Source organism: Pseudohoeflea suaedae (assembly GCF_004354915.1).
GTDB classification, from domain to species: Bacteria; Pseudomonadota; Alphaproteobacteria; order Rhizobiales; family Rhizobiaceae; genus Pseudohoeflea; species Pseudohoeflea suaedae.
Genome location: NZ_SMSI01000001.1, coordinates 337,808 through 452,211, shown reverse-complemented (window position 1 = coordinate 452,211; position 114,404 = coordinate 337,808). Strand labels below are relative to the sequence as shown.

General features: G+C 63.3%; 105 protein-coding genes, 2 tRNA genes, 1 other RNA gene and 1 pseudogene (1 of these 109 cut by a window edge). 41 read left to right on the top strand and 68 right to left on the bottom strand.

The window, feature by feature from the left end:
* Positions 1-141 precede the first annotated feature (141 nt).
* Positions 142-1,812, top strand: coding sequence for a thiamine pyrophosphate-dependent enzyme (locus E2A64_RS02145; protein WP_133282794.1), 1,671 nt, complete (start codon positions 142-144; stop codon positions 1,810-1,812).
* A gap of 18 nt (positions 1,813-1,830) precedes the next feature.
* Here E2A64_RS02145 and E2A64_RS02140 read toward each other — a convergent pair.
* Positions 1,831-1,920 (bottom strand) — tRNA-Ser (locus tag E2A64_RS02140).
* 338 nt (positions 1,921-2,258) lie between these two features.
* On the opposite strand from E2A64_RS02140, the gene E2A64_RS02135 reads away from it, so the two are divergent.
* From E2A64_RS02135 to E2A64_RS02120, 4 genes are all read left to right on the top strand, one after another.
* Complete coding sequence (locus E2A64_RS02135) at positions 2,259-2,576, top strand: hypothetical protein (RefSeq protein ID WP_133282793.1); 318 nt, start codon at positions 2,259-2,261, stop codon at positions 2,574-2,576.
* A gap of 31 nt (positions 2,577-2,607) precedes the next feature.
* Complete coding sequence (msrA, locus tag E2A64_RS02130) at positions 2,608-3,273, top strand: peptide-methionine (S)-S-oxide reductase MsrA (RefSeq protein ID WP_133282792.1); 666 nt, start codon at positions 2,608-2,610, stop codon at positions 3,271-3,273.
* Positions 3,274-3,554: 281 nt separating this feature from the next.
* Entirely contained in the window at positions 3,555-4,547 is a 993-nt protein-coding gene (locus E2A64_RS02125) for a BMP family lipoprotein (protein ID WP_133282791.1), read from the top strand.
* Between the two features lie 136 nt (positions 4,548-4,683).
* Positions 4,684-5,307 (top strand): ribonuclease D, encoded by a 624-nt coding sequence (locus E2A64_RS02120; RefSeq protein WP_133282790.1) that lies wholly within the window; start codon positions 4,684-4,686, stop codon positions 5,305-5,307.
* Positions 5,308-5,325: 18 nt separating this feature from the next.
* On the opposite strand, the gene E2A64_RS02115 is transcribed toward E2A64_RS02120, so the two are convergent.
* The 5 genes from E2A64_RS02115 to aroA all read right to left on the bottom strand — a co-directional run bounded on the left by E2A64_RS02115 (position 5,326) and on the right by aroA (position 11,277).
* A complete protein-coding gene (locus E2A64_RS02115) occupies positions 5,326-6,216 on the bottom strand; it encodes a LysR substrate-binding domain-containing protein (RefSeq protein ID WP_244598116.1) in 891 nt (296 codons plus the stop codon).
* A 437-nt stretch (positions 6,217-6,653) separates the two neighbouring features.
* Positions 6,654-8,360: a 30S ribosomal protein S1 gene (gene rpsA, locus E2A64_RS02110; RefSeq protein WP_133282788.1), complete on the bottom strand. Its 1,707-nt coding sequence runs from the start codon at positions 8,358-8,360 to the stop codon at positions 6,654-6,656.
* 239 nt (positions 8,361-8,599) lie between these two features.
* The gene (gene cmk / locus E2A64_RS02105; protein WP_133282787.1) at positions 8,600-9,238 is read right to left on the bottom strand and encodes a (d)CMP kinase; all 639 of its coding nucleotides are present in this window, start codon (positions 9,236-9,238) and stop codon (positions 8,600-8,602) included.
* Positions 9,239-9,283: 45 nt separating this feature from the next.
* Positions 9,284-9,922, bottom strand: a complete 639-nt coding sequence (locus E2A64_RS02100) for a 2-hydroxychromene-2-carboxylate isomerase (RefSeq protein ID WP_133282786.1) — start codon at positions 9,920-9,922, stop codon at positions 9,284-9,286.
* Entirely contained in the window at positions 9,919-11,277 is a 1,359-nt protein-coding gene (gene aroA, locus E2A64_RS02095; protein ID WP_133282785.1) for a 3-phosphoshikimate 1-carboxyvinyltransferase, read from the bottom strand. Before aroA ends, E2A64_RS02100 begins: the two co-directional genes overlap by 4 nt.
* A gap of 269 nt (positions 11,278-11,546) precedes the next feature.
* On the opposite strand from aroA, the gene E2A64_RS02090 reads away from it, so the two are divergent.
* Positions 11,547-11,957: a TIGR02300 family protein gene (locus tag E2A64_RS02090; RefSeq protein WP_133282784.1), complete on the top strand. Its 411-nt coding sequence runs from the start codon at positions 11,547-11,549 to the stop codon at positions 11,955-11,957.
* Between the two features lie 150 nt (positions 11,958-12,107).
* A tRNA-Ala gene (locus tag E2A64_RS02085) sits at positions 12,108-12,183 on the top strand.
* Positions 12,184-12,520: 337 nt separating this feature from the next.
* On the opposite strand, the gene E2A64_RS02080 is transcribed toward E2A64_RS02085, so the two are convergent.
* The 6 genes from E2A64_RS02080 to ffs all read right to left on the bottom strand — a co-directional run bounded on the left by E2A64_RS02080 (position 12,521) and on the right by ffs (position 18,214).
* Entirely contained in the window at positions 12,521-13,759 is a 1,239-nt protein-coding gene (locus E2A64_RS02080) for a lytic murein transglycosylase (RefSeq protein WP_133282783.1), read from the bottom strand.
* Positions 13,760-13,814: 55 nt separating this feature from the next.
* Positions 13,815-14,933, bottom strand: a complete 1,119-nt coding sequence (locus tag E2A64_RS02075) for a DegT/DnrJ/EryC1/StrS family aminotransferase (protein ID WP_133282782.1) — start codon at positions 14,931-14,933, stop codon at positions 13,815-13,817.
* A gap of 177 nt (positions 14,934-15,110) precedes the next feature.
* A complete protein-coding gene (gene recR / locus E2A64_RS02070; RefSeq protein ID WP_133282781.1) occupies positions 15,111-15,716 on the bottom strand; it encodes a recombination mediator RecR in 606 nt (201 codons plus the stop codon).
* 19 nt (positions 15,717-15,735) lie between these two features.
* Complete coding sequence (locus tag E2A64_RS02065; protein ID WP_133282780.1) at positions 15,736-16,059, bottom strand: YbaB/EbfC family nucleoid-associated protein; 324 nt, start codon at positions 16,057-16,059, stop codon at positions 15,736-15,738.
* Between the two features lie 65 nt (positions 16,060-16,124).
* The gene (locus E2A64_RS02060; RefSeq protein ID WP_133282779.1) at positions 16,125-18,005 is read right to left on the bottom strand and encodes a DNA polymerase III subunit gamma/tau; all 1,881 of its coding nucleotides are present in this window, start codon (positions 18,003-18,005) and stop codon (positions 16,125-16,127) included.
* A 112-nt stretch (positions 18,006-18,117) separates the two neighbouring features.
* Positions 18,118-18,214: signal recognition particle sRNA small type (gene ffs, locus E2A64_RS02055), an RNA gene on the bottom strand.
* A gap of 88 nt (positions 18,215-18,302) precedes the next feature.
* Between ffs and E2A64_RS02050 the strand changes: the two genes are divergently transcribed.
* The 3 genes from E2A64_RS02050 to E2A64_RS02040 all read left to right on the top strand — a co-directional run bounded on the left by E2A64_RS02050 (position 18,303) and on the right by E2A64_RS02040 (position 22,253).
* Positions 18,303-18,707: an HIT domain-containing protein gene (locus tag E2A64_RS02050; protein ID WP_133282778.1), complete on the top strand. Its 405-nt coding sequence runs from the start codon at positions 18,303-18,305 to the stop codon at positions 18,705-18,707.
* Positions 18,708-18,711: 4 nt separating this feature from the next.
* On the top strand, positions 18,712-19,680 hold the full coding sequence (gene nudC, locus E2A64_RS02045; RefSeq protein WP_133282777.1) for an NAD(+) diphosphatase: 969 nt from the start codon (positions 18,712-18,714) through the stop codon (positions 19,678-19,680).
* Positions 19,681-19,925: 245 nt separating this feature from the next.
* Positions 19,926-22,253 (top strand): methyl-accepting chemotaxis protein, encoded by a 2,328-nt coding sequence (locus E2A64_RS02040; RefSeq protein ID WP_133282776.1) that lies wholly within the window; start codon positions 19,926-19,928, stop codon positions 22,251-22,253.
* A 99-nt stretch (positions 22,254-22,352) separates the two neighbouring features.
* Here E2A64_RS02040 and E2A64_RS02035 read toward each other — a convergent pair whose 3' ends face one another.
* Positions 22,353-23,228, bottom strand: coding sequence for a prephenate dehydratase (locus tag E2A64_RS02035; RefSeq protein ID WP_133282775.1), 876 nt, complete (start codon positions 23,226-23,228; stop codon positions 22,353-22,355).
* A 54-nt stretch (positions 23,229-23,282) separates the two neighbouring features.
* Positions 23,283-24,038, bottom strand: coding sequence for a 3-deoxy-manno-octulosonate cytidylyltransferase (locus E2A64_RS02030; protein ID WP_133282774.1), 756 nt, complete (start codon positions 24,036-24,038; stop codon positions 23,283-23,285).
* 220 nt (positions 24,039-24,258) lie between these two features.
* On the opposite strand from E2A64_RS02030, the gene E2A64_RS02025 reads away from it, so the two are divergent.
* The 6 genes from E2A64_RS02025 to E2A64_RS02000 all read left to right on the top strand — a co-directional run bounded on the left by E2A64_RS02025 (position 24,259) and on the right by E2A64_RS02000 (position 31,983).
* On the top strand, positions 24,259-25,008 hold the full coding sequence (locus E2A64_RS02025; protein WP_428977439.1) for a c-type cytochrome: 750 nt from the start codon (positions 24,259-24,261) through the stop codon (positions 25,006-25,008).
* 144 nt (positions 25,009-25,152) lie between these two features.
* Entirely contained in the window at positions 25,153-27,000 is a 1,848-nt protein-coding gene (locus E2A64_RS02020) for an extracellular solute-binding protein (RefSeq protein ID WP_133282772.1), read from the top strand.
* 145 nt (positions 27,001-27,145) lie between these two features.
* The gene (locus E2A64_RS02015; RefSeq protein ID WP_133282771.1) at positions 27,146-28,237 is read left to right on the top strand and encodes a microcin C ABC transporter permease YejB; all 1,092 of its coding nucleotides are present in this window, start codon (positions 27,146-27,148) and stop codon (positions 28,235-28,237) included.
* A gap of 17 nt (positions 28,238-28,254) precedes the next feature.
* Entirely contained in the window at positions 28,255-29,385 is a 1,131-nt protein-coding gene (locus E2A64_RS02010) for an ABC transporter permease (RefSeq protein WP_133284212.1), read from the top strand.
* The gene (locus tag E2A64_RS02005; protein ID WP_133282770.1) at positions 29,382-31,025 is read left to right on the top strand and encodes an ABC transporter ATP-binding protein; all 1,644 of its coding nucleotides are present in this window, start codon (positions 29,382-29,384) and stop codon (positions 31,023-31,025) included. Before E2A64_RS02010 ends, E2A64_RS02005 begins: the two co-directional genes overlap by 4 nt.
* A 1-nt stretch (position 31,026) precedes the next feature.
* Complete coding sequence (locus E2A64_RS02000) at positions 31,027-31,983, top strand: 2-hydroxyacid dehydrogenase (protein ID WP_428977438.1); 957 nt, start codon at positions 31,027-31,029, stop codon at positions 31,981-31,983.
* Between the two features lie 9 nt (positions 31,984-31,992).
* Here E2A64_RS02000 and E2A64_RS01995 read toward each other — a convergent pair whose 3' ends face one another.
* The 3 genes from E2A64_RS01995 to E2A64_RS01985 all read right to left on the bottom strand — a co-directional run bounded on the left by E2A64_RS01995 (position 31,993) and on the right by E2A64_RS01985 (position 34,693).
* Positions 31,993-32,862 carry a C40 family peptidase gene (locus tag E2A64_RS01995; RefSeq protein WP_133282769.1) on the bottom strand — a complete coding sequence of 290 codons (870 nt, stop codon included), beginning with the start codon at positions 32,860-32,862 and terminating at the stop codon, positions 31,993-31,995.
* Positions 32,859-33,224 (bottom strand): MarR family winged helix-turn-helix transcriptional regulator, encoded by a 366-nt coding sequence (locus E2A64_RS01990; protein WP_133282768.1) that lies wholly within the window; start codon positions 33,222-33,224, stop codon positions 32,859-32,861. The genes E2A64_RS01995 and E2A64_RS01990 overlap by 4 nt, the downstream gene beginning before the upstream one ends.
* An 83-nt stretch (positions 33,225-33,307) precedes the next feature.
* On the bottom strand, positions 33,308-34,693 hold the full coding sequence (locus tag E2A64_RS01985) for a leucyl aminopeptidase family protein (protein WP_133282767.1): 1,386 nt from the start codon (positions 34,691-34,693) through the stop codon (positions 33,308-33,310).
* Between the two features lie 144 nt (positions 34,694-34,837).
* On the opposite strand from E2A64_RS01985, the gene E2A64_RS01980 reads away from it, so the two are divergent.
* Together E2A64_RS01980 and E2A64_RS01975 are read left to right on the top strand one after the other, a co-directional pair.
* On the top strand, positions 34,838-35,653 hold the full coding sequence (locus E2A64_RS01980; RefSeq protein ID WP_133282766.1) for a tetratricopeptide repeat protein: 816 nt from the start codon (positions 34,838-34,840) through the stop codon (positions 35,651-35,653).
* Between the two features lie 55 nt (positions 35,654-35,708).
* The gene (locus tag E2A64_RS01975; protein WP_133282765.1) at positions 35,709-36,071 is read left to right on the top strand and encodes a VOC family protein; all 363 of its coding nucleotides are present in this window, start codon (positions 35,709-35,711) and stop codon (positions 36,069-36,071) included.
* Positions 36,072-36,215: 144 nt separating this feature from the next.
* On the opposite strand, the gene E2A64_RS01970 is transcribed toward E2A64_RS01975, so the two are convergent.
* The 9 genes from E2A64_RS01970 to E2A64_RS01930 form a co-directional block, all read right to left on the bottom strand.
* On the bottom strand, positions 36,216-37,208 hold the full coding sequence (locus E2A64_RS01970) for a type II secretion system F family protein (RefSeq protein WP_133282764.1): 993 nt from the start codon (positions 37,206-37,208) through the stop codon (positions 36,216-36,218).
* A 10-nt stretch (positions 37,209-37,218) separates the two neighbouring features.
* Positions 37,219-38,229 (bottom strand): type II secretion system F family protein, encoded by a 1,011-nt coding sequence (locus tag E2A64_RS01965; RefSeq protein ID WP_133282763.1) that lies wholly within the window; start codon positions 38,227-38,229, stop codon positions 37,219-37,221.
* A 9-nt stretch (positions 38,230-38,238) separates the two neighbouring features.
* Positions 38,239-39,801 (bottom strand): TadA family conjugal transfer-associated ATPase, encoded by a 1,563-nt coding sequence (locus E2A64_RS01960; RefSeq protein WP_428977437.1) that lies wholly within the window; start codon positions 39,799-39,801, stop codon positions 38,239-38,241.
* A 27-nt stretch (positions 39,802-39,828) separates the two neighbouring features.
* Positions 39,829-41,112, bottom strand: coding sequence for a CpaE/TadZ family protein (locus E2A64_RS01955; protein WP_133282762.1), 1,284 nt, complete (start codon positions 41,110-41,112; stop codon positions 39,829-39,831).
* Positions 41,113-41,198: 86 nt separating this feature from the next.
* Positions 41,199-41,897 carry a CpaD family pilus assembly protein gene (locus E2A64_RS01950; RefSeq protein ID WP_133282761.1) on the bottom strand — a complete coding sequence of 233 codons (699 nt, stop codon included), beginning with the start codon at positions 41,895-41,897 and terminating at the stop codon, positions 41,199-41,201.
* Between the two features lie 13 nt (positions 41,898-41,910).
* Positions 41,911-43,383: a type II and III secretion system protein family protein gene (locus tag E2A64_RS01945; protein ID WP_133284210.1), complete on the bottom strand. Its 1,473-nt coding sequence runs from the start codon at positions 43,381-43,383 to the stop codon at positions 41,911-41,913.
* Positions 43,384-43,447: 64 nt separating this feature from the next.
* A complete protein-coding gene (gene cpaB, locus E2A64_RS01940; protein WP_133282760.1) occupies positions 43,448-44,254 on the bottom strand; it encodes a Flp pilus assembly protein CpaB in 807 nt (268 codons plus the stop codon).
* A 161-nt stretch (positions 44,255-44,415) separates the two neighbouring features.
* Positions 44,416-44,922 (bottom strand): A24 family peptidase, encoded by a 507-nt coding sequence (locus E2A64_RS01935; RefSeq protein WP_133282759.1) that lies wholly within the window; start codon positions 44,920-44,922, stop codon positions 44,416-44,418.
* A 111-nt stretch (positions 44,923-45,033) separates the two neighbouring features.
* On the bottom strand, positions 45,034-45,216 hold the full coding sequence (locus E2A64_RS01930) for a Flp family type IVb pilin (protein ID WP_133282758.1): 183 nt from the start codon (positions 45,214-45,216) through the stop codon (positions 45,034-45,036).
* A 458-nt stretch (positions 45,217-45,674) separates the two neighbouring features.
* Between E2A64_RS01930 and E2A64_RS01925 the strand changes: the two genes are divergently transcribed.
* The 7 genes from E2A64_RS01925 (at position 45,675) to E2A64_RS01895 (ending at position 51,337) form a co-directional block, all read left to right on the top strand.
* Positions 45,675-46,034, top strand: a complete 360-nt coding sequence (locus E2A64_RS01925; RefSeq protein ID WP_133284209.1) for a pilus assembly protein N-terminal domain-containing protein — start codon at positions 45,675-45,677, stop codon at positions 46,032-46,034.
* Positions 46,035-46,167: 133 nt separating this feature from the next.
* Positions 46,168-46,782, top strand: a complete 615-nt coding sequence (locus tag E2A64_RS01920; RefSeq protein WP_133282757.1) for a TadE/TadG family type IV pilus assembly protein — start codon at positions 46,168-46,170, stop codon at positions 46,780-46,782.
* Positions 46,783-46,806: 24 nt separating this feature from the next.
* Positions 46,807-47,409 (top strand): TadE/TadG family type IV pilus assembly protein, encoded by a 603-nt coding sequence (locus tag E2A64_RS01915; protein WP_133282756.1) that lies wholly within the window; start codon positions 46,807-46,809, stop codon positions 47,407-47,409.
* Between the two features lie 333 nt (positions 47,410-47,742).
* A complete protein-coding gene (locus tag E2A64_RS01910) occupies positions 47,743-48,963 on the top strand; it encodes a phosphopentomutase (protein ID WP_133282755.1) in 1,221 nt (406 codons plus the stop codon).
* On the top strand, positions 48,960-49,931 hold the full coding sequence (locus tag E2A64_RS01905; RefSeq protein WP_133282754.1) for an adenosine deaminase: 972 nt from the start codon (positions 48,960-48,962) through the stop codon (positions 49,929-49,931). Before E2A64_RS01910 ends, E2A64_RS01905 begins: the two co-directional genes overlap by 4 nt.
* An 80-nt stretch (positions 49,932-50,011) precedes the next feature.
* Positions 50,012-50,641: a uracil phosphoribosyltransferase gene (gene upp, locus E2A64_RS01900; protein ID WP_133282753.1), complete on the top strand. Its 630-nt coding sequence runs from the start codon at positions 50,012-50,014 to the stop codon at positions 50,639-50,641.
* A gap of 123 nt (positions 50,642-50,764) precedes the next feature.
* A complete protein-coding gene (locus tag E2A64_RS01895; protein WP_133282752.1) occupies positions 50,765-51,337 on the top strand; it encodes a retropepsin-like aspartic protease family protein in 573 nt (190 codons plus the stop codon).
* Between the two features lie 14 nt (positions 51,338-51,351).
* Here E2A64_RS01895 and deoA read toward each other — a convergent pair whose 3' ends face one another.
* The 7 genes from deoA to E2A64_RS01860 are packed head-to-tail and all read right to left on the bottom strand — an operon-like array spanning position 51,352 to position 58,310.
* The gene (gene deoA, locus E2A64_RS01890; protein WP_133282751.1) at positions 51,352-52,683 is read right to left on the bottom strand and encodes a thymidine phosphorylase; all 1,332 of its coding nucleotides are present in this window, start codon (positions 52,681-52,683) and stop codon (positions 51,352-51,354) included.
* Positions 52,680-53,465 carry a deoxyribose-phosphate aldolase gene (gene deoC / locus E2A64_RS01885; protein ID WP_133282750.1) on the bottom strand — a complete coding sequence of 262 codons (786 nt, stop codon included), beginning with the start codon at positions 53,463-53,465 and terminating at the stop codon, positions 52,680-52,682. Before deoC ends, deoA begins: the two co-directional genes overlap by 4 nt.
* A gap of 4 nt (positions 53,466-53,469) precedes the next feature.
* The gene (locus tag E2A64_RS01880) at positions 53,470-54,267 is read right to left on the bottom strand and encodes a purine-nucleoside phosphorylase (RefSeq protein WP_133282749.1); all 798 of its coding nucleotides are present in this window, start codon (positions 54,265-54,267) and stop codon (positions 53,470-53,472) included.
* On the bottom strand, positions 54,264-54,668 hold the full coding sequence (locus E2A64_RS01875; RefSeq protein ID WP_133282748.1) for a cytidine deaminase: 405 nt from the start codon (positions 54,666-54,668) through the stop codon (positions 54,264-54,266). Before E2A64_RS01875 ends, E2A64_RS01880 begins: the two co-directional genes overlap by 4 nt.
* 2 nt (positions 54,669-54,670) lie before the next feature.
* Complete coding sequence (locus tag E2A64_RS01870) at positions 54,671-55,642, bottom strand: ABC transporter permease (protein ID WP_133282747.1); 972 nt, start codon at positions 55,640-55,642, stop codon at positions 54,671-54,673.
* Positions 55,643-55,647: 5 nt separating this feature from the next.
* Positions 55,648-56,781, bottom strand: a complete 1,134-nt coding sequence (locus tag E2A64_RS01865; protein ID WP_133282746.1) for an ABC transporter permease — start codon at positions 56,779-56,781, stop codon at positions 55,648-55,650.
* Positions 56,778-58,310 (bottom strand): ABC transporter ATP-binding protein, encoded by a 1,533-nt coding sequence (locus tag E2A64_RS01860; protein WP_133282745.1) that lies wholly within the window; start codon positions 58,308-58,310, stop codon positions 56,778-56,780. Before E2A64_RS01860 ends, E2A64_RS01865 begins: the two co-directional genes overlap by 4 nt.
* A 166-nt stretch (positions 58,311-58,476) precedes the next feature.
* Here E2A64_RS01860 and E2A64_RS01855 point away from each other — a divergent pair, with 166 nt between their 5' ends.
* The 3 genes from E2A64_RS01855 to E2A64_RS01845 all read left to right on the top strand — a co-directional run bounded on the left by E2A64_RS01855 (position 58,477) and on the right by E2A64_RS01845 (position 59,504).
* Positions 58,477-58,911 carry an acyl-CoA thioesterase gene (locus E2A64_RS01855; protein ID WP_133282744.1) on the top strand — a complete coding sequence of 145 codons (435 nt, stop codon included), beginning with the start codon at positions 58,477-58,479 and terminating at the stop codon, positions 58,909-58,911.
* Positions 58,908-59,120: a SlyX family protein gene (locus E2A64_RS01850; RefSeq protein WP_133282743.1), complete on the top strand. Its 213-nt coding sequence runs from the start codon at positions 58,908-58,910 to the stop codon at positions 59,118-59,120. Before E2A64_RS01855 ends, E2A64_RS01850 begins: the two co-directional genes overlap by 4 nt.
* A 90-nt stretch (positions 59,121-59,210) precedes the next feature.
* Positions 59,211-59,504, top strand: coding sequence for an ArsR/SmtB family transcription factor (locus E2A64_RS01845; RefSeq protein WP_244598113.1), 294 nt, complete (start codon positions 59,211-59,213; stop codon positions 59,502-59,504).
* Here the strand turns inward: E2A64_RS01845 and E2A64_RS01840 are convergent.
* The 4 genes from E2A64_RS01840 to E2A64_RS01825 all read right to left on the bottom strand — a co-directional run bounded on the left by E2A64_RS01840 (position 59,477) and on the right by E2A64_RS01825 (position 64,700).
* Positions 59,477-60,712, bottom strand: a complete 1,236-nt coding sequence (locus tag E2A64_RS01840) for an acetate/propionate family kinase (protein ID WP_133282741.1) — start codon at positions 60,710-60,712, stop codon at positions 59,477-59,479. The two genes, E2A64_RS01845 and E2A64_RS01840, sit on opposite strands and share 28 nt — an antisense overlap.
* Entirely contained in the window at positions 60,709-61,668 is a 960-nt protein-coding gene (locus tag E2A64_RS01835) for a bifunctional enoyl-CoA hydratase/phosphate acetyltransferase (RefSeq protein ID WP_244598112.1), read from the bottom strand. Before E2A64_RS01835 ends, E2A64_RS01840 begins: the two co-directional genes overlap by 4 nt.
* 132 nt (positions 61,669-61,800) lie before the next feature.
* Positions 61,801-63,402, bottom strand: a complete 1,602-nt coding sequence (xseA, locus tag E2A64_RS01830; protein WP_133282739.1) for an exodeoxyribonuclease VII large subunit — start codon at positions 63,400-63,402, stop codon at positions 61,801-61,803.
* Between the two features lie 281 nt (positions 63,403-63,683).
* Positions 63,684-64,700 (bottom strand): NAD(P)-dependent oxidoreductase, encoded by a 1,017-nt coding sequence (locus E2A64_RS01825; protein ID WP_133282738.1) that lies wholly within the window; start codon positions 64,698-64,700, stop codon positions 63,684-63,686.
* 66 nt (positions 64,701-64,766) lie between these two features.
* On the opposite strand from E2A64_RS01825, the gene E2A64_RS01820 reads away from it, so the two are divergent.
* Entirely contained in the window at positions 64,767-65,201 is a 435-nt protein-coding gene (locus E2A64_RS01820) for a pyridoxamine 5'-phosphate oxidase family protein (protein WP_133282737.1), read from the top strand.
* A gap of 89 nt (positions 65,202-65,290) precedes the next feature.
* On the opposite strand, the gene rpiB is transcribed toward E2A64_RS01820, so the two are convergent.
* The 5 genes from rpiB to guaA form a co-directional block, all read right to left on the bottom strand.
* Positions 65,291-65,734, bottom strand: coding sequence for a ribose 5-phosphate isomerase B (rpiB, locus tag E2A64_RS01815; RefSeq protein ID WP_133282736.1), 444 nt, complete (start codon positions 65,732-65,734; stop codon positions 65,291-65,293).
* 51 nt (positions 65,735-65,785) lie between these two features.
* On the bottom strand, positions 65,786-66,817 hold the full coding sequence (locus E2A64_RS01810; protein WP_133282735.1) for an ABC transporter permease: 1,032 nt from the start codon (positions 66,815-66,817) through the stop codon (positions 65,786-65,788).
* Positions 66,807-68,366: a sugar ABC transporter ATP-binding protein gene (locus E2A64_RS01805; protein ID WP_133282734.1), complete on the bottom strand. Its 1,560-nt coding sequence runs from the start codon at positions 68,364-68,366 to the stop codon at positions 66,807-66,809. Before E2A64_RS01805 ends, E2A64_RS01810 begins: the two co-directional genes overlap by 11 nt.
* Positions 68,363-69,454 carry a substrate-binding domain-containing protein gene (locus E2A64_RS01800; protein WP_133282733.1) on the bottom strand — a complete coding sequence of 364 codons (1,092 nt, stop codon included), beginning with the start codon at positions 69,452-69,454 and terminating at the stop codon, positions 68,363-68,365. Before E2A64_RS01800 ends, E2A64_RS01805 begins: the two co-directional genes overlap by 4 nt.
* 654 nt (positions 69,455-70,108) lie before the next feature.
* The gene (gene guaA / locus E2A64_RS01795) at positions 70,109-71,683 is read right to left on the bottom strand and encodes a glutamine-hydrolyzing GMP synthase (RefSeq protein WP_133282732.1); all 1,575 of its coding nucleotides are present in this window, start codon (positions 71,681-71,683) and stop codon (positions 70,109-70,111) included.
* Between the two features lie 155 nt (positions 71,684-71,838).
* Here guaA and E2A64_RS01790 point away from each other — a divergent pair, with 155 nt between their 5' ends.
* A complete protein-coding gene (locus E2A64_RS01790) occupies positions 71,839-72,327 on the top strand; it encodes a YciE/YciF ferroxidase family protein (RefSeq protein WP_133282731.1) in 489 nt (162 codons plus the stop codon).
* Between the two features lie 74 nt (positions 72,328-72,401).
* Here the strand turns inward: E2A64_RS01790 and E2A64_RS01785 are convergent, their stop codons facing one another.
* The 13 genes from E2A64_RS01785 to E2A64_RS01725 all read right to left on the bottom strand — a co-directional run bounded on the left by E2A64_RS01785 (position 72,402) and on the right by E2A64_RS01725 (position 85,263).
* Entirely contained in the window at positions 72,402-73,037 is a 636-nt protein-coding gene (locus tag E2A64_RS01785; protein WP_133282730.1) for a 5'-methylthioadenosine/S-adenosylhomocysteine nucleosidase, read from the bottom strand.
* Complete coding sequence (locus E2A64_RS01780) at positions 73,034-73,483, bottom strand: PaaI family thioesterase (protein ID WP_133282729.1); 450 nt, start codon at positions 73,481-73,483, stop codon at positions 73,034-73,036. Before E2A64_RS01780 ends, E2A64_RS01785 begins: the two co-directional genes overlap by 4 nt.
* Positions 73,484-73,600: 117 nt before the next feature.
* Positions 73,601-74,050 (bottom strand): TspO/MBR family protein, encoded by a 450-nt coding sequence (locus tag E2A64_RS01775; RefSeq protein ID WP_133282728.1) that lies wholly within the window; start codon positions 74,048-74,050, stop codon positions 73,601-73,603.
* Positions 74,051-74,105: 55 nt separating this feature from the next.
* Positions 74,106-75,395, bottom strand: a complete 1,290-nt coding sequence (locus E2A64_RS01770; protein ID WP_133282727.1) for an RsmB/NOP family class I SAM-dependent RNA methyltransferase — start codon at positions 75,393-75,395, stop codon at positions 74,106-74,108.
* Positions 75,396-75,503: 108 nt separating this feature from the next.
* A complete protein-coding gene (locus tag E2A64_RS01765) occupies positions 75,504-77,105 on the bottom strand; it encodes an ABC transporter ATP-binding protein (RefSeq protein ID WP_133282726.1) in 1,602 nt (533 codons plus the stop codon).
* Positions 77,102-77,965: an ABC transporter permease gene (locus E2A64_RS01760; RefSeq protein ID WP_133282725.1), complete on the bottom strand. Its 864-nt coding sequence runs from the start codon at positions 77,963-77,965 to the stop codon at positions 77,102-77,104. Before E2A64_RS01760 ends, E2A64_RS01765 begins: the two co-directional genes overlap by 4 nt.
* Positions 77,962-78,912, bottom strand: coding sequence for an ABC transporter permease (locus E2A64_RS01755; RefSeq protein WP_133282724.1), 951 nt, complete (start codon positions 78,910-78,912; stop codon positions 77,962-77,964). The genes E2A64_RS01760 and E2A64_RS01755 overlap by 4 nt, the downstream gene beginning before the upstream one ends.
* Positions 78,913-78,984: 72 nt before the next feature.
* Positions 78,985-80,472: an ABC transporter substrate-binding protein gene (locus tag E2A64_RS01750; protein WP_206662411.1), complete on the bottom strand. Its 1,488-nt coding sequence runs from the start codon at positions 80,470-80,472 to the stop codon at positions 78,985-78,987.
* A 17-nt stretch (positions 80,473-80,489) separates the two neighbouring features.
* Positions 80,490-81,800, bottom strand: coding sequence for an acetylornithine deacetylase/succinyl-diaminopimelate desuccinylase family protein (locus E2A64_RS01745; protein ID WP_133284207.1), 1,311 nt, complete (start codon positions 81,798-81,800; stop codon positions 80,490-80,492).
* An 85-nt stretch (positions 81,801-81,885) separates the two neighbouring features.
* A complete protein-coding gene (locus tag E2A64_RS01740) occupies positions 81,886-82,257 on the bottom strand; it encodes a septal ring lytic transglycosylase RlpA family protein (RefSeq protein ID WP_133282723.1) in 372 nt (123 codons plus the stop codon).
* A gap of 251 nt (positions 82,258-82,508) precedes the next feature.
* Entirely contained in the window at positions 82,509-83,393 is an 885-nt protein-coding gene (locus E2A64_RS01735; RefSeq protein ID WP_133282722.1) for an SDR family NAD(P)-dependent oxidoreductase, read from the bottom strand.
* Complete coding sequence (gene queG, locus E2A64_RS01730; RefSeq protein ID WP_244598111.1) at positions 83,390-84,568, bottom strand: tRNA epoxyqueuosine(34) reductase QueG; 1,179 nt, start codon at positions 84,566-84,568, stop codon at positions 83,390-83,392. Before queG ends, E2A64_RS01735 begins: the two co-directional genes overlap by 4 nt.
* 2 nt (positions 84,569-84,570) lie before the next feature.
* Positions 84,571-85,263: a glutathione S-transferase family protein gene (locus E2A64_RS01725; protein WP_133282721.1), complete on the bottom strand. Its 693-nt coding sequence runs from the start codon at positions 85,261-85,263 to the stop codon at positions 84,571-84,573.
* Between the two features lie 159 nt (positions 85,264-85,422).
* Here E2A64_RS01725 and E2A64_RS01720 point away from each other — a divergent pair, with 159 nt between their 5' ends.
* A complete protein-coding gene (locus E2A64_RS01720; RefSeq protein ID WP_133282720.1) occupies positions 85,423-86,229 on the top strand; it encodes an undecaprenyl-diphosphate phosphatase in 807 nt (268 codons plus the stop codon).
* Positions 86,230-86,233: 4 nt separating this feature from the next.
* On the opposite strand, the gene E2A64_RS01715 is transcribed toward E2A64_RS01720, so the two are convergent.
* The 12 genes from E2A64_RS01715 to E2A64_RS01660 all read right to left on the bottom strand — a co-directional run bounded on the left by E2A64_RS01715 (position 86,234) and on the right by E2A64_RS01660 (position 100,464).
* The gene (locus tag E2A64_RS01715) at positions 86,234-86,995 is read right to left on the bottom strand and encodes a sulfite exporter TauE/SafE family protein (protein ID WP_133282719.1); all 762 of its coding nucleotides are present in this window, start codon (positions 86,993-86,995) and stop codon (positions 86,234-86,236) included.
* A gap of 19 nt (positions 86,996-87,014) precedes the next feature.
* Positions 87,015-87,995: a complex I NDUFA9 subunit family protein gene (locus tag E2A64_RS01710; protein WP_133282718.1), complete on the bottom strand. Its 981-nt coding sequence runs from the start codon at positions 87,993-87,995 to the stop codon at positions 87,015-87,017.
* A gap of 46 nt (positions 87,996-88,041) precedes the next feature.
* Positions 88,042-88,332 carry a DUF1330 domain-containing protein gene (locus E2A64_RS01705; protein ID WP_133282717.1) on the bottom strand — a complete coding sequence of 97 codons (291 nt, stop codon included), beginning with the start codon at positions 88,330-88,332 and terminating at the stop codon, positions 88,042-88,044.
* 18 nt (positions 88,333-88,350) lie between these two features.
* A complete protein-coding gene (gene pyrF, locus E2A64_RS01700; protein WP_133282716.1) occupies positions 88,351-89,076 on the bottom strand; it encodes an orotidine-5'-phosphate decarboxylase in 726 nt (241 codons plus the stop codon).
* Positions 89,077-89,223: 147 nt separating this feature from the next.
* Complete coding sequence (locus tag E2A64_RS01695) at positions 89,224-89,796, bottom strand: NADPH-dependent FMN reductase (protein WP_158285659.1); 573 nt, start codon at positions 89,794-89,796, stop codon at positions 89,224-89,226.
* Positions 89,797-89,818: 22 nt separating this feature from the next.
* Entirely contained in the window at positions 89,819-90,418 is a 600-nt protein-coding gene (pmtA, locus tag E2A64_RS01690) for a phospholipid N-methyltransferase PmtA (RefSeq protein WP_244598110.1), read from the bottom strand.
* An 85-nt stretch (positions 90,419-90,503) separates the two neighbouring features.
* Complete coding sequence (gene dnaJ, locus E2A64_RS01685) at positions 90,504-91,634, bottom strand: molecular chaperone DnaJ (RefSeq protein WP_133282713.1); 1,131 nt, start codon at positions 91,632-91,634, stop codon at positions 90,504-90,506.
* Positions 91,635-91,848: 214 nt separating this feature from the next.
* The gene (locus tag E2A64_RS01680) at positions 91,849-92,946 is read right to left on the bottom strand and encodes an acyltransferase family protein (RefSeq protein ID WP_133282712.1); all 1,098 of its coding nucleotides are present in this window, start codon (positions 92,944-92,946) and stop codon (positions 91,849-91,851) included.
* Between the two features lie 200 nt (positions 92,947-93,146).
* Positions 93,147-95,078 carry a molecular chaperone DnaK gene (dnaK, locus tag E2A64_RS01675; RefSeq protein WP_133282711.1) on the bottom strand — a complete coding sequence of 644 codons (1,932 nt, stop codon included), beginning with the start codon at positions 95,076-95,078 and terminating at the stop codon, positions 93,147-93,149.
* Positions 95,079-95,339: 261 nt separating this feature from the next.
* Entirely contained in the window at positions 95,340-97,526 is a 2,187-nt protein-coding gene (locus E2A64_RS01670) for a transglycosylase domain-containing protein (RefSeq protein ID WP_133282710.1), read from the bottom strand.
* A gap of 99 nt (positions 97,527-97,625) precedes the next feature.
* A complete protein-coding gene (locus E2A64_RS01665; RefSeq protein ID WP_133282709.1) occupies positions 97,626-99,029 on the bottom strand; it encodes a M20/M25/M40 family metallo-hydrolase in 1,404 nt (467 codons plus the stop codon).
* 454 nt (positions 99,030-99,483) lie between these two features.
* Positions 99,484-100,464: a helix-turn-helix transcriptional regulator gene (locus tag E2A64_RS01660; protein ID WP_133282708.1), complete on the bottom strand. Its 981-nt coding sequence runs from the start codon at positions 100,462-100,464 to the stop codon at positions 99,484-99,486.
* Positions 100,465-100,633: 169 nt separating this feature from the next.
* Here E2A64_RS01660 and E2A64_RS18005 point away from each other — a divergent pair.
* The 9 genes and pseudogenes from E2A64_RS18005 to E2A64_RS01620 all read left to right on the top strand — a co-directional run.
* Positions 100,634-101,209: pseudogene (locus E2A64_RS18005) on the top strand (SDR family NAD(P)-dependent oxidoreductase); the annotation flags it as partial.
* A complete protein-coding gene (gene polA / locus E2A64_RS01655; protein ID WP_428977460.1) occupies positions 101,192-104,401 on the top strand; it encodes a DNA polymerase I in 3,210 nt (1,069 codons plus the stop codon). The pseudogene E2A64_RS18005 and the gene polA, both read left to right, overlap by 18 nt.
* 142 nt (positions 104,402-104,543) lie before the next feature.
* The gene (locus E2A64_RS01650; RefSeq protein ID WP_133282706.1) at positions 104,544-105,230 is read left to right on the top strand and encodes a hypothetical protein; all 687 of its coding nucleotides are present in this window, start codon (positions 104,544-104,546) and stop codon (positions 105,228-105,230) included.
* A gap of 260 nt (positions 105,231-105,490) precedes the next feature.
* A complete protein-coding gene (locus E2A64_RS01645; protein ID WP_133282705.1) occupies positions 105,491-106,723 on the top strand; it encodes an ABC transporter substrate-binding protein in 1,233 nt (410 codons plus the stop codon).
* Complete coding sequence (locus E2A64_RS01640) at positions 106,693-108,450, top strand: ABC transporter permease (protein WP_133282704.1); 1,758 nt, start codon at positions 106,693-106,695, stop codon at positions 108,448-108,450. The genes E2A64_RS01645 and E2A64_RS01640 overlap by 31 nt, the downstream gene beginning before the upstream one ends.
* A gap of 11 nt (positions 108,451-108,461) precedes the next feature.
* Positions 108,462-109,109 (top strand): ATP-binding cassette domain-containing protein, encoded by a 648-nt coding sequence (locus E2A64_RS01635; protein WP_133282703.1) that lies wholly within the window; start codon positions 108,462-108,464, stop codon positions 109,107-109,109.
* Entirely contained in the window at positions 109,106-111,562 is a 2,457-nt protein-coding gene (gene hrpB, locus E2A64_RS01630) for an ATP-dependent helicase HrpB (RefSeq protein ID WP_133282702.1), read from the top strand. Before E2A64_RS01635 ends, hrpB begins: the two co-directional genes overlap by 4 nt.
* A gap of 69 nt (positions 111,563-111,631) precedes the next feature.
* Positions 111,632-112,960 (top strand): ActS/PrrB/RegB family redox-sensitive histidine kinase, encoded by a 1,329-nt coding sequence (locus tag E2A64_RS01625; protein WP_133282701.1) that lies wholly within the window; start codon positions 111,632-111,634, stop codon positions 112,958-112,960.
* A gap of 138 nt (positions 112,961-113,098) precedes the next feature.
* Positions 113,099-113,659 carry an ActR/PrrA/RegA family redox response regulator transcription factor gene (locus E2A64_RS01620; protein WP_133282700.1) on the top strand — a complete coding sequence of 187 codons (561 nt, stop codon included), beginning with the start codon at positions 113,099-113,101 and terminating at the stop codon, positions 113,657-113,659.
* Between the two features lie 7 nt (positions 113,660-113,666).
* Here the strand turns inward: E2A64_RS01620 and E2A64_RS01615 are convergent, their stop codons facing one another.
* Positions 113,667-114,164 carry an MmcB family DNA repair protein gene (locus E2A64_RS01615; protein ID WP_133282699.1) on the bottom strand — a complete coding sequence of 166 codons (498 nt, stop codon included), beginning with the start codon at positions 114,162-114,164 and terminating at the stop codon, positions 113,667-113,669.
* Between the two features lie 207 nt (positions 114,165-114,371).
* Between E2A64_RS01615 and E2A64_RS01610 the strand changes: the two genes are divergently transcribed.
* Positions 114,372-114,404, top strand: partial view of a L,D-transpeptidase gene (locus E2A64_RS01610; protein ID WP_133282698.1) — the start only. It continues 618 nt past the right edge of the window; the window shows 33 of its 651 coding nt (coding positions 1-33); it begins with the start codon at positions 114,372-114,374; its stop codon lies off the right edge, out of view.

Below are 114,404 nucleotides of genomic sequence, written 5' to 3'. Positions count from 1 at the left end.
CGGGACCGGCCGCTCAGACACCGCCTTCCTGACGGGCCTCGCCGGCAGAAATCGACTGACCCGCGCCTCGCTCGTCGTTATGGTGCCGGTGCTCCCCGCTCCCGGAGCGCAAGGCAACCGCAGATGACGAGGACCGATCCCATGAGACGAAACGGCGGACAATTGCTTGTGGCGTGCCTGACGGCGCTGGGCGCGAAGAAAGCCTTCGGCGTTCCGGGCGAAAGCTATCTGGCCGTGCTCGACGCCCTTTACGATACCACGGGCCAGTTCGACTACGTGCTTTGCCGCAACGAGGGCGGCGCGGGCTTCATGGCTGCGGCCTACGGCAAGCTCACCGGCGAGCCCGGCATCTGCATGGTGACCCGCGGACCGGGCGCGACAAATGCCTCGATCGGCGTGCATACGGCGATGCAGGATTCGGCCCCCATGCTCCTTCTCGTCGGCCAGGTCGGCACCGACATGAAGGGCCGCGAAGCGTTCCAGGAAGTCGACTACAAGGCCGTCTTCGGCACGCTGGCCAAATGGGCGGTGGAGATCGATCAGGTGAGCCGGATTCCCGAGATCGTCTCGCGCGCCTGGCTGACCGCGATCTCCGGCCGGCCGGGACCGGTCGTCATCGCCCTGCCTGAAGACATGCTCACCTCGCTGACCGACGCCGAGCCGCTTCAGGGGCCGCTGTCCATCGATGAGCCGCTCCCCTCGCCCGCCTCCCTCGACAAGGCCCGCAGCCTTCTTGCGGGCGCAAAACGCCCGCTCATCGTCTATGGCGGCTGCAACTGGAAAGGCGGCGGCACGGCGCCCCTGCAACGTTTCGCGGAAGCCTCCGACATTCCGGTCGTGTCGGTCTTCCGCTATCAGGACCAGTTCGACAACACGTCGCCGGTCTTCTGCGGCGAAGCCGGCGTGGGCATGGTTCCGTCGGTCAGGACGCTCATCAGCGAGGCAGACGTCATCCTCGCCATCAACAACCGCTTCGGCGAGAACTCGACCGACGGCTACACACTGCTCGACGTTCCGTCTCCGAAGCAGACGCTCATCCATGTCCACGGCTCGGATCTGGAGATCGGCAAGATCTATCGCCCCGCCCTGGCCATCCAGGCCGGCCCCAATGCCTTTGCGGCGGCGCTCGGCGCACTCGCCCCGGTGAAGGGCGACCGGGCGGACTGGCGCAGGCAGGGGCGGACGGCCTACGAGGCCGGGTTCGAATTGCCCGACCTTCCTTCCCCCGTCGACATGGGCAAGGTCTGCGCCTGGCTGCGCGACAGGCTGCCAGAAGACGTGATCGTGACCAACGGAGCGGGCAATTTCGCGATCTGGTCCGGAAAGTTCCTCAAATACGGCCCGAAGGCGCGGCTTCTCGCCCCGCAATCGGGCGCGATGGGCTACGGCCTTCCCGCGGCCATCGCCGCCAAGGTCGTCGACCCCGCCAGGACGGTCCTGTGCTTTGCCGGCGACGGCGATTTCCAGATGAACTGCACCGAGCTTGCGACCGCGCTTCAGGCCGGCGCGCAGCCGATCGTGCTCATTCTCAACAACGGAACCTACGGCACCATTCGCGCCCATCAGGAGCGGACCTATCCGGCCCGCGTGTCCGGCACCGACATGATCAGCCCGGATTTCCCGGCGCTGGCGAAAGCCTACGGCTTCCATGCCGAGCGTGTCGAGACGACGGACGATTTCGCACCCGCCTTCGAACGCGCCCTCGCCTCGAAAAGCGGCGCGGTTCTCGATCTCGCCATTTCAGCTGAAGCACTCACCCCGCGCCAGACCCTGTCGCAGATGCGCGAGACCGCGCTGAAGGCCGGAAAATAAACAGATGCCCTGAGGGGCTGGCGGAGAGAGAGGGATTCGAACCCTCGAGACGGTTTCCCGCCTACACACTTTCCAGGCGTGCGCCTTCGACCACTCGGCCACCTCTCCGCTTTGCCGGTCGACACCGGCATTCGAACGGTGAGGTTCGAGCCAGTTGCGTTTCAAACGCGAGTCGCGGCCACCGGCGGTATCTGCCGGATCGCGCGGCAATATAGTCAGAACGCCTGCAATGGCAACCGCTAACTGACAAGATGTCGAGGGGAATTTCAAAGGCCGCCCGGTCGCGCCGCTTCAGGGCCTTTCGGGGCCGCCGATTATGGCGCGCAGACCCGGCAGTGACGCTTTCGTGAAAGACGCCGGCACCTCGTGATCCCTCGCGCCGTTGCGCTTTCATGCACGCAGCCCTATGTGTTTGGCAATCGAAACCCAAGGTCGGGGAGGTCCGGTTGCGTTTCCTGCTTCGCTTCATCAGCCTTTTGTTCCTGGTGGTGGCCGTCATCACCGGCGTCGTCGACGCGATCCAGACGGTCGCCGCCGACAAGCTGAACCTCACGGTCCTCGGCGAAGCCTTGGATGCGTTCAGTCCCGACAGCCTGAACGCCACGCAATCGTTCATCCAGCGCTCCATCCATCCGCTTCTGTGGGACCCAGTGATCCAGTGGGTTCTCCTGCAGCCGGCGGTGGCGGTGTTCCTCACGCTCTCGCTCGTCTTCTACCTGCTTGGTTACAAGCGGCCGAAGCCTGCGGGACGGTTCGCCGCCTGAGCAAGCGCCCGATCGGAAACGGAGACCCGCCATGTATCTGATCGACATGTTCAACAAGAAGACCAAAATGCCCGAACCCGGCCAGGCGCTGCCCGGCCGCGAGCAGGCCATCCCCACCGCCGGGACCCATTTCGTCAACGGCACGCCACTTACAGGCGAGGCGCCCGACGGACTTGAAGTGGCCTATTTCGGCATGGGCTGCTTCTGGGGCGCCGAGCGGCTGTTCTGGCAGACCCCCGGCGTCTGGTCGACAGCCGTCGGCTACCAGGGCGGAATGACCCCGAACCCCACCTATCAGGAAACGGTGACCGGGCTGACGGGCCATGCCGAGATCGTGCGCGTCACCTACGACCCGTCGAAGGTGGGTTATGGTGAGCTGCTGAAGATCTTCTTCGAGGAACACGACCCGACGCAGGGCATGCGCCAGGGCAACGATATCGGCACCACCTACCGCTCGGCCATCTACACCACCAGCGACGAACAGCTCGCTGAGGCCAGAGCCGCGGCAAGCGCCTATCAGAAGGCCCTGACGGAGGCCGGCCACGGCGGACGGGTAACGACCGAGATCAAGCCGGCCGATCCGTTCTATTTCGCCGAGGATTATCACCAGCAGTATCTGGCCAAGAACCCCGGCGGATATTGCGGATTGCGCGGCACCGGCGTTTCCTGCCCCGGTGCCGACAGGGCCGGGGACTGAGAAGGCTTGGCAGGGCCCTCGCGGCCCCGCGCAGCGGGAGAGCGGCGGGTGCGGCGCCCGTGCGAGAGACTTCGGCATGAAGCCCGAGAACGTTCCCCGGGAGCATTTTGCGTAAGCAAAAAAAGCTCTTGGGATTCGCGCGCCAGACGTGCAAGGATGCCCGCAACCGGCCCTCTCGGGCTGGCCTGATCCGCTGGAACGGGCCCGCATTCAAGCGGGCATCGCGGTGGGGAACAACGCATTAACGCGAAAAACAACGTGAACAGACAGGGCTGCACACAATGAAACGCACGCTTTTGAGTCTCGTGGCAACGGCCGTCATGACGGCTGCCGCCTATGCCGAAGACATCAAGCCGGCCATCATCTACGATCTCGGCGGCAAGTTCGACAAATCCTTCAACGAAGCGGCCTATAACGGCGCCGAGAAGTTCAAGTCGGAAACCGGCATCGACTACCGCGATTTCGAAATCGCCAATGATTCCCAGCGCGAACAGGCGCTTCGCCGCTTCGCCAAGGACGGCAACAACCCGATCGTCATGGCAGGCTTCTCCTGGTCGGCGGCGCTCGAGAAGATCGCGGACGAATATCCCGACCTGTCCTTCGCCATCATCGACATGGTCGTCGACAAGCCGAACGTGCGCTCGGTGGTCTTCAAGGAACAGGAAGGCTCCTACCTCGTCGGCGTGATGGCCGCCAAGGCATCCAAGACAGGCACGGTGAGCTTCGTGGGCGGCATGGACATTCCGCTCATCCGCAAGTTCTCCTGCGGCTACAAGGGTGGCGTGATGGCGACCAATGGCGAGGCCAAGGTTCTCGAAGCCATGACCGGCACCACGCCTGACGCCTGGAACGATCCGGTGAAGGGCGGCGAAATCGCCAAGTCCCAGATGGACCAGGGTTCGGACGTCATCTATGCGGCTGCCGGCGGCACCGGCCTCGGCGTGCTGCAGGCTGCAGCCGATGCCGACAAGCTCGCCATCGGCGTGGATTCCAACCAGAACGGCATCCAGCCGGGTCACGTGCTGACCTCGATGCTCAAGCGCGTGGACGTCGCCGTCTACGATGCCTTCATGGCTGCCAAGGACGGCAAGTTCGAGACCGGCATCAACGTGCTGGGCCTCAAGGAAGGCGGCGTCGACTACGCCATGGACGACAACAACAAGGACCTGGTGACCGAAGACATGAAGGCCGCGGTGGAAGCCGCCAAGGCCGACATCATCGACGGCAAGGTCGAAGTCCACGACTACATGTCGGACGAGGCCTGCCCCTACTGAGGCGGTCCAAGACCGACGGATCGAGCGGCCGGGTTTCAGCCCGGCCGTTTCGTTTAAGGGGCAGGCAACCTGCCCTGCAAGCATTTGCGAAGCCGGCGAATTGAGCTATAGCGCTGGCAGAATGAAAGGACCGACCATGGGCGAGATCAGGCTGCACAAGGGTGACATCAGCGCGGACGACGCAAGGCGCTATACCGGCGACATCGCGATCGATACGGAAACGCTGGGCCTCATCCCGCGACGCGACCGCCTCTGCGTGGTGCAGATGTCGCCGGGCGACGGCTCGGCCGACGTGATCCAGATCGCCAAGGGTCAGACCGAGGCGCCCAACCTCACCGCACTCCTGACGGACGGAACGAAGCGCAAGCTCTTCCATTTCGGCCGCTTCGACATCGCGGTCCTCTTCCACACGTTCGGCGTGACCTGCGCGCCGGTGTTCTGCACCAAGATCGCCTCGAAGCTGACGCGCACCTATACCGATCGTCACGGCCTGAAGGACGTGACCCGCGAGCTGCTGGACGTCGATCTCTCCAAGCAGCAGCAGTCCTCGGACTGGGCCGCCGAGACACTGTCGAAAGCGCAGCTCGAATATGCTGCCTCAGACGTCCTTCACCTCCACGCGCTGACCGGGAAGCTCACCGAACGCCTCAACCGGGAAGACCGGCTGGCGATCGCGGACGCCTGTTTCGAGTTCCTGCCCACGCGCGCGAAACTCGACCTCATGGGCTGGGAAGAAACCGACATCTTCGCCCATTCCTGATGATGCCCGGCGAGGGGCTCACGCCATCCCCGCTTCCTTGAGAATCCAGTCGCGAAAGCGCCTGATCTTGGGCACGTTGCGGCGCGCCTCGGGATAGACGAGCCAATAGGCCTCGCCCGAATAGCCGTAGATGTCGAAGGGCTGGATCAGCGCCCCCGTCGCCAGTTCCCGCTCGTAAAAGGCGGGCGTGAGGATCGCCACGCCTGTACTGGCGGTTGCCATCACCGCCTCCATTACCTGGACCCCCATGCGGTTCGACGGCATCCCCTCGAGCCATTCGGTCCCCAGCCCTGCCGCCGCCGACCACTCGGACCACCAGTGATCGCCGGGATCGAGGATAGGCAGTTTCATCAGGTCCGCCGGCTCCTTCACCCCGCCGATCGACGCCGCCAGTTTCGGGCTCAGCATCGGGGTATAGACGGCTTCAAGCAATTTGTGTCCGCGCAGTCCCGGCCAGTCGCCTTTGCCGGAACGCAGCGCGACGTCCGCCGCATTATCGGCGAAATCGATGAGGGACGTCGCCGTTTCCATCCGGATCGCAAGATCCGGGTTCTCGATCTGAAAACGGCCGATCCGAGAGCCGAGCCAGTTGATGGCGAAAGTCGGCACCGCGTTGATATTGAGCGTGCCGCCCGAATCGCGCGCCAGGTCATCAAATGCCAAGCGCATGCGGTCGAAGGCATCCCAGATATGGGGAGCGAGGCGTGTACCGGCTTCGGTCAGCGCCACCTGCCTGGGGCGGCGGACGAACAGCGGCTCGCCGACGCGTTCTTCAAGAAGCCGGATCTGATAGCTCACCGCAGCCTGTGTCATGCCCAGCTCCTCCCCGGCGCGGGTGAAACTGAGATGGCGCGCGGCCGCCTCAAAGGCGCGAACGGCGGAAAGCGGGGGCAGACTCGAATTCGGCATGCATAATTTCTCCTTATGCATACTGGGCGAGAATCGGGTGGCACACAACTGCCTTCGCCGTCATCTTCCCGCTCCATGAACAAACACGCGGAGTGCATGTCATGTCGTTCCCTGATCAGCGGCAAACCCTTCCTGCCCGCCTTCTTCATGCTTTGGCAGCATGGACAGGCCGGAGACGAAGAAATGGAAGGCTTCGCCGGACAGCGGCGGACTTGCGGGATTTCTCGGCGCATCTACGCCGCGATATCGGGCTCGACCGGTAAGGACGGACGAAACAAATGCCGGCAGGCGTCATTCTCCGGGAAAACCCGTAAGGAGAAACCGATGACCTCTCCCAGCATTGGCAACTGAATCGTCGGGCGGCTGCCGGCAAGCAAAAAACCCGCCGGATCGCTCCGGCGGGTTCTTCATTTCAGGCTCTAAAAGAGCGGAGCGGCTTAGTCGTCGCCGTTCTGCTTCTTCAGCGCGGCACCGAGAATGTCGCCGAGCGATGCGCCGGAGTCCGACGAACCGAACTGTGCGACGGCTTCCTTCTCTTCGGCGATTTCCAGCGCCTTGATCGAGAGGGTCACCTTGCGGTCACGCTTGGAGAAGTTGGTGACGCGGGCATCGACCGTCTGGCCGACCGAGAAACGCTCGGGGCGCTGCTCGTCGCGGTCACGCGACAGGTCCGAACGGCGGATGAAGGCAGCAACGTCTTCGTGGTCGACGAGCGTGACTTCGATGCCGCCATCGGTGATCGCGGACACGGTTGCCGAAACGATGGCGCCCTTGCGCAGATCGCCGGACGCAGCGGCTTCGCCGACCGAATCCTTGCCGAGCTGCTTGATGCCGAGCGAGATGCGTTCCTTCTCGACGTCGACGTCGAGAACCACGGCCTTGACCATGTCACCCTTGTTGTATTCCTCGATGACCTGTTCGCCCGGACGGTTCCAGTCGAGGTCGGAGAGGTGGACCATGCCGTCGACGTCGCCTTCGAGGCCGATGAACAGACCGAACTCGGTCTTGTTCTTGACTTCGCCTTCGACTTCGGTGCCGGTCGGGTGGCTCTGGGCGAAGAGTTCCCACGGGTTTTCGAGGGTCTGCTTGAGACCGAGCGAAATACGACGCTTGTTCGGGTCGACTTCGAGAACGACCACATCGACTTCCTGAGAGGTCGACAGGATCTTGCCCGGATGGACGTTCTTCTTGGTCCAGGACATTTCGGAGACGTGGATGAGGCCTTCGATGCCCGGCTCCAGTTCGACGAACGCGCCGTAATCCGTGATGTTGGTCACGGTACCGGTGATGCGCTTGCCGGACGGATACTTGACGCCGATGCCATCCCACGGATCGCTCTCGAGCTGCTTCATGCCGAGCGAGATACGGTGGGTTTCCTGGTTGATGCGGATGATCTGGACCTTGACGGTCTGACCGATCTGCAGGATCTCCGACGGGTGGTTGACGCGGCGCCAGGCCATGTCGGTGACGTGGAGGAGGCCGTCGATGCCGCCGAGGTCGACGAACGCACCGTAATCGGTGATGTTCTTGACGACGCCTTCAACAACCTGACCTTCTTCGAGGTTCTGCACGATTTCCGAACGCTGCTCGGCACGGCTCTCTTCGAGAACGGTGCGGCGCGAAACCACGATGTTGCCGCGACGCTTGTCCATCTTGAGGATTTCGAAGGGCTGCGGGATGTTCATCAGCGGGGAAACGTCGCGGATCGGACGGATGTCGACCTGCGAACGCGGAAGGAAGGCAACGGCGCCGTCCAGATCGACGGTGAAGCCGCCCTTGACCTGGTTGAAGATGACGCCTTCGACGCGTTCCGAAGCGTTGAACTTCTCTTCGAGACGGACCCAGCTTTCCTCGCGGCGTGCCTTTTCGCGCGACAGCACGGCTTCGCCGAGAGCGTTTTCGATGCGCTCGACGTAAACTTCGACTTCGTCGCCGACCTTCAGCGTGCCGTCCTTCGACTTGGCACCGAATTCCTTCAGCGGGACGCGACCTTCGACCTTCAGGCCGACGTCGACAATCGCCATGTCCTTTTCAATGGCGGTGATGGTGCCCTTGGCAACATAACCTTCCGCCAGATCCTGATCAGCGATGGATTCTGCGAAGAGGGAGGCAAAATCCTCCTTCTGGGAAACAGCTTGTGACATTAAATCTCCTGGAGAACCGCATTTTCGCGGTCGAGAGCGCCGGGTTGGTGTTGATCGGACCTGCAAGCTGTCGGCCCGGCCTTTTCGGCGGGCATGAGTGGCGCTGGTGACAGTCTTTGCTGGCTGAATTCCGGGTCCGGGGCCGCATGGCGAGTGCACAGGCTGCCTCGAACGCCGCTTCTATAGTCATTTCGGGCTATCAGATCAAGCCTTGGCGTCTCAGCTCGCCTTCCAGCCCTTCAAGCCTCGGCAAGGGCGGCGTCGATGATCGACCTGGCCGCCTCGAACGCCTCGTCGATCCCCTGGTCCGACGTATCGATCATATGGGCGTCGTCCGCAGGCTTGAGCGGGCTGTCGGCACGGCCCGAATCCCGCTCGTCGCGGCGGCGGATATCGGCGAGCACCTGATCGTAGTCGGCCGGCTGTCCCTGAGAGGCGATCTCGGCGGCGCGGCGACCGGCGCGCACTTCCGGCGAGGCGGTCACGTAGAGTTTCACCGTGGCGTCCGGACAGACGACGGTGCCGATATCGCGGCCATCGAGAACGGTTCCCGGCGGCGTGGCGGCAAAGCGGCGCTGTGCTTCCACCAGCGCCTTGCGCACCTGAGGCATGACGGCGACCCTGGAAGCCGCCTCCCCGATCTCGTGCGCGGACAGGACTGTCCGGTCGAGCGCGCCGAAATCGATGGAAAGCGCAGTCCGGGCGGCGCGCTCTTCATCATCGAGCGGCGTGCCCGTTTCCAGGAGTTCATGCGCCACCGCGCGATAAGTCAGGCCGGTATCGAGATGATGATAGCCGTAATGGGCGGCCAACCGCCGCGCCAATGTTCCCTTGCCCGAGGCCGCCGGCCCGTCGATGGCTATCACGTTCTTGCTCACGCCTTGTCCCGTCCCTCTTTTTTCGTGCCCTCGGTTGACGCGGTGTCAGTTCCGCCGGACTGCGACCTCGACCGCCTCGAGACCCTTGTAGGGTGCGCGCTCGAACATGCCGCGCTCGCCGAGCCAGGCCTTGAGCATCTCGAAGGAATCGACGCCCCAGAAGACCTCGGCCGGGCCGTTCTCGCGCACGACGAAGCTCGGCACGCCGAAGACGCCGGCGGCGATTGCCTGATCGGTATTGGCGCGCAGTCTTGCCTTCGCCGTGTCGTCGCCCGCCAGATCGAGCGGCGCGCCGACAGCCTCGGCGAAGGCGGCAAGTTCGGCCTCGTTGTCGGGCGCCCGACCGTCCCCGAAGACGAAATCGAAGGCGCGGCGGGTCATCCCGAGGTCGGCATCGGCGCCGGCCAGGATGCGGAGCGCGCCGAGCGGATTGAACGGATGGCGGGGCGGAAACGTCATCGAAAGCCCGGCCCGTTCACCCAGGAAGGTGGCGATACGGTAGGTATGAAGCCGCTTGGCCTCGATCTCCGCCGGTCCCTTCTGACCCCAGTGCGACAGGATCGCTCCCAGCAGCACCGGCACGGGCCGCAGCTCGACGTCCGACGGCAGTTCCCCGAGCCGCGCCAGCGCCACATGGGCGAAGGGCGAGAGAATGTCGTAGCAGAAGTCGATCTTCACGGTCATTCGTCGCGTGCCGCTATGGTGGCGCCAAGACCGGTCATGAGATCCATGAACTCGGGGAAGGAGGTGGCGATGATCGCGCTGTCATCGACGGTGACGGGATGTTCGCTCACCAGGCCCATCACCAGGAACGACATGGCGATGCGGTGATCGAGATGGGTGACGACGGCCTCGCCCTTCGCGTTGCCGAGCCCCTTTCCATCGGGGCGGCCGCGTACGGTCAGCCAGTCCTCGCCCTCCGTGCAGTCGACACCGTTGAGTTCGAGACCGCGGGCAACGGCTGCCAGCCGGTCGCTCTCCTTGACGCGCAGCTCCTCGAGGCCGTGCATCACGGTCTCGCCCTCGGCAAAGCTCGCGGCCACGGCCAGCACGGGATATTCGTCGATCATCGACGGCGCGCGATCGGGCGGAACGGTCACGCCCCTGAGCGACGAGCCGCGCACGCGAAGATCGGCGACATCCTCGCCACCTGCCAGGCGGGCGTCGAGGATCTCGATATCGCCCCCCATCTCCTGGAGCGTCTGGATCAGGCCGGTCCGCGTCGGGTTCATCAGCACATTGCGGATCAGGATCTCGGAGCCCGGCACCAGGAGCGCCGCAACGAGGGGGAAGGCGGTCGAGGACGGATCGCCGGGAACGTCGATCACCTGACCGGTCAGTTCGCCCTGGCCGATGAGACGGATGGTGCGCACCCCGTCCGCGTCCGTCTCGACTTCCAGATCGGCGCCGAAGCCCCTGAGCATCTTCTCGGTGTGGTCGCGGGTCATGACCGGTTCGATGACCGTGGTCACGCCGGGTGTATTGAGGCCCGCCAGAAGCACGGCAGACTTCACCTGCGCCGAAGCCATGGGCACGCGATAGGTGATGGGGGCGGGCGTGGCCGGACCGTGGAGGGTGACCGGAAGACGGTCGCCAGGCTCGGACTTCACCTGCACGCCCATTTCGCGCAGCGGATTAAGCACGCGACCCATCGGACGGCGCGAGAGCGAGGCGTCACCGATGAAGGTGGAATCGAAATCGTAGACACCGACCAGCCCCATCGTCAGGCGGCAGCCGGTGCCGGCATTGCCGAAATCGAGCGGCGCCTCGGGCGCCAGCAGGCAGCCGTTTCCGGTGCCGGTCACGATCCAGGTATCGCCCTCCTTGCGGACGGAGGCGCCCATGGCCTGCATCGCCTTGCCGGTGTTGATGACGTCCTCGCCTTCGAGGAGGCCGGTGATGCGCGTTTCCCCGCGTGCCAGGCCGCCGAACATGAAGGAGCGGTGGGAGATCGACTTGTCGCCCGGAATGCGGATATCGCCCTTGAGCGCGGAGCTGCGGCGGGCGGTCGCCGGGCGCAGCTTGTTCACGTGATTCATATTCAATCCCTCAGACGGCTCTGCCGATTGCGGCACGAGGAACGCCTCAAGCCCTGTCGCATGCAGGGCGGAAGTGCAAAAACCGGCGTCTGACTAGCACAGCCTCCCCGCTCCGTCATCCATCCCCGCTCAAAATCGGCGAGAGCTCGATTCGGACCGATATTAGGCTTTGACAGAGCCGTTCAAGATGATATGGGACCCCGAACCGCGAAAGACGGCCCGCCCGGCTTTCCATCCCCGCTTTCCCGCAAGGCAAGAGGTTTCAGACAGTGGCTAAACCGGAACTCGGAACCAAGCGTATCTGCCCGGAAACGGGACGCAAATTCTACGACCTGAACAAGGATCCGATCGTCTCCCCCTATACGGGCAAGGAGTACCCGCTCTCCTATTTCGATGACGGCAGCGCGCCGGAAGTGATCGAGAAGGAAGAGCCGGAACAGGTCGAGGAAGTCGATACCGAAAACGAAAACGTCGAGATTGTTTCGCTCGAGGATGCCGACGACGAAGCATCGGGCAGCGATTCGAGCGACGACGAAAACCTGCCGGACATCGATGGCGACGATGACGACGATGTCGATATCGACGACGACGATGACGACACCTTCCTCGAAGACGACGACGATGATGATGACGACATGAGCGACATCATCGGCGTTGGCGACGACGACGACGACAGCTGATCGAGGCGGATCGGCAAAACTTCGCCGCCGGTCCATTTTTCCGCTTGATCTTATCGGCGGGCGCACGTAATAAGCCGCCCGTCGGACCGATTGCCGCAAGGCGAAACGGTCATGACTTCCCGGGGATCACTTCGACGATCCACATGGTTTGGGGCCATAGCTCAGCTGGGAGAGCGCCTGCATGGCATGCAGGAGGTCAGCGGTTCGATCCCGCTTGGCTCCACCAAATTTTTCCTGACACGCATCGATAGAATTGATTGGCTCGGTCCATCCCTCTCTCGGTCGAAGCAGCCTTCGTCCGCTGTGTGTGTGCGGGGGTCGGCCTGTAGAACAAAGCGGATCTTCTCGCTTACGGTTGGAGACCCTGGCAATGGAAATGAGTGGCTTCATCGTACCGCACGATCCCGAGTGGACGGTAGCTTTTGAGCGTGAAGTTCGAGCGATCGGCCAAGAGCTCGGGACGGGGATCATTGAACTCCATCGATATGCACGGGATCGTATCCGATTTGAGTGAAGCCTCTTCCTGATGCCGACCAGTTATCAGGCGACTTTCGACTAATCCGCTATTTCACCATGCTCACCGTCGGAAAGCAGGTGGGCCGTTCGCCGCGCTTCTGCTGCCATTCGCCGATCGAACGGCGGGTCTTGTAGCCGGGCAGGCCGTCGGCGCCGCCGACGTCGTAGCCCTGGCCTTCTAGCGTCTTTTGCAGCCGCGCTATGTCGGAGCGCAGCATGGTGCCGATATCCTGCCAGCGGGTGGCGAAACTGCCCGTGCCCCAGGCTATGCGGTCGGCCAGATTGCCGATGAAGAGCGCGTAGAGATCGGAGTTGTTGTACTCCTTGATCACGTAGAAATTCGGCGTGACGATGAATTCCGGGCCGTAGATGCCGGCGGGCACCAGCACCATGCCGGCCTGGCCGCGCTCGTTGTCGGGGAACGGGCGGCCCGAGACGCGGATGATGCCCATCTTCGTCCAGTCGGCGATCTTGCGGGCCCGGTCGGGGCCTTCGAGTGCGCAGGTGACACCTTGCGGGATGACGGCCTCGAAGCCCCAGTCACGGCCGCGCTGCCAGCCCTTCTTCGACAGGTAATTGGCGATCGACGCCAGGGTGTCCGGCACCGAGTTCCAGATATCGGCACGCCCGTCGCCGTCGAAATCCACCGCATAGGCCAGATAGCTCGAGGGCAGGAATTGCGGCTGTCCCATGGCGCCGGCCCAGGAACTCTTCATCTGGCCGGGCGCAACACCGCGCTCGACGATCTCGAGAGCGGCCAGCAGTTCCTTGCGGAACAGATCCTTGCGGGTGGACATGAAGGCCTTGGTGGCCAGAACGTCGAAGATGGAATGCGGGATCCTGGCGCCGCCAAAGCCCGATTCCCGGCCCCAGATGGCGATGATGATGCCCGCGGGCACGCCCCATTTCTGTTCGATGCGCTTGAGTGCCGATGCGTGGCGGCTTGCGAGCGAGCGGCCGGTAGCGGCCAGCCCCTGAAGGCTCTTCTCGGAGAAATAGGCGCCGGGGCTGCGGAACTCGGCCTGGCTCTGCTTGCGCTCTTCGGGTTTGGGGAAACCGGGTGGCGCGAGATCGGGGAGATCCCAGTTGAGGCCAACGCCCTTCATTGCCTTGTCGAAAGACGCGCGGGACACGCCATTGGCGCGCGCCTGCGGCCAGAGATCGTTCTCGCGCCACTTGGCATAGAGCGCCTCCACCTCGCCGCGGCTTGCGGCACGGGCGGGTGTGCCTCCGGCAACGGGAAGGGCGACGACGAGAGCGATGAGAAAGGCGAGGGTCCGAATCATGCCCCCAGCATAAGCCGTGGCCCGGCCCTCCTGCCAGAGGGCCGGTCATCGGACTTTATTTGTAGAAGGAGACGATCCGGTCGCAGACGCGGTGAACCTCTTCATCCGAGAGATAGGGGTTCATCGGCAGGCTCAGGACGCGGTCGGCCAGACGCTCGCTGACAGGCAGCGAGCCCGCACCGTCGCCGTACATTTCATAGGCGGTCTGCAGGTGCATCGGTTTGGCGTAGAAGACCATCGAGACGAGGTTTTCGGCTGCCAGATGATCCTTCAGCCCGTCGCGGTCGTCGGCCTGGATGGTGTATTGCGCCCAGGCGCAGCGGGAATTGGGCACGCGCCAGGGCACCGTGACGACATCTGCGAGGCGCTCGTCATAGATCCTTGCCACGCGCTCGCGGTTTTCGAGTTCTTCTTCGAATATGCCGAGCTTGGCCGAAAGGATCGCGGCCTGAATGGAATCCAGCCGCGCGTTCATGCCGACCCGCACGACATCGTAGCGATGGGCGCCTTCGCCGTGGGCGCGTACCGAGCGGTAGATCGCCGCCAGTTCGTCGCTGTCGGTAAACACCATGCCGCCGTCACCGTAACAGCCGAGCGGCTTGGTGGGATAGAAGCTGGTGGTGGTGCAGTCGGCGAGCGAGCCGATCATCTTGTTGCCGGACTTGCCGCCGATCGACTGGGCCGCATCGGCAATGATGAAGAGATCGTGCTCGTCGGCGATCTTGCGCAGGGCCGCGTAATCGGCGGGCTGGCCGAAGAGGTCGACCGCGATGATCACACGCGGGGTCAGCCTGCCTTCCTTCTTCACCGCCTCGATGCGGGCGGACAGATCTTGCGGGTCGATGTTGAAGGATCTTTCGTCCACCTCCGTGAAGACGGGCGTGGCATTGCCCATCAGGATCGCCTCGGCAGTGGCGACATAGGTGAAGGAGGGCACGAAGACGGCATCCTTGGGAGTAAGCCCGAGGCCGAGCAGCGCCATGATGATGGCGTCAGTGCCGTTCGACACGCCGATCGAATGGCGGACGCCGAGATAGTCGCTCATTTCCTCTTCGAAGTTCTTTACCGCCGGACCGAGCACATACTGCCCGCCTTCCAGAACCTCGGAAATACCTTCGCCGATGCGGTCCTTGAGGCGCGCATATTGCGATTTCAGATCGATGTATTGAACCATAAGAACCCCATGATGCCAGCCGAGTCCCCCCGAACTCGAGGGTTTCGCTAGCACCGCGAAAGCGGCGAAAGCAAGGACTGTTTGGCGGCGCGAGAGCACGAATTGCCGCAGAGTGTTGCGGCGCGTGATGGAAAGCGGGACCCTGCCTGTGAGATCCCGCTCTCGCTGAATGACTGTCTAGAAGCTGGTGCGTGAACGAATGGCTGCGGCAAGTGTCCCTTCGTCGAGATAATCGAGCTCGCCGCCCACCGGTACGCCGTGGGCAAGCCTGGTGATCCTGACGTCGAAATCGCCGAGCTGATCAATGATGTAATGGGCCGTCGTCTGGCCTTCCACGGTGGCATTGACCGCGATCAGGAGCTCCCGCACACCGCCGGCCGACACTCGATCGACGAGCTGTGAAATGGCCAGATCCTCCGGCCCCACACCGTCGAGCGGCGAAAGCGTGCCGCCGAGCACGTGATAGGCGGCGTTCATCGCCGCCGCGCGCTCCAGCGCCCAGAGATCGGAGACGTCTTCGACGACGATGATGACACTCTGGTCGCGGGTCGGATCGGAGCAGATGGTGCAGGGATCGGAGGTGTCGGCATTGCCGCAGGTCGAGCACAGGCCGACCCGGTCGTTCGCCTCGCTCATGGCGGCGGCGAGCGGTCCGAGCAACTGCTCCTTCTTCTTGATCATGTGGAGGGCGGCGCGGCGCGCGGACCGCGGCCCCAGGCCCGGAACACGGGCGAGGAGCTGGATCAGCCGCTCGATCTCCGGACCTGTGACTTTCTTGGCCATCGGCGGAAATGCGACCTGATCAGAACGGCAGCTTCATGCCGGGCGGGATCGGCAGGCCGGCGGTCACTTCCTCGGTCTTCTTCTGGATCGCCGCATCGAGCTTGGCCTTGGCGTCGTTGTGCGCGGCCAGGATGAGGTCTTCGAGAATCTCGGCCTCGTCTTCCTTGAAGACGGACGGATCGATGGTCAGGGCGGTCATGTCGCCCTTGCCGGCCAGGGTCACCTTGACCATGCCGCCGCCGGCCACACCTTCGGCCTCCAGTTCGGCAATCTCGGCCTGCATGTTCTGCATCTTGGACTGCATGTCCTTGAGCTTGCCCATCATGCCCATGAGGTCCTTCATCGGCGTCTCCTTGTCATTGCTGTGTCAGTCTTGCTTGTAAGGAAGCCGCTACTGCGGCAGCCCGCTCAGAACGGATCGTCAAATCCCTCGTCGTCACGCGGCAGAATATCGCCATCCGCCGATTCGCTCACGCTTTCGGGTGCGAATTCCTCTTCGTCGGCGATAATGCGTACATCGGTGATCCTGGCGCCGGGAAAATGCTTGAGGATGGCGGCGACGTCCGGGTCCTGCCGCGCATCGCTGACCAGCGCCTCGCGCTTGGCATTTTCGGTTTCGGCAATCGTCGGCTGGCCGGGCTCGCGGCTCAGCGCCACCGTCCATTTCCTGCCTGTCCAGTCAGCCAGCTTCTTGATGAGTTCGCCCGGGAGCGTCGGGTTGGCGTCGTCCGTCAGGTTGATCTCGACACGGCCCGGCTCGATGCGCACCAGACGCACCATGGTGCGCAGCTGGATCTTGGCCTGGATGTCGCGATACATATCGGCGAGCGCCATCATGTCCTCGATCGAGCGGACGGGAACGGTTTCCACCTGCTCCTCGATGCGCCCGACCGTCTGCGGCTGGGGCTCGCCGGAATGCGCGAGATGCATCACCGGGCCACCGTCGCGACCGCCACCTGCCGCCATCATGCGCGGAGCCGAACCCGGATCATGCGACATGGATGCGCCCGGACCGCCGGGAGACGCCATGCCGGCGCCATTGCCATTCGGGACCGCGCCATTGCCGGGATTGGGGGCAGACGAGAACTCGCCCTTGGCGATGATCCTTGCCGCTTCCTCGGGCGAAGGCAGGCTGGCCGCATGCGCGATGCGGATGATCACCATCTCTGCGGAAGCCGACTGGCGCGCCGCCGTCTCGGTCTCCGCGATCCCCTTCAGGAGCATCTGCCAGGTGCGCGAGAGGAGCGGCGTCGAAAGACGCGCCGCAAATTCCGCACCGCTGGTGCGTTCGATCTCGGTGAGCGAACCGTCTTCCGCTGCCTCGGGCACGAATTTCAGCCGCGTCACCAGGTGGGTGAGATCGGCAAGATCGTTGAGGACGACGACGGGGTTGGCGCCCGAATCATACTGGTCGCGGTAATTGGCGAGCGCCGAAGCCACATCGCCGGCCATCAGCCGGTCGAAGAGGCCGACGATGCGCGAGCGGTCGGCCAGGCCCAGCATGGAGCGGACCGTCTCGGCATCCACCTTGCCGCCGCCATGGGCAATCGCCTGATCCATCAGGGAAAGGCCGTCGCGCACCGAGCCTTCGGCGGCACGCGCGAGCATGGCCAGCGACTCGTCGTCGATTTCGACGTTTTCCTTGCCGGCGATCGACCGGAAATGATCGACCAGCGTCGACGTCTCGATACGGCGCAGGTCGAAACGCTGGCAGCGCGAGAGAACGGTGATCGGGACCTTGCGGATTTCGGTGGTCGCGAAAATGAACTTCACATGGGACGGCGGTTCCTCGAGCGTCTTCAGCAGGCCGTTGAAGGCCTGGTTGGAGAGCATGTGGACCTCGTCGATGATGTAGACCTTGTAGCGCGCCGACACCGGGCGGTAGCGAACCTGCTCGATGATGTCGCGGATATCGTCGATACCGGTGTGGGAGGCGGCATCCATCTCGATCACGTCGACATGACGGCCGTCCATGATCGCCTGGCAGTGCTCGCCGAGCTCATTGAGATCGACCGTCGGGCGCTCGATCGTGTCGGTCTTGTAATTGAGCGCGCGGGCCAGAATGCGGGCCGTGGTGGTCTTGCCGACGCCGCGCACCCCGGTCAGCATCCAGGCCTGGGCGATGCGGCCGGTCTCGAAGGCGTTGGTGAGCGTGCGGACCATCGGCGCCTGGCCGATCAGATCGGTGAAATCGCGGGGACGGTACTTCCGGGCCAGAACGCGGTAACCGCTCTGGCTCTCTCCCGAATTGCCATGAACTGACTGGTTGGAGCCGGTCTGGTCGTCCATGCGCCCGCGTTGTCCTCGAGTTCGATCCCTAGGGTGTCGCGGCCAGCGGCTCCGTGACATCAATGCCTGACCAAGAGGCCAATGTCTGCCAAAGAGGCTGCCGCCGGTTCGGTTGGGAGGCTGGCACGGCGACCCGTGCCTGGCTCGTTAGGGCTGCTTCCTTCCGGACCTGACCCGGTTGGCGAGTGGCTCGTCCACCACCAACCTCCCGGCCCCACATATCGTCAATCGACCCGACAAATGCAAGCCAACTGCAAGAAAAAATGGTAATGCGAAATGGATAATGGAGGACGCCGCATGTCAGACTACAGGCTCGACCCGCGACTGGAGGCGGATACGCTCCATGTGAGCCGGTTGGGATTGAGCGAATTGCGATTGATGAACGATGCACGCTGGCCGTGGATCATCCTCATCCCGCAACGCCCGAACATCGTGGAACTGTTCGACCTGACCCCGCTCGACCAGACCATGCTGACCTTCGAATCCGGCCTTGCCGCCGAAGCCATGAAAAAGGCCACGGGCTGCCACAAGATCAATATCGGTGCTATTGGCAACGTGGTCTCGCAGTTCCATCTGCATATCATCGCCCGCAATCAGGGTGACGAGAACTGGCCGCGACCGGTCTGGGGCCATGGCACTGCCCGGCCATGGGAGCCCGCCGACCGCGATACATTCATCGGCGAACTCCTCGGAGCCTTCTGACCTCATGCCCTCCTCGATTTTCGACACTTCCGCGCCCCACGGCGAGGCGAGCCGCCTCGTCGCCTTTTCCGGAAATACCATCGACCGGCAATCGGAATTCCGCAGCGAAGACGAGTTGCCGCGGGCGATCGCCGAGGAAACCGCGCGCTATTTCGCCATTACCGGCGACCGGCTGATCATGCGCGTGGAAGGCAAGGAAAGCCCGATCGGCCTTCTCGAAAAGCAGCAACTGGCATCCCTTGAGCCGGAGATGGAAGAGGCGATCCTGCTCGGCCGCACCGAGGACGGGCACCCGAGGCTCGCGGTTCCCTGCGGCATTGATCCGGACCGCCTGCCCGACGACTACATGGCAATTGACGCGCGCTCCGTCTATCGTCAGATGCTGATGGACCAGCAGACCCTGGGCACCTACGCCCAGGCCAACAGCCTGGTGCAATGGGCACGCTCCAACCGTCATTGCGGGCGCTGCGGCAGCGCCATGGTGCCCGAAGCCGGCGGCTATCGCCGCAAATGCGGCGCATGCGGTCATACCGTATTCCCGCGCACCGATCCGGTCGTGATCATGATGGTGATCGACGAGACGAACCGGCGCTGCCTGATGGGCCGCAGCCCGCATTTTCCCGAGGGGATGTATTCGTGCCTGGCGGGGTTCGTCGAACCCGGCGAAACGATCGAGGACGCGGTGCGGCGCGAGACGTTCGAAGAATCGGGCATTCGCGTGGGACGGGTGCGCTACCACGCCAGCCAGCCCTGGCCGATTCCCCATTCGCTGATGATCGGCATGATCGGCGAGGCGCTTGACGACAAGATCACCTATGACAGCCGTGAACTCGAGGACTGCCGCTGGTTCTCGGTCGAGGAAACCGAGGCGATGCTCGCCAGTTCGCTGGGGGAAGCGGGCAGGACACCGCCGCCGGGCGCCATCGCGCACCGGCTAATGCGCGACTGGATCGACTGGCCGCAGGCCGGCTAGGCGACCACGTCCGCGCGTGGGCCAATGGCCGATACGCGCCGAAGTAGCCATCACATTGACAAGATTGCAGGCAGCGCCGAAGCCGGGCCATCAAAGCGCTGTCGCTTCAGCATTGTTTAACGACTGGAGCATTAGAGATTCATTATGGTCCGCGCCGATGCTCCGACCTGCCGCCCATGACGGGCACCTCCCAGAAATTTCGTTTTGCCGGGTTCACGACCCGCATTGCCCATTCGCGAGGCCCCATGCCCAAGTCTGCAAAGAGGTCGGTTGCGACCAAACTCATCCTTGTCACCGGATTGACGATCACGCTTCTGCTGGTCGTTTCGAACGTTTTCATGATCTTCCAGACGACCGACCGGGTGCGCGGGCTGGTGATCGAGCAGGCGCAATCGGAAGCCCGTGCGATCTCGCAGGACATCGCTGCACAGGTGGGCGAATTGTCGAGTGCCGCGCGCACCATGGCCGGCGTCATCGAGCACACCCATGCGTCGGGCTTCCTGCAGCGCGAAGGCACGATCGACATTCTGAGAGCCAATCTCGAGCAGAATCCTTTCGCGTTCGGCAGCTGGATGGCCGAAGCGCCCCGCGCCTTCGACGGTCGCCAGGAAGAGACGGCAGGAAACAAGGCGCTCGGGTCCAACGAAGAGGGCTTCTTCTCGCCCTACTGGTCGAAGGACCGCAACGGCGCCATCCAGTTCGGCACCTTCAAGATGGATTACGAGGCCGAGTGGTTCACCCTCGCCGCGTCGAGCCGCGCAGGAGCGATCACCAAGCCCTATGTCGCAGAGGGGACGGACGTCCCCACCGTCATGAGCTCGATCGTCTATCCCATCGAGTCCGGCGGCAAGCTCATCGGCGTTTCGGGCGTCGACATCTCGCTGGCATCGCTGTCCGAAAAGCTGACCGCCATCCGCCCCTTCGAGACAGGCCGCGTGATGCTGGTGTCCCAGGATTCCAAATGGCTCGTCGGTCCCGACACGTCCTTCATGATGAAACCCTATGAAGCGGGTCAGACCGATCCGGTGATCCGGGCACTGTCTGACGGCACCGCAGGCGAGGCCGGCGATATCGAGAATGCGCAGGGCGAGGCGGTCGATCGCATCGTCTATCCGTTCGACCTTCCGGGGGTCAATGCACGCTGGGTCGTTCTCGTCGACGTGCCCGAAAGCGCAATCAGCGCGCAGGTCAACGCGCAGACCAAACTGATGATCGCAGGCGGGCTGGCGGTGCTGCTCGCCGCGCTCGCCGTTCTCTATCTGGCAAGCCGTCGGCTGCTGCAGCGTCCGCTGGGGGCGATGCTCGAATCCGTCGACAATCTCGGTCTCGGCGACTACGAAACTCCGGTCTCGGGCCAGAACCGCAATGACGAGATCGGCGCACTGGCCGTCGCGCTCGAGGGTTTCCGCCACAAGCTGGCGGATGGTGTCCGTCTCGAGCGCGTGGCCGAAGACCAGCGCCAGCTCACCGAAGAAGAACGGAGAAAGGCGGAGACTGAACGCGCGAGCTCGCTGGCCGTTCAGCAGCGTGTCGTGGCAAGTCTGGCCGAGGGATTGGCCGAGCTTTCGCACGGCAATCTGACCTATCGCCTCTCGGGCGACTTCCCCGGCGAATACGGCAAGCTGAAAAACGACTTCAACTCGGCGATCGCAAGCCTCGAGGAAACCATCGTCACGCTCTCGACTTCCGCCGATATGATCGGAACCGGAAGTAACGAAATTTCCGACAGCGCGTCGGATCTTTCGCAGAGGACCGAGCGTCAGGCTGCAAGCCTCGAGGAGACCGCCGCAGCTCTCGACGAGCTGACCTCGCAGATCAACGCGAGCGCCGAAAACGCCCGCCAGGCCGCCCGGTCGGTGAGCACCGCCGACGCCGATACCGCCCAGTCCGGAGACATCGTCCGCAAGGCGATCACCGCAATGACCGGGATCGAACAGTCCTCCCAGGAGGTCAACCGGATCATCGGCGTCATCGACGAAATCGCCTTCCAGACCAATCTTCTGGCCTTGAACGCCGGCGTTGAAGCCGCCCGGGCGGGTGAAGCCGGGAAGGGTTTCGCGGTGGTCGCCCAGGAAGTCCGCGAACTGGCCCAGCGCTCGGCCACGGCGGCCAAGGAGATCAAGCAGCTGATCAACACCTCGACCACCCAGGTGATCGAAGGCGTGGATCTCGTCGGCCAGACCGGAAGCGCTCTGGAAAGCATCGCGGCGCAGGTCCGGCAGATCAATGTCACGATCCAGGAAATCTCCAGTTCCGCCGCCGAACAGGCGGTCGGCCTGAAGGAGATCAATGCCGCGGTCAACGAGATGGACCACGTCACCCAGCAGAATGCGGCCATGGTCGAACAAGCCACCGCGGCAAGCCAGTCGTTGAGCAACGAGGCCCGCAGCCTTCTCGCGCTGGTATCCAGGTTCACGACGAGCGGTCAGTCGGCCTCGCCGGAAGCCGAGCCGGTGCGCCGGACTGCCGAACCGGCCCGCGCGCCGCAGCCCGCCGTTTCCACGGCTCCATCGCGGGTTCCGCAGGTTTCCGGCAACACCGCTCTCGCTACTGCAGGCTGGGAAGAGTTCTAAAACCCCGGGACCTGTTCGCCTGAAAGAGAATGGCGCGCCTGAGGCGCGCCATTTTCGTTTCGTCACACGGAGTCGGACCGCAGGCCTGCTCGTGCCCGTTTATTCCTGGAGCTCCCCTTCGGACTGGGTGACGCGGAAAGGGTGGGCCGGATAGGTCCCCAGAATAGTGATCTCGCGGGAGAAGAAGCCGAGTTCTTCCAGGGCGCGCGCCACGTGAGGCTCTTCCGGGTGTCCGGTGATATCGGCGTAGAACTGGGTGGCGAAGAACTTTCCGCCGGTCTGGTAGCTCTCCAGTTTCGTCATGTTCACGCCGTTCGTCGCAAAACCGCCCATCGCCTTGTAGAGCGCCGCCGGCAGGTTGCGGACGCGGAAGATGAAAGTGGTCACCACCATGTCGCCGTTCCTTGGCACGGGCGGCATTTTCGGCTCGCGTGCCAGCACCACGAAACGGGTCACATTGGTCTCGGTGTCCTCGACGTTTTCCGCCAGGATTTCGAGGTTGTAGAGCGAACTCGCAAGCCGCGGCGCAAGTGCTGCCATGCTGCGATCGCCCGTTTCGGACACGAGCTTCGCAGCTCCCGCCGTGTCGCCGGCCACCACCGGCTTCCAGCCGTTGGAGCGGATCACCTTGCGGCACTGGCCGAGGGCATGGATGTGGCTGTGAACGGTCTTGATTTCCTCCCGCCTGACGCCCGGAAGCACCATCAGCTGGAAATGGATCGGCATGAAATATTCGCCGACGATGTGCAGGCGCGATTCCGGCAGCAGGTGGTGGATGTCGGCAACACGTCCCGCGATCGTGTTTTCGATCGGGATCATGGCCAGATCGGTCTCGCCCTGTTCCAGCGCCGTGAAAGCATCCTCGAAGGTCGCGCACGGCAGCGGCTCCATGTCGGGAAACATGTCACGGCAGGCCATGTCGGAATTGGCGCCGAATTCGCCCTGAAACGCGATGCGATTGGTCTTCGTGGTCATAGGTTCAGTCCCGGTTGAGGGTTCATTTCGGGTTGGAGTTCGAAAAGGCCGCGGTCATTTCCGGCCGGCATCGGCAAAGTGCCGGCGCGCCTTTTCCAGGTCCTCCGGCGTATCCACGCCGAGCGGAACGGTGTGAACGATCTCGACATCGATGCGCATGCCGTTTTCAAGCGCCCGGAGCTGTTCGAGCGACTCGCGCCGCTCCAGTGTGCCGGGTTCGAGCCTGATGAATTTTTCGAGTGCCGCCCGCCGGTAAGCGTAGAGACCGACATGATGGTAGAGCGGGCCGTTGCCGTGAGGAGCGGTTGCGCGGGTGAAATAAAGCGCGCGCAGACGGGTCGGACCAAGCGGCGTGCCGACGACCTTGACGATATTGGGATTGGTCTTTTCGGCCTCGTCGGTGATCTCGACGGCAATCGTCGCGATGTCGACGGAGGGGTCGGAAAGCGGATCGACCACGCGACCGATCGTCTCGGGTTCGGTCGCCGGAATATCGCCCTGCACGTTGACCACGGTCTCGATGAAACCATCGGGATCGAGAGTGTGTAGCGCCTCGGCGATCCTGTCCGAGCCGGACAGGTGATCGGCGCGGGTCATGACCGCTCGAAACCCAGCCTTTTCAACAATCTCCGCAATCTCTGCGGAATCGGTGGCAACCGCGACCATTCCGACGCCTGCTTCGCTCGCCCGCATTGCGACATGGACGATCATGGGAACGCCGGCGATGTCCGCCAGCGGCTTTCCCGGAAGCCTGGTCGAGGCCATTCGTGCCGGGATGATGAGAGCTGTCTTGGAATCCGGGCTTGCCATCCGACGGGGAATCCTGAATTTAGGCGGAACACGGGAACCAAATTGTCTCACCCGCGCCGCGACAAACGGTGTTGCAACGGCAACGCAAAAGACATAGGTTCCGCGCGATTTCAAGACCGGTCCGGGAAATGGGGCCTGGACCTGCATGGGAGCGATGCTGATGAACTCCTCATATCTTAACGCCGCCGCCGGAGCTTTCCTTGGCGTCGTTTTTGTAGTGATGACAATTTCTCTGGCCTCCGAGGGCATTTTCCATGCCAGCGCGCCGGAAACCGCCGGCTTCGCCATCGAAGTGGACGAATCGGCTGGCGCCGGTGGCGCCGCACCGGCAGAAGAAGCCCTTCCGCCGATCGCGCCGCTGATGGCTTCGGCCGATCCGGCAGCAGGCGAGAACGTCTTCAAGAAGTGCGCCTCCTGCCACTCGGTCGATCCGAGCGGCACGAACAAGGTTGGCCCGGGCCTCTACGGCGTTGTCGGCCGGCCGGTCGCTTCACATGAAGGCTTCAACTACTCGGCCGGCATGAAGGAACACGTCTCCGTGGATCCCGACTGGTCCTACGAAGCGCTCAACGCCTTCCTCCATGCTCCGAAGAAGTATGTTCCGGGCACTGCCATGGGCTTTGCCGGCCTGAAGAAGGAAGAAGACCGCGCCAATGTGATCGCATATCTGCGTGAGCAGGCCGCTTCGCCGGTTCCGCTTCCCGATCCGGCTGCCGAAGCTCCGGCCGAAGACCAGCCTGCAGCCGCCGAAGAAGGTGCCGCTTCCACAGACGAAGCCGCTCCGAACTCGGAAGCAGATCAGGGCACCGACGCCGCACCGGCTCAGGAATCCGCTCCGTCCGACGATGCGGCTGCCGCAACCGAAGAAGCCGCGCCGGCAGCCGATGCTGCAACTTCGGACGAGGCCGCTCCGGCTGAAACCGAAACCGCTCCGGTGGTCGAGGAAGAACAGACCGACACCGCCCAGTAAGGCGATCGGCTTTCTCGAAGAGAGTTCAAAAATCAGAAAGGCCGGGATCAAACCCGGCCTTTTCTTTTGCGCCAAAACCGGCGCGAGCGCCTGTATTCAGCCGCAATATGCGCTAAGCTTCCCGAAATCCAACCGGAGAAGCTCATGACATTCGGACCGCGTCTTTCCATATGCCTCGCAACCCTCGGCCTCGCGCTCCATCTGGGCGCTGCCCAGGCCGAGACGCCGTCGTCCGAGAGAGAATGGAACCACGCGACCTCGCTGATGGGAGAGCCCAAATACGAAAAGGGCTTCGAACGGTTCGACTACGTCAATCCCGACGCGCCGAAGGGCGGAACCTTGCGCATGTCGGAGGAAGGTACCTTCGACACCTTCAACCCGGTTCTGGCCAAGGGCGACACGGCTGTCGGGCTGAGCCTCGTCTTCGACACGCTGATGAAGACGAGTGAGGAGGAGGTCAGCACGTCCTACGGCCTGATCGCGGAGGGCGTTTCCTTTCCCGACGACATATCGGAAGCGACTTTCCGGATCCGCAGCGAGGCGAAATGGGCCGATGGCGAGCCGATCACACCGGAAGACGTGATCTTCTCCTTCGAGAGCTACAAGACGCACAATCCGCTGCAGGCGAGCTATTACGCCCATGTGACCGCGGCGGAGAAGACCGGCGACCGCGACGTCACATTCACCTTCGACGAGAAGAACAACAAGGAACTGCCGCAGATCCTCGGCCAGCTAATCATCGTGCCCAAACACTGGTGGGAAGGGAAGAACGACGCGGGCCAGGCGCGTGACGTCTCCAAGACCACGCTCGAGCCTGTGATGGGCTCGGGACCCTACGAGATCGCCTCTTTCGATCCAGGCTCGACGATCCGCTACAAATTGCGTGACGATTACTGGGCCAGGGATCTCAACGTGAATGTGGGCCAGAACAATTTTGGCGAGGTTCGCTACACCTATTTCGTCGACGCCAATGTGGAGCTCGAGGCGTTCCGCGCCGGCACCACCGACTTCCGCCAGGAAAACTCTTCGAGCCGCTGGGCGACGGCTTATGACTTCCCGGCCGTTCAAAGCGGCGAGGTGATCCGCGAGGAATTCGAGAACCCGCTGCGCGCCACCGGCATCATGCAGGCCATGGCGCCCAACATGCGGCGCGAAAAGTTTCAGGATGAAAATGTCCGCAAGGCGCTGAACCTTGCCTTCGACTTCGAAAGCCTGAACCAGAATCTCGCCTATAACGGACTAAGCCGCATCGACAGCTATTTCTGGGGCACCGAGCTCGCCTCCTCCGGCCTGCCGGAGGGCCGCGAGAAGGAGATCCTCGAGGAATACAAGGACCAGGTGCCGGAAGAGGTCTTCACCACGCCTTACGAAAACCCCGTGGGCGGCGACACACAGAAGATGCGCGCAAACCTGCGCGAGGCGCTGAACCTGTTCAAGGAAGCCGGCTACGAATTGCAGGGCCGCCGGCTCGTGAACACGGAAAGCGGCAAGCAGTTCGAAATCGAGATCCTGCTGCAGAGCGCCTCCTTCGAGCGCTCCGTACTGCCCTATGTCAACGACCTGAAGAAGATCGGCATCGATGCGAAAATCCGCACCGTCGATACCGCGCAGTACACCAACCGTGTCCGCAGCTTCGATTACGACATCATCTGGGTGGTCTGGGCGCAATCCCTCAATCCCGGGAACGAGCAGTACAATTACTGGGGCTCCCAGTCGGTCGATACCCAGGGCAGCCGCAACTATGTCGGCATATCGGATCCGGTGATCGACGAACTGATCCCGCGCATCGTGTTCGCCAGGGACCGCGACGAGTTGATCGCCACCACGCGGGCACTCGACCGCGTGCTTCTCGCCCATCATTACGTTGTGCCGCTTTTCTACTCCAACGCCGTCAAGATCGCCTATCGCGACACGCTGATGCACCCCAAGGAGCTGCCCTATTACGGCATCGGCTTCCCCGATGCCTGGTGGTCCAGGGAGGCCGAGGACTGATCGGCACTTGCAATGGGCTGTGGCTTCGATTCCAAATGCCCGGAACCGAATCACGCGGACTGGATGAATTGAGAACGCATTTTCTGGACAGTGCGGCGACCGCCCTGCTCTCTCTGGCTGCATTAGCGCCGGGGAGCAACTGCTGATGGGTGGATACATTCTCAGGCGACTGCTGCTGATGATCCCGACGCTGATCGGGATCATGGCGATATCGTTCATCGTGGTGCAGTTCGCGCCTGGCGGCCCGGTCGAGCAGGTCATCGCCGAACTGACGGGACAGGGAAACAACACCACCGAACGCATATCGGGCGGCAACGACCTGCAGGGCGCGGCATTCAACGACGATTTCAACTCGCAGTATCGCGGTGCGCAGGGGCTCGATCCCGACTTCATCAAGTCGCTCGAAAAGCAGTTCGGCTTCGACAAGCCGCCGCTCGAACGCTTCCTGAACATGTTGTGGGACTACGCCCGCTTCGATTTCGGCGAGAGCTTCTTCCGCAACATCTCGGTAATCGACCTGATCGCAGAAAAGCTGCCGGTCTCGATTTCGCTCGGTGTCTGGATCCTGCTTCTCTCCTACGGAATCTCGATCCCGCTCGGAATCCGCAAGGCCGTGTCCGACGGTTCGCGCTTCGACGTCTGGACGTCCGGCGTCATCATCATCGCCTATGCGGTGCCGGGCTTTCTGTTCGGCATCCTGCTGATCGTGCTGTTTGCCGGAGGATCCTTCTTCGACTGGTTCCCCTTGCGCGGGCTGACTTCGGAGAACTGGGCCTCTCTGTCCTGGCCCGAGAGGATCATCGACTATTTCTGGCACCTGGCGCTGCCGCTTGTTTCGCTGGCGCTTGCGGCCTTCGCCACCACCACGCTCCTGACCAAGAACTCGTTCATCGACGAGATCCGCAAGCAGTATGTGACGACCGCGCGGGCCAAGGGTCTCGGCGAGCGGCAGGTTCTCTACGGCCATGTCTTCCGCAATGCCATGCTGATCATCATCGCCGGCTTTCCGGGCGCCTTCATCACCGCGTTCTTCTCCGGCTCGCTGCTGATCGAGACCATCTTCTCGCTGGACGGCCTGGGCCGTCTCGGCTTCGACAGCGTGGTCAAGCGCGACTATCCGGTGGTCTTCGCCACGCTCTACATCTTCTCGCTGATGGGGCTCGTCATCGGGCTCGTCTCCGACCTCATCTACACCTGGGTCGATCCGCGCATCGATTTCGAGCGGAGGGACGTGTGATGAGCACCGCCTTCGACATGTCCGAAGCCACAGCGCCGACCGGCCGCCCGAAGGGCTGGCTGTCGCCGATGAACAAGCGCCGCTGGTCCAACTTCAAGGCCAACCGGCGCGGCTACTGGTCGCTCTGGATCTTCCTCGTCCTGTTCGCCCTGTCGCTCTGCGCCGAACTGATCGCCAACGACAAGCCGATCATCGCCTCCTACAATGGCGAGATCCTGTTTCCCGTGGTGGTCGATTACCCGGAAGAAAAATTCGGCGGCTTTCTCGCGGAGACGAACTATCGCGATCCCTTCATCCGTGACGAGATCGAGGCGAATGGCTGGATGATCTGGCCGCCGATCCGCTACTCCTTCCTGACCGCCAATTCGTTCATTCCGCATTCCGCACCCACCGCTCCCTTCTGGACGATGAGCCGCGAGGAATACTGCTCCGGCTATCCGCAGGGCGTCGATGACCCGGACTGCAACTGGCACAATCTCAACTGGCTCGGGACCGACGACCAGGCCCGCGACGTCATGGCCCGCATGATCTACGGCTTCCGCATCTCGGTGCTGTTCGGGCTCGCGCTCACGTTCTTCTCGGCGATCGTCGGCGTGGCATCCGGCGCGGTGCAGGGCTTCTTCGGCGGCTGGACCGACCTTCTCATGCAGCGCTTCATCGAGGTCTGGTCGTCGATGCCGGTGCTCTACGTGCTCCTGATCATCGCCGCGGTTCTGCCGCCGGGCTTCTGGGTGCTCCTGGGCATCATGCTGCTGTTCTCCTGGACCGCCTTCGTCGGCGTGGTCCGGGCGGAATTCCTGCGCGCCCGCAACTTCGAATATGTGAATGCGGCGCGGGCGCTCGGCATCGGCAACACGACGATCATGTATCGCCACCTCCTGCCCAACGCCATGGTCGCCACACTGACATTCCTGCCGTTCATCCTCTCGGGCTCGATTACCACGCTGACCTCGCTCGATTTCCTCGGCTTCGGCCTGCCGCCCGGCTCTCCGTCGCTCGGCGAGATGATCGCCCAGGGCAAGCGCAACCTGCAGGCGCCCTGGCTGGGGCTGACTGCCTTCTTTTCGATTTCCATCATGCTGTCGCTCCTCATCTTCATCGGCGAGGCCACCCGCGACGCGTTCGACCCGAGGAAGACCTTCCGGTGAGTGCTGAGACAGTCAACAACGCGCTGCTCTCGGTGAAGGATCTCGCCGTGACCTTCCACCAGGACGGCAAGGCCATTCCCGCCGTCAAAGGGGTGAGCTTCGACATCAACCCGGGCGAGACCGTCGCGCTGGTGGGCGAATCCGGCTCGGGCAAGTCGGTCAGCGCACTGTCCGTGCTCAAGCTCCTGCCCTACCCGGCGGCAAGCCATCCCTCCGGCGAGATCATCTTCAAGGGCAGGAACCTGCTCAATGCCGGCACGCGCGAATTGCGCGCGGTGCGCGGCAACGACATCACGATGATCTTCCAGGAGCCGATGACCTCGCTCAATCCGCTCCACACGGTGGAACGGCAGATCACCGAAATCCTGTCGCTGCACCAGGGTGTGCGCAAGACCGAAGCCCGCGGCCGCGTGATCGAACTCCTGAAGCAGGTCGGCATACGCAATGCGGAATCCCGCGTGACCGCGTTCCCGCATGAGCTCTCGGGCGGCCAGCGCCAGCGTGTGATGATCGCCATGGCGCTCGCCAACCGTCCCGAGCTTCTGATCGCCGACGAGCCGACGACCGCGCTCGACGTGACGGTGCAGGCGCAGATCCTCGAACTGCTCGCCGAGCTCAAGACCCGCCACAAGATGGCGATGCTGTTCATCACCCACGACCTCGGCATCGTGCGCAAGATCGCCGACAAGGTCTGCGTGATGACGAAGGGCGAGATCGTGGAAGCCGGGCCGACCGAGGCGATCTTCACCGATCCGCAACATCCCTACACCAAGCATCTGCTTGCCGCCGAGCCGACAGGGCGCCCGCCGAAAACGGAAAAGGCGGCGAAGACTGTGATGGAGGCCAAGGATGTCCGCGTCTGGTTCCCCATCAAGAAGGGCTTCATGCGCAAGGTGGTCGACCATGTGAAGGCGGTCGACGGGATCTCGCTCGAACTGAAATCTGGCCAGACACTCGGCGTGGTGGGCGAATCCGGCTCGGGAAAGACGACTTTGGGCCTGGCGCTGATGCGGCTCATCCGTTCGGAAGGCGAAATCCTCTTCGACGGCCAGAGGATCGACACCCGGAGCTTTGCCGAAATGAAGCCGCTGCGCAGCGAAATGCAGGTGGTCTTCCAGGACCCCTACGGCTCGTTGTCGCCGCGCATGTCGATCGCCGAAATCGTCGGCGAAGGGTTGAAGATTCACGGCGCGGAGCTTTCTGCCGACCAGCGCGACGATCGCGTGGCGCAGGCGCTCGAGGAAGTGGGGCTCGATGCCGGCACACGCTGGCGCTATCCGCACGAATTTTCCGGTGGCCAGCGCCAGCGCATCGCGATTGCCCGCGCCATGGTGCTCAAGCCGCGCTTCGTCATGCTCGACGAACCGACCTCGGCGCTCGACATGAGCGTACAGGCGCAGGTGGTCGACCTGCTGCGCGATCTCCAGCGCAAGCACGATCTCGCCTATCTGTTCATCAGTCACGACCTGAAGGTGGTTCGCGCGCTTGCCAACGAGGTGATGGTGATGCGCACGGGCAAGGTGGTCGAGCAGGGCGCTGCCGAGGATATTTTCGACAGGCCGAAGACGGCCTATACCAAGGCCCTGATGGCTGCCGCTTTCGACATGGAAACGCGTCCCGGCGGCGAAATGAGCGAGTAGCATGATGAGTGCGGAGCGTATTCTCCTTTCAGCCCCCGGCTGGGATTCGGAACTGTGGATCGGCGAACTGGAAAAGCACGCGCCCGGACGCGACATCGTTCTCGAGACAGACGGGGCGACCGACCCGTCTATCCGTTTTGCCGTGGTGTGGAAGCAACCCGAAGGACTGTTGTCCAGCCTGCCGAACCTCAAGGCGATCTTCTCGCTCGGCGCGGGTGTTGACCACATCTTCAAGGACACGACGCTCCCCGATGTTCCGATCGTGCGCATCGTCTCGGACGACCTCACCGCGCGAATGAGCGAATATGTCGTCTGGCAGGTTCTCGATCATCATCGGAACGGCCCGCGCTATCGCAGGCAACAGCAGAACCATTCCTGGGGCGAAACCCGGCAGCAGGCATCGGCCGATGACGTCACCGTCGGGATCATGGGGCTCGGCGAACTCGGGCGGGATTCGGCGGCCAAGCTGAACGTGCTCGGCTTCAAGGTCACCGGATGGTCGCGCCGTCAGCAGGATGTCGATGGGGTGACCTGCTTTGCCGGGCCCGAGGGTTTCGGCGACTTCCTCGCCTCGGCGGACATCTTCGTCGTGCTGCTGCCGCTGACCGACGAAACACGGGGCATTCTGGGCCTCGAGACCTTCCGGCGGATGACCCGGCGCGGACCGCTCGGGGCTCCGGTGCTGATCAATGCAGGGCGTGGCGGGCTGCAGGTGGAGGCGGACATCGTCGCCGCCCTCGACGAGGGGTTGCTCAGCGCGGCCTCGCTCGACGTGTTCGAGGCCGAACCGCTCGGCAAGGACAGTCCGCTCTGGGAGCATCCCAAGGTCACGGTGACCCCGCATGCCGCAGCCTCATCCAACGCGGCCCGGCTGGCCGGCCCGATCGTCGAACAGATGAAGGCCTATGATCGCGGCGAGCCGCTCGCCAATCTCGTCGACAAGAGCGCCGGCTACTAGGGCCAGGACCTAGGCAAGCACCCTGCGATATCCGGTGGGGTGGCCGTAGAGCGCGGCGATGCGGGCAATGGCACCCGCAAGCGGCTCGCGGGTAACCGTCATCGTGCCGCCGGAGGCATGAAGCAGCGTCTTGCCGTCATCCTCGATAAAGCCGACATGCCCCTTCCAGAAGACCAGGTCGCCACGCTGCAGGCCGTCCCTTTCGGGGTCGATCGCCGAGCCGAGCCGATCGGCCTGCATGTCGGAATCACGCGGGGCCGAATAGCCCGTCATCGCGAAGCCGATCTGCACCAGGCCCGAGCAGTCGATGCCGAAACCCGAGCGCCCGCCCCACAGATAGGGCGTTTCGAGAAACAGCGCGGCGACGGCGACCGGATCCGCGGGTCGTTCCGCATCGAGCGGACGGCAATGGCCGGCAATCACCGCCTCGCCGCTTTCGAGCAGCAGGTAGCGCGTGTCGCGCGTGACCGCGTTACCGACAATATTTAGCCGGCTACTTATCGAGAGCGCGGCAGTTATCGGAAATTTCAGATCGGGCCCCGGATAGAGAAAGGTCCGCGGCACGGCGACTTCATGGGTAGCCTTGCCCGGCCCCGGAGCAAGTGCCGCATCCGAGACATATCCGACATAGTCGTCGGCATCGCACTTGATCCAGGCCCAGCCTTCGTGGCGATCGAGCACACGCAGCGTTTCGCCGTAGACCGCCTGGCTGTCGATACCCGCCGACAGATCGGGGCGCGGCCGGATATCGATGACCGGCTCGATAACGTGCGCCGGATCGCCCGACACGAAACGTTCGGCCTCGACCTTTCCCCTGAGAGCCTCTTCGGCGAGGTCGGGGCGATAGGCGTAGAGCCGCCGATCGAGCTTGTCACTCATCCCGTCACTCCGTCACGCGGCAGTTTCGCCGCTTCCTTGATGATGAGGTCACCGATCTTCTCGACAAACAGAGCCCCCTCTACCGTGCGCTTGATGATGACATTGCGGCGGTCGCGCTCATCGCGCACCCGGCGGACGAGACCCATGTTTCCCATCGTGTCGAGCGCGCGGGTAATGACCGGCTTGGTGACATCGAGGCGGGCGGCAAGCCCACGCACCGTGTGGGGCGGCGGCTTGAGATAGATGTGCAACAGGATCACAAGCTGGCGCATGGTCAGATCGGGTCCGACCAGCTCCAGCTGCGCCAGTGTCGCCGCGTGCCAGAGGCCGAGCGCCTGCGAAGGTTTGAGATCTATCGACATCCAATCAGCCGCGCAATCGTTACGGTCCCGTTTTCATACTCACGGACACTGTAAGATTACGCAAGACCCCGACCGAATTTTCGTCAGCGATAGCGGTCGCACATCAGCTGGTAGAGCGCGCGAATGCCCTGCGCCTGCCCGCCGAGCGGCGCGTGGGGCTGCGCCTTCGGAGTCCAGCCGAAAATGTCGAGATGGCACCAGGATATCTGCTTTTCGACAAAACGGCGCAGGAAGAGCGCCGCGGTGATCGATCCCGCGAAACCGCCTGCCGGCGCGTTCGTGATGTCGGCCACCGGCACATCGAGCATGGCCTCGTAACGCTGGAAGAGCGGCATGCGCCAGAGCGGATCGGCAACCTGTTGCGCGGCATCGGCCAGATCATCCGAGAACGCTTCATCGTCGGTATAGTAGGGTGGCAGGTCGGGGCCGAGCGCCACACGGGCGGCACCCGTCAGCGTCGCCATGTCGATCAGCAGCTCCGGCGCGTCCTCGCAGGCATAGGCGAGCGCGTCGCCCAGCACCAGCCGCCCCTCCGCATCGGTATTGTCGATCTGCACGCTGAGGCCCTTCCGGCTCATGAGGATATCGCCCGGTCGGAAGGCGTCGCCGGAAATCGAATTCTCGACGGCGGGAACGAGAACGCGCAGATCGACATTGAGCCCGGCATCCATGATCATCAGCGCGAGACCGAGGACATTGGCAGCTCCCCCCATATCCTTCTTCATCAGAAGCATGGAGGAGGACGGCTTGATGTCGAGACCGCCGGTATCGAAGCAGACGCCCTTGCCCACGAGCGTGACCTTTGGCGCGCCCTCCTTGCCCCAACGCATGTCGAGAAGACGCGGCACGTCCTTGGCCGCACGGCCGACGGCATGGATCATCGGGAAATTCCGCTCGATGAGGTCATCGCCGGCGATCACGGTGATGGCCGCACCATAATGGCTGCCGAGCGCCCGGAACGCGGCCTCGAGCGCGTCCGGCCCCATGTCGTTGGCCGGCGTGTTGATCAGATCGCGCGCAAGATCGACGCCGGATGCAATGCGCGTCAGGTCGTCGGCGTCCAGGGTTTTATCGAGAGACAGCTTGCCCCGTTCTGCACCGGGCTTTTTGTAGCTCTCGAAGCGGTAGCCACCGAGCGCGACGGCAAGCGAATCACGCAGCGGATTTTCCGAGCCTTCGAGGCGCCACAGGCCCGTGGGAAGAGCGGAAGCCAGCTTGCCGGCGACAAAGGGGTGCGCGGCCGACTTGTCGCCGGTGCCGAACAGGCATCCCGCGATATCGCCTTCCGAATCCGGGACGAGAAGATGACTGCCCTCGGCCCCTGAAAATCCGGCATTCCTGGCCCATTTCGCGGCTTTTTCCGGAAGTCCGGCCTCGCCGAGGCCGCCCTTTGCCACAAGCCATACGGGACGGCTCTCCTCGTCGCTGGCAGTCGGATATTCGCGCTTGATGAACTGGTACGGCGCCATGGGGCGGCACTCCTCGCATGCTGTTTCGGGGTTTGTTAACAGTTAATTAGGGTTAACAGATTATTGCTCAGAGAGGGAACACGGCCTTGCGCGGTTTTTATGCTCGCGGCGGCCGGGGCTGTATCGCGGACAGGGATTTCTTTCATGCGTATCGTCACCTCACGCTCACCGATCATCCGGAACCTCGCGGTTTCCACCGCGACTGTTCTGCTGGCCCTGTCGCTGGCCGGCTGCGCCTCGAAAGCGCCGCGTCACACCGGCTCGATCCCCAGTATGAACAAGCCGCTCGATTCGATGAACGCCGCAGAACTGCGCAATGCATCCGAACGTTTCGGCCAGGCCTATGAGCGCGACCCGAAGAACGCCGCCACGGGCATGAAATATGCCGAGATGCTGCGCATGTCGGGTCGTGACGACCAGGCGCTGGCCGTCATGCAGCAGGTCGCGATCCACAATCCGACAGACCGCACGGTTCTCGCAGCCTATGGCAAGGCGCTTGCCGGTGCCGGCGAATTGCAGAAGGCGCTGGAAACCATCCGCAGGGCCCAGACACCGGACCGCCCGAGCTGGCAGCTTCTTTCCGCCGAAGGCGCCGTGCTCGACCAGTTGGGCGATTCCAACAGTGCCCGCGCAAGCTATCGCAAGGCTCTCGAGATAGAGCCGGAAGAACCCTCGATTCTCTCCAATCTCGGCATGTCCTACCTGATCAACGGCGATCCGCGCTCGGCGGAAACCTACCTGCGCAAGGCCGCGAACCGGCCGAACGCCGACAGCCGCGTGCGCCAGAACCTCGCCCTCGTCGTCGGCCTGCAGGGTCGCTTCCAGGAAGCCGAGAACATCGCCCGCGCCGAACTTTCGGCCGATCAGGCACAGGCGAATGTCGAGTATCTGCGCGCCATGCTCGCCCAGCAGAATTCGTGGGCCAAGCTGCAGAACGGCGAAGAAAACAACACCAACTGATCTGGTATCGGGGCCTCCTTCGGTCCTCAGGCGACGTGCATGCAGCGGAGTGCCCATGAACACGCCCCTCGGACGTCTGGTCGTCTACACCCGGAAGATGGAGGAAATGGCTGCATTCTATTGCCGCCATTTCGGCTTTGAAGCGGTTGTAAGGGACGGTGACCGCATCGTGGAACTGCGGCCGCGTGACGGCGGGGCGACGATCCTGCTACATCCCGCCTCCAAGGGCCAGAAGACCGGCCAGTCTCTGGTCAAGCTCGTCTTCGATGTCGAGGATGTCGAGAGCTTCTGCGCATCCGCCCGGCAGTCCGGCCTCGTCTTCGGGCCCGTCCACACCGCCGGCGGCTACAGCTTCGCCAATGCGCGGGATCCATCGGACAATCCCATCTCGGTGTCGAGCCGGGCCTTTTCGGCTTAAAGCAATTTCGATTCCGACGGAATCGGCAAAGCCGAAATGCGTAAATGAGTTCAACAGCTTGCTGAGGCTATCCGTCTGCACCTGACGGTGAAACGGTCTGGCGACCGGTTACCTGCCTGGCAAAATTCTTCGCCGACAGCCGGTTCAGCCGAAATTGTCCATGACCTGGATGATGGCCGGGCCGAGGATGACGCCGATCAGGACCGGCAGGAAGAACAGGATCATCGGGACGGTGAGCTTCGGCGGCAGCGCTGCGGCCTTCTTTTCCGCCTCGTTCATGCGCACGTCGCGACTTTCCTGTGCCAGGACGCGCAGCGCCTGGGCGATCGGCGTACCGTAGCGCTCGGACTGGATGAGCGCCTGGGTCACGGACTTGACGCTTTCGAGGCCGGTACGGCTGCCGAGATTCTCGAACGCCATGCGCCGGTCCTGCAGGTAGGAAAGTTCCGCGGTGGTCAAGAGGAACTCTTCGGCAAGCGCCGTCGACTGAATGGCGATTTCCTCGGCCACACGCTTCATCGCGGCCTCGAGCGAGACACCCGATTCCACGCAGATCAGCATCAGGTCGAGCGCGTCCGGCCAGGCGATCTTGATCGATTTCTGGCGCTTGCCGGCCTGATTGGAGACAAAGACGTTCGGCGCATAAAAACCCGCATAGGCGGCGATCATGCAGGCCAGAAGGCGAACGGTGAACGGCTTGTCGGCAAAGAACATCTCAAGCACGAAAATGTACAGGATCGCCACCGCCAGGAAGACGAAAGGCATGACCACGCGTGCCAGCAGGAACATGTTGAGCGCGTTCTGGGAACGGTAGCCGGCACTCTTGAGCTTGGCGACGGTCGCGTCGTCGACGAGCGCCTTGCGCAGGTTGAGCTGGTCGACGATCTGGCGAACCGACTGGTTGTTCTTCTTGCGAAGACCCGGCCGGCCCTTGCTGTTCTGCTCGGCGTTCAGCCGGGAGCGTTCGCGGGCGCGAATTTCGTCGCGCTCGAGCGCCGCCGACTTCATCCGTGCCTCGAGGTCGCCCTTTTCGAAAAAGGGCACCATGATCGTGAAGAGCGTGGCGAAGACGGCGATCGAGACGAGGCCCGGAACCAGATAGGTGGGATCGACGAGAGCTGAGAGAATATTGCCCATTATACGGCCCCTAGACCTCGAAGTTGATCATGTTGCGCATGACGAAAATGCCGATCGACATCCAGACCGCGGAAGCACCCATGATCAGATGACCGCGTGGATCGGTAAAGAGGATCAGCATGTAATCGGGCGAGGTCAGGTAGACGAGCGTCGCCACGATGAAGGGCAGAGCACCGATGATGACGGCGGAGGCCTTGGCTTCCATCGAAAGCGCGGCGACCTTCGCCTTCATCTTGCGGCGATCGCGCAGCACGCGCGAGAGGTTGCCGAGGGCCTCAGACAGGTTGCCGCCTGCCTGCGCCTGAATGGCGATGACGATGGCAAAGAAGTTGGCCTCGGACAGCGGGACGCGGAGGTAGAGACGGGCGCAGGCCTCGGGCACGCTCAGGCCCATCTGCTGGGCTTCGACGATACGGCGAAACTCGGTGCGCACCGGCTCCTGGCCTTCGCTGGCGATCATCCGGATGGAGTCGTTGAGGGGCAGACCGGACTTGATCGAGCGGACCATCACGTCGAGCGAGTTCGGGAATTCGTCGAGAAACGCCTTCAAGCGGCGCTTGCGCAGAAAGCCCAGGATCCAGCGCGGCAACCCAAGTCCACCGACGATCGCAGCGCCGCCTGCCACCAGCAGCGTGCCGTTGGTGACGAAGGCGAAAAAGCCGATGACGAAACCGAGAACGGCGGAGATCATGTAGAACTGCTGCACCGAGATCGGCAATCCAGCCTGCACGATGCGATCGGCAAGCGGCGGCGATTTGCGCTTGTCGTTTTCCTTTTGCTTGTCCTCGAGCGTCTTGAGCGTTTCCTGCATCGTCTTGCGGCGCTTATTGGCCTCGGAGATGCGATCGCGCGCGGCATTCGCCTTGCCACGGTCGGTTTCAGCCGCCTTGACGCGGTTCAGACGATTGGCGGATTTCTTGTCGGCTTCGATCTTGTTGTAAAGCACGCCATAGCCCAGCGCCGCGGCCGCGAAGGCCGCCAGCCCGATCATGGCAAGAACAGTGGTGTCGATTCCGAACAAGGCTGGGTCCTACTCCGACATTTTTTCCATGGCATCGAGGGAAGCGGCGAGCCGCTTGTCCTCGTTGTAGTAACGCGCGCGATCCCAGAAGTTCGGGCGACCGATACCGGTCGAACGGTGGTGGCCGACGATGCGGCCTGCCGCGTCTTCTCCGGTGATTTCGTAACGCACCAGATCCTGGGTGATGATGACGTCGCCTTCCATCCCGAGGACTTCGGTGATGTGGGTGATGCGGCGAGAACCGTCGCGCAGGCGGGTGGCCTGAATGACGACGTCGATCGAGCCCGAGATCATCTCGCGCACGGTCTTGGCCGGCAGGGAGAAGCCGCCCATGGCGATCATCGATTCCATACGGCTGAGACATTCACGCGGGGAGTTGGCGTGGATCGTGCCCATCGAACCGTCGTGACCGGTGTTCATTGCCTGGAGAAGGTCGAAGACTTCCGGGCCACGAACCTCACCGACGACGATGCGTTCGGGGCGCATACGCAGGCAGTTCTTGACGAGATCGCGCATGGTGATCTCGCCCTCGCCTTCGATATTCGGCGGGCGGGTTTCCAGGCGCACCACATGCGGCTGCTGAAGCTGAAGTTCGGCCGAGTCTTCGCAGGTGATGATACGCTCGTCGGTATCGATATAGGCGGTCAGGCAGTTGAGAAGCGTCGTCTTACCGGAACCGGTACCGCCGGAGATGACGACGTTGCAGCGGACGCGACCGATGATCTGGAGGATCGCCGCACCTTCGGGCGTGATGGCACCGAAACGGACAAGCTGGTCGAGGGTGAGCTTGTCCTTCTTGAACTTACGAATGGTCAGCGCGGTTCCGTCGATGGCGAGCGGAGGTGCGATGACGTTGACGCGGGACCCGTCGGGAAGGCGCGCGTCGCAGATCGGGCTCGATTCGTCGACGCGGCGGCCGACCTGGCTCACGATACGCTGGCAGATCGACAGAAGCTGGCTGTTGTCGCGGAAGCGGATTTCGCTCTCGATGACCTTGCCGTCGACTTCGATGAAGGTGTTGCCGGAGCCGTTGACCATGATGTCGGCGATGTCGTCCCGCGCCAGGAGAGGCTCGAGCGGACCATAGCCCAGAACGTCATTGCAGATGTCGTCGAGCAGTTCCTCCTGCTCGGCAATCGACAGTGCGAAATTCTTGATCGTGATGATATCGTTGACGATATCGCGGATTTCCTCACGCGCGCTTTCGGCATCGAGCTTGGCGAGCTGGGAAAGGTCGATTGTGTCGATGAGCGCGGAGAAAACCTGGCTCTTGGTGTCGTAATAGGCTTCGTTCCGGGCCGTGCGGCGGCGCGGCTCTTCCTTGCGCTCGGCCGGAGCTGCCGGTCGCGAGGCGGGGGGAAGCGGAGCATTGCCGGCGGACGCCGGCTGGCCACCGCGTCCGGAGGGGCCGCCGAGGGAGACGGGCTTGGGAGCCTCTGCGAGCATGGAACCCTGGGAGGCCGGGGCTGGTGCAGGCGCTGGTGCGGGCGCAGGGGCGCTGTCCGCGGGAGCCGGGCTTGGCGCGGACTGTGCGGGCCGGGGAGGAGATCCGGTGGGGCGTTTGCCGAACATTACCTGTTTCCACTCATGAAATGATGCTTACTTGCGGCCCAGAAGACCCATGAGGCCTCCAAGACCGGACTTGCGGCGCTTCTTCACCTCGGCGCGCCCGGTGACGATGTGGGCGAGCTGGGAGAGCGATTCGGCGACCGGCGATTTGGCATTCGCCTCCGCGATCATCAGTCCGGAATTCGACGCATCTCCGAAAAGCTGGGCGTCGAAGGGAATGATGGCGCAGGGCTCGACGCCGAGCGGCTCGCAGAAGATGTCGACCCCGATCTCGGGACGCTTGGCGACGCCGACCTGGTTGAGCACCAGGAGCGGCGGCGTGTCGTTGGGCCGGAGCTTGGCGAGCGTGTCAAACAGGTTCTTGGTGTTGCGCAGGTTGGCGAGATCCGGTGTCGCCGTGATCACGATTTCATCGGACGCGGAGAGAACCTTGCGGGTCCAGTCATTCCACAGATGCGGCACGTCGAGAACGGTAACCGGAGCGTTGCGCTGAACGATATCGAGGATCGGGAGAAAGGCATCTCCGGCAAAGTCGTAATTGCGATCGAGCATCGACGGCGCGGCAAGCATCGAGAGGTGCTCGGAGCATTTCGCGAGCAGACGGTCGAGGAAGACCTCGTCCAGACGGTCGGGCGAGAAAACCGCTTCGGCGATGCCCTGTGCCGGGTCGTTGTTGAAGTCGAGATTCGCGGTGCCGAACGGCAGATCGAGGTCTGCCAGAATGGTTTCGCTGTCGAAGAGCTCCGAAATCGACCAGGCGCAATTATGCGCCAGCGTCGAAGAGCCGACGCCGCCCTTGGCGCCGACGAAGGAGATCACCTTGCCAAGCGGCTCGGCGTCCGGATCGACAAAGATGCTCGAAATCACGCCGATCACGTCGGCCATCGAGACCGGTGCGACCATGTATTCGGAAATGCCGTTGCGGATCAGGTCGCGATAGAGGGTGACGTCGTTGACGTGACCGATGACGACAACCCGCGTATCGGGATCGCAAACCTCGGCAAGCTGGCCCAGATCGGCCATCAGGCTGTCGGCGTTGCGCGAGGTTTCGAGAATGAGCAGATTGGGCGTCGAGGACGAGCCGTACATGTTGGCTGCCGCCAGCACGCCGCCATTGTTGATCCGGGTATGGACCCTGGCCATGCGCCTGTCCTGTGCGCAGCGCTCGAGAGTGCGCATCACGCCGTCGGTTTCACAGAAGGCGTGAACCGAAATCCGCGGCAGCGGCCGGACGCGCTCGATATCTCCGCGCTCCCCTTCGGTGGATGGGGCCAGTTGGAACTCCTGTTCCTGCGTGTAATCCAGATTCGCCATCGTTCCGTTCCCAGTTCAATTCTCTACGTTCGCGCAGCAAATTCTGCCTGCGCTTGAGGCCCCGGCGCGCCGGAGGCGCTCACACCTTAATCGTCACCAAGCAAGGCCGCGCCGTTCGCCCGATAGGCTTCAACGACAGCCCCGCGCCGCTCTGCGTCGATCGAGGTCATGCCGCGCGGATTGAGAAGATCGCCCGGATTCTCGATCTGAGCCGCCAGATTGTGCTGGCTGGAGCAGCCGAAATTCTCGTAGTTCCGGTTTTGATCGGCGTTTGCGAGCATGTCCTCCGACCAGCGGCCGCAGGGACCGGTAGCTGCCGTCGTCGCCGTGAACGCGATCCGGATCGGAGCGTCAATTTCGGGCGACGGCGCGACATAGCTCGCCATGATGATATTGTGGCGCGGAACGCTGTCGGACACCAGGATGTCAACGACTTCGCGTGCGATCAGAGAGGCGGCGCCGTAATTCGGCGAACCGGTCGGCACCAGGACGGTAACCGCGCCCGATGCCATCGTGTGATAGCGGTCCGATGCGCCGCGAACCGTCTCGCGCATTGACTGCGTCAGCTTCCGGTCGCTGCTGGAGACGGGAACGTCGAAGGTGTGTTCCTTCTCGCTGATGATGATCGGGTGGCGTGTGCGATAGTCATCGGGAATGGATCCGACGATCACATGCTGCCTGTTGGCGCAGCCCGAAAGCAGGACCGCAGCGAGCGAAGCCATTGCCACAGGACCCGCCAGCCGCCGCAGCGCGCCGAGGGAATATGTGCTGTTTTGCGTGTTCATCGTATAGCCCCGATCACTTGTAAATAAAACCGACCGCGCCGTGATAGCGACCTGGTGGCAAATCGGTTTCCATGCGCCCGTAGACACGGTTCATCTTGCCGAGGAAGAAGCTCGCACCGTCATTGGCCGCGTTGAAATTGTCATCGGGACGCGAAATCTTGTTCCGGGCAACCGGTTTGACAAGGTACGGTGTCGCAATGATTACGAGTTCGGTTTCGTTTCGAACGAAATCCTTGCTTCGGAACAGCGTGCCCAGAACCGGGATCTTGGAGATGCCGGGATAGCCCGACATGGCCTGACGAATATTATCCTGGACGAGACCGGCGAGCACGATCGAACCACCGGACGGAAGTTCGACGGATGTGGAGGCTTCGCGCTTCTTGATGGACAAGCGCGTGAGGCCTGGTGCTGCACCGGCACCCTGCAGCGAAGTCGAACCCTCGAAGGTCGGCTCCGAAACCTCGGTTTCGATCCGTAGAGAGATCCGGCCGGGAGACAGGACGACAGGAAGGAAGTTGAGGCGGATACCGTACTCGACGGCGCGATCCGTGAAGGTGGGGCGGCCTGAGTCCTCGTCAAAGTCGACCGCATCTCGAATCTGGAACTCGCCACCGACGAAAAAGTTGGCCTGTTCGCCGGAGATCGCCGTGAGGCTGGGTTCTGCGAGTGTTCGCATGACGCCGGCCTGCTCCATCGCGTTGACGTAGGAGGAAATGGAGTATCCGTTGATCGTTCCACCCAGCGAGGCGAAGTTCAAACCCGTGTTTATCGCACCCAGGTTCTGCGGGTTGCTGTTGACGAAAGATCCTGCCGAACCCGAGACGGAAGAGTTGAAGCCGAGCTGCTTGAGCACCTGGCGGCTCACCTCGGCAACGGTCACCTTGAGCGTGACCTGATCCTCGCCGTCGATCTTGAGCATGTTGACGATCTGGGACTTCTGGCGCTGCTCGGCGAAGATCGCCGCATCGCCGCCATCGCTGGTCGCGGTCAGGTTACGGGTCGTCGCCTCACCGCCGGTCAGAAAGATGTCCGCCAGTCGCGCGGCCTGGGCGGCATCCTGCGGGGTGCGCACGGTACCGCTGAGCACGATGTTGTCGGAGATGATTTCCACCTTGATATCCGAGTCTGGAATGAACCGGGCCAGATGAGCCTCGAGGCCGGCGACATCGCGCTCGACGTTCAGCTCGATGGCGATTATCTCCTCGCCGTTCGGACCGAAGACGAAGATATTCGTCTGGCCGACCGTCTTGCCGAAAAGGTAAACGCGACGCGACGTCCGGGTTACGGCATCGGCAAGCGTCGGATCGGCCACCAGGATATCGTGAGCATCCGAAGGCAGGTCGACGACGATCGCCTTGTTCAAGCCGAGCTTGACGCGCTTCGTGACGCCGGGTCCCTGCTGGGTGATCTTGATGACGTTCGAATCGGCCTGCGCGGCGGTTACTCCGACGACTGGAAGGTCAACGAGTGACAGGCTCGTCAGCATGCCGACTGTCGTCAACGAGGCCGCGATCTTTTTCAGTGGTTTACGCACTTTCGATCTCCGCACTTTAATTGGCCGGCGTTACGTCGGTGACCGCGCCGGAGCGAAACACCTTGATGGCGCCCGATCCGCTATCACCGCTCAGGAGGTAGTCGGCGCCGCCCGCATTCGGCTCCTGGGCATCAGCCACGCTTCGAAGCGACAGGGTGAGCCGGTCAGCGAGCTGCTGCGCCACGGTAATGATCTTGGCCTGGTCGGGGCTCAGTTCCAGCGTCGCGGTCGAGCCGACCGCGGTCCTGCTGCCGTCGGGATTTTCCTCGATGCGCTGGTCGATGGCGAGAACGCGAATGTTGGAAAGGATCACCTCGGTGAGGTAGCCGTCGCTTCCGGTCGAGCGCCGAACCATGATGACATCGACTCGGTCATTGGGAAGAATGAAGCCGCCAGCCGAGGTGGCGACCGAAATTTCGGTGGCGATCGCACGCTTTCCCGCGGGAAGCAGTGCCGACATGACGCGGGCGGAAGAATCGACGATCTTCTCGCCGCGCACCGGCTCGCCGACGAACATGGGCAAACGCACGACCGAGCCGTTGAGTTCGCTGATCGCCTGGGGACGCTCATCCTGACGGATAAGACCCTCGACAAGCGCATCCTCGGGCCAGCCCTTCCACTCGAGAAGCTCTTCGTTCAACCGGGCACCGACAGGCATCGATTCCTTGGCGACGAGGATTTCCACGGTCGGGACCTTCTCGATGATCTTTTCAGGCGCCTCAGCGACAACAGCCGGCTGCTGCGTCAATTTAAGCGCGAGATATCCAGCCAGAGCTGCCGCCAGAACGGCGATTGCCATGATAATGGCTCGTGCGGGTTTCATCCTTACGTCCTCAACAGTTGGACTTCACTGTTCGGAGAATGCCCGGGCAATCGTCAAATTATGGTTAACAAGCCCCTTCGAGGGGTGGTAAAAGAAATATTTCCAGCCAGACCCCTATTTTTTGGGTCCAGTGCCGGAGTGATCGAGAAGGAAATTTCCGCCTAGTTCAGCGCAATGCGCATGAGAACGGAATCTGGGTAGCAGGTCAGCGCCGCAAGACCGATCGCAATCGCGTAAGGTACGCCCTTCTTCGAATTGAAGAAATGAAGCGGAATGGGCAGCGGCAAGGCCATCAGCGTCTGCTGGTTGGCGCGCAGGATCAGCACGACGAAGGTCAGGATCCCGCCATAGATGCCGACCGTCACGATATAGCCGAGAAGGTCGAGGTTGTAGCCGAACCATACGGCACTGGCGGCCAGGATCTTGGCATCCCCTCCGCCCATCATGTTGAGCGCAAAGAGTGTGAAACAGACGGCGAGAACGATGAAGCCGGCGGCCACATGCCAGCCGATCTGCACGATTCCAAGGCCCGCAAAGGGCGCAATGACGAGAAAGGCCGCGAACAGAATGACCGATATCCGGTTCGGGATCGTCATGGAGACCATGTCGGAAAACGCGGCTACCGCCATCAACAGCGGAAAGACGACGAAGATTGCGGCATCGAGCATATTGAACTCCCTTTGAGATCCAAAACTACTCTGACGCGCTTAAAAAAGAACAAATACAAAGGGGCCGCCCGAAGTGGAGCGGCCCCTTTTGAATGAAGAACTGATTGTATATCAGTTGGCGTTCTCAGCGTCGACCATCTTGCTCGAGATGTCCTGGAACGTGTTGTTCAGGCTCGTCCCGAGGGAGGTTGCACCGGTGATCAGCGCGACAGAGATGAGGGCGGCGATGAGGCCGTATTCAATGGCAGTTGCGCCGGATTCGTCTTTCGCGAAACGTGCGATAAGCTTGCTCATGGGTTGCTCCTTGGTTCCACATGCGGTTTCAGCACCACCTCCAGGTATATTCCTGGTCGGTTAGGGCCACATTACCGCTCGCTCTTTGCAATCCACTTAAGAAACAAGGTTATCAATGGGTTTACGGAGGCAAGTAGGCGGGATGGTTAGCGGAGGGTTAAGCATCGGGCAGCAACCCGCCGCCTCACCTTATATATACTCGCACGCGCGATCATGCGTTCGAGCGCTCCTTCCCGCCGTCTGCGCGCTGCTCCATCCCGGCACCATGCCGCATTTTCCGGTCGCCTGAATTCAGAGAAATCGTTTGCGCGCGCCGATCCTTTCCAAGCTTTACATTTAATTCACCATTAGAGGAGATTTTAGGAGGAACGAATTCAAGGAATTGACGAATGGCCGCTCTGTCTCTCATCAAACGCACCCTGATCGGCGCCGTGGCCTGCGGCCTCGTCGCGGGATCGATGTCCACATCCGGGTTTGCCGCAGAGGAGATGATCCGTGTCTCCATGGATCATGCCCGCATTATCAAGGTCGACCGGCAGATCAGCAAGGTCATCGTCGGCAGTTCATCGGTTGCGGACGTGGCCATCGCGGATTCCAGCACGATCGTGCTGACCGGAAAGTCCTACGGGACCACCAATCTGGTCGTCCTCGACATGGAGGGCCAGCCGATCGTCGACGAGGTCGTTCTGGTGGCCGTCGATGAAGCCAACACGCTGCGGATCTACCGCCAGACCGAACGGACGGTATTTTCCTGCGCTCCGTCCTGCGAGCAGCACGTAAAGTCAGCCTCAGGGGCCACGGCAACTCCCGTCCAATAAGAGCCGAAACCGGCTCCCATCGACGGTTAATTCTAACTAAACAATACATTCAATGAATTAGCCCCCTCAGTTACGTTTTCTCAACTCCTCGGGCGTAATCTGACGCCATGAATTCGGGAATTGGGACTATCCGATGGCGTTAGAACGGGACGATTTGCACAATTCGGCAGGCGGCAAACGCCGCCGGCCGCGGCTCTTCCGTCGCTTCGGCAGGAACGAGGACGGCACGGCAGCGATCGAGTTCGCAATCCTGGCCATCCCTTTCTTCATGCTCATATTCGCGACCATCGAGGCCTGCATCGCCTATGCCGGCGAGCAGCTGCTGGAAAACGCGGTCGACACGATGGGCCGAAAGATCCGCACCGGTCAGATCACCTACAATCAGGGCAAGACGACCGACATGGACGAAGGGGCGTTCCGCACGGCATTCTGCGGCGAGATCTCGATCCTGCTCAAATGCGACCCGTCGCTCCTGAACCTCGATGTCCGCCAGTTCACGACCTTCGCACAGGTTCCGAAGGGCATCCCGCGCGTCGGCGGCGCCGCGGACGGTGATCTCGACACATCCAAATTCGCCTACAATCCCGGCGGCTCCGGCTCCATCAACATCGTGCGGGCCTATTACCACTGGGATGTCACGACCGATCTGGTGAGACCCTACATCACCAATGTGAGGGGCGATTCCGACAGCCCGCAATACTATCTGATGGTGGCCACGGCCGCCTTCCAGAACGAAGACTATCCCTGATCCTCATTCAACCGGAATAGAACAATGGCCAAGATCACAACAGCCAGCAGCGCCGGTTTCCTGACAAGGCTGAACGCAGCCTTCCGAAGGTTTCGCGGAGACAGGGACGGCGTCGGCGCGGTCGAATTCGCACTCATCGCACCGTTCCTGATCGTTCTTTACATCGGCTCGCTGGAAGTCTCGGTGGCGATGTCGGTCAACAAGAAGCTTGCCCGCGCATCGAGCACGGTCGCCGACCTCGTCACGCAGCAGGAGACGGTCGACAAGGCCTATCTCGCCAGCATGGTCAATGTCGCCCAGAGCGTCATTGCGCCGTTCAAGACGTCCACGCTGAAGGTAAAGATCACCGCGATCCGCATCGACGCGAGCAACAAGGCTACGGTGGCCTGGTCGTGGAAGGATGACGGCAGCCCGGTCCAGCCGAAAGGCTCCGCCGTATCCGTTCCGTCGCAGCTCAACATCGCCTCGACCTTCCTCGTGCGCGCGCAGCTCAACCTGGATTACGACGTCTTCCTTCTCGCAAGCGACGAAGATGGATCCCAGACGCGGCACCTGAACATGGGAAAGACCTATCATCTGCGCCCGCGTGTGATCAGCGGCAGCATCACCTGCACCGACTGCAGCTAGTTTCCACGGCCGCATCGCGCCTGGATAGAGTGCCGGGCCTCTGCGCCGGCCGGATCTGGCCCGCACGATTCCCTCGCCTGTCTTTCCATTCATATCCGCAATCCGCACAGCCGGCCGGCATGGGACCGGCCGCTTCGGCGGCGTGAGCTAGGCGTATCGCCTGATCCGAAAGCCATGCGATGCGGATTGCCTGATCCGTTCTGACACATGGCCCGCAGGCGATGGCATTGCGCGGGATTTGGGGTTACCTTCGCCCATCGGATAAAACGGCCGCGGAGATAGCCGGAACAACCGGCACACGACCACATTATCCGCGAGGGATACGGGGAACTCATGGCGCGCGCATTTCTGTTCGTACTGGATTCATTCGGCATAGGCGGGGCGCCGGATGCCGCCAAATACGGAGACGCGGGCTCGGACACGCTCGGTCATATCGCCGAATACGCGATGACGGGGCTCGCCGACCGCGCCGGACTGCGCGAAGGACCGCTCGCCCTGCCGCACATGGTATCGCTGGGACTGGCGGATGCCGCTTACATGGCCTCGGGCTTCTGGCCCGCGGGCCTCAATTCGCATTCGGCCCCGCGGGGTCTCTGGGGCGCCGCCAGCGAGACGTCGCTGGGCAAGGACACGCCCTCGGGCCATTGGGAGATCGCCGGGCAGCCGGTCGCATTCGAATGGGGCTATTTCCCGAATGACGGGCCCGCCTTCGACGATGAGCTGGTCGAGCAGTTCGTCGAGAACGGCAACATTCCCGGCATCCTCGGAAACTGCCATGCTTCGGGCACCGAAATCATCAAGCAGTTCGGCAAGGAGCATCTCGCGACCGGCAAGCCGATCTTCTACACGTCCAGCGATTCAGTGGTGCAGATCGCCGCCCACGAAGAGCATTTCGGGCTCGCACGCCTTTACCGCCTGTGTGAAAAGATCCGCGACGTGATCGACCCGCTCAATATCGGCAGGGTGATCGCGCGCCCCTTCATCGGCACGCCGGAAAAGGGCTTTACCCGTACCGGCAACCGCAAGGACTATTCCGTACCGCCGCCCGGACCGACGCTTCTCGACGTTGCGGCGGAAGCGGGCCGCGAGGTGATCGCAGTCGGCAAGATCGATGACATCTTTGCCCATCAGGGCGTGACGAGGCGCCACAAGGCAAGCGGCAACGACGCACTGTTCGAGGCCACGTTGAAAGCCATGGACGGGGCCGGGGACGGCGATCTCGTCTTCACCAATTTCGTGGATTTCGACATGCTTTACGGCCATCGCCGCGATGTGCCGGGCTATGCGGCGGCACTGGAGGCTTTCGACCACCGCCTGCCGGCGGTCGCCAAGAAGCTCAAACCCGGCGATCTCGTTCTCCTGACTGCCGATCACGGCTGCGACCCCACCTGGCGGGGCACCGACCACACCCGCGAGCGGGTGCCGATCCTTGGCTTCGGGCCGGGCATGCAGGCGCGTTGCATAGGTCTTCGTCCGAGCTATGCCGATATCGGCGCTTCCGTGGCGAAGCATCTGAAACTGCCGGCCACCGCACACGGTAAGAGTTTCCTGTGACCCGCGCCGTTCCGAAAGCCGAGATCCATTGCCATGTCGAGGGTGCCGCTTCGCCCGATCTGGTGCGGCGGCAGGCCGAGAAATATGGCGTCGATGTCAGCTCGTTTCTCGACGAGGCGGGCTATGTCTGGTCGGATTTCACGAGCTTTCTCGCGGCCTATGACGGCGCAGCTGCCCTTTTCCGCACGGAAGAGGATTATGCCCTTCTGGCCGAGACCTATCTCTCGGATATTGCCGCGCAAGGCACGATCTATGCCGAGATCTTCGTTTCCCCCGACCACGCGGAGCGCTCGGGTATCGGCACCGAGGGCTATCTGGCGGGGCTCGGGACGGGACTGGAGCGCGCCAGGCGGGCGAGCGGCATCGAATGCCGGATGATCGTGGTGGGCATCAGGCATTTCGGCCCGCAGGCGGTGGAAGCCGCGGCACGCTTCGCCGCCAGCCGGCCCCATGCGCTCATTACCGGTTTCGGGATGGCGGGCGAGGAGCGTTTCGGCAGGGTGGCGGATTATGCCCGCGCCTTCGATATTGCCCGCGAAGCCGGTCTCGGCATCACCATCCATGCCGGAGAACTGGCGGGGCCGGAGAGCGTGCGCGACGCGCTCGACCATGTGCGCCCCTCCCGACTGGGCCACGGCGCGCGGGCAATCGAAGATCCGGCCCTTGTCGAGCGCATTGCCCGGGAGGGCGTGGCACTTGAACTTTGTCCGGGTTCGAATGTCGCGCTCAAGGTCTTTGACGGCTGGGAGAAGCATCCCTTCGAGGCGATGCGGAAGGCAGGCGTGAAGGTGACGCTCAATTCCGACGACCCGCCGCATTTCGGCTCCTCCATCGGCCATGAATACGAGATGGCGGCCAGAACCTGGGGCTATGATGCGGCAATGCTGACAGGCTTCACCCGCACGGCCATCCAGGCGGCCTTCGTGGATGAAGCGACGCGGGAAAAACTCTTGGGACAGCTCGACTAAGAGAGAATGCGCGGGTTGCCGCCTGCGCCGGCAAGGTGTTTGATCCCGGCCATCACAATTTCTCGGAACGGCGGACTATCATGGATTCGGTTACGGTCATCAAACATCCTCTCGTGCAGCACAAGCTCACCATCATGCGCAAGAAGGATACCTCGACAGCCGGTTTCCGCAGGCTGCTGCGGGAAATCTCGACATTGCTCTGTTACGAAGTGACGCGCGACCTCGAACTGACGATGGCGAAAATCGAGACGCCGCTCGAAGACATCGAAGCGCCGGTCCTCGAAGGCAAGAAGCTGGTCTTCGCCTCGATCCTGCGCGCCGGCAACGGGCTGCTCGAAGGCATGCTCGATCTCGTCCCCTCGGCCCGCGTCGCCCATATCGGCGTTTACCGCGACCATGAAACGCTGGAAGCAATCGAATATTACTTCAAGGCGCCCGAAGATATCGGCAATCGCCTCGTCATCGTCGTCGATCCCATGCTGGCAACGGGAAACTCCTCGATTGCCTCGGTTGAGAAGCTGAAGGAAAGGGGCGCGAAGAACCTGCGTTTCCTCTGCCTTCTGGCCGCTCCGGAAGGGATCCGGAATTTCCAGGAAGCCCATCCGGATGTGCCGATCTTCACGGCTTCGATCGACAGCCATCTGAACGACAAGGGCTACATCGTTCCGGGTCTGGGAGATGCCGGGGACCGGATGTACGGCACGAAATAGACCCTGCCGGCTCTGCATTCACCAAGCATTTACCACAGCTGAACCCGGCCGCTGCCGCGCGCCGGGTTCTCATTTTCCGTTAGGCAATCACGGCTAGGCTCCGATCGAATTCGGAGTTGTGTCATGTTCAAGCAGTTCTTTCTCATCGGCTGTAGCGCGCTGGCGATCGCCGCGGTCCCTGGATATCTCGAGATGCAGGAGCAGAAGCGCGCGCTTGCGAACAAGGATGTGGCGGAAGCGGTCGTTACCGAGGCATCGGGGACGGACGTGCAGGCGAGGCCTGTCGATCTCAAGGCGGACACTCGTCCGACCTATGTGACCGGCACCAGATCGATCTCCATCCCCGTGGCAGCCGGCGGGCATTTCGTCGGCGATTTCCGCATCAACGGCCGTTCGATCAGGGGCGTCGTCGATACCGGCGCGACCACGGTAGCGATGAATGTATCGACCGCCCGCAAGCTTGGTCTGAACACCCAGCGCAAGGATTTCATCTATCGCCTGGGCACCGCCAACGGCGAAACCACCGCGGCGAAGGTCAATCTCTCGCGGATCGAGATCGGCCCGATATCCGTCAACGACGTGGCCGCCTTCGTGCTTGACGATAGCGCTCTCGACGAAACACTCATCGGCATGAGCTTCATGTCGCGGCTGGCGAGCTACAAGGTCCAGGCCGGCGAACTGAAGCTCGAGAACTGAGGCATTTCTCCCGGTCAGTTCGCCTGTTCGGCGGCGATCGTCTCCATGATCACCGGACGGGTTCCCACAGCGTCACCGGAAATCGTCAGCGCGTCGGCCAGACGCTCACGCACCATTTCCACCTGATCGCCGCTCCGGGCATGGACCTGGAACAGCGGCTCACCCTTCGCGACCTTCGTGCCGACTGGCAGGAAACCGGTGAGCCCGACCGCATGGTCGACATCGTCCTCGGGACGGGTACGGCCGCCGCCCAGGGCCACCACCGCCATGCCGATACGGCGGGTATCGTAGCCGGCAATCCAGCCATCCTCCCGCGCGGCGATATCGACGACGAGGGGCGCGGTTTCGAGATGATCCCGGCAGCGATCGACGAAATCAGCCGGTCCGCCGAGAACCGACACCATCTTCCCGAAAATCTCGGCTGCATGACCATCATCGAGCACCCGGCTTGCGCGCTCGAAACCGGCGTCGACGTCCGCGGCCAGGCCGCCGGAGACGAGCATGTTTGCCGCAAGCGTAAGCGTTATCTTACGCAATCTCGGATCCTGTCTTTCACCGGTCAGAAAACGCACGGCGTTATCGACCTCGACCGCGTTGCCGGCGGCAGACGCCAATGGTTCGTTCATGTCCGTCAGAACCGCGGAGGTCCTCAGTCCGGCGCCGTTTGCCACGGCCACGAGGGACCGGGCGAGCTCCCGCCCCTTCTCGACATCGCCCATGAAGGAGCCGTTGCCGCATTTGACGTCGAGAACAAGGGCACCGAGCCCCGCCGCGAGTTTCTTGGACAGGATGGAGGCCGTGATCAGCGGCACCGATTCCACCGTCGCGGTGACGTCGCGGATCGCGTAGAGCCGCTTGTCGGCGGGCGCGAGGTCGCCGGTCTGGCCGATGATGGCACATCCCGTTTCCTTTACGGTCCTGCGGAACAGATCGCTGGACGGTGCGGTTATATAGCCCGGGATCGAATCCAGCTTGTCGAGCGTCCCGCCGGTGTGACCGAGGCCCCGACCGGAGATCATCGGCACCATCGCACCGCAGGCCGCCACGATCGGCGCCAGCATCAGCGAAACATTGTCGCCGACGCCGCCGGTCGAGTGCTTGTCGATGATCGGGCGGTCGATATCGGGCCAATCGAGCACGTCGCCGGAATCGCGCATGGCCAGCGTGAGCGCCACCGCCTCCTCGCGGCTCATCCCGTTGAAGAAGACCGCCATGGCGAAGGCCGCCGCCTGTCCTTCGCCGACCGTCCCCCTTGTCAGACCTTCGATGAAACCTGAAATATCCGCAGGATCAAGCGCTTCGCCATCCCGCTTGGCGCGAATGACTTCCTGCGGCAGGAGGGTCAATAGCCTGCCTCTGAACCCGCGGCTTCGGTCCCGTCGAGCGTCCCGAGAATGTCGCCGAGCAGGCCCGACGCTCCGAAGCGGAAGTTGCGCGAAGAAACCCAGCCGCGACCCATGACCTTTTCGCAAAGCGCGAAATAGGCGGCGGCATCGGCCACCGTGCGGATGCCGCCGGCCGGTTTCAGTCCCGCGGCAGAGCCCGCTTCGCGGATCGCGGTCAACATGATCTCAGCGGCATCGAGCGTCGCGTTGACCTTCACCTTGCCGGTCGACGTCTTGATGAAATCGGCGCCGGCGGCAAGCGCGATGTCGGAGGCTTCGCGGACCAGCCCGCGATCGCTCAGCAGACCCGTTTCGAGGATGACTTTCAGCCGCGCGGGCGGAGGCGTGGAGGCGCGCACCACGGTTACCAGGTCGCGCACCGCGCCGCTTTCGCCGCGCTTGAGAGCCTCATGGGGGATCACCACGTCGATCTCGTCGGCACCATGGGCGATTGCGGTGACGGTCTCGCCGACTGCGGTGTCGGAGCCGAGCGCGCCCGAGGGGAAGTTGACGACCGTCGCGATGCGCACCGGCGAGAGCGGGCCGAGTTTGCGTCGCGCCGCGGCAACGAAACGCGGCCAGATACAGATCGCGGCCACCGGACCATGGGATGTGAGCGCGCGATCGCACAGATCGAGCACCGCTTCCTCGGTGGAATCGTCGTTCAGGTCGGTGAGATCGAGACAGGCGAGCGCCATACGCGCCACGGCTTTCGGATCATATGTAACTTGCGGCTTACTCATTTGCTCAATCCATTGTGCGCAGCATTTCCTGCAGCACCTTTGCCAGACGGCCGCCGCCGATGGGCGCCATGTCCTTGGTTTCCTGGTGGCTCAGTTCATTGCCGGTCATGCCCGCACCGAAATTCGTTATCACCGAAGCGGCGGCGACTTCGAAGCCGAGGAAGCGCGCGATGATGACTTCCGGCACCGTCGACATGCCGACCGCATCGGCGCCCAGTGCCCGCGCCATGCGGATCTCGGCGGGCGTTTCGAATGTCGGCCCCGAGAACCACATGTAGACGCCATGGTGAAGGTCCACGCCGACGGCCTGCGCAGCCGCATCCATCGCCTTCCCCATTCCGGCGTCATAGGCCGAGGTCATGCCGACGAACCGGTTGTCGGACGGCTCTCCGATCAGCGGGTTCATGCCTGCAAAATTGATGTGATCGGTAATGCGCATGACCGAGCCCGGCGGCATGTCCTCGCGCACCGATCCGGCGGAATTGGTCAGGATCAGCCGCGTCGCGCCGAGGCCTTGCAACACCTCGAGCGGTCCGCGCATGGCATCGGCCCTGCCGTGCTCATAATAATGGATCCGGCCCGACAGCATGATCACCGGCTTGTCGCCGAGATAGCCGGCCACCACTTCGCCGGCATGGCCGCTGACGCCGCTTTCGGGAAAACCCGGCAGATCCGCATAGGGCACACGGACGGCATCCCGCAGGTCATCCACCAGCGTGCCAAGACCGGAACCGAGGACGATGGCGTGGCGCGGCATGAGGCCGTGCAGACGCTCGATCAGGATATCGACGGCCGGGCTCATCCGATGGTCTCCGTCTGGAAGGCCAGCGGCAGCAACTCGTCCATGCGGACGGATTTCCTGACCCCGCCCGCGTCGCAGAGATGGATGAGGGTGCCGGCATCCGCGAACTCCGCGAGCCGCTGGCGGCATCCGCCGCAAGGCGAGCAGAGATCGAGCTTCTCGGCAATCACCGCCACTTCCGCGATACGCTTGCCGCCGCTCATGATCATATGACCGATGGCGGTGGTTTCCGCGCACCAGCCTTCGGGAAACGAGATCACCTCGATATTGGCGCCGGTATGCACCTGGCCATCGCCATCGAGGATCGCGGCCCCTACGGGAAAGCGGGAATAGGGCGCATGGGCCTTTCCCATCGCGCCCCGCGCCGCCTCGAAGAGATCGTGAGGTCGGATTTCAGTCATGCTCAGCGTTCCTTGACATAGGGGGTGCCGCCGGCCTTGGGCGGAATGGCGCGGCCGATGAAGCCGGCAAGCAGCACGACGGTCAGCACATAGGGGAGGGCCTGCATGAACTGGACCGGCACCTCGCCGATGAGCGGAAGGCGGTGGCCCTGCATGCGGATGGACAGCGCATCGAGGAAGCCGAAGAGAAGGCAGGCGTACATCACGCTGACCGGCTTCCACTTGGCGAAAATGAGCGCGGCGAGCGCGATGAAGCCCTTGCCCGCGGTCATGCCCTTGACGAAGCCGGCGGTCATGGCGAGCGAGAGATAGGCTCCCGCAATGCCGGTGAGAATTCCGCAACAGATGACGGCGCGGTAGCGCAGCCAGATCACCGAGATACCGGCTGTGTCCACCGCGCCCGGATTTTCGCCGACCGCACGCAGGCGCAGGCCGAAGCGGGTGCGGAAAAGAACCCACCAGGTGAACGGCACCAGCGCGAATGCGATATAGGTGAGCGTGTAGTGACCGGAGAGAAGGTTGGTGTAAATGGCGCCCACCACCGGCACGTCGGCAAGCTCTGCCGCAAAGGGCAGATCGATGGTCGTGAAGCGGGCACCGCCCGACAAGGGCGGGGTGCGGCCGCCCTGGTGAAACCAGGCCTGGCCGAGAATGACGGTGGCGCCGGCGGCGATGAAGTTGATGGCCACGCCCGATACGATCTGGTTGCCACGCTGGGTGATGGAGGCGAAGCCGTGAACCAGCGCGAGCGCGACGGCGACCACGATCGCCGCCAGCACGCCGAGCCAGGCCGAGCCGGTAATCGCGGCGACGGCACCGGCGGCGAAGGCGCCGCCCAGCATCTTGCCCTCGAGACCGATGTCGAAGACGCCGGAACGCTCCGAGTAGAGCCCGGCGAGCGCCGCAAGAATGAGCGGAACCGAGACGCGGATGGTCGACTGAAGGAGAACGATGAGTGTGTCGAGGAATTCCATCGGTCTTACTCCGTCGCGGTCGCCGGCTGCGGTTTGCGTCCGCCGCCGAGAGAGGTGAACAGGCGCGCGATCGTCGGGCGGAACATGTGCTCCATGGCGCCGGCGAAAAGGATTACCAGTCCCTGGATGATGACGATCATGTCGCGCGAGATCTGCGGCATCTCGAAGGAGATCTCGGCGCCGCCCTGATAGAGCATGCCGAACAGGATCGCGGCCGGGATGATGCCCACCGGATGGGAACGGCCCATCAGCGCCACCGCGATACCGACGAAACCGGCACCGCCGACGAAATCGAGCTGCATGCGGTGCTGCTCGCCCATGATCGGGTTGATCGCCATCATTCCGGCGAGCGCGCCGGACATGACCATGGTGATGATGACGATGCGGGCTTCCTTCATCCCCGCATAGCGCGCCGCCGACGGGCTGAAACCCATGGTGCGGATCTGGTAGCCGAACCGGGTGCGCCAGACGATGACCCAGACGATAAAGCTCACCACGAGGGCCAGAAGGAAGGAGAGATTGAGCGGCGAACCGCCGACATCGATCCCCAGTGGCCCGAACAACCAGTCGAGCTTGGGCAGATGCCCGCCCTCTGCGAAAGTACGGGTCTCGGGCGACATCGAACCGCGCGGCTTCAACACATCGATGAGCAGGTAGACCATCAGGCTCGAGGCGATGAAGTTGAACATGATGGTAGTGATGACGACGTGACTGCCGCGCTTGGCCTGCAGATAGCCCGGAATCAGCGCCCAGAGGCCGCCCATCAGGGCGGACCCGAAGATGACGACCACGAAGACCACATACCAGGGCATCGAGGCGTCGAGCCAGAGGCAGGGTATGGCCACACCCAGCCCGGCGACATAGGCCTGCCCCTCGCCGCCGATATTGAAGAGCCCGCAATGGAAAGCGATGGCGACCGCCAGCCCGGTGAAGATGAAGTTCGTCGCGTAATAGAGCGTGAAGCCGATGCCCTCGCCATAGCCGAAGGCGCCTTCGATGAGCAGCGCGGCGGCCCGGATCGGGCTTTCGCCGACAAGAAGCACCACGAGGCCCGCGACGAGGAAGGCAACGACGAGATTGACCAGCGGAATGACGCCGTAATCGACCCAGCCGGGCAGTTTTGCGTGGGGCGCGCTCATTCCGCCGCCTCCTGATCCGTGACACCGGCCATGAGAAGACCCAGTTCGCCCTCGCCTGTCTCCGGCGACCGTTCGCCCACGACATGACCGTCGAACATGACGAGGACACGATCGGAGAGCGACCGGATTTCGTCGAGTTCGACCGAGACGAGGAGGATGGCCTTGCCGGCATCGCGCATTTCGATAATCCGCTTGTGAATGAATTCGATGGCCCCGACATCCACCCCGCGGGTGGGCTGGCCGATGATGATGACATCCGGATCACGCTCCATCTCGCGGGCGAGCACGATCTTCTGCTGGTTGCCGCCAGAAAAATTCGCCGTCTTCAGGCGCACGTCCGGCGGGCGGATATCGTAGCGCGCGCACTTCTCCGCCGCATCGGCGCGTATGGCCTCTACGTCGAGGAAGAAGGATTTCAGATAGCGCGGATCGTCGTGATAGCCGAGGATCGAGTTCTCGGCTTCCTCGAATTTGAGCACCAGTCCCATGTGGTGGCGGTCCTCCGGCACATGGGCCAGGCCGCGATGGCGCAACTCGTTCGGGTCGGCCTCGCCGGTCACGTCGATCGGCCGTCCGTTGAGCGTGACGTTACCGGTTTCGGCGCGGCGAATGCCCGCAATCGCCTGCAGGAGTTCCGATTGCCCGTTGCCCGCCACGCCCGCCACACCGACGATCTCGCCGGCGCGGACATCGAGCGAGACGTCCTTGACCATCGGCACGCCACGGGAATCCCTGACGGTCAGATTGCGCACAGACAGCTTCACTTCACCCGGATTTGCAGGCCCCTTCTCGACGCTCAGGAGCACGCGGCGACCGACCATCAGCTCGGCCAGTTCCTCGACCGAGGTATCTGCCGTCGTGCGCGTGGCGACCATCTCGCCGCGGCGCATGACGGACACCTCGTCGGTAATGGCCATGATCTCGCGCAGCTTGTGGGTGATGAGGATGATGGTTTTGCCCTGCGCCTTGAGCTGGGCGAGAATGCGGAAAAGGTGATCGGCCTCCGCCGGGGTGAGAACTCCGGTGGGTTCGTCGAGGATGAGGATCTCGGCACCGCGATAGAGCGCCTTCAGAATCTCGACGCGCTGCTGCAGGCCGACCGGCAGTTCCTCGATGATCGCGTCGGGATCGACCTCCAGCGCGTATTCGTTTTCCAGCCGCTTGAGTTCGTTGCGGGCGCGGGCAATGCCGGAAGTCAGGATCTGGCCTTCCTCGGCGCCGAGCATGATGTTCTCCAGAACCGTGAAGTTCTCGACCAGCATGAAGTGCTGGTGGACCATGCCGATGCCCTTGTCGATGGCGATGCTCGGGCCGGAAATGTCGGTTTTCGCGCCATCGACGAGAATGTCGCCACGATCGGCCTGGTAGAACCCGTAGAGGATCGACATGAGCGTCGACTTGCCCGCGCCGTTTTCACCGATGATGCCGTGGATGGTGCCCTTGCGAACCCTGAGATTGATATCCCTGTTCGCATGGACGAGGCCGAAGCTCTTGTCTATGCCCTTCAGCTCGATCGCGATGTCACTCATGGTACCCCGTACAGTCTGGATTCCGGCGCTTGTCCGCAGCCCCGGCGTGTGTAGTCTCGACACTTATTTTATCAAAGTCCAGAATGAATCGGCCACAGGAACGCGCCCTGCCGATTTCTGCCACGGACGCCGCCCTTCACCGCCGACACAAGGACATGCCGCCACGATGGATCGCACCCCACCTTCAAGCCGTGCCGACTACACGCTCTTCAGGCCGCTGCAGACGCGCTGGGCGGACAACGACATCTACGGGCACATGAACAATGTGACCCACTACGCGCTTTTCGACACGGCGATCAACGGCTGGCTGATCGAGGAAGGCCTGCTCGATCCCGGAAACGGCAATCCGATCGGGCTGGCGGTGGAAACGGGGTGCCGCTATCACGCCGAAACCGCCTTTCCGGACCGCATCACCGCGGGAATCGGGACTGAGCGGCTGGGGACCTCGTCGGTGGTCTATGCAGTCGGGCTTTTCCGCAATGACGAGGAAAAAGCACTTGCCGACGGGCGCTTCGTTCATGTCTATGTCGACCGCCACAGCCGCCGCCCCGTCGCCCTGCCGCCCGAATGGCGGGACAAACTAGGAGAACTCGTCACATGAGCACACTATCCGAAGAGAGGCTTGTCCGGCTTGAGGAACTGACCGCTCACCAGGCGGAGACGATCGAGGACCTTTCGGGGCAGGTGGCGCGGCAATGGGCACTGATCGAGCGGCTGAAGCGCCAACTCGATGACATGACCGACCGGTTCGAGACGCTCGAAGACACGGCCATCGCGCAGGCGCCGACACAGAAGCCGCCGCACTGGTAAGCACCGTTGAAAACAGATCGCGCCGCGGTATATTTAGCCTCGCGAATTTAACGAGGTTCGAAAATGCTCCACGCACAAGAAATGTTGGAAATGGAACCGCGCATGGCGGAAGCCGCGCGGTTGATGGAAATGCTGTCCCAGCCGGTGCGGCTGAAACTGCTCTGCATTCTGCTCGACGGCGAGCAGAGCGTGCTCAGGCTGGCTGACGAGACGGGCCTGTCCCAGCCCGCCATGTCGCACCACCTGCGCAAGCTGCGCGAAGCGGATCTCGTTGCCACGCGCCGCGAAGCACAGACGATTTATTACTCGCTCAAGGGCGGAGCCGTGCGCTCGGTTCTCGAAGTGCTGCACGAACTCTATTGCAAGCCTGCAGCCGCCGCCTGACCATCCGCACTGTTGTCCCGCCCCCCCAGCAGCCCCCAGCAGTCGCGCGCAATCACCAGTTCCTCGTTGGTGGGAATGACCGCGACCGCAACCTTTGAATCCGGCGTCGAGAAGACCGCCTCCCCGCTCGCATTGCGGTTCAGGTCATCGTCCCACTCGATCCCGAGCCAGGAGGCCGAGGCGCAGATCCTCCGACGGATGTCGGGTGAGTGTTCGCCGATACCCGCGGTGAAGACCAGCGCGTCGATGCCGCCGAGCGTTGCGGCCAGCGAACCGATTTCGCGATTGGCGCGGTAGCAGAAATGGTCGATCGCGAATCTTGCCTCCTTCCGGTCGCTTGCCAGGAGTTCGCGCATGTCGCTGCTGATTCCCGACAAACCGAGGAGTCCGGACTGCCGGTAGAGGAGGCGGGTCAGCTCCTCCGCATTCATGCGCTTTTCCTGCATCAGGTACAGAAGGACGCCGGGATCGATCTGGCCGCAACGGGTGCCCATCGGCAGGCCGTCGAGCACGCTGAATCCCATCGTTGTGGCGACGCTGCGGCCGCGCGACATGGCGCAGAGGCTGGCCCCGCTGCCCAGATGCGCGACGATGACCCGGCCCATGCCGGCGTCTCCCAGAAGCGGAGCAAGCCGCGAGGCGATATAATCGTAGGAGAGACCGTGAAAGCCGTAGCGCCGCACACCTTCGGCCGCGAGTTCCGCAGGCAGGGCGAAGACGCTCTCGATCTCGCTTCGTCCCGCATGGAAGGCGGTGTCGAAGCTGGCGATCTGGGCAAGCTCCGGATGGAGCCGGGCGAGCGCGTCGATGGCGTCGAGATTGTGCGGCTGGTGCAGGGGCGCCAGCGGCGTGAGCGCTCGCAGATCGTCTCGGAGACTGTCATCGAGAATCGCCGGAGCGACATGATCCTTTCCGCCATGGACGACACGATGGCCGGCCGCGACCAGTTCCAGCCCGTCGAGATGCTCCTCTATCCAGTCGAGGAGGTGGCCGAGCAGCTCTTCGTAAGTGACACCTGACGGAAAGCTCCTGGCGGCCAGCGCCTCGCCTTTTGCATTCTCCGCATCGAGCCGCGCCCGGACGCCGATCCCCGAAATTTTGCCGCCGCAGACGAGATCCGCGGCCGAGGGGTCGCGCTCGAATGCGAAGATCGAGAACTTGATGCTCGACGACCCGGAGTTGAGGACGAGGATGGCAGGCGTCGTCATGCCGGTTTCCTTGCCTTCGCCGCGGCAAGGAGAACCGCGATAGCGGCGGAACTCACTCTCGCGGCGGCCTTGTCGGCGCGGCTTGTCAGCATGATCGGCACGCGGGCGCCGAGAACGATGCCGGCCACCCGCGCGCCGGCGAGGTATTCGAGCTGCTTGGCGAGCATGTTGCCCGCCTCGAGATCGGGCACGACGAGAACTTCCGCCCGGCCGGCGACGGGTGAGACGATCCCCTTGGCGGCGGCAGCCTCCAGCGCAACGGCATTGTCGAAGGCCAGCGGCCCGTCGAGCACGCCGCCGGTGATCTGGCCGCGATCGGCCATCTTGCACAGGGAGGCCGCATCGATGGTCGAGCGGATCGATTCCGTGACGGTTTCCACCGCCGAAAGAATGGCGACCAAGGGCACCGCGACGCCCAGGGCATGGGCGAGATCGATGGCGTTCTGGATGATGTCGCGCTTGTCCGACAGCGTCGGATAGATGTTGATGGCAGCGTCGGTGACATAAAACGGCTTGGGGAAGCCCGGCACGTCGATGACGAAGCAGTGGCTCATCCGGCGCGCGGTCCGCAGACCCAGTTCCGGGTGGAGAACCGCCTTCATGACCTCGTCGGTATGAATTGCTCCCTTCATCAGCGCACCGACGCGCCCCTCACGGGCAAGCGCCACCGATTTCGCCGCAGCCGCGTCGGAATGCTCGCAATCGACGATTTCGAAATGGGCGATATCGAGCCTGGCACTGGCGGCGGCCTCGCGAATGCGGGCCGAGGGACCGACGAGCAACGGGATGACAAGGCCCTGCCCGGCGCATGCAATCGCACCCTGCAAGGAGAGCGCATCGACCGGATGGACGACGGCGGTCGGCAGCGGGTCCTGCGCCTTGGCCATCTGCAGAAATCTGGCGTGCCCGGGTCCGAGTTCCCTGGCGGCCTCGGGGGCGACGGTTTCGGCGTTCATCGGAGAGTTCCCTGCAAATTCCTGGCGGAGCGGTTGAGCGTCATTGTCTGCATATGCAAAGGGTGCGCCTTGACCGGAATCAAGGCACGGCCGAACCGTCCGGACGAGCGGCATTGCGAAACCGCTCGCGCCCTAGTCGAAGAGCGAACCCTGACGGACGGGCCTGGCTTGCGCCTCCCCATCCGAGGCAGGCTTTTCGCGGGCCGGCTTCTTCGGAGCGGGCCGAGCCTTGCCGGCCGATCCGGCGGCGACAGCGGAGATGTTTCCGTCCTGGAATTCGATATTCACCGCCTGCCCGGCGGACAGCGACGCGGCGCTCGAGACGAGTTCGCCGGCATCGTCGCGCACCAGGGCGAAACCTCGGGCCAGTACGTTCTTGTGCGACAACGAAGCCAGCATGCGGGTCTGCTGCGACACCGCCCTGCGGCGATCGTTGAGAAGCCTGGCAATCGCGGCGTCGGCGCGGCGGCCCTGATCGGAAAGGCGGCGCGTTTCGCGCTCGATCCCGGTTTCGAGACGGCGCGGCAGACCTGCCAGCAGGGCCGATGGCCGTTCCAGGCGGTTGCGGCGGCGCTCCTGGGCGCGGTCAGCGGCATTGCGGCAGCGGCCGATCCGGTCGTTGAGCCCGAGGCGCTTCTCGCGAATGGCCGAAATCAAGGTAAGCGGGCTGATCCGGCTTGCCTGTCGTTCGTAGCGGCGGCGGCAATTGGAAGTATTGTGCGCGAGTGCCTTGCCGAGAAGATCGCCGGACCTGTCGAGGCGCTGGCGCGGCATGGCAAGCAGGCTGTCGAGCGTCGGCAAGGCACGCGACAGGGCTCTCAGACCGTCCTTCTTGCGGTCGAGGAGACGTGTTTCGGCGCCCTTGAGACGAGCCGAGAGATTGGCGAGCATGGCCTCGAGTTCGGCCTTCACCGGAACCGCCATTTCCGCCGCACCCGTGGGCGTCGGCGCGCGGCGGTCGGCCGCGTGGTCGATCAGCGTCCAGTCGGTTTCGTGACCAACGGCGGAAACGAGCGGAATATCGGAAGCCGCAGCGGCGCGGACGACGATCTCGTCGTTGAACCCCCAGAGATCCTCCAGACTGCCGCCGCCGCGGGCGACGATGATGAGATCCGGCCGCGGGATCGGGCCGCCTTCCGGCAAGGCATTGAACCCGTTGATCGCGCCGGCGACTTCCACACCGCAGCTTTCCCCCTGAACCCGCACCGGCCAGACGACGACATGGAGCGGGAAGCGATCGGAAATACGGTGGAGAATATCCCTGATGACCGCTCCGGTGGGCGATGTCACCACGCCGATGACGCGCGGCATATAGGGCAGAAGCTGCTTGCGCCCCTCGTCGAACAGGCCCTCGCCGGCAAGCTTCTTGCGGCGCTCCTCGAGCAGCGCCATCAAAGCGCCGGCACCGGCAGGCTCCATCTTCTCGACGACGATCTGGTAGCGCGACTGGCCCGGGAAGGTGGTGAGCTTGCCGGTGGCAATCACTTCAAGCCCTTGTTCGGGATGAAATTGCCAGCTCGACACGACGCCCTTCCATGCCACCGCCGAGAGAACCGACTTGTCATCCTTGAGATCGAAATAGAGGTGGCCGGAGCCCGGGCGGCTCAGGCGCCCGACTTCGCCGCGCACGCGGACGTGGCCAAAGGCATCCTCCACCGTGCGGCGGAGGGCGCCGGAAAGTTCGGTGACCGTGAACTCAGCTGCGTTGGAGGGCGATTCGTCGAATATCGTCATGGATAGGACTTCCGCATGTTCGCAACCTCGGCGTCAAGCCGGAGCGCGCCCGGCAGACCAGGGACGCCGCGTCTTACCGCCGATCCGGACACCGGCGGCGGATCCGCGATCCCTTATACATATCTGGTAATTTTCTGCATTTCAGCCCATCAGCCACCGACGGCGTGGGCGTCTGTGGCTGATGGGCGCTGGAAGCAAAGGGGGCTTCCTGAAAAGGAAACGGCAAGGCCGGCAACCTCGCGAGAGGCGCCGGCCCGATTTTTGAACCCGGAGGATAAGGCTCAGGACTTCTTCGGGGTCATGTCGGCGCCGCTGAGCTTGCCGACGAAGACCGGGAGGTGCGGGATATAGTCTTCCGCACCGTCGCCACCGGTCGACACCGCCATGGCGAAGGCATTCTTCACGGCGTTGCCGATGGGATTTGCCACGCCAGCCGCGTCGGCCATGGATTCGAGATAGGTCATGTCCTTGCGGGCATTGGTGAGCGTGAACTTGTGCGCCTCGCGGTTGCCCTCGAGCGTGTAGCCCATGAAGGTCTGGTAGAAACCGCAATCCATCCGGCTGCCGCGGATGACGCTGTCGAAACGCTGGGGCGAGATGCCTACCTTCTGCGCCAGCGTCAGCGCCTCGGCGTAAAGCGCGCCGTAGCCGAGCGAGAGGAAGTTGTTCAGGAGCTTCATCTTGTGGCCGTCCCCCACGCCGCCGATGTGGACGATCTTGCCGGCCCAGGTGTCGAGAACCGGGCGAATGCGCTCGAGTACGTCATCCCTTGCGCCCACCATCGTGTCGAGCGCGCCTTCCCAGGCTTCCTTCGGCGTACGTCCGAGCGGCGCATCGACATAGTCGACGCCCATCTCCTCGAGTTCCGCGGCAAGCGCGAGGGTGGAATTGGGCTCGGCGGTCGAGCAGTCGACGATCACCGCCCCCTTTTTCAGGCCGGCCTTCAGGCCGTTCTCGCCGCGAATGATCTCCTCCACCTGGCGCGAACCGGTAACGCAAAGAAAGATGATCGACGAGGCCGCGGCGATCTCCTTCGCCGATTTCACTTCCGTGGCGCCGCGCGCGACGACGTCCTCGATCGGCTTGCGGTTGCGGTGACCCATGACTGTCAGCTGATAGCCGGCTTCGACGATGTTCTTGGCCATGCCGTGCCCCATGAGGCCCAGCCCGATGAAGCCGATCGTTTCCTGTGTCTGTGTCATGATGATTGTCTCCCTCCATCTCATACAACTCACTCTCGCTTCATACAGGCAGCGGGCAAGAATCCCGAAGGGTTTTTCGACCCGTCGCGCAACCATTGGCCGCGGCTCTCCGTTGAGCGGACCTGACACAAGGTTCAGCTTGATAAAAACGGAGAGACAAGAATGGCCGACCTCACACTGCAAGACCTCGCCAAGCACATGCGCAAGATCGACTTCGGCATGCTGACCACCAGGACGAAGGGTGGAGCGCTCGGCAGCCGGCCGATGAGCAATAATGGCGAGGTCGAATATGACGGCGACAGCTACTTCTTCACCGATGCATCGACGACGACCGTCTCCGACATCGAGGAAGATGACAATGTGGGCCTGACCTATACCGGTACCCCGGGCATTCTCGGCGCGCCGCCGATCTTCATCGCCATGGAGGGCAAGGCCAGGCTGATCCGCGACAAGGCGCAATTCGCAGCCCATTGGCACAAGGCGCTGGACCGCTGGTTCGAGGAAGGCGTGGACACGCCCGGCCTGGTCATGATCCACGTCAACGCCAAGCGCATCCATTACTGGGACGGCATGGATTCAGGCGAAGTGATCCTGTAATTCTCGTCCCGCCCGAACCAACGGAAAGAGGCGGACCAGACGGCCCGCCTCTTTCGCTTTTCGGTTGGGTTGACGCCGAAATGTGTTGCCTACATCGACTTGAGCATGTCCACGCGAAAACCGTGGACGTCGGCGATGAAATCGGTCGCGAAAAACGCCTTGAGGCAATCGCGTGCCACCCAGGTGCCGGTCGTCTGCGCGCCGAGGCACAGGACGTTCGCGTTGTTGTGTTCGCGCGCGAGCCGTGCCCCGAGCGAATCATGGACCGGCGTCGCCCGGATCTCCTTATAGCGGTTGGCCGCGATGCTGATGCCGAGACCGCTGCCGCAGACCAGCACGCCCCACGCCGCCTCGCCGTCGATGATCGCCTTGGCAACCTTGCGGGCATAATCGGGATAGTCGACCGCATCGCTGCTGTCGCAGCCGAAATTGATGACGGTGTAGCCCATCTCTTCCAGGTCCGCCTTCAGGATGAACTTGAGATCGTGGGCGACGTGATCGTTACCCATCGCAACGACTTTGGAATTCGACATTTTACATTTCTCCGCATGTGATTGGATTGGCTGAAATCGAGTGACCCCGTCTCATCGCTTGCTCTTCGGGCCGAGCGTGTAGCTCATCAGGAGGGCCACGCCGAGCAACAGGCCCTGGACGAAGGTCTGGGCGTAGTAGGGGAAATTGAACATGGTCAGACCGTTGATGAGCGTCGCGACGAAGACGGCGCCGATCAGCGTGCCGAAGGCGTTTGCCCGGTTGGCGCCGAGGACCGCATAGCCGACCAGCGCGGCAGACACCGCCTGCAGGAGGTAGGCGTCGCCCACCGACACGTCCCCGCGATTGGAACGGGCGACAAGCAGCAGGCCGGCCACCGCCGACAGAAGACCCGACAACAGGTAGGCGATGATGCGATAGCGCCGGACCGGAATCCCGACCGCCGCCGCTGCAACCGGATTGCCGCCGATCGCATAGAAGATGCGCCCCCATTTCGTCAGGTTGAGCAGCGCGAAGACGGCAAGGAACACGAGCCCGGCGACAATGACGGACGAATGGACGCCGAAGACGTAGCCGGAGCCGAGCCACTTGAAGATCGGGGCAAAGGTGCCGGTCGCCGAGGTGGTGCCGAGAGACATGCCCTCCGAAATGGACTGGCCGTTGACGGCGAGCAGCGTGGTGCCGCTGACCAGAAACTGCGCCGCAAGCGTGGCGACGAGGTCCGGAATGCGGGCATAGACGATCAGCATCGCATTGAGCAGGCCGGCGAGCAGGCCTGCCGCCAAACCGAGCAGGATCGCGACCGGGCCGCTGAACCCGTATATCACCATCGCGCCGGCAGCGACCATGACGACGAGGCTCATTGTCGCCCCGACTGCGAGATCGAAACCACCCACTGTCATGGAGATGGTGCAGCCGAGCCCGACCACCGCGACGATCGCCGAGGCCTGGAGGATGAACATCGCATTGGCAAACGTGCCGAAGAAGGGATGGGCGATCGAGAACACCACGATCATCAGGGCAAGAACCACCAGGAGGCCATAGCGGTAGATGAAATGGGTGATAGCGTCCTTGCTGTAAGGCGTTGCCCTTTCGGCGGGCGAGGATTGGATATCAGTGGACACTGTTTGTCTCCATAGTGGTGGGATGCGCCTGCGATGGGGGTGCGGCGCTCATGATGTCGGCAAGCTGTTCGGCGGAAATCTCCGACGATGCGATGTCGCAGACGATTTCGCCGTCACGCATGACGAGGACCCTGTCGGCGACTTCTATGACCTCTTCGGGATCCGAACTGCAGACGATGACCGCAGTGTTCTCGCTGTAGGCGCGCAGCGCCTTGGCGATCACGGAGCGGGCGCCGATGTCGATCCCGCGGAACGGTTCATCGAGGATCATGACCTCGCGCTCATCGGCGAGCCAGCGGCCGACGAGGAGCTTCTGCTGGTTTCCGCCCGAGAGAGCCTCGATCGGCGCCTCGTGGCCCGGACAGCGGACATGAAAATCCGATATCACCTTCCTGGCGAAGGCGACTTCCTCGCTTCGCTGCATGATGCCGGCGGTAGAGAACCGGTCCAGGCGCCCGATGCTGGCGTGGGTCGTCAGCTGCTCGCCGGGGAAAATGGACTGGGCGGCCCGCTCCTCGGGAACCATGGCGATCCCGTGCGCAAGCGCGTCGGGCTGGTCGCGGGGCTCGAACGGCTGGCCGAGAAGCTCCAGTTTTCCGGAGACGAGCGGGCGGGCGCCGTAGAACTGCTCCAGAAGCTCGGTCTTGCCGGCGCCGACCAGTCCCGTGAGCCCGACGATCTCGCCGCGCCGGAACGACACGTCGAAGGCCGGACCGTGACGGGAAACGCGCAAGCCCTCGCCACTGAGAACGGTCTCCCGTCCTGTCCGCGATTCGAAGGCCGGGGCAAGAGCGATCTCGCCCAGAATGGACACGGTGATCGCACGCGCATCCAGCGGCGCGTCATGGTTCGACACGACCTGGCCGTTGCGCAGGACGACGGCCCGATGGCAGAGACGCTGGATGTCGCTCATCCGGTGCGAGACGTAGAGGATGGCAATGCCGCGCGCCTGCATGGCGGCGACACGCTCGAACAACCGCTCGGATTCACGCGCTGACAAAGTGGATGTCGGTTCATCGAGAATGAGAAGCTTCGGCTTCTTCACCAGGGCCCTGGCGATCGAGACCTCCTGCCGTCCGCTTGCGCTCAACTGCTCGACGGGGACATCGAGCGGCAGGTCGAAATCCAGTTCCTCGAGAATTGCCGCCGCCTGCCGTCGGACACGCCCGTAGGGCATCCACGGATTGCCACCGGCGACCGACAGGTTGTCGAGCACGAGGTTTTCGGCAACCGTCATTCCGAAGACCACGCCGTCGTCGATGTTCTGGTGGACCGTGACGATACCGCAGTCGCGGGCATCGACCGGGCTGTCGAGCGTCTGGGGGACGCCTTCGATCAGGATGTCTCCCCCGGTCTGCGGCTGCATGCCGGAGAGGATCTTGATGAGGGTCGATTTGCCGGCTCCGTTGGAGCCGAGCAGACCCAGCGTCTCACCATGCCTCACCTCGAAGGTGACACCCGCGAGCGCGACTGTCCCTCCGAAATGTTTGGTGATCGCTTCAAACCGGACCAGCGGAAGGCTGTCGGCCGGAGCGGTCATGTCCGTCATTCGACCGCATCCATCCACGGGGCGCGGGAGACCTCGGGAGTGGTCAGCGCCGAGAACGCCTTGCGCAGCTCCTCGACATTCTGGACCTTGGCATCGCGCAACTCGGCCTGCGTGATGACCGCCGGCGTGATGCTGAGCGTGTTGCCCTCGAGCTGGCCGGCAATCTTGGCCGCGGTCGTGCGAAGGATGACCGCGCCGACATTGACCATGTCCGTGGTGGCTGTCACCACCCAGGGGCTGTTCTCGCCGACCATCACGGCGATGTCGGCGGTCGAAATGTCCATTCCGTAGACCTTGGTCTTGGACTGGCGTCCGAGTTCGCCCACCGCGAGCGAAGCACCCTTGGCGAATTCATCATATGGCGCGACGATGGCGACCACATCCGGATTGGCCGTCATGGCGGCGCGCGCCTGGTCGGCGGTCTGGGCCGCGGTGTTGGAGTTGACCACACCGATCTGCGCGACCAAGTTCAGTCCCGGGTTCTCGGCAATGAACTCGCGCCAGACGGTATCGCGACGATCGAGCGCCTGATAACCGGGAACGTAGACGTAGATGACATCGCCCTTGATATCGCCGCCGCCGAGATCTTCCTTCAGCTTTTCGAGGATGCCGGCCATCATGGGCTTGTCGCCCTGATCGATGGTCACGAAGTCGTCGGAGGGCTGAGCGCCCACGTCGAAGGTGATGACGGGAATATTTGCGGCCTTGGCAGCTTCCAGGCCGGGGGCCAGACTGTCGACGAAACCCCAGCCGACGATGATGGCGTCGGGCTTGGTCGCGACCGCCTGCTGAAGAAACAGCGCCTGCTTGGCGTTTTCGCCGTCGGCATTGTAGACGTCGAGCTTGATGCCCAGGCGATCGGCCTCAGACTCGATGCCGGCGATCCAGTTCTGGTAGACGTCGCCGGTATTGAGCTGGCGCACGACGGCGATGCGGACGTTCTTCTCGGCGAATTTCGCCGGAACCTCATCTGTCGCCGAAGCGGAAATCGTGGCGGGCACCCCTTCCTGCGCGAAAGCTGCATGCGGGGTTGCGAGCAGTACAGCGGACGCCACCAATGTGGCAAAGAACGATCGGTTGATTTTCATCTTTACTCCTCCGGTTGATGAAAACCCGAATAATTCAATTTATTTTTTTCACGTATTACCCTCCCGCTTTCCTCGAAAGGCAGGAAATTATACGTTTCAGCCATGCGTATATGCGCCGGAAAAACGCGAGCGCTTCACGGTATACATTTCGCTTTAGGCAAAAAACTGAATCTTTTCGGCGACACTCCTCCAAAGCGCCGAGAAAAACTTAAACGGAGAATTGGCCGCGTGTCAATCTGGTAATTACCAGAAAATCCACAATGATATGCTGATAAGCGCCACGGCCCTGTCCGACCAACATAAGCGCCACTCACCGGCTCCACCTGCCTTCGCCAGTCATCCGTGACGCGCGACGCGGGCGCACTGGCGCCGGAGGAGATATCGAAGAGGGCAAGCGACCGTGTTTCCGGCGTTATCCGGAGCGGGATCTCCCTACGGAACACGAGAGAAAACAGAGATGCGGCCTTTCAGCCACGCAGCGTCATATCCACTCGCCACTCTGGGTCTTGTCGTCTGGCCCGTCGCTCCGGCCCCTTTTCCGCTGCAGGAAAGCCGGCTGCGTGAAACCGGGTGCCGCCATGAAGACACTTGCTTCAAACAAAAGGCCGGCGTGGTTTAACCGCGCCGGCCCGATTCGGTACTTTGCCCGTCACCTCATTCCCACTCGATGGTGCCGGGCGGCTTGGAGGTGATGTCGTAGGTGCAGCGGTTGATGCCCTTGACCTCGTTGATGATCCGGGTCGCGGTCTCGCCGAGGAAGTCGTGGCTGAAGGGATAATAGTCCGCCGTCATGCCGTCGACCGAGGTCACCGCGCGCAGCGCGCAGGCATAGTCGTAGGTGCGGCCATCGCCCATCACGCCGACCGTGCGGACCGGAAGGATCGCCACGAAGGCCTGCCAGATGGCGTCATAGAGGCCGTGCCTGCGGATCTGGTCGATGAAGACCGCGTCGGCCTTCCTGAGGATGTCGAGCTTCTCGCGGGTGATCTCGCCCGGGCAGCGTATGGCAAGGCCCGGTCCGGGGAAGGGATGCCGTCCGATGAAGTGTTCGGGCAGGCCGAGCTCGCGGCCGAGTTCGCGGACCTCGTCCTTGAAGAGTTCGCGCAGCGGCTCGACGAGCTTGAGGCCCATCTTTTCGGGAAGGCCGCCGACATTGTGGTGGGACTTGATGGTGACCGAGGGGCCGCCCGAGAAGGAGACGCTTTCGATCACGTCGGGATAGAGCGTGCCCTGGGCGAGAAATTCCGCGCCTTCGATCTCGCCGGCATAACGCTGGAAGACATCGATGAAGAGCTTGCCGATGATCTTGCGCTTGGTTTCCGGGTCGGAAACGCCTTCCAGCTCGCCCAGGAACAGATCCTGCTCCTCGGCATGAATGAGCTGCATGTTGTAGTGGTCGCGGAACATTGTGACCACTTCCTCCGCCTCGTTGAGGCGCAGAAGGCCGTGATCGACGAAGACGCAGGTCAGCTGATCGCCGATCGCTTCGTGGAGAAGGACGGCCGCAACCGAGGAATCCACGCCGCCCGACAGGCCGCAGATGACCTTCTTGTCGCCGACCTGCTCGCGGATCTTGGCGATCGCTTCCTCGCGATAGGCGCCCATGGTCCAGTCGCGCTTGCAGCCGGCGATCTTGACGAAGTTCTCGTAGAGCTTCCTGCCGTTCGGCGTGTGGTGGACTTCCGGATGGAACTGCACCGCGTAGAAATGGCGCGAGACATCCGCGGTAACCGCAAAGGGCGCGTTGGGCGAGGTGCCGTAGACCTCGAAGCCCGGCGCGATCTCGCTGACATGGTCGCCATGGCTCATCCAGACCTGTTCGCGATCGGTCTCAAACCAGCCCTCGAGAAGATCGAGCCTGTCGTTTTTCGGCGTGACGAAGGCACGGCCGAACTCAGCCGTCATGTGCCCGCTCTCCACCTTGCCGCCGAGCTGGTACATCATTGCCTGCTGGCCGTAGCAGATGCCGAGAACCGGAACACCGAGTTCGAACACCTTCTTCGGCGGCAGCGGCGCGCCCTCCGCGAACACCGAGGCAGGTCCGCCCGACAGGATCACGGCCTTTGGACGCGCCTGGTCGAGATAGTCCTCGGTGACGTTGTTGAAGGGATGGATCTCGCAGTAGACGTTCAGCTCACGCAGACGACGGGCGATCAGCTGGGTGACCTGACTTCCGAAGTCGATGATGAGGACGAATTCGGGATGAGAGAGTTCGAACGTATCAGTCATGGACAGCGCTTACGCCAATGTGAGGAAGGATTCAATTCCCGCGTTGCAGCATAACACACAAAAGGCAGCGGCGGCTCGGAACAAGGGACGGTGACGCACGTTCTAGGGGCGTGGGAACGGACCCCTGCAACCGCAACCCCCGGAGGGAGAAGAACATGGCTATCAACAATCTGGACGACCTGTTCGAGCACACGCTCAAGGACATCTACTTCGCCGAAAATCACATTCACAAAAGCCTGCCGAAAATGATCGAGAAGGCGTCCAACGCCTCGCTGGCCAAATTGTTCAAGGACCATCGCGAGGAAACGACCGGGCAGATCGAACGGCTGGAAAAGGTCTTCGAAATTCTCGGCAAGAAGCCGTCGGGCGAGGAATGCCCCGCCATCGAGGGCATTGTCGAGGAAGCCGAGGAGCTGATGGACGAGGTCAAGGATGGCGCCACGCTGGATGCCGCCCTGATCGCGGCCGCGCAAGCGGTCGAACACTACGAGATCACGCGTTACGGCACGCTTCTGACCTGGGCCAAGGAACTCGGCCATGACGACGTGATCCCGCTTCTGCGCGACACGATCGACCAGGAAAAGAGCGCCGACGACAAGCTCTCGCGCCTCGCGGAAGACCGGCTCAACAAGAAAGCCGCCTGAACCCCGCCGCCTCTTGACCCAAGAGGTCAATTCAACCCCGCTTCGGCGGGGTTTTCCTTGTCGGTCGGAAACGTTCAGGAGGCGATGCGGCCCGCCTGGATATCGGCGCGAAGATGGTCGATGGCCGCCGCCAGGTTCTCGTCGACGACGTGGAGATACTGCGCCCAGTCATCGTAGTGATGAAGCTCGCCCGCGCCGTCGGAGATGCCGCGCAGGCAGATCGCGGGCACGCCACGCTCCATGCAGGCGCGAACGACCGCGAAACTTTCCATGTCCACCATGTCGGCATCGATCGCGTCATAGGCATTTCCCGACACGATATTGGCCCCGGTGGAGAGACGTGCCGAAGGCACGCCGGAAATCTGGTAGGGCAGCACGATATCGGCCGGCAGGTCGAGAAAGGGCGTGCAGCCCTTTTCGAACCCGAGCGGCGAGGCATCCATGTCGCGGTAGGACACACTTGTCGCCTGGTACACCCTGCCTTGCTCAAGCCTCCGCGCTCCGGCGGAGCCCAGCGAAACGACGAGATCCGGCCGGTCGGAGATCAGCGCGGCGGTGGTATTGATCGCCGCCTCCACCGGACCGACGCCGATGAACTGAGGATCGAAGCGTTTTCTGAGATGGTCACCATATTCAGCCGCCACCGCCATGACGAAGAGTACGCGGGTGCCGGCGATATCGACAGCGAGATCGTGATCGGGCGAGGTCATCCGTCGAGCCCTTCCCTTCCACGCACCACCATGAGCGTCCCCGTCATCGATGCGATGAGCTTGGCCGGACCGTCGCCAATCGCATAGGCTCGCCCGTCGGACACGATGATGTTGGAGCCGGGCTTGGTCACCTCGCCGCGAAACAGAAAGCGTTCACCGCGACCGGGCGAGAGAAGGTTGATCTTGAATTCGATGGTCAGCACCGCGGATTCCTCAGGCATGACCGACAGCGCCGCATAGCCGCAGGCGGAATCGAGCACGGTGGAGAGAATGCCCGCGTGGAGAAAGCCGTGCTGCTGGGTGAGGGCATCGGAATACGGCATCTCGATCTCGACCATGCCGTAGTCGACATTGGTCAGTTCGGCGCCGATCGTCCGCATGACGTTCTGGCGGGCGAAACTCTCCCTCACACGCTCGCGGAACCGGGTGCTTGGCGGCTGATCCATATGCTTCGGTCTTCCAATCCTGCCGAGCCGCCCTCGGCTCTTCGCACGTGCGAAAGTGCCAATGGCGGGGCAAAACCGCAAGTGGGAATATAAGGCCGCATGGCCGCGGCCGGGTCATCAGCCGTTGAGCTGCTGGATCATGATGTTGAGATAGGCTGCGAATGCCACCCACACCGCGTAAGGCAGGAACAGGAGCGACGCCACGCGGTCCCGGTTCCAGCTGGAGACGATGAAACTGACGATCGCGCAGAACATCAGGACGATGACGATGATCGCCCAGCCGGGCTTGTGGGCGACGAAGAAGACCGGAGACCAGAGGAAGTTCAGGATCATCTGGATGAACCAGAGGCGGACGGGCGTTTCGAGATCCTTGCTCCAGACCCGCGCGCCGGCCACGGCTATCATCACGTACAGGATCGTCCATACCGGTGCGAAGACCCACGAAGGAGGGTTGAACGCCGGCTTGGCGAGGTGCTGGTACCATTGGTCGGGTGTCGAGACCGAGCCGATGAGCAGGCCGCCGCCGACGGTCAGGAGCAGGAACGCGATGAGAGCCTTGATACGCATATACCGACCTTCTTGTTATGGGCTTTTTAGCACAACGCTTAAATAGGCTTCAGGTTCAGGCCCTTCGCTTGAAAACAGAGAGAAAGAATCCGTCGGTCTCAGTCCGCGCCGGCGACAGCAGCAGGCCCGTCTTGTCGGCGGCGAGCGGCGCGTTCGTTTCCGCGCCCACCTTGTCGCTCCACAGCCTTGCGGCTTCGAGCGTTTCAAAGCCGGGATTGCGCGTGAGGAAGGCAGCCGTGCGGTCGGTATTTTCCTGCGGCAGAACCGAGCAGGTGACATAGGCCAGGACACCGCCGGGCTTCACGAAGGCTGCGGCCTTGTCGAGCACCTCATCCTGGTCGGCCATGCGGCTGGCGAGATTGTCCTCCGACAGCCGCCATTTGGCGTCGGGACGCCGGCGCCAGGTACCGGTACCGGTGCAGGGTGCGTCGATCAGAACGCGGTCCATCCTGCCTTTGAGCGGTGAAAGACCTTCCGCCGCCTCGATCAGCTGAACGTTCCGCACGCCGCCGCGCTTGAGCCGCTCGACCATCGGGGCGAGACGGCGGCGGTCGGAATCATAGGCGTGGATCTGGCCGGAATTTTCCATGCTTGCGGCCATGGCGAGGGTCTTGCCGCCACCGCCGGCGCAATAATCGAGCACCTGTTCGCCAGGCTGCGCGCCGGTCAGGAGGGCGGCCAGCTGCGAGCCTTCGTCCTGCACCTCGAACCAGCCCTTGGCGAAAGCCACCTCCGAGGTCGCCGCCGCCTGGCGGCGCGGGCCTTCGGGCGCGGGCACGCGGATACCATCGGGTGCAAAGCGGGTTTCGTGCGCGCCGGGTGCCTGGAGCCCGCGCAGCACCTTTTCGCGCCCGGCCTTCAGCGTGTTGACCCGCAGATCGAGCGGAGCGCGGCCGGCAAGCGCCTGCGCCTCGGCAAGCCAGGTCTCGCCAAAGGCAGCCTTGAAATGCCCGACCGTCCATTCCGGAATGTCGGCCTGGATGTGCTCCGGCGCGTCGCCCAGATCCTTGCCGATGAGGGTCGCAAGGTCTTCGGGTGATTTCAGCTCGGGCGCAAACTTGTCGCCGCCGAGTTCCCCGGCGAGGCTTTCTGGCGAAAAGTCCCATTGGCGCAAGAGGCTTGCGGTGACGAGCGACAGGGGCGCTTCGTCGTCCATCAGCCATGCGTGCGAGGCCTTCATGCGCAGGACGTCGAGCACGAGATTGGAGATTGCGGCACGGTCGCCGGAACCGGCGAAGCGATGCGAGGTGCCCCAGTCGCGCAAGGCGTCGGGCACCGGACGGTGACGCGCCGCGAGATCGGCCAGCACTTCCGCCGCCGCCTGAATTCGTCCGCCCAGACGCATGGTCAATTCTCCTACCGAAAAGTCGCGATCGTCACCGATCCTTTGTCACGTGCGCGGCTTGTGTCAGATACGACGCCCTCCGTCCACTTCCATCGCGAATATTCGGGCCTAGGCTTCCGCCGGCGCCTTGAGAACCGGTGTCGCCGCGATCAGCATCTTCGTGTAGGCGTGCTTGGGCGCGAGGAAGACTTCTTCGGTGGTGCCTTCCTCGACGATCCGGCCTTCCCGCATCACCATGACCCTGTCGGTAATCGAGCGGACGACGGACAGATCGTGCGAGATGAAGAGGTAGGAGACGCCGAGCCGGGTCGAGAGACTGGCCAGAAGATCGAGGATCTGCGCGCGGATCGAGACATCGAGCGCGGAGACCGCCTCGTCGAGCACGATCAGCGAGGGTTCGATGATCAGTGCCCGCGCGATGGCGATACGCTGGCGCTGGCCGCCCGAGAATTCGTGAATGTACTTGTCGGCGTCGGAAGCCTGCAGCCCCACCTCTTCAAGCGCGCGGGTGATCTTCGCCTCGCGCTCCGCGCCGGCCGGCGCGTTCTCGATCAGGTATAGCGGTTCGGCAACGAGACGTCGCACCGTGTGACGCGGGTTGAACGAGCCATAGGGATCCTGGAAGACCACCTGCACGCCGGCCCGCTGTCTCATGTCGGGGCCCGCCCCGGCTTGCGAGAAGACCCGGCCGTTGAGCAGGATCTTTCCGCCCTGAAGGCGGTCGAGCGCGAGAATGGCGCGGGCAAGCGTGGACTTGCCGCACCCCGATTCGCCGACAAGGCCGACATTCTCTCCCGGACGGATCTTCAGCGTCACGCTGTCGACGGCGCGGAATGGCCTGGACGCCTGAAACAGGCTTTTGCGCGGGCGGGCATATTCACGCACCACCTCGTCGACCGCGAGAACCGGCTCGCCGTCTGCATTGATGTGCGCCTCGCGCTTGGGCACATGGGCGGATGCCGAGAACAGCGCGCGGGTATAATCATGGCGCATCTCGCGGAAGACGGTGTCGGTCGGCCCGGCCTCCACGACCTCGCCGTGCCGCATGACCGCGATCTTGTCGGCCAGGTTGGAAATGACAGCCAGATCGTGGGTGATGAAGATCATGCCCATGCGATCCTGTTTCACCAGATTGCGCAGAAGATCGAGGATCTGCGCCTGGGTCGTCACGTCGAGCGCGGTTGTCGGTTCATCGGCGATCAGCAGTTTCGGTCTGAGTGCGATCGCCATGGCGATGGCCACGCGCTGGCGCTGGCCGCCGGAGAGTTCGTGCGGATAGCGATCGGGCGAGATCTTCTTCGGGTCGAGACCGACGCGATGCATCAGCGCGGCGGCACGTTCGCTGGCCTGGGCGCGCGAGCATTCGTTGTGGATCAGGATCGTCTCGGCGATCTGGTGGCCGATCGTATGGACCGGGTTGAGTGCGGTCATCGGCTCCTGGAAGATCATCGCGACGTCGCGCCCGCGCATCTTGCACAGCGCCTTTTCGTTCATCGCGCCGATACTGTTGCCGGCGACCTCGATCTCGCCGGCCCATTTTGCCGAACGCGGCAGCAGCTGCATGATCGAGAGAGCCGTAAGCGACTTGCCGGAGCCGGATTCACCGACCACGCCAAGGATCTCGCCGGCTTCGACCGAGAGATCGACGTCGTGAAGGATCGGAGTACCGCCGATCGAAAGCGCCAGGTTACGGACGGATAGAACGCTCATCCGCGAGACCTCCTGATGCGCGGGTCATGCAGATCCCGCAGGCCGTCGCCGAGCAGATTGAGGCCGAGAACGGTGAGCACGATCGCCAGCCCCGGAAACAGCGCCATGTGCGGGGCGAGGGAGATGAAGGTCTGCGCTTCGGCAAGCATGCGGCCCCAGGATGGTGTGGGCGGCTGCGCGCCGAGACCGACATAGGCGAGACCGGCTTCTGCGAGAACCGCGAGCGAGAACTGGATCGTTCCCTGCACGATCAGAAGGTTCATGAGGTTCGGCAGGATATGCTCGACCGATATCCGCGCCGCACCCTTGCCGGCCACACGCGCGGCCAGGATGAACTCGCGCGTCCAGAGGCTGAGTGCCGCCCCGCGGGAGAGGCGGGCAAAGACCGGAATGTTGAAGATGCCGATCGCGATGATCGCATTGATGGCGCCGGGTCCGAAGACCGCGGTGATCAGGATCGCGAGCAGCAGCGACGGAAAGGCGAAGATCAGGTCGTTGCCGCGCATGACGATCTCGTCGATCAGGCTGTTGCGGTTGGCCGCGGCATAAAGACCGAGCGGCACGCCGAAACCGATGCCGATCCCCACCGCAACGAAGGCGACGGCGATCGACACGCGCGCGCCAACCATCAGCATGGAAAAGACATCGCGGCCGAAATGATCGGTGCCGAACCAATGTTCGGTTGAAGGCCCCTTCAGCTTGGCAGCAATCTGCATCTTCTCCGGATCGAAGGGCGTCCAGACGAAGGAGACGAGGGCGGCCGCCACGAAAAGCGCGGTCAGCAGCAGGCCCGCGAGAAAGGCCGGATGGCCGAGGGCCGCGCGGATGAAACCGGTTTCCTGCTGGGAATGCCCGCTCATCGTGCCCTCCGTCTCAATCGGGGGTCGGCAACGGCATAGGCGATATCGACGAGGAAGGTAACGGCAACCACGGCAAAGACCAGAAGGATGATCACCGAGCGCACGACGATCAGGTCGCGCTGGGTTATCGCCTGGAACACGAGACGCCCGAGGCCGGGCAGGTAGAAGACGTTCTCGATAATGATGCCGCCTGCGAGCAGGAAGGAGAATTGCAGCCCGACTATGGTCAGAACCGGGATCAGGGCATTCCTGAGCGCATGGCGCCAGAGCGTCTGGCTGCGGGTGAGCCCCTTGGCGCGGGCGGTTCGCACGAAATCCTCGTCGAGCGTATCGAGAAGCGATGAGCGCATGACGCGGGCCAGGATGGAAGCTTGCGGCAATGCAAGCGCGATTGCCGGCAGGGTGAGCGCCTTCATGGCTTCGAGGAAGCCTGCGTCCCAACCGGGAAAGCCGCCGGCGGAGAACCATTGCAGATTGACGGCGAAGGCAAGCACCAGAAGCATGGCGAACCAGAAATTCGGGATCGCGACACCCAGCTGGGTAGCGCCGATCACCGCGAAATCGGCAGCGGTATTGCGGCGCGCGGCTGCAACCACGCCGGCCGGAAAGGCAATCAGCGTCGAGAGAAGCAGCGCATAGAGGGTCAGCGGAAGCGAGATCAGGATGCGGTCGCCGACGAGTTCGCTGACCGGTACCTTGTAGGTGTAGGAGAGGCCGAAATCGCCCTGCACCATGCCGATCACCCAGGCGAGGTAACGGGTCACCAGCGGCTGATCGAGACCGAGTTCGGAGCGGAGTGCTGCGACCGCCTGCGGGTCCGCATTGATGCCCATCATGAAGGAGGCCGGGTCGCCGGGAATGATCTCGGTGACCAGAAAGACCACGATGCTGGCGGCAATCAGCGTCAGCATCAGGGCAAGCAATCTGCGGAGCAGGTAAAGGGTCATAAGCGGGGCATCATGCGGGCGACGGAAAGCCGGTCGCGGCGGGTCTGGCAACCATGCGCGACCGGCTTGCCATCAGTCCTCCCAGTAGATCTGGGTCATGTCGTTGGCCTGGGTGGGGGAATTCTCCCACAGGCCCTCGATCTTGGCATTGGCGACGCCGGTCTTGGCGAGCTGGAAGAGATAGACGTTGACCGCGTCATCGGCGATCTTCTTCTGTGCCGCCTGCAACAGTTCCGTCCGCTTGTCGGGATCGGTCGTGTCGTTCAGCTCTTCCATGATCTTCTTGAACTCGGGATCGGCGTACTGGAAGTAGTAGTCGTCGCGGGCATAGATCCCGATATCCAGCGGCTCGGTGTGCGAGATGACCGTGAGATCGAAATTCTTGTCCTTGAAGACCTCCTGAAGCCACTGCGCCCATTCGAGATTGGTGATCTCGGTGTTGATGCCCGCTTCCTTGAGCTGGGCGGCGATGATCTCGCCGCCACGACGCGCATAGGAGGGCGGCGGCAGTTTCAGCGACAGGGTCAGTTCGGAGACACCGGCTTCCTTCAGAAGCTCCTGCGCCAATGCCGGATCGTAGGCAGACTGCTCGGTCAGATCGACATAGGCCGGGTTATGCGGCGCGAAGTGCGTGCCGATGGGCGTGCCGTAGCCGAACATGGCGCCGTCGATGATCGACTGGCGGTCGATCGCATGGCCGATTGCCTGGCGGACCTTGATGTTGTCGAGCGGCGGCTTCTTGTTGTTCATCGCGAGAATCGTCTCGCCCTCGGTGGAGCCAACGATCACCGAGAAGCGCGGATCGGCCTCGAACTGCTGGAGATTTTCCGGTGCGGGGAAATTCGGGAAGGCGTCGACATCGCCGGCCATGACGGAGGCGAAGGCTGCGGTCGGGTCGCTGATGAACTTGAAGGTCACCTTGTCGAGCTTGGCGGGCTCGCCCCAGTAGTCGGCATATTTCGTCAGGTCGACATGGTCGCCCTTCACCCAGTCCCCGAACTTGAAGGGACCGGTGCCGACGGGATTGGTGGCGTTGTTGTCCGCCGTTTCCGGCGCGACGATCACCGCATCGCCCCAGGCCATGTTGAACAGGAACGAGCCATTGGGTTCGGACAAGGTCACCTTGACGGTCTGCGGGTCGACAATTTCGACCTCGGCGATCTCGGCAAAAAGCGCCTTCTGGGCGTTGGTGGAATTCTCACCACGGGCGCGATCGAGCGAAAACTTCACATCCTCGGCGTCGAAAGCCGAACCATCGTGAAACGTCACCCCGTCCTGCAGGTGGAACGTGTAGGTCAGGCCGTCCTCGGAAATGTCCCAGGACCTGGCGAGGTCCGGAACCACTTCGCCGTCTGAATTGAAGCGCGTCAGCCCCTGGAAGATGTTGGCGTAGACCACCTCGTCGATGGCCGCGGCCGCACCGCCTGTCGGATCGAGGTTCGGCGGCTCGAGCACCATGCCGACGGAAATATCCGTTCTGGCGGCCTGGGCCGGCATGACTGCCAGACCGAGCGCCACTGCAAGCGCCGAGACGGCGGCGAGGGATTTCGACATGTTCATACAATTCTCTCCCTGGGTCACTGTGCCCGGTGCAGAAGATCGTCGATCGCGAGCGCCATGACGACGGCTGAATCCACCATGTCGTCGATCCCGACATATTCGTCGGGCTGGTGCGCGAGATCGAGTATGCCCGGACCGTAAGCGATACAGTCTTTCAACCGGCCGATGCGGTCAATATGCTTCTGGTCATAGGTTCCGGGCGACAGCACGTGAACGGGTTCGCAGGCGAGGACCTGCCTTATGCCGCGCTCGACGGCGCTGACCACCGGCGCGTCCTTGCTCGTCACGGTCGGCGGCGTGTGCCAGAGCTCCTTGAGATCATAGCGGAAATTGTCGCGCTCGGAGCGAACCTTCTCGAGAAGATCGACAATCTCGGCGCGAACCTCGTCACCCTTTTCCTCCACCAGATAACGGCGATCGATGATCATCCGGGCCGAGTCCGGCACGCAGGCCGACGGAAAACCGGTGAACCCCTCTTCCGGTTCGGCCTGGCCGCCATGGAAGGAGTTGATGTTCATGGTCGATTGCCGCGCGCCTTCGGGCACGATCGGCATGTCGGTGCGACGGGCTGCGAGTGTCGGGAACAGGCTCTTTTCCATCTCGCCCAGGACCGCGCCCATGTGGCGGACGGCGCAATCGCCCAGGAACGGCATCGAGCCGTGGGCGATATGGCCGTGCGTGGTGATCTCGCCCCACCAGACGCCACGATGGCCGAGACAGATACGGTCCTTGTTCAGCGGTTCGGGGATGATGACGTGCTGAACCCGCTCAGGCGAGAAATAGCCTTGTTCGGCAAGCCAGGCGACACCGCCGAAGCCTCCGGTCTCCTCGTCGGCGGTGCCGGAAATTTCGATGGCGCCGGGGAAATCCGGAAACGCGGCGATATAGGCTTCAGCCGCGATGATGGAGGCTGCGAGTCCGCCCTTCATGTCGCAGGCGCCACGACCGTAGATCTTGCCGTCGGATACTTCCCCGCCGAAGGGATCGAAGGTCCAGCCGGCGCCGGTCTCGACGACGTCGATATGGGAATTGAAATGGATGCAGGGACCGGGACCTCGGCCTTCCTTGCGCGCAATGACATTCCAGCGCGGATAGCGCTCGCTGTCGCCCGGCGTTCCTTCAGCGCGCAGGAGCTTTATCTCGAAGCCCCTGGCGCCCAGACGCCTGCCGAGAAACTCGCAGATATCGCGATAATTCTCGCCGGGCGGATTGAGCGTGGGAATGCGCAAGAGATCCCGGGTCAGTTCGACCAGGTCGTCGCGGCGCTCTTCGATTTCTTTCTTGAGGAGTGCGAGGCGGCCATCGGCGGCCTCGCGAGTGGCATGCATGTCGTTCATGCCGCCGATCCTACAGTCGGCAGACGATCCGGCAAGCTATAAATTTGCTTGCCGGATCGCCGACAGGTTGCTGCCTCTACGACAGAACCTTGAAGCAGACATTGGCCACGCCCGAATTGACCATTCCGAGGTGACTTGCCGCCGCCTTGGACACGTCGAGCACACGGCCGCGGATGAACGGGCCCCGGTCGTTGACGCGTACGACAACGGACTTGCCGGTCTTGCGGTTGGTGACCTGAAGCTTGGTGCCGAAACGCAGCGAACGATGGGCTGCCGTCAGCTTTGAGGGGTCCATGCGTTCACCCGAGGCGGTCTTGGAATGAAGCGCGTACCATGAGGCCTTGCCACAGCCGTTGTCGGCAAGGGAGGGCGCCGCGGAGGCGGCGAGAAATACGAGCGATGCGGTGACAGGCGCCGCGACGCGCGCGATCGATGCGAGAGATTTCATTGACTGTGTTACCCAGAGCGGGCGCATTCCGGAGGCGGTTTCCGGCTCTCGGAGAGCTCAGGAAACGGCCGATGCGCCGAACCACGTTTCCGGCAAGGCTGGCCCATCCGGGCCGCTGGCAAAGCCTTGGCTTGCCTCGATTGCCGGCCCGTCCCCCAAGGACGGACGAGAAGCCGGGTAGGGGCGGAACGTGACCAAAAAGTGTTCCGCCGTTCACTTGCCGTTTCAGACTGTAACTTTATCGCCTGCCGTCAGTCCTGCCAGGTACCCTCGGACCAGAGCGCGGCGAGGGCCGCGCGGTAGTCCGGATAGCGGAACGCATAGCCCGCTTCCTTGATGCGGGCATTGGAGACGCGCTTGTTCTCCCCGTAGAAGGAACGCGCCATGGGGGAGAGATCGGCGGTCTCGAAATCTGTTTCCGGCGGAAGGCCGAAGCCGGAAATCCGGGCTGCTTCCTCGACCACGTCCTGCGGCGGAGCCGGCTTGTCGTCGGTGACGTTGAAGACGCCCGGAACCTGCCCGCGCGCAAGCATGGTGGTGGCGCCGGCGATATCGGCGACATGGATCCGGTTGAACACCTGGCCGGGCTTGACGAGACGCCGTGCCTTGCCAGCCGCGAGATTGACGAAGCCGTTGCGACCCGGACCATAGATGCCCGAAAGCCGGATGATGGCCAAAGGACGACCTGCACCGGCTGCCGCAAGCCGCCAGTCTTCCTCTGCGGCCAGCCGTGCCTTCGAACGGCCGGAGACGGGGCGGCATTCCGCATCCTCGTCGATCCAGCGCCCGTCATGATCGCCGTAGACGCCGACGGTGGAAAGATAGCCGACCCATTGGAGCGCCGGGAAGACCTGCGAAAAGCGGCCCTTGAGGTTTTCGAGCACCGGGTCGCCCGAACCGGTCTCGGCCTGATGGTCGGGCGCGATCGACTGGACCAGATGGGTGGCCGATGCCATGGCGGCGGCCAGTTCGTCGCTGATCGCGCCGTCATGGATCAGGGATTTGGCCCCGGTCGCCTCGATCAGGGCGCGCTTGCCCTCCGATCGCGTGGTGCCGATGGCGCTTTCACATTCCGGCGCCAGTTCGGAGAGAATCGCGCGGCCTGAAAAGCCTGCGCCGAGAACGAGAAGTTTCATTGCGGTCGTCCTGTGGGTTCGAGACCGGCACGCCATTCGGCGGCAATTTCGGGCTCGGTTTCGTTCACCGCAGCTTCGGCGAGCGTTGCGAATTCATGGTGCGGCAGAAGCCTGGAAAGCGCCCAGACAGCCATGCCGCGCACCAGCGGGCTGGGATCGGAAAGATGAGCCCTGACGGGTTCGACGAGCGCATGTTGCCCGCTGTTGCCTGCCGCGATCAGCACGTTGCGAATGAAGCGGTCGCGACCGATCCGCTTGATCGGCGAGCCTGAAAAGAAGGACCGGAACGATGCGTCGTCCAGCGCCAGAAGCTCGGCCAGCGGCGGAGCTTCGAGATCGTGCCGCGCGGCAAGCTTGGCCTCGTTCGTCTGCCCGGCGAACTTGTTCCAGGGACAGGCGGCGAGACAATCGTCACAACCATAGATGCGGTTGCCCATGGCGCGCCGGAATTCGTGCGGCACCTGCTCCTTCGCCTCGATCGTGAGATAGGAGATACAGCGCCTCGCATCGAGCTGGTAGGCTGCGGGGAAGGCGTTTGTCGGGCAGATGTCGAGGCAGGCACGGCAGGACCCGCAATGATCCTTTTCCGGCATATCCGCCGGGAGTTCCAGGGTCGAAAAGATCGCGCCGAGGAAAAGCCAGGAGCCGCAGTCGCGGCTTACGAGATTGGTATGCTTGCCCTGCCAGCCCAGCCCCGCAAGCTCCGCCAGCGGCTTTTCCATCACCGGCGCCGTATCGACGAAAACCTTCACGTCGCCGCCGAAACGGGCGACCAGCCGGCCGGCGAATTCCTTGAGCCGACCCTTGATGAGATCGTGGTAATCGCGGTTGCGGGCGTAGACCGAAATCGCCGCCCGGTCCTTGCGCCCGAGAAGCTCGAGCGGATCGCCCTGCGGCCCGTAGTTCATCCCCAGCATGACGACGGAGCGGACCTCGGGCCAGAGATTTCGCGGATTGGCACGTTCGTCCGCCCTGTCGGCAAGCCACTCCATGGATCCGTGGCGGCCGAGCGCGAGAAATTCCCTTAGCCGGCTATCTGTCTTTGTCAGCCGGGAGGGATCGGCGACGCCATGAGCCGAAAAGCCAAGCCGGGCCGCTTCGGCGGCGAGGAACCGGTTCAGTCGCGCAGGATCGATGGTTCGCGGCAGGCCAGGTATGTCCGCCTCTGCCGCCACGGCTAGAAGTCAAGATCCGCATAATGGGCGACGGGCGCCAGCGCGCGGACGCGATCGGCCAGCAGCGGACGGAAGGCGGGACGCGACTTGATGCGCTGGTACCATTCCTTGGCGTGCGGGTAGTTTGCCCATTCGATTTCGCCGAGATAATCGAGCACGGACACAGCCGACGCAGCCGCCAGGTCGGCATAGGTGAACTTGTCGCCGGCAAGCCAGGGCCGGGTACCGGCAAGCCAGGAAAGATACTTCATGTGCTGGCGGATATTGGCCCGCGCGGCACGCAGGATCTTCGAATCGGGCGAGCCGCCGCCCATGGTGATCGGCATCTGCGGCTTGAGCATCCGCTCGCGGACCAGCGGGGTGGTGACGTCATGGTCCATCTTGTCGAGGAACCAGGAGACAAGCCGGCGCGATTCGGCCCGCGCATAGGGCTGTTCCGGCATCAGGCGCTTGTCGCGCTTGAGCACGCCATGGGTCTCGTCGAGATATTCGGCAATCACCGTCGGCCCGCAAATCGCATAGGTGTTCTCGGTGACGAGGACCGGGGGCAGGCCGGCCGGATTGAGCCGCAGGAAGTCCGGGCGGCGCTCCCAGTAGAGCTCCTCGAGCATCTCGCAATCATAGCCTATCTCGCCGATTGCGAGACGAATGAAGCGGGATCCGGCGGAAACGGGATGGTGGTACAGAACGGGCATCTGCGATTGCTACTCAATGATTTGGGACATGACGATGGGCGGTCTGGTCACATCTCTGCGTTTAGAGCTATAGGGATTGGCCGGTGATGACAAGCGAATCACCATATACTCAAACATGTTCCCCCAGCACGGCGGAATTTTGTCGATCGGAGATGCCTCATGGCCGATGCGAGCCTCATTGAACCTGCCTTTCTCGGCTTCATCGAAGGTCTCACAGAGTTCATACCGGTCTCGTCCACGGCGCATCTGCTTCTCGCAGGCCATTTCCTCGGTTTCAAGTCTCCCGGCAACTCCTTCGAGGTGCTGATCCAGCTCGGCGCGATCCTGGCGATCCTGTCGGTCTATTTCGTCCGGCTCCTCAATATCGCCAAGGCTCTGCCCAGCGACCCGAAGGCGCGGAAGTTCGTCGGAGCCATTCTGCTCGCCTTTCTGCCCGCCGCCGTGATCGGTGCGCTGGCCCACGACTTCATCAAGTCGGTGCTGTTCGAAAGCCCGGCGCTGATCTGCATCGTACTGATCGTCGGCGGCGTGATCCTGATGGCGGTCGATCGCATGGCGCTGAAGCCGCGCTATACGGACGTGATGGAATATCCGCTGTGGCTGGCCCTCGCGATCGGTTTCTTCCAGTGCCTCGCCATGGTTCCCGGCACCTCGCGATCCGGCGCGACGATCGTCGGCGCGCTGCTTCTCGGCGCGGACAAGCGCTCGGCGGCGGAATTCTCGTTCTTCCTCGCCATGCCGACCATGGCCGGCGCATTCGCCTACGACCTCTACAAGAACTACCAGTATCTCGGTCAGGACGACATCACCGCCATCGTGATCGGCTTCATCGTCGCCTTCATTGCCGGCGTCTTCGTGGTGCGCGGGCTTCTCGACTTCGTGTCGCGCCACGGCTTCACGCCGTTTGCCTGGTGGCGCATCGCGGTCGGTACGGCAGGGCTGATCGGCCTCTGGCTGGTGGGCTGATCTCTCAGCCCAGCGAACGCCGGATCAGATCGAGCGCCAGCAGCGACAGGCCGATATTGAAGACGAGCCGAAAGCGCTCCTCGGACATCTTCACGAGCAGGTGACGTCCGGCCCAGGTGCCGGCGAAGCCGGTGGCCATCATGGCGATCAGAAGCGGCGCCCAGTCGGCAAAGGCGAAACCGGCAATCGCGAACACGACGATCTTGACCAGATGCTGGGCCGTCATGACCGAAGCCATCGTGGCAACCAGGGTCAGACGGTCGGCAAACGCCTTTGAGAGCACGACGGCGTTGAATGGCCCGGTCGCGCCGAAGACCATCGTCATCGCGGTGGTGATGAAGCCGGTGACCGCGAAGCCCTTGCCCGATATCCCCTCCATCTTCGGCAGCCGCACCCATGTCAGCACCAGAATGAAGACGCCGAGCAGTGTTTGCATCGCCGTTTCGGGCAGCACGCCGACGGCGAAACGGCCGAGAACGGCTCCCGGCACGGCACCGACGAGAAACGCAAGCAGGCACGCCCAGGCGATATGGGCGCGCATCAGGAAGGAGCGCCCCGCATTCGAGCCGAGCTGGACCACGCCGTGCACGGGTATGAGCGCGGTGATCGGCACGATGTAGGTCATCAGGCCGAGAAGCGCCAGGCCGCCGCCGACACCCGCGGAGGCCGTCAATGCCGATGTGAAGAAGCTCGCAAGCACAAGAATGCCTGCGCCGAAAGGGCCGACGCCGTCGGGGAGCAGTGCGATCAGCCCTGCCTCGATCATCCGGCGGCCCTGCCGGAGGTCAGGCGCTCTTGCCTGCCCTCGAATACTGGCCGTGCGGACGGTAACGCACGAGATAGGACGGCAGGATCGCTTCGATGGAGGTGGCGCGAATGTTCTGGCCCTTCAGCGTCCGGCCTTCGTCGACGGCATCCTTGGAGACCACATTGTCGGCCTTCAGGTTGATCACCTGATCGGCGGTAATCGGCGGATTTATGAAGGGGATCAGGCCGGCGACCGAACCGATGAACGACGCCAGGCCCCAGGGAAGCGTCACGAAGCCGCGCTGGCGATGGATGACGTCGAGCATTTCTTCGAGGCATTCGCGGAAAGTCAGCACTTCCGGACCGCCGAGTTCGTAGGTGGTGCCTGCGCTCAGGAGGCCGTCGACGCTGCGGGCGGCCATTTCGGCGACGTCGCCGACATAGACCGGCTGGAACCTGGTATGGCCGCCGCCGATGAGCGGCAGGACCGGCGAGAAGCGGGCCATCTCGGCGAAGCGATTGAAGAAATCATCCTCGGGGCCGAACACGACGGAAGGACGCAGGATCACGGCATCGGGCTTGATCTTGCGAATTGCGTTCTCGGCAAGACCCTTGGTGCGCGCATAGCCGGATTCGGACTCCGCATCCGCGCCGATGGCCGAGATGTGGGTGAGCGTCGCGCCGGCCGCCCGGGCAGCTTCGGCAATTGCCCGCGCACCGAAATCCTGCACGGCATCAAACGTGTTGCGGCCGCTCTCGGAAAGGATGCCGACGCAGTTGATCACATGGTCGGCGCCGGCCACGGCTGCATCGACGGAATCGCGATAACGCAGATTGGCCTGGACCGGCATGATCTGGCCGACATTGCCGAGCGGCTGGAGATGGAACGCCAGATCCGGACGCCGGGTCGCCACCCGGACGCGGTAGCCGCGCTTGGCCAGAGCCCGCACGATGTGGCGTCCGACAAAACCGGAGCCGCCGAAAATGGTCACCAGCTGGGGGAGTTGCATCGTTTCCATCTTGTCGCTTCCCTGAATGAAATCCGTTTGCCGGGGCAGAGGCCCCTTATTCGTAACCCTTGACGACGATCACCTCGCCTATGGCGATCTTCTGGCGAATGGCCCGGGCCTTCTGATAGGTGTCTGAATTATAGCACGCAAGGGCCGCCTCGTAGGTCGGAAACTCGATCACAACGTTGCGGCCGCGCGCCTTGCCCTCGACTTCCTCGAACTCGCCGCCACGGACGAGAAATTTCGCGCCGTATTCCTCGTAGGCCGGCGTCGCGGTCGCCACATACTGCTTGTAGGTCTCGGGGTCGGAAGTGTCCATCCGCGCGATCCAGTAACCCTTGGCCATGTCTCTTCTCCCTGCCGCTCAGGCGTTCATTTCAGTAACGATTGCGGTTGCGGCTGCAACCGGGTCGGCGGCTGCCGAAATCGGCCGGCCGACGACGAGATGGGTGGCACCGGCGGCAAGTGCGTCGGATGGCGTCATGACGCGCTTCTGGTCGCCCGCTGCGGCACCCGCGGGCCGGATGCCCGGAGTGACGATGTTCATGGCAGGGCCGATCACCTTGCGCACGGCGGCCGCCTCGTTGGCGGAGCAGACGATGCCGCCCATGCCGGCCGTTGCGGCCTGTTCGGCGCGGCGCAGCACAAGCGTGTAGGGGTCGTACTCGTATCCCGCATCAACGAGGTCGGCCTCGTCCATCGAGGTGAGCACCGTCACGCCGAGGAGGCAGAGCGACGAGCCTCGCGCGGCCTCGACGGCAGCGCGCATCGCCTTGGGATAGGCATGGAGGGTCAGCATGTCGACACCCATCGCACAGACGTTCTCGACGCCCTTTGCAACCGTATTGTCGATGTCGAGAAGTTTCATGTCGAGGAAGACGTGCTTGCCTTCCGCCTTGAGATCGCGGGCCAGTTCGAGGCCGCCGGCGAATGCGAGCTGGTAGCCGATCTTGTAGAAGGAGACAGAAGAGCCGAGCTTGGTGACGAGGTCTTGCGCTTGCGCGACATTAGGCAGGTCGAGGGCGACGATCAGCCGGTCATCCGCCTGTCCTGTCGCCGGCTGCAGCGATTGCGCGACACCGTCAGTCATCGAAACTCTCCTTCAGCCGTGCTGCCGCGCGGGCGCCCGGGCGCGCACGTCATATCCGCACAACCGGTTAGCCGCTTTGACGCGGCAAGTCGAGAGTTTGCATGGGGTTTTTCGCCGGTCCGGGAGGGAATTGCCGGACGCGGGCACTCATACCGGAAGCTGACGCGGTATCGCGCGCAGCAACATGTCCGTGACGGCACGGATCCGGATCGAAACCATGCCCTCCCCCTCGCCCGCGGCTTCGAGTTCGGCGGTGCGGAAGACGAATGTGCCGGGAATGTCGCGGACGCCTGCGGCCTCCAGAACCGTTCGCAAATGATCGCCGACCGCGGTCTGACCACCCGTCTTTCCGGTCAGTGTGGCCAGCACGACCGGTGGCCCGTTCCACGGCGCGCCCGGCACCAGCGATACCCAGTCGATCATGTTCTTGACGGCAGCCGGCAGCGAGGCATTCACCTCACCCGAGATCAGCAGCACGCCGTCATGCATGGCGAGATGCCGCGCGATCTTCCTCGCATTGTCGGGGAGAACCGAAGCATTCCCGCCGGGTCCGGATGCAAGCAGCGGCATCGGGTAATCCGCCAGCGCGATATGGGTCACGTCGGCATCTGCATTCGCAAGGGATCGCGAGACGATGCGCGCAAGGGTCGGGCCCGCGCCGGACGCCCCGCCCGCGGACAAGACCAGGATCTTCGGGCCGATATCCGCGAGAACGCTCAACACCGCACCGGTCGCTCGCCGGTCAGGTCAACGGCGCCCGGCGATAGGCCCAGAGCCTTGCCGGCGGGAGGTTGCGGAGAATGAAATCATGCGGGGTCGACGAGATGTGCGTGTCCCTGATGGCGACCGGAGAAACCGGGCCATAGGAAATCTGGATCACCGGGCGTCCCTTGGGCAGCCGGTTCAGCAGGCTGTCGATGAACGCGATCCGCTTCGCCATGGGAAAATTCAGCAGCGGCACGGCAGAGATGACGCAATCGAACTGCGTCTCGCCGTTATCGCCGAGCGTCGTATCGAGGTCGAAGGCATCACCCAGGCGAATATCGACGCCAGGATATTCATTGCGCAGATGCTCGTAGAAATCCTGCGAATATTCGATGGATGTCAGCTTTTCGGGCGGTATGCGCTCGAGGATGGCGCGGGTAATGGCGCCGGTACCGGGGCCGAGTTCGAGCACCCGAAGGCCGGAATCCGGATCGATGACGCTTGCCATGGAGCGGGCGGCGAATTGCGAGGTGGGCATGATCGCGCCAACGGCCTTCGGCCCGTCGAGCCATCCCCTGAAGAACTTCAATTCAGTGTCGAACTTGCGCACCAACCGGTCCGAAATGTTGTTCTTCAATGCTGTCTCCCTTCGCCGCATTTATCCAGTCTTGCACAGGCCGGCTCCGAATGCACCTGCCTGTCTTAACGACACCCGACGAACATCAATCCGTCAGCGTGTCGAAGAAACCCTTCATCCGAGAGAAGAAGCCGGCGGATTCCGGATTGTTCTCGTTGGAGGACAAAGCCTGGAACTCGGTCAGGAGTTCCCTCTGTCGTTTGGTCAGGTTCTGCGGCGTTTCGATGGCGATACGCACATAAAGATCACCGAACTGCGAGGAGCGGAGCAGCGGCATGCCCTTGCCGCGCAAGCGCATCTCCCGACCCTGCTGGGTGCCTTCGGGCACGGTGACGCGCGACTTGGTGCCATCCATCGTGGAAATTTCGAATTTGCCGCCCAGGGCCGCCGTCGTCATCGAGATCGGGACCGTGCAGAACAGATCCGCCCCTTCCCGCTGGAAGAAGGCGTGCGGCTTGACCGACAGGAAAATATAGAGATCGCCCGAGGGGCCACCGCGCAGTCCCGCCTCGCCCTCGCCGGCCAGACGGATGCGCGTGCCGTCCTCGATACCCGCGGGGATATTGACCGAGAGCGAGCGCTCCTCGACGACGCGGCCCTGGCCGGCGCATTTGGGGCACGGGTCGGAAATGGTCTGGCCGCGACCGTGGCAGGTCGGACAGGTCCGTTCGATCGAGAAGAAGCCCTGAGCCGCGCGGACCCGGCCGTTGCCGCCGCAGGTGGCGCATGTTGTGGGCTTGCTGCCGGGCCTGGCGCCCGAACCGGAGCACTCGTCGCAGGTGATCGAGGTGGGTACGCGGATCTGCGCCGTCTTGCCGGAGAAGGATTCCTCGAGCGAGATTTCCATGTTGTAGCGCAGGTCGGCGCCGCGTTCGCGGCCGCCGGAACGGCGGGAGCGCCCGCCACCCATCATCTCGCCGAAAATATCTTCGAAAATGTCGGAGAAGCCGCCCATGCCTCCGCCCATTCCGCCCGGACCGCCGCCACCCTGTTCGAAGGCGGCATGGCCGAAACGGTCATAGGCGGCGCGCTTCTGCGGATCCTTGAGGAACTCGTAGGCCTCGCCGATTTCCTTGAACTTGCGCTCGGCTTCCGCATCGCCGGGATTGCGATCGGGATGGTACTTCATGGCCAGTTTGCGGAACGCGGATTTCAGTTCCTTTTCGTCGGCGCTCCGGGATACTCCGAGCGTTTCGTAAAAGTCGGGCTTAGCCATATATCTCGTCGTTCTCTTGGTCGTTCCGTCGGCCGGATCAGTCGACGGGCGGTGCTTTTCGAATCCGGCCCGGTGTGGTGAATGTCTGTCGCTGTCCCGCCATCCCTGCGACATTATGCGCCGAATGCGCGGGCTGATGACCATTTAGTCATTCGCGGCCGGCAATTCCAGTGGGTAGGCAGGTTTGAAGGGGCTTGTCCGCCGGAAGATCGTCTCAGAGCCCGGGTGCGGCCGCCTTGCGCGGAGCCAGAAGCGCATCGAACAGGCGATCGATCCGCTTTCCCATCGGCCGTTCGAGGTACCGGGCGGAGACAAGCGACACGACGACGGCAGCCATCATGGGCAGCGGGATATAAAGCCAGAAGGCTACGATGTCACCGCCGCCGAGCAGACGTTTCCAGATCAGCGAATAGGCGAAAAGCTCGACGACCGGGTGCCACATATAGATACCGAACGACACGGCGGCGAACGGCATCAACGGCTCGAGCCAGCGCGTCCTGTCCGTGCCCGTGCGGTCGGCAAAGGCTGCAAAGGTGATGGCAACCGCGAAGAGCCCGAGGGTGAGGTAGATGTCGGCATCGGCGAACATCGCCCAGAAGACAAGCACGAGCGTGCCCCAGGCGATCGGCTGCGAGCCTGCCGGGGCACGAAACCGATGTACGATCGCGCACAGGATTGCGCCCATCACGAAATCGGCGCCTACGCGATAGGCGCCCCATGCCCTCGTCACATACCAGAAATCCTCGGTGATCTGGGCGTTGCGGTCCGACCATTCGAGGCCGATGATCGCCGCGAGAAGCACGGCCAGCAGTCCTGCGAGACCGGCGCGGCGGAAGACCAGAAGCAGCGCGGGAAACAGCAGATAGGCGAACCACTCGCCCGACAGCGACCAGGATACATAGTTGAAGGTCAGCTCGTCAGTAAAACCCCATGCCTGGACCAGCAGGAGATTGGCAGGCAGGGCCGACAGATCGTATCGCGTATGGGCGCCTTCCGAATGGAAGACGCCCAGATGGACCAGAACAGCGAAGGCGACGAAGATCGAGAGCGTGATGATGTGGAGCGGATACAGCCGCGCGAGACGCTTGCCAAGAAAGCGCAGACTGCCGCGGCCGCTGAGGTCCATGTCCCGATAATGTTCGAAAATGAGGAAGCCCGACATGATGAAAAACATGTCGAGGAGGGGCAGCATGTGCGCGAACCACGCCGTGACGACTTCGGCATTCACGGCGTAATGACTGAAATGATACGCCATCACGAGCATCGCCGCGAGGAGGCGCCATGCACCGAAGATCCGGTAATTCGTTTTCATGCCGGATGTCCCCAGCCAATCAACCTGTCTGCATGATACAGCCTCGGCGCGGGCCCGTAATCGCCGTTTGCAAGCACAGTTAACTGCCGCAGGGTGCCGCGCCTCTCAAATCTGATGCGGTCCGCATTAAGATTTGCCGAAAAAAGGGCCGGCATTTCTGCCGGCCCCCATGTGCAAAGATATAGGAATGCCTCGAATGATCAGGCCGACTTCTTCTCGTCGTCGTCCTTGACCTCTTCGTAATCGGCATCGACGACATTGTCGTCAGCCTGGCCGGCATCGCCGGAGGCTTCAGCGCCGCCTTCCGCGGCACCTTCCGCCTGGCTCTGCTCGTAGATCGCCTGGCCGAGCTTCATCGACGTTTCCATGAGCGTCTGAGTCTTGGCCTGGATATCCTCTGCAGACGGCTCGGAGGCTTCGGTGGCTTCCTTCAGCGCGGCGATCGCGGCCGTGATGGCGTTGCGATCTTCTTCGCCGACCTTGTCACCGTGTTCCGCAAGCGACTTCTCGGTCGAGTGAACGAGGCTTTCGGCCTGGTTCCTGGCTTCCACCACGGCGCGGCGCTCCTTGTCGGCCTCGGCGTTGGTTTCGGCGTCCTTGACCATCTGTTCGATGTCGGCGTCCGACAGGCCGCCCGAGGCCTGGATGCGGATCTGGTGCTCCTTGCCGGTGCCCTTGTCCTTGGCCGAGACGTTGACGATGCCGTTGGCGTCGATGTCGAAGGTCACTTCGATCTGCGGCACGCCGCGCGGTGCGGGCGGGATGCCGACGAGGTCGAACTGGCCGAGCATCTTGTTGTCGGCAGCCATCTCGCGTTCACCCTGGAAAACCCGGATGGTCACGGCATTCTGGTTGTCGTCAGCGGTCGAGAAGGTCTGGCTCTTCTTGGTCGGGATCGTCGTGTTGCGATCGATCAGACGGGTGAAGACACCGCCCAGCGTCTCGATGCCGAGCGACAGCGGAGTGACGTCGAGAAGCAGCACGTCCTTGACATCGCCCTGGAGAACGCCGGCCTGGATGGCGGCGCCGAGCGCGACCACTTCATCCGGGTTCACACCCTTGTGCGGGTCCTTGCCGAAGAATTCCTTCACGGTCTGCTGGACCTTGGGCATGCGGGTCATGCCGCCGACGAGAACGATTTCGTCGACTTCGCCCGGCTGGATGCCGGCATCCTTGAGGGCCGCCCTCATCGGGTCGATGGTGCGCTTGACGAGATCCTCGACAAGGCTTTCGAACTTCGAACGCGACAGCTTCATGGTCAGGTGCTTCGGACCCGAGGCGTCGGCGGTGATGAAGGGCAGGTTGATTTCGGTCTGCGAGGCCGACGACAGCTCGATCTTGGCCTTCTCGGCAGCTTCCTTGAGGCGCTGCAGAGCGAGCTTGTCGGACTTCAGGTCGATACCCTGTTCCTTCTTGAACTCGTTGGCGAGGTATTCGACGAGACGCATGTCGAAGTCCTCACCGCCGAGGAAGGTGTCCCCGTTGGTCGACTTCACCTCGAACACGCCGTCGCCGATTTCGAGAATCGAGACGTCGAAGGTGCCGCCGCCGAGGTCGTAGACGGCAATGGTCTTGCCTTCCGACTTGTCGAGACCGTAGGCGAGGGCTGCGGCGGTCGGCTCGTTGATGATGCGCAGGACTTCGAGACCGGCGATCTTGCCGGCGTCCTTGGTGGCCTGACGCTGGGCGTCGTTGAAATAGGCCGGAACGGTGATGACGGCCTTCTCGACCTTTTCGCCGAGATAGGCTTCGGCGGTTTCCTTCATCTTCTGAAGGACCATCGCGGAAATCTGCGAGGGCGAATATTTCTCCCCGTCGGCCTCGACCCAGGCGTCGCCATTGTCAGCGCGCACGATATTGTAGGGCACGAGATCCTTGTCCTTGGTCACGGCCTTGTCTTCGTAGCGACGGCCGATGAGACGCTTGACGGCGAAGAGGGTGCCTTCGGGGTTGGTGACAGCCTGGCGCTTGGCCGGCTGACCGACGAGGCGCTCGCCATCGTCGGAGAAGGCGACCATCGACGGGGTCGTGCGCGCGCCTTCCGCGTTTTCGATGACCTTGGCGTCCTTGCCGTCCATGACGGCGACGCAGGAATTGGTCGTTCCGAGGTCGATACCGATAACCTTAGCCATACATTTTCTCCTTCCAGCGAGCCGCCGGGACCCGGTTGAGGCGTTCCCGATTGCAGCCCCTATTGAGACATCATTGCTTCTGCCGGACAGACTGTTGCCGGCGTTCCGGTGCGCGGTACAGGCTCCTTGAAAAGCCGCACCGCAGCGATGCGGCGTATATAAGAAGGGGTCCGGCGGTGTGCAAGCGACGAAACCACGCTTTTTATGCAGCAAATACGGAGTTTTGGGTCCGCATTGCTCAGAAATGGCGTTCAGAGGGTGTCAGTTTCCAAGGATGAGGTCGAGAAGCGTGGTGCGCCTGTCGCCCCGCGGCTGACCGCCGCCGCCAATGGCAGCAGGCGGCACAGGCCCGCCCGCACTTGTCGAGCCTGTCTGTTCCGGCACCGGAGGGGGCGGGAAGCCGCCCTCGAGATTGCCGGCGATCGCTTCACCGTCGGATCCGACGGTGACCGGCGGCAGCGGCGAATAATAAGGCAGCGGCGACGGTGCCAGCCCTTTATGCGCGGCCGCCATGAAGGCGTGCCAGGTTTCAGCCGGCAGCCCGCCACCGGTGACGTTCTTCATCGGGGTGCCGTCATCGTTGCCGAACCAGACGCCCGCGGCCAGATTGGCCGTGTATCCGACAAACAGCGCGTCGCGGTAGGACTGGGTGGTGCCGGTCTTGCCGGCGGCCTGCCAGCCATCGAGTTTCGCCCGCTTGCCGGTGCCGTTATCGATGACGCCGACGAGCATCTGGTTCATCATCTGGGCCACTTCGGGCCGGATGACGCGGGGCGGGTTCTCGTAGGTGTTTTCGAACAGCACCTTGCCGTCGAGCGTCGAGACGCGCTTGATCACATGCGGGGTGGCTTTCCATCCGCCGTTCATGAAGGGCGCATAGGCTGCCGTGAGTTCGGTAAGCGTGACTTCGGATGTCCCGAGGGCGATGGAGGCGTTGGCCTTCAGAGGCGATTCGATGCCGAGCCTGTGCGCCATCTTGACCACGTTCTGCGGGCCGACTTCCATCACCATCTGCGCCGCGATCGTGTTGAGCGACTTTTCGAGCGCGGTCGCGAGCGTGACCTCGCCACGATAGGTGTTGTCGTAATTCTCCGGCGTCCATTTGCCGATCTTCACCGGCGCATCGTTGCGCACCGACAAGGGCGTGCGGCCCTGCTCCATGGCGGCGGCATAGACGAATGGCTTGAAGGCCGAGCCGGGCTGGCGCTTGGCCAGGGCTGCCCGGTTGTACTGGCTATCGGCATAATTTCGGCCGCCGATCATGGCGCGAATCGCACCGGTGCCGTCGATGGCGACAAGGGCGCCTTCGCTGACGCCGGATTTCTTGCCCTTCTCGGCCAGCTCGTCGCGGATGGCCGTTTCCGCATCACGCTGCAGGCCGGGATCGATCGTGGTATCGACCACCAGATCCTGCTGTATCTCCCCGCCGACAAGATCCGGCAGTTTCTGCATGATGTAGTCGGCGACGTAGTTTTCCGACCCGGTCCAGTAGCTCTTGGCGCGGACGGTGGGAGCGGTCAGCGCGGTGGTGATTTCGGAATCCGTGACGAAGCCGGCATCGCGCATGGCGCCCAGCACCACCTGCGAACGCTCTTCCGCGGCTTCCGGATCGCGCGCCGGGGAAAGACGGGAGGGCGCCTTGAGGAGGCCGGCGAGAAGAGCGGCTTCCGACAGGGTCACATCCCGGGCCGACTTGTTGAAATAACGGCGGGAGGCTGCTTCCACGCCGTAGGCACCGGACCCGAAATAGACCCGGTTGAGATACATCGACAGGATCTGGTCCTTGGTGAACTTGTGCTCGAGCCAGAAGGCGAGCAGCACTTCCTGGACCTTTCGCTCGATGGTGCGATCGGGCGACAGGAAGAGGTTCTTGGCAAGCTGCTGGGTAATGGTCGAACCGCCCTGGATCGTGTGACCGGAGAGCAGGTTGGTGACGACCGCGCGCGTGAAGCCGATCGGATCGAAACCGAAATGATAGTAGAAGCGGCGATCCTCGATCGCCATGACGGCTTCGGGAATGTAGGGCGACATTTCCGACAGCGACACTGCTTCGCCGCCGGTGACGCCGCGATTGGCCATCAAGTCGCCGTTGACCGACACGATTCGCACATTCGGCGGCCGGTCGGGGATGGCCCAGGTCGAAGCACTCGGCATGCGCGCGGCGTAGTAGGCGACGATGCCGGTGACGCCGATCGCCACCCAGATGCCGAGCACGAAGGCCCAGTAGAAGCTCTTGCGGATGAAGCTGACCAGCCGCGAGCGCCCGCCGGTGTTGCGGCGCGCCTTCTTCTTCGACCTGCCGGCGGCCGGTTTGGTCGACTTGGCGCGTTTGCGCGGCTGACCGCCCGACGTGACCCGCTCATCGGAAACGGTTCGTCGTTTGGTTGCGCCGCGCTCCTCCTCGAAGGAAGGCTCGATGCGTTCGCCAGTCGTTTTCTTTCGCGCCATGAAGCCGGCCGCTCGTCCGTGATTAGGGTGTATGCGTGCGAAACACCCTAATCGGGCCGGTTTAAGGCACCGTTAAGGACAATTGACCGGCGACATGTCTCAGGCGGCAGCTTTTTTCGCAGCCAGCGCCGCCAGGATACGGATCCAGGAGCGGATACCGCGGTGGAACGAGGTCATGGAATATTTCTCATTCGGCGAATGGATCCGGTCGTCGGAAAGGCCGAAACCGATCAGCAACGAATCCATGCCGAGCATGTCCTGGAAATCGCCGACGACGGGGATCGATCCGCCCATGCCGATGAGCACGGCGGGCTTCGGCCATTCTTCCGAGAGAGCCTCTTTCGCGGTCGCCAGAAGAGGCGAATCATAGGGAAGCTGGATTGCAGGCGATGCGCCATGCGGCTGGAACTCGACGGAGCAATCCGACGGCACCTTCGATCTCGCATAGGCGCGGAAGCTCTCGCGAATGGCATCGGGATCCTGCTTGCCGACGAGGCGGAAGGAAACCTTGGCCGACGCCTTGGCGGCGATCACGGTCTTGAAGCCCGCCCCGGTGTAACCGCCGATCATTCCGTTGACTTCGGCGGTCGGACGCGCCCAGGTCTGTTCGAGGATCGAACGGCCCTTCTCGCCGGAGGGAACCGCCAGCCCGACTTCGCCGAGGAATTTTTCCGCAGTCTGGCCGAGACCTTCCCACATCTTCAGCACCTCGGCAGGCGTTTCCTCGACACCGTCATAGAAGCCATCGAGCGTCACCTTGCCGTTTTCGTCGTGGAGGCCGGCGAGAATGTCGCTCAGAATGTGCAGCGGGTTTGCGGCAGCGCCACCGAAATAGCCCGAATGGAGGTCGCGATCGGCAGCGGTGATGACGATTTCCTCGCCGACGCGGCCACGCAGGCCGGTGGAGATGGCGGGCGTCTCGCGGTCCCACATATTGGTATCGCAGACCAGCGCGCAATCCGCCTTCAACTCCTCGGCATGGGCCTCGAGGAATGGCTTGAGCGAAGGCGAACCGGATTCCTCCTCGCCCTCGAACAGGATGGTGACCCGGCATGGCAGTTTCTCGCCCGCGGCCCGGTAGGCGCGGCAGGCTTCGACGAATGTCATCAGCTGCCCCTTGTCGTCGGCGGACCCGCGACCGGTGATGTTGCCGGTCTGGTCGGCGCCGGTGACGATGGAGGGTTCGAAGGGCGGCGTGGTCCATTCTTCCAGCGGGTCGACAGGCTGAACGTCGTAGTGACCGTAAAAGAGCACGTGCGGCGCGTCTTCGCCGGCTTCCGTGGAGTGGGCGACGACCATCGGGTGGCCCGGCGTATCGCGCAGGCTGGCTTCGAAACCGAGCGAGTCGAGCTCCTCGACCAGCCACTGGGCAGCCTTGCGGCACTCGGCCTTGTAGGCCGGATCGGTGGAAATGGACGGAATACGCAGAAGTTCGAAAAGGCGTTCAAGGCTCGCTTCGAGGCCCTGGTCGGCCTGGGCGATGACGGCTGAATGGTCGGTCATGGAATACTCCCGGAAATAACTGCGGGAGACATAGGTGAAGCAAGCGCCGGCGGCAATGGCCGCTCGCCCGGATCGGCAATCCGACACGGCGCGCAAGATCGGAGCGGGCAAGCGATGCAAACGAATGTCGCGGGCAAAAGAATGCCGCCACAGCCGGAGGGGGCGGGCTGTGGCGGCGTATCAGCGGACCAAGGTCAAAGGGGGGCGGAGACCTTGGCCCGGAAAGTCTGGATACGGCGGGGGACGGGCCGTCTATTTTCCAGACTTGCGGCTTTTTCTGTGCCGATGAACAGGATTTGGCACTTGCAATGTGGCAATTCAAGGACCGCAACCAGCCGCTTCGATTACAAATTGGTAACATGAGCGTGAGGTCGATCTATGCCCCTCATTCTTGCGGGCCAGAAATGGCCCGGTGTCCCTAACCGCCTCGTGCGCCGGTGTTTTCGGCCACAGATCATACAGCAGGCAGGTTGCCGATCTCGCCTGTTGACCGCGTTTCCGCATGGCTTTCGCCCACCCGCGCTGATTGCAGGGTCATGTCCCTGTGTATTTTGGGGGTAATATTGGTAACCCTTCGGAAATCACGTTGGAAATGAGCCTGATCGGCGTAGCCGCAACAGAATGCGATTTCAGCGAGAGCGAGCCGGGTTGAGCACAGGAGCCGTGCCGCCTCGGCCACCCGCGCCTGCCTGACGACCGAGGAAAAGCTGCGATTCCTGCTCGAAAGATGGCGCTGGAGGCTGCGCGGAGACAGCGCCAACCGATTAGCTGCATCTGCGATTCGCCAGCCGCGGGCGACATCTTCCGCAACCAGGGATTGAAGGCGCTCGAGGACCGAACCTGCGACGACTGACCGGTCGTCCCTCGCACCGTCATCCTGAACCGGAACGAAATCCGCCCAGCGCAGCGTAAATCCCGAAAAATCGTTCTGGCGGGACCAATCGTCAGCACTTCCGACATCGACAACCCGGCCGCCAGCTTCGAGGACCACGCCGCCGGCGCCAACGAGCTTCAAAAGACCGATAAAGAAACCGGCTATCACGCAATTCTCGCCGAAACCCGGCTTCCGCTCCGAGGCATAACGGGTGCAGACCCAACTCGTCGGGCTGGCCACGATATGCGTCCGGTTCGAAGCATGGTGAAACCGCTCCAGCCGCATCCATTTTTCGGCCAGAACTAGGGCATCGGGCGAGCGCAGAAAAACCTGCAGGATGGGACTATCGGCAAAAGCGGCGAGATCATCCCCCACGCGGAAGAGGAGATGCGGTCCGTGGAGCTCGATTATGCGGCCGACGAGTTCGCGCTTGAGCCCGCCATGTACTGTGCCTGCGCTATTCGCATCGACCATCGGCAAGCCCGCAACAAGGGCCGGATCGGTCCGGGCAGCCACGCGATAGAGCATGGCGACAATGTTCGAGTTGGCGAAATCGGCCATCGGGCGCTCTCATGTGAGGGTCGTTATGACTGCATACTGCCTTAGATCGACCGAGTTGCATTGAATAATCGCGCCAAGGCGCCCGGCGCGATGCTTCAATACTTCCGAGCTCTGCCCGCTCATTCTTCCCGAACCGCGTCCTTCCTCCCGAAACGCAGGGGAACACAGCATGACCGATGAACGCCCATTGATCGTCATCACCGGCGCAAGCCGGGGCATCGGCGCCGCGTTGACGCAATCTTATGCCGAAGCGGGCTGTGACGTACTCGCCATCTCGCGCCGACCCGGCATGGTCGCCCACCGACGGATCACGGGTTTTGCCGCAGATCTCACGACGCCGGATGACATTGGCCGGGTAATAACCCACATCCGGTCACTGGCCCGGCCGGTCGATGTGCTGATCAACAATGCAGGCGTCCAGCGTGAGATGGATTTCTCGGCCGTGCCGGGGAAGAAAGCCGCCGATCCTGACCTCCTGACCGCCGAAATCGCGCTCAATCTTACCGCTCCGCTCATGCTCGTTCAGGGCCTCGCGCCGGTGATGGCGAAACCGGGCGGCGCGATCGTCAATGTGACCTCGCTGGTCTCGCGCCACCCGAAACCCTCGGCGCCCGTCTATTCCGCCAGCAAGGCGGGTCTCTTTTCCTTCACCCAAAGCCTCAGGACCCAGTTCAGGGGAAGCGGGATCGCCATCATCGAAGCCGTGCCGCCGCTTGTCGACACAGGCATGACCGTCGGCCGCGGCCGCAACAAGCTCTCCGCCAGCCAGATGGCACACGCGATCCGCGACGGCGTCGAGCGGGGCGATCCGGTCATCGCCGGGACTTTCCCGCAAGGTCCTGCTGCTCGACAAACTGCTGCCTTCACTGGTGGGGCGTATCCTCGCGCGCAACTGACACCCCTCGTCAGCACGATCCGGCTTCGGCGGTGGACGATCCCGCGCGGGGCGAAAGACAACTGGACCTTGCCCGGAGGGCGGGCTAATCCTCTCGGCATGAAACAGGGTGATCATCTCTTTCTCGTCGACGGGTCCGGCTACATCTTCCGCGCCTATCACGCACTTCCTCCGCTGACCCGCAAATCCGACGGCCTGCCCGTCGGTGCCGTGGCCGGCTTCTGCAACATGCTCTGGAAGCTGGTTTCGGAGGCGCGCGACACGTCGGTCGGCGTCACGCCTACCCATTTCGCGGTGATCTTCGACTATTCGTCGAAGACGTTCCGCAACGAGCTCTATCCCGAATACAAGGCCAACCGCTCGGCGCCGCCCGAGGATCTGGTGCCGCAGTTCTCGGTGATCCGCGAAGCCACACGCGCCTTCGACCTGCCCTGCATCGAAACGGAAGGCTTCGAGGCCGACGACCTGATCGCGACCTATGCCAGGCTCGCCAGGGAAGCCGGCGGCGACGTCACCATCGTGTCGTCCGACAAGGACCTCATGCAGCTCGTCGGCGACAAGGTCGCCATGTATGACAGCATGAAGGACAAGCAGATCGGCATTCCCGAGGTCATCGAGAAATGGGGCGTGCCGCCCGAGAAGATGATCGACCTGCAGGCACTCACCGGCGATTCGGTCGACAACGTGCCGGGCATACCCGGCATCGGCCCGAAGACGGCGGCCCAGCTTCTCGAAGAATTCGGCGATCTCGACACGCTTCTCGAACGCGCCGGCGAGATCAAGCAGAACAAGCGCCGCGAAAACATCATCGAATTCGCCGACAAGGCGCGGATCTCGCGCGAACTCGTGAAATTGCGCGACGACGTGCCGGTGGAACTCGGCCTCGACAGCCTGGTGATGAACCCGCTCGACGGGCCGAAGCTGATTTCCTTCCTGAAAGCGATGGAATTCAACACGCTCACCCGCCGCGTCGGTGAGGCGACGAGCACGGAAGTCGCCGAAGTCGAGGCTGCGACCGTGGAAGTCGACGCGCCTGAAAACGCCCACGGCCCCGATCTCGACAAGGGTGACATGGAAGCCGCGGCGGCGGGCAGCGGCAAGGCTTCCGACGCCAACACGCCTTTCGCGCTCGCCACCCGTCGTGCGGAAGCGGCTTCCGGCGCCAGGATCGACACGACGGGCTATCTGACGATCGCCGACATCGCGACGCTGAAACAATGGTGCGACGACGCCCGCGAATCGGGTGTCGTGGCCTTCGACACCGAAACCACCTCGCTCGACGCCATGCAGGCCGAACTCGTGGGTTTCTCGCTCGCACTCGCCAACGGCTCGCCGGATGCGGGCAAGCTGTCGACACGCGCGGCCTATGTGCCGATCGGCCATATCAGCGGGACCGGCGATCTGCTGGGCGGAGGACTGGCCGAAGGGCAGATCCCGGCGCGGGAAGCGCTTGCTGAAATCAAGGCGCTGCTCGAGGACGAGGCGGTCCTGAAGATCGGGCAGAACATCAAGTACGATCTTCTGGTCATGCGCCGGCACGGGGTCGACATTCGCGGCTATGATGACACGATGCTGATGTCCTACGTGCTCGATGCGGGCGTCGGCGGACACGGCATGGATCCGCTGTCGGAACGCTGGCTCGGGCATACGCCGATCGCCTACAAGGACGTGACCGGCACCGGCAAATCGGCGATCTCGTTCGCCGAGGTCGATCTCCCCCGCGCCACGGCCTATGCCGCCGAGGATGCCGATATCACCTACCGGCTCTGGCACCTCTTCAAGCCGCGCCTCGTGGCCGACGGCTTGATGACCGTGTATGAGCGGCTCGAGCGGCCGCTGGCGGCCGTACTGGCGCGGATGGAAGAGCACGGCATTTCCGTCGACCGGCAGATCCTGTCGCGGCTATCGGGTGAACTCGCCCAGCGCGCCGCGGCGCTCGAAGACGAGATCCACCAGATCGCCGAGGAAAAATTCAACGTCGGCTCACCCAAGCAACTGGGCGATATCCTGTTCGGCAAGATGGGGCTTCCGGGTGGCTCGAAGACCAAATCCGGCCAGTGGTCCACCTCCGCGCAGGTGCTCGAAGACCTTGCCGCCGCAGGCCATGAGCTGCCCCGCCGCATCGTCGACTGGCGGCAGATGACGAAGCTCAAATCCACCTATACGGACGCCCTGCCGGGTTACATCCACCCCGAAACCAGGCGGGTGCACACATCCTTTGCGATGGCGGCCACATCGACGGGTCGCCTGTCCTCGTCGGAACCGAACCTGCAGAACATTCCGGTCCGCACGCTGGAAGGCCGGAAGATCCGGACCGCGTTCATCGCCGAGCCCGGCAACGTGCTGATCTCGGCCGACTACTCGCAGATCGAGCTCCGGGTCCTTGCCCACGTCGCCGACATTCCGCAACTCACCCAGGCCTTTGCGGACGGGATCGACATCCACGCCATGACGGCATCCGAAATGTTCGACGTGCCGGTTGAAGGCATGCCGTCCGAGGTACGCCGCCGGGCGAAGGCCATCAATTTCGGCATCATCTACGGCATCTCGGCCTTCGGGCTCGCCAACCAGCTCGGCATCGAGCGGTCGGAAGCCAGCGACTACATCAAGAAATATTTCGAGCGCTTTCCCGGCATCCGCGACTACATGGACGCGGCCAAGGCGCAGGCGCGCGAGACCGGCTATGTGGAGACGATCTTCGGCCGCCGGGCACATTATCCCGAAATCCGCTCGTCCAACCCGCAGGTCCGCGCCTTCAACGAGCGCGCTGCCATCAACGCGCCGATCCAGGGTTCCGCCGCGGACATCATCCGCCGGGCGATGACCCGGATGGAACAGGCGCTCACCGATGCGAAGCTCAACGCACGCATGCTGCTTCAGGTCCACGACGAACTGATCTTCGAGACGTCGAAGGAGGAAGCCGAGAAGGCGATGCCGGTCATCGTCTCGGTGATGGAGAACGCCGCGATGCCGGCAGTCTCCATGAAGGTGCCGCTGAAGGTCGATGCGCGGGCGGCCGGAAACTGGGACGAGGCGCACTGATCCACTCGGCCCCGGCCGCTTTCGAGCCGGAAAAACGGATTTGAACGGCGAAAATCACCCGATCGGGTGATCAAAATGCGTTCGTAGTCATGATCTGATTTCCCCACGTCCGAAACACGGACGACAGAGGGGTAGAAACGACATGACGAACAAGGCCGTGTGTGCACTTGGCGCGCTGGCGCTGCTGGCTGGCTGCCAGTCGGCGCCCACCACCCAATCATCCGCCACGACCCAGGCCGGCATGGCCGCCGCACCGCAGCCGGCTACGACCGCGCAGGCAATCGCCGAAGGGCAGGCGGTCGAGACGCAATCGGGCTATTGCGCCCGTCCGATTTCCGGGCCGCCGCCGAAACCCGCCAAGGGCGGCGACTTCGTCAAGAACGGCATCGGCAACAACCTCAAGCGCAATGTGGCGCGCAACTCCATTTCCATGCTGGGAGGCGCCATAGCCGGCCCGCTCGGCGGCGCCGTCGCACAGGGCATAGCCTCCGACCAGATCCGCACCGAGCAGGACCTGAAGGGCGAATGGGCGATCACCGACGGGCGCCCGGATTGCGGCTGCACCATTTCCATCAGCTCGGGCACGAACCTCAAGATGGAGAGTTCGAAGGCCGGCAAGCTGACGGCCGAGAGCTGCCAGTCGCCGTTCCTCGCCCAGGCGGCGCGCTGGTCTCTCGGCCACACATTCACCGGGTATGACGCGCCGCTCGCCATACTCGCCTCCGACCGGAAGACCGTTCTCGTGAAGCTCAATCGCGACGGGATCAACTACTTCTCGGGCACCCTTGCCGACGGCACGCCTGTCACGATGTGGCGCCGCGGCGGCTGAGCCGGCTTTATTCAAAATTGGCGACGCCGCACGCCAATGGGAGTCGGGGACCGGCAAATGCCCCTCGTCGGTCCCCCGGCTTTCCCGCATTCGCACAGCGGATGTTCCAGCGGCGCGGATGGCAATCCATGCCGGGTTGCGCCCGCAATCACCTGCCTGAATCACCGCAATGTGAGAAATGATGAGAGGCGGCTTCGTTGACCCGGAGCCCGCGCCGTGTTGTCAATCGCGCCAGGATCACAACGGGACGAGGGCTCTTCATGCGTATTCACACCTGCCTCCTGAGCGCGACGCTCGCCGCGGGCCTTGCCTGGGCAACGGCTGCCACGGCCGCCGAGCCCGATCCCTCCGACTGGCAATCGGTGACCGAGGCCGCCAGGGGCCAGACCGTCTATTTCAACGCCTGGGGCGGCTCGGAGAACATCAACGCCTATCTCGAATGGGCCGGCGCGCAGATGGTCGAACAGTACGGCGTGACGGTGGTTCACGTGAAACTCGACGATACCGCCAATGCGGTTGCCAAGGTGCTGGCCGAAAAGACCGCCGGGAAAGACGAGGGCGGCTCCGTCGACCTCATCTGGATCAATGGCGAGAATTTCGCCTCGATGAAGCGGCAGGGCCTGCTGCTGTCGCCCGACTGGACGACGAAACTTCCGAACTGGCAATATATCGACTACGAGAACAAGCCGACGATCCTGACCGATTTCACCATTGCCACGGACGGGCTGGAAAGCCCCTGGGGCGGCGCGAAGCTGGTGTTCTTCTACGACACCGCGCGCACCGATAGCGACGGCCTGCCGGATTCGGCCGAGGATCTCCTGGCATGGGCCGAGGAGAATCCGGGCCGGTTTTCCTACCCGCAGCCGCCGGATTTCATCGGCTCCTCCTTCCTCAAGCAGGTCCTGATCGAAGTGATCGACGACAAGTCGAAGCTGTTGAAGCCGGTCGATGAAGCAACCTTCGAAGCCGATACGGCACCGTTGTTTGCCTATCTCGACAAGCTCAACCCGCTTCTCTGGCGCGGCGGCAAGGCATTTCCGCAGAACTATCCGGACATGAAGCAGAAGCTCGCAGACGGTGAGCTCGACATCATCTTCGCCTTCAATCCGTCGGAAGCCTCTTCCGGGATTGCGGCGGGCGAACTGCCCGATACCGTGCGCTCCTTCACCTTTTCCGGCGGCACGCTGGGCAATACCCATTTCGTCGCCATTCCCTACAACGCCTCGGCCAAGGCCGGCGCGCTCGTCCTGGCCAATTTCCTGATCTCGCCCGAAGCGCAGGCGCGCAAGCAGGACCCGGCGATCTGGGGCGACCCGACGGTGCTTTCGATGGACAAGCTCGATGCCGCCGACCGCGCAAGGTTCGAAGCCCTCGATCTCGGCATCGCCACGCTGCGCCCCGATGAGCTGGGGCCTGCGCTCGACGAGCCGCATCCGAGCTGGATGGAACATATCGAAGGCGAATGGCTGCGGCGCTACGGTGCCGCGAACTGACCGTGCAAGGCACGACACCGGGAATTGAGACGGGGGCCGGTTTCGGCCCCCTCACCCGTCATGCCCCCGCGCTGACCATCGCCGTACTCGTCGGACCGATCCTGTTCGGCTTCCTCGGCACGCTGCTGCCCGCCTTCGGCTATTTGCCCGGCCTCGGCGGCATGACATTCACCCTTTCCCATTTCGCGGACCTGACCGATGTTCCGGGCATCTGGCGCTCGGTCGGGCTCAGCCTCGTCACGGGGCTGGTGACCACGCTGATCTCACTTCTGCTGCTGATGCTGTTCGTCGGCGGACATCTGGGCGGCAGGCTGTTCGGCCTCATGCGGCGGCTGCTCGCGCCGCTTCTTGCCGTGCCCCATGCCGCGACCGCCTTCGGTCTCGCCTTCCTGATCGCGCCATCCGGCGAGATCGTGCGGCTCGTCTCGCCCTGGCTCACCGGCTGGTCGCGGCCGCCCGATCTCTTCATCATCCACGATTCCATGGGACTGTCGATGATTGCCGGGCTGGTGGTGAAGGAGATCCCGTTTCTCTTCCTCGTGACCCTTGCGGCCCTGCCGCAGGTTCCTCATGCCGATAGCATGCGGCTCGGCCGGTCGCTGGGTTACGGGCGGGTGGCGAGCTTCACCTATCTGGTCTGGCCGTCGCTCTACCGGCAGATCCGGCTCGCGGTTCTGGCCGTGCTGGCCTATGCGACCTCGGTGGTCGACGTCGCGCTCATTCTCGGCCCGCAGCTTCCGGCCACCCTGCCGGTGCGGCTGATCGAATGGATGAACGATCCGGATCTTTCCATGCGGTACCTGGCGTCGGCCGGTGCGGTCCTGCAGCTCCTGACCACGCTCGCTGCCATCATGATCTGGCTCGGCCTGGAGCGGCTCGGCGGCGTTCTCGTTGCCGCATTCCGTGACCGCGGACGGCGGCTCGCTCGTGACGGCGCGGCCCGAAGCCTCGGGCTCGGCGGCGTGGCCCTTGCCGCACTGACCATCGTCGCCGGGATCCTGATACTGGCGGTCTGGTCCGTCGCGGGCCTCTGGCAGTTTCCCGACGCGCTGCCATCGAGCCTCACCGGACGCTCCTGGATGCGCGCCGTTCCCCGGCTGGTCGAACCGCTGACCGTGACGCTTGCGGTCGCGACACTGTCCGCCGGTCTGGCCGTCCTGCTCACCCTTCTCTGCCTCGAACGCGAGAACGAGACACGCAATAGCGGCGGCACCCGGGCGCTGATGCTTCTCTATCTGCCGCTGATCGTGCCGCAGATCTCGTTCCTCTTCGGCATGCAGTATTGCGCCATTCTCGGCGGCCTCGACGGCAGCCTGTCCGGCATGGTGATCGCCCATCTTGTGTTCGTCCTGCCTTACGTATTCCTGTCGCTGTCCGACCCCTGGCGCAGCTATGACCGACGCTACGAAACGATAGCGGCCGGGCTTGGCATGGGTCGCATGCGCACGGTGTTTCGCATACGACTGCCGATGCTCTCCCGCGCCATCCTGACCGCGTTCGCCGTTGGCTTCGCGGTGTCCATCGGACAATATCTGCCGACGGTGATGATCGGCGCGGGACGGCTGACGACGATCACCAGCGAGGCTGTGGCGCTTTCGGCAGGCGGAAACAGGCGGGTGATCGGCGTCTATGCCTTCCTGCAGACGATACTGCCATTCCTCGCATTCGCGATTGCCACGGCTTTACCCGGCTTGCTATTCCGCAACCGGCGCGGCTTGCGCGTCTGATCGGAGCGACCATGGACAGGGCGACCGGGCTGAGGCTCGAGAACATTTCTATTTCGCTTGAGGGGCGCGAGCTCATTGCGGTCGACGCCACGATCGCGCCGGGCGAGGTGCTGACCGTCATGGGGCCGTCCGGATCGGGAAAATCCACGCTGATCGCCTGTGTTGCAGGCTTCCTCGATCCGGTGTTCGAGGCCAGCGGCCGGATCCTGTCCGGAGACACCGAGCTGACGTCCCTGCCGGCCGAAGCGCGGCATGCCGGTATCCTGTTCCAGGATCCGCTCCTGTTTCCGCATCTGAGCGTTCTCGACAACATCGCCATCGCCGTGCCGCAACGGATTTCGGGCCGGAATGAGCGGCGCGACATCGCCCGCGCCGCCCTCGAACGTGTCGATCTTGCCGGCTTCGGCGACCGTGATCCCGACACGCTCTCCGGCGGGCAGAAGGCACGGGTGGCGCTCCAGCGCGTGACGGTCTCCGAACCGCGCCTGCTGCTGCTCGACGAGCCGTTCTCCAAGCTCGACAGCGCCTTGCGCGGGCAGGTGCGCGAGATGGTGTTCGACCATGCCCGCGCCGCGAGATTGCCGGTCATCCTCGTCACCCATGACGGCGCGGACGCGGAGGCTGCCAACGGCCGGATCATCGCGGTCGGATCCTTATGAGCATTGCGGACAAATTCAGCTCGCTCCCCGTCCACGAGGCGCTTCCCGGGCTGCGCTCGGCGCTTTCCGGCTCGACACGCGCCGTGCTCGCCGCGCCGCCGGGCGCCGGCAAGACCACCCTCGTGCCGCTCGATCTTCTGGAAGCGGACTGGTGCAGCGGCAAGATCATCCTGATCGAGCCGCGTCGGCTGGCGGCGCGCGCGGCCGCGCGGCGGATGGCGGCGATGATCGGCGAGACGGCAGGCGATACCGTCGGCTACCGGATGCGTCTCGACAACCGGGTATCGGCAAAGACCCGGATCGAGGTGGTGACAGAAGGCGTCTTCACCCGCATGGCGCTGGACGACCCCGAACTCGCGGGCATTTCGTGCGTGATCTTCGACGAGTTTCACGAGCGCGCGCTGGAAGCCGATTTCGGGCTGGCGCTGGCCCTCGATATCCAGGCCGGGCTGCGTGACGAGCTGCGCATTCTCGTCATGTCGGCGACACTCGATGTCGAGCGTGTGGCCGGGCTGATGGATACCGACGCCGTGATCGAAAGCGCGGGCCGCGCATTCGAGGTCGACATCCGCCATGCCGACCGCCCGGGCGGCGAACGCATCGAGGAGACGATGGTCCGCACCATTCGCCGGCTCCATGGCGAGGAAGACGGCTCGATCCTCGCCTTCCTGCCAGGACAGGGCGAAATTCTTCGGACTGCCGAGCAGCTGGGCACAATGCTGGGGCCCGGCACACAGGTGCATCCGATTTTTGGCGGGCTCTCCGGCGAAGAGCAGGACCAGGCGATCCGGCCCGCCGCCGAGGGCACCCGCAAGGTGGTGCTCGCAACGCCGGTGGCCGAAAGCTCGATCACCATCGACGGCGTGAGGATCGTCATCGATTCCGGGCTCGTGCGGCAGCCGGTGCTCGAACCCGATACGGGGATCACGCGGCTCGAAACCGTGCGCGCCTCCCGCGCCTCCGCCGACCAGCGAGCCGGCCGCGCGGGACGGACCGCGCCGGGCATCGCCGTGCGGCTCTGGCATCCCGGACAGACCGCTGCCCTGCCCGCCTTCGCCGAGGCACAGATCCTGTCGTCCGATCTGTCCGGCCTGGTGCTCGATTGCGCCGCCTGGGGCGTGGGTGATCCGCGCGACCTGAAATTCATCGATCCGCCGCCGGATGCCGCGATAACGGAAGCGCGCAAGCTGCTTGCCTCTCTCGGCGCGCTCGACGAAACCGGCCGCATTACCCCGCGCGGTCATGTAATGCGCGCCCTGCCGCTGCCACCGCGGCTTGCGGCGATGGTGGCGGAAGCCCGCGAAACCGGGGACGCCTTCGTGGCCGCCGCGATTGCGGTGCTGCTGACCGAGCAGGGCCTCGGCGGCCGTTCGATCGATCTCGACGACCGGCTCGCGCGGTTCCTGCGCGACGGCTCGCCCCGGGCCAGGGCGGCACGATCGCTCGCTGCCCGCATGAGCGGAGGCCGGGAACGCGGAAGTTCCCAGGGAGACCTGGCGGGCGCCCATCTCGCCATCGCCTTCCCCGACCGGATTGCCCGGCAGCGCGGCGGGCGAGGACGGTTCGTCATGGCCAATGGACGCGGCTGCGAAATCGAGGAAACGGACCGGCTGGCGGGCGCCGAGTACATCGTCGTCGCCGATCTCACCGGACGGGCGGCGCGGTCCCGCGTGCTTGCGGCGGCAGAACTGGGCGGCAGGGATCTCGAGGAAACCCTGTCGCGGGCCGAGGAGACCGACGACTACCGTTTCGATGCCGAAAGCGGTGGCGTCCGGGCCCGCAAGACACGGCGGCTCGGCGCGATCGTCCTGTCGCAGAAGCCTATCGAGAAGCCGGAACCCGGAAGAATTCAGGCAGCGCTTTGCGAAGGGCTGCGCCAGACGGGCATGTCGCAACTGCCCTTCTCCAAGGCCAGCGAGCACCTGCGCGAACGGGTAGGCTTCCTGCGACGAACGGCGGGCAACGACTGGCCGGACATGAGCGATGCGGCCCTTGCCGCGGAGATCGACGACTGGCTGGGTCCGTTCCTTGCCGGAATGACCAATGTCCGCAGGGTAGGAGCGGATACACTTTACGAAGCCTTGAAGGCGCGCGTGGGCTATGCGCTGGCCGGCGAAATCGATCGCCTCGCACCGACCCATTACGAGGCGCCCACCGGCTCGAACGTGCCGATCCGCTATGATGGCGACGAGCCGGTTCTGGCAATCCGCGTGCAGGAGCTCTTCGGCGAGACCACCCATCCGGCGATCGTCGGCGGGCGCGTGCCGCTGTTGCTCGAATTGCTGTCGCCCGCCCACCGGCCGATCCAGACGACCCGCGACCTGCCGGGCTTCTGGAAAGGATCCTGGGCCGATGTGCGCGCGGAGATGCGCGGACGTTATCCCAAGCACGAATGGCCGGAAAATCCGGCCGATGCCACACCCACGCGACGAGCCAAGCCACGCAAGGGCTGACAGGCCGTAAACGACTTCTTATATGAGTGCGATGACATATCCCGCCGCAGCCGCTAAGACCTGGTCGAGATGAGCAGTTACGAACCCTTTGTCGACAACCGGTCGATCCGGCACCGGCTGCGCCTGAGCACGCTCACGCGGCTTCGCTGGCTGGCGGTCGCGGGACAGAGCATTGCGGTTATCATCATCGCGCACGGCTACGGGTTCCCGATGCCGGAGCTGTTCTGCTTCGTCATGATCGCCTGCTCGGCGTGGCTGAACGTCTTTCTCAGTCTCCGCTTTCCGCCGAGCCATCATCTGCCGCCGGCAGGTGCGATCTCGGTTCTCTCCTTCGATGTCATCCAGCTTGCGAGCCTGCTGTTCATGACCGGCGGCATCGCCAACCCCTTTGCGGTGCTGATCTGCGTTCCGGTGATCATCTCGGCGGCCTCCCAGCCCGTGCCCTACACGCTGGGACTGGGCGGGTTGGCGCTGGGCTGCCTGACCATCATCTCCTATTTCTCGCTGCCATTGCCCTGGCAACCCGGCATCGTTCTCGAAATCCCGTTCCTGCTGGTGGTCGGAAACTGGATCGCCATCGTTTCGACCACCGCCTTCGCCGCCATCTACGCCTATCAGGTCTCGGCCGAAGGCAACGAGCTTGCCGACGCGCTGACGGCGGCCGAACTTATCCTGCAGCGCGAACACCATCTTTCCGCGCTCGACGGTCTGGCCGCCGCTGCCGCGCACGAACTCGGTACCCCACTGGCGACGATCTCGGTTGTCGCCAAGGAAATGCAGAAGGCGCTTGCCGACGATCCGCGCCACGCCGAAGACGTGGAGCTGCTGCGCAGCCAGGCCGAGCGGTGCCGCGACATCCTGCGCCGGCTGTCGAGCCTTTCGACGACCGAGGAAGAGCACATGCGGCTTCTGCCGCTCAATTCCCTGATCGAGGAAATCGCCGAGCCCCATCGCGAGTTCGGCATCGCCATCTCCGTCAACCGCGAGGGCGACGGCACGCCTGAACCGGTCGGCCTGCGCAACCCCGGAATTCTCTACGGCCTCGGCAACATCCTTGAAAACGCCGTGGATTTCGCCAAATCGGAAGTAAGGGTCAGTTCGCGCTATGACCGGCAGGAGGTCGCGATCACCGTCACCGACGATGGACCGGGCTACTCGCCCGACACGCTGGCGCGGATCGGGTTGCCGTTTCGACGCAGCCGCGACAAGCAGGAAAGGCAGGGAGCCGGCGGGCTCGGGCTGGGACTGTTCATCGCCAAGACGCTTCTCGAACGGTCGGGCGCCGAACTGGATTTCGAGAACCTCGAGGAACCGGCGCATGGCGCAAGGGTGACGATCACCTGGCCGCGCGAACGCATGGATGTCGGGCCGGAGGCCGGAAAGTACAGGCCCGGTTGAACGCGTTAGCGCAATTTTGATTTCGGCGGAATCGGCAAAATCAAAATGCGCAAATGAATTCAGCAGCTTGCTGAAGCAGTCCGTTTACACCTGACGGTGAAATGGTCTAGATACGAAAGGACGTGTAAGGTGGAAGTGATGGAAGACACCAACAGCGAGATCAGCACTGTCGAAGAGGGCACAACCCTGCTTCTCGTGGATGATGACGGCCCCTTCGTCCGCCGCCTCGGCCGCGCCATGGAAAGCCGCGGCTTCACCGTCGATATCGCCGAAACCGTTGCGGACGGCCTGGCGAAGGCCAGCACGACCCCGCCCGACTATGCCGTCATCGACATGCGGCTTGGCGACGGCAACGGGCTGGATGTGATCGAGGCGATCCGCAAGGCGCGCGAGGACACCCGCATGATCGTGCTTACCGGCTACGGCAACATTGCCACGGCGGTGAACGCGGTGAAGCTCGGCGCGATCGACTATCTCGCCAAGCCCGCCGATGCCGACGAGATCTTCGCCGCGCTGACCCGCAAGCCAGGCGAACGGGTCGAGATGCCGGAAAATCCGATGTCGGCGGATCGGGTGCGGTGGGAACACATCCAGCGCGTTTACGAGATGTGCGACCGCAACGTTTCGGAAACGGCGCGGCGGCTCAACATGCATCGCCGGACGCTCCAGCGGATTCTCGCCAAGCGCGCACCGCGGTGATGAGGGGCTAAGCTGACTTTCCCATCGCCGCAAGATTGTGGGCGGCGAGTTCCGCCTGCATCAGCCTGTCCGCCGCCAGTTTGGCGAACTGCCGTGTCAGCGCCTTGCGGCGGGCCCCGGCGAGCTTGTGCTCGGGCGCCTCGCGCAGGAGATGGGCGCCGTAGCTGTCCGCGATGATCAAGCCGCAATCCTCAGGAAAAATGCCGGACGGAACGCCGTCATGCGTGGCAAAATACAGCCGGTCGCAATAATCGCGATAACCCGGCCATTTGCAGTCGAAGCGGAAATCCTCGATCGACGACTTGATCTCCACGATGAAGAGGTCGCCCTTTTCCGTCAGTCCGATCAGGTCGGCGCGTCGTCCCGAGGCGAGCGTCATTTCGGGCAGAAGAGAGACCCGCAAGTCGTAGAAGAAGCGCTGCACGCCACGGCGCACCAGAAGAGCCCGGTCGGACTGGCGACCGTCGATCAGCGGCGACGTCTTGTGAGGTGTGATGATGGCCATGAGCTGAAAACTGCCATTCCATGCGCGATTCGACAATGGCAAGGGCTGCCTGCCTTGTTGCACAAAACCAACTGCCGATGAAAATTCACGAATTCATGATAGGACAGCGCACGATCCATCTTGCAAAACGGCATTTAATTCAAAATAACCACCCAGGGTTCGCGGCGCGCCCCGGGTCGCCGCACGATTCGTTGAAAGACTTACAAGATGACACTTCGCTCCGTAGTTACTGCGCTGGGC

Excerpts from the sequence above, each read along its gene's own strand:
- E2A64_RS02145 (WP_133282794.1), top strand. The coding sequence starts at position 142 with ATGAGACGAAACGGCGGACAATTGCTTGTGGCGTGCCTGACGGCGCTG.
- dnaK (WP_133282711.1), bottom strand. The coding sequence starts at position 95,078 with ATGGCTAAGGTTATCGGTATCGACCTCGGAACGACCAATTCCTGCGTC.
- E2A64_RS01950 (WP_133282761.1), bottom strand. The coding sequence starts at position 41,897 with ATGAACACGCAAAACAGCACATATTCCCTCGGCGCGCTGCGGCGGCTG.
- E2A64_RS02010 (WP_133284212.1), top strand. The coding sequence starts at position 28,255 with ATGTCCGAAGCCACAGCGCCGACCGGCCGCCCGAAGGGCTGGCTGTCG.
- E2A64_RS01775 (WP_133282728.1), bottom strand. The coding sequence starts at position 74,050 with ATGCGTATCAAGGCTCTCATCGCGTTCCTGCTCCTGACCGTCGGCGGC.
- E2A64_RS01625 (WP_133282701.1), top strand. The coding sequence starts at position 111,632 with ATGAGCAGTTACGAACCCTTTGTCGACAACCGGTCGATCCGGCACCGG.
- E2A64_RS02030 (WP_133282774.1), bottom strand. The coding sequence starts at position 24,038 with ATGGCAAGCCCGGATTCCAAGACAGCTCTCATCATCCCGGCACGAATG.
- cpaB (WP_133282760.1), bottom strand. The coding sequence starts at position 44,254 with ATGAAACCCGCACGAGCCATTATCATGGCAATCGCCGTTCTGGCGGCA.
- upp (WP_133282753.1), top strand. The coding sequence starts at position 50,012 with ATGGATTCGGTTACGGTCATCAAACATCCTCTCGTGCAGCACAAGCTC.
- E2A64_RS01665 (WP_133282709.1), bottom strand. The coding sequence starts at position 99,029 with ATGACCGACCATTCAGCCGTCATCGCCCAGGCCGACCAGGGCCTCGAA.
- E2A64_RS01755 (WP_133282724.1), bottom strand. The coding sequence starts at position 78,912 with ATGACCCTTTACCTGCTCCGCAGATTGCTTGCCCTGATGCTGACGCTG.
- E2A64_RS01635 (WP_133282703.1), top strand. The coding sequence starts at position 108,462 with ATGGACAGGGCGACCGGGCTGAGGCTCGAGAACATTTCTATTTCGCTT.
- E2A64_RS01865 (WP_133282746.1), bottom strand. The coding sequence starts at position 56,781 with ATGAGCGCGCCCCACGCAAAACTGCCCGGCTGGGTCGATTACGGCGTC.
- E2A64_RS01640 (WP_133282704.1), top strand. The coding sequence starts at position 106,693 with ATGGCTGCGGCGCTACGGTGCCGCGAACTGACCGTGCAAGGCACGACA.
- E2A64_RS01785 (WP_133282730.1), bottom strand. The coding sequence starts at position 73,037 with ATGACCTCGCCCGATCACGATCTCGCTGTCGATATCGCCGGCACCCGC.
- E2A64_RS01880 (WP_133282749.1), bottom strand. The coding sequence starts at position 54,267 with ATGAGCCCGGCCGTCGATATCCTGATCGAGCGTCTGCACGGCCTCATG.
- E2A64_RS01735 (WP_133282722.1), bottom strand. The coding sequence starts at position 83,393 with ATGAAACTTCTCGTTCTCGGCGCAGGCTTTTCAGGCCGCGCGATTCTC.
- E2A64_RS01825 (WP_133282738.1), bottom strand. The coding sequence starts at position 64,700 with ATGGTTGCGCGACGGGTCGAAAAACCCTTCGGGATTCTTGCCCGCTGC.
- E2A64_RS01725 (WP_133282721.1), bottom strand. The coding sequence starts at position 85,263 with ATGCCCGTTCTGTACCACCATCCCGTTTCCGCCGGATCCCGCTTCATT.
- E2A64_RS02025 (WP_428977439.1), top strand. The coding sequence starts at position 24,259 with ATGACAATTTCTCTGGCCTCCGAGGGCATTTTCCATGCCAGCGCGCCG.
- E2A64_RS01920 (WP_133282757.1), top strand. The coding sequence starts at position 46,168 with ATGGCGTTAGAACGGGACGATTTGCACAATTCGGCAGGCGGCAAACGC.
- E2A64_RS02000 (WP_428977438.1), top strand. The coding sequence starts at position 31,027 with ATGATGAGTGCGGAGCGTATTCTCCTTTCAGCCCCCGGCTGGGATTCG.
- E2A64_RS02120 (WP_133282790.1), top strand. The coding sequence starts at position 4,684 with ATGGGCGAGATCAGGCTGCACAAGGGTGACATCAGCGCGGACGACGCA.
- E2A64_RS01945 (WP_133284210.1), bottom strand. The coding sequence starts at position 43,383 with ATGCTGACGAGCCTGTCACTCGTTGACCTTCCAGTCGTCGGAGTAACC.
- E2A64_RS01990 (WP_133282768.1), bottom strand. The coding sequence starts at position 33,224 with ATGTCGATAGATCTCAAACCTTCGCAGGCGCTCGGCCTCTGGCACGCG.
- E2A64_RS01995 (WP_133282769.1), bottom strand. The coding sequence starts at position 32,862 with ATGAGTGACAAGCTCGATCGGCGGCTCTACGCCTATCGCCCCGACCTC.
- guaA (WP_133282732.1), bottom strand. The coding sequence starts at position 71,683 with ATGACTGATACGTTCGAACTCTCTCATCCCGAATTCGTCCTCATCATC.
- E2A64_RS01650 (WP_133282706.1), top strand. The coding sequence starts at position 104,544 with ATGACGAACAAGGCCGTGTGTGCACTTGGCGCGCTGGCGCTGCTGGCT.
- E2A64_RS01820 (WP_133282737.1), top strand. The coding sequence starts at position 64,767 with ATGGCCGACCTCACACTGCAAGACCTCGCCAAGCACATGCGCAAGATC.
- E2A64_RS01765 (WP_133282726.1), bottom strand. The coding sequence starts at position 77,105 with ATGAGCGTTCTATCCGTCCGTAACCTGGCGCTTTCGATCGGCGGTACT.
- E2A64_RS02035 (WP_133282775.1), bottom strand. The coding sequence starts at position 23,228 with ATGACCACGAAGACCAATCGCATCGCGTTTCAGGGCGAATTCGGCGCC.
- E2A64_RS02020 (WP_133282772.1), top strand. The coding sequence starts at position 25,153 with ATGACATTCGGACCGCGTCTTTCCATATGCCTCGCAACCCTCGGCCTC.
- E2A64_RS02100 (WP_133282786.1), bottom strand. The coding sequence starts at position 9,922 with ATGACCGTGAAGATCGACTTCTGCTACGACATTCTCTCGCCCTTCGCC.
- nudC (WP_133282777.1), top strand. The coding sequence starts at position 18,712 with ATGCCCTCCTCGATTTTCGACACTTCCGCGCCCCACGGCGAGGCGAGC.
- E2A64_RS01925 (WP_133284209.1), top strand. The coding sequence starts at position 45,675 with ATGTCCACATCCGGGTTTGCCGCAGAGGAGATGATCCGTGTCTCCATG.
- deoC (WP_133282750.1), bottom strand. The coding sequence starts at position 53,465 with ATGAGTAAGCCGCAAGTTACATATGATCCGAAAGCCGTGGCGCGTATG.
- E2A64_RS02040 (WP_133282776.1), top strand. The coding sequence starts at position 19,926 with ATGCCCAAGTCTGCAAAGAGGTCGGTTGCGACCAAACTCATCCTTGTC.
- dnaJ (WP_133282713.1), bottom strand. The coding sequence starts at position 91,634 with ATGGCTAAGCCCGACTTTTACGAAACGCTCGGAGTATCCCGGAGCGCC.
- E2A64_RS01970 (WP_133282764.1), bottom strand. The coding sequence starts at position 37,208 with ATGGGCAATATTCTCTCAGCTCTCGTCGATCCCACCTATCTGGTTCCG.
- E2A64_RS01805 (WP_133282734.1), bottom strand. The coding sequence starts at position 68,366 with ATGACGGACATGACCGCTCCGGCCGACAGCCTTCCGCTGGTCCGGTTT.
- E2A64_RS01800 (WP_133282733.1), bottom strand. The coding sequence starts at position 69,454 with ATGAAAATCAACCGATCGTTCTTTGCCACATTGGTGGCGTCCGCTGTA.
- E2A64_RS01790 (WP_133282731.1), top strand. The coding sequence starts at position 71,839 with ATGGCTATCAACAATCTGGACGACCTGTTCGAGCACACGCTCAAGGAC.
- E2A64_RS02065 (WP_133282780.1), bottom strand. The coding sequence starts at position 16,059 with ATGAAGGACCTCATGGGCATGATGGGCAAGCTCAAGGACATGCAGTCC.
- E2A64_RS01860 (WP_133282745.1), bottom strand. The coding sequence starts at position 58,310 with ATGAGTGACATCGCGATCGAGCTGAAGGGCATAGACAAGAGCTTCGGC.
- E2A64_RS02015 (WP_133282771.1), top strand. The coding sequence starts at position 27,146 with ATGGGTGGATACATTCTCAGGCGACTGCTGCTGATGATCCCGACGCTG.
- E2A64_RS01935 (WP_133282759.1), bottom strand. The coding sequence starts at position 44,922 with ATGCTCGATGCCGCAATCTTCGTCGTCTTTCCGCTGTTGATGGCGGTA.
- msrA (WP_133282792.1), top strand. The coding sequence starts at position 2,608 with ATGTATCTGATCGACATGTTCAACAAGAAGACCAAAATGCCCGAACCC.
- E2A64_RS01745 (WP_133284207.1), bottom strand. The coding sequence starts at position 81,800 with ATGCATGCCACTCGCGAGGCCGCCGATGGCCGCCTCGCACTCCTCAAG.
- E2A64_RS01615 (WP_133282699.1), bottom strand. The coding sequence starts at position 114,164 with ATGGCCATCATCACACCTCACAAGACGTCGCCGCTGATCGACGGTCGC.
- pyrF (WP_133282716.1), bottom strand. The coding sequence starts at position 89,076 with ATGACTGACGGTGTCGCGCAATCGCTGCAGCCGGCGACAGGACAGGCG.
- E2A64_RS01930 (WP_133282758.1), bottom strand. The coding sequence starts at position 45,216 with ATGAGCAAGCTTATCGCACGTTTCGCGAAAGACGAATCCGGCGCAACT.
- E2A64_RS01750 (WP_206662411.1), bottom strand. The coding sequence starts at position 80,472 with ATGAACATGTCGAAATCCCTCGCCGCCGTCTCGGCGCTTGCAGTGGCG.
- E2A64_RS02080 (WP_133282783.1), bottom strand. The coding sequence starts at position 13,759 with ATGATTCGGACCCTCGCCTTTCTCATCGCTCTCGTCGTCGCCCTTCCC.
- E2A64_RS01960 (WP_428977437.1), bottom strand. The coding sequence starts at position 39,801 with ATGTTCGGCAAACGCCCCACCGGATCTCCTCCCCGGCCCGCACAGTCC.
- aroA (WP_133282785.1), bottom strand. The coding sequence starts at position 11,277 with ATGAATCACGTGAACAAGCTGCGCCCGGCGACCGCCCGCCGCAGCTCC.
- E2A64_RS01705 (WP_133282717.1), bottom strand. The coding sequence starts at position 88,332 with ATGGCCAAGGGTTACTGGATCGCGCGGATGGACACTTCCGACCCCGAG.
- rpiB (WP_133282736.1), bottom strand. The coding sequence starts at position 65,734 with ATGTCGAATTCCAAAGTCGTTGCGATGGGTAACGATCACGTCGCCCAC.
- E2A64_RS01875 (WP_133282748.1), bottom strand. The coding sequence starts at position 54,668 with ATGACTGAAATCCGACCTCACGATCTCTTCGAGGCGGCGCGGGGCGCG.
- xseA (WP_133282739.1), bottom strand. The coding sequence starts at position 63,402 with ATGACGATATTCGACGAATCGCCCTCCAACGCAGCTGAGTTCACGGTC.
- E2A64_RS01910 (WP_133282755.1), top strand. The coding sequence starts at position 47,743 with ATGGCGCGCGCATTTCTGTTCGTACTGGATTCATTCGGCATAGGCGGG.
- E2A64_RS01985 (WP_133282767.1), bottom strand. The coding sequence starts at position 34,693 with ATGGCGCCGTACCAGTTCATCAAGCGCGAATATCCGACTGCCAGCGAC.
- hrpB (WP_133282702.1), top strand. The coding sequence starts at position 109,106 with ATGAGCATTGCGGACAAATTCAGCTCGCTCCCCGTCCACGAGGCGCTT.
- E2A64_RS01835 (WP_244598112.1), bottom strand. The coding sequence starts at position 61,668 with ATGAACGCCGAAACCGTCGCCCCCGAGGCCGCCAGGGAACTCGGACCC.
- E2A64_RS02050 (WP_133282778.1), top strand. The coding sequence starts at position 18,303 with ATGTCAGACTACAGGCTCGACCCGCGACTGGAGGCGGATACGCTCCAT.
- E2A64_RS01715 (WP_133282719.1), bottom strand. The coding sequence starts at position 86,995 with ATGATCGAGGCAGGGCTGATCGCACTGCTCCCCGACGGCGTCGGCCCT.
- E2A64_RS01740 (WP_133282723.1), bottom strand. The coding sequence starts at position 82,257 with ATGAAATCTCTCGCATCGATCGCGCGCGTCGCGGCGCCTGTCACCGCA.
- E2A64_RS01955 (WP_133282762.1), bottom strand. The coding sequence starts at position 41,112 with ATGGCGAATCTGGATTACACGCAGGAACAGGAGTTCCAACTGGCCCCA.
- E2A64_RS01850 (WP_133282743.1), top strand. The coding sequence starts at position 58,908 with ATGAGCACACTATCCGAAGAGAGGCTTGTCCGGCTTGAGGAACTGACC.
- E2A64_RS01710 (WP_133282718.1), bottom strand. The coding sequence starts at position 87,995 with ATGGAAACGATGCAACTCCCCCAGCTGGTGACCATTTTCGGCGGCTCC.
- E2A64_RS01720 (WP_133282720.1), top strand. The coding sequence starts at position 85,423 with ATGGCCGATGCGAGCCTCATTGAACCTGCCTTTCTCGGCTTCATCGAA.
- E2A64_RS01915 (WP_133282756.1), top strand. The coding sequence starts at position 46,807 with ATGGCCAAGATCACAACAGCCAGCAGCGCCGGTTTCCTGACAAGGCTG.
- E2A64_RS01760 (WP_133282725.1), bottom strand. The coding sequence starts at position 77,965 with ATGAGCGGGCATTCCCAGCAGGAAACCGGTTTCATCCGCGCGGCCCTC.
- E2A64_RS01645 (WP_133282705.1), top strand. The coding sequence starts at position 105,491 with ATGCGTATTCACACCTGCCTCCTGAGCGCGACGCTCGCCGCGGGCCTT.
- E2A64_RS01980 (WP_133282766.1), top strand. The coding sequence starts at position 34,838 with ATGCGTATCGTCACCTCACGCTCACCGATCATCCGGAACCTCGCGGTT.
- E2A64_RS01855 (WP_133282744.1), top strand. The coding sequence starts at position 58,477 with ATGGATCGCACCCCACCTTCAAGCCGTGCCGACTACACGCTCTTCAGG.
- E2A64_RS01670 (WP_133282710.1), bottom strand. The coding sequence starts at position 97,526 with ATGGCGCGAAAGAAAACGACTGGCGAACGCATCGAGCCTTCCTTCGAG.
- E2A64_RS02060 (WP_133282779.1), bottom strand. The coding sequence starts at position 18,005 with ATGGACGACCAGACCGGCTCCAACCAGTCAGTTCATGGCAATTCGGGA.
- E2A64_RS02115 (WP_244598116.1), bottom strand. The coding sequence starts at position 6,216 with ATGCCGAATTCGAGTCTGCCCCCGCTTTCCGCCGTTCGCGCCTTTGAG.
- E2A64_RS01780 (WP_133282729.1), bottom strand. The coding sequence starts at position 73,483 with ATGGATCAGCCGCCAAGCACCCGGTTCCGCGAGCGTGTGAGGGAGAGT.
- E2A64_RS01840 (WP_133282741.1), bottom strand. The coding sequence starts at position 60,712 with ATGACGACGCCTGCCATCCTCGTCCTCAACTCCGGGTCGTCGAGCATC.
- E2A64_RS01895 (WP_133282752.1), top strand. The coding sequence starts at position 50,765 with ATGTTCAAGCAGTTCTTTCTCATCGGCTGTAGCGCGCTGGCGATCGCC.
- E2A64_RS01870 (WP_133282747.1), bottom strand. The coding sequence starts at position 55,642 with ATGGAATTCCTCGACACACTCATCGTTCTCCTTCAGTCGACCATCCGC.
- E2A64_RS01620 (WP_133282700.1), top strand. The coding sequence starts at position 113,099 with ATGGAAGACACCAACAGCGAGATCAGCACTGTCGAAGAGGGCACAACC.
- E2A64_RS02125 (WP_133282791.1), top strand. The coding sequence starts at position 3,555 with ATGAAACGCACGCTTTTGAGTCTCGTGGCAACGGCCGTCATGACGGCT.
- E2A64_RS01680 (WP_133282712.1), bottom strand. The coding sequence starts at position 92,946 with ATGAAAACGAATTACCGGATCTTCGGTGCATGGCGCCTCCTCGCGGCG.
- E2A64_RS01660 (WP_133282708.1), bottom strand. The coding sequence starts at position 100,464 with ATGGCCGATTTCGCCAACTCGAACATTGTCGCCATGCTCTATCGCGTG.
- E2A64_RS01845 (WP_244598113.1), top strand. The coding sequence starts at position 59,211 with ATGGAACCGCGCATGGCGGAAGCCGCGCGGTTGATGGAAATGCTGTCC.
- rpsA (WP_133282788.1), bottom strand. The coding sequence starts at position 8,360 with ATGTCACAAGCTGTTTCCCAGAAGGAGGATTTTGCCTCCCTCTTCGCA.
- polA (WP_428977460.1), top strand. The coding sequence starts at position 101,192 with ATGACCGTCGGCCGCGGCCGCAACAAGCTCTCCGCCAGCCAGATGGCA.
- recR (WP_133282781.1), bottom strand. The coding sequence starts at position 15,716 with ATGGCCAAGAAAGTCACAGGTCCGGAGATCGAGCGGCTGATCCAGCTC.
- E2A64_RS02075 (WP_133282782.1), bottom strand. The coding sequence starts at position 14,933 with ATGGTTCAATACATCGATCTGAAATCGCAATATGCGCGCCTCAAGGAC.
- E2A64_RS01770 (WP_133282727.1), bottom strand. The coding sequence starts at position 75,395 with ATGCGTCTGGGCGGACGAATTCAGGCGGCGGCGGAAGTGCTGGCCGAT.
- E2A64_RS01975 (WP_133282765.1), top strand. The coding sequence starts at position 35,709 with ATGAACACGCCCCTCGGACGTCTGGTCGTCTACACCCGGAAGATGGAG.